A 115,343-nucleotide genomic window follows, 5' to 3' on the forward strand; every position below is an offset into this window, starting at 1 on the left:
GGGTACGGAAAACGACAATATCTCCGGTGGAGACGGTGACGACACGCTCTACGGACGCGCCGGCGACGACAAGCTCCAGGGCGATAACGGCAACGATACGCTCTACGGTGGCACCGGCAACGACACAGCCTCCGGCGGGGCGGGCAACGACAAGCTCTATGGCGAGGCCGGCAGCGACACGCTCTATGGCGACATCGGCGACGACCTCCTCGACGGTGGGTCGGGCGACGACGTGCTGAGCGGCGGCACGGGCAACGACAAGCTCCAGGGCGGCGACGGCAAGGACAAGCTGCTGGGCGAAGACGGCAACGATGTGCTCAGTGGCGGTGCGGCCGATGACTCCCTCGACGGCGGCGCGGGCAACGACTCCCTCGACGGCGGTACCGGCAACGACGTGCTGTTCGGCGGCACGGGCGACGACAAGCTCGTTGGCGGCTCCGGCAACGACGCGCTGAGCGGTGGCGAGGGCAACGACGGCCTGTTGGGCGGCGCCGGCAACGACATGCTCGATGGCGGCAACGGCACGGACAAGCTCGACGGTGGGGCGGGTGACGACAAGCTGTCCGGTGGCAATGGCAACGACAAGCTGTCGGGCGGCTCCGGCAATGATGCTCTCGACGGCGGCACCGGCAACGACATGCTGGATGGCGGCACCGGCAATGACCGGCTGGGCGGCGGCTCAGGAACAGACACGCTCAAGGGCGGCAGCGGGGACGACGTGCTGATCGGCGGCGAGGGCAAGGATTCGCTTTCGGGCGGCGCCGGAAACGACACGTTCGTCTTCCTGCCGGCCGACAGCAAGTCCCCCGGCGACCTGATCAACGACTTCGAATTCGGTCGTGATCGCATCGACGTTTCGGCCTATGCGCTGGAGAATGGGATGAAGGACATCTCCTTCTCCATGGCCGACAACGGGTTGCATGTCCTGCTCGACACCCACGATGGTGGACTGGTCGACATCGCGACCCTGAAAGGCTCGCAGGATCTGCTGGCCCAGATTGGCTACGAAAGCTTCATCGTCTGAAGTGGCGCATGCCCGGCAGCGTCCCGCGCTGCCGGGCTTTCTCCGCAAGGGAGCACATCATGTATTCTGATAGCGCTTGGCGCGTCCTCGATCGTTCGCTGGCGTTCGACGCCGGTCCGCGCCTGTCGGTGTGGCGTGAGCGGGTCCTGCTGCCCGATGGCCGCGAGATCGACGACTATTTCCAGGTCGCCCTGCCGGATTTCGTCGTCCTGGTCGCCCTGACCGCCGACGACTGCGCCGTCATGCTTCGTGGCTACAAGCACGGTGCCAGACGCCCGTGCCTCACATTCCCAGGCGGCCTGCTCGAGCCCGGCGAGGATCCCGAAATGGCCGCGCGCCGCGAACTGCGCGAGGAGACCGGCTTCGAGTGCGGCGACATCGCGTCGCTCGGCTCGTTCGTCGTGAACGGCAACCAGCGCTGCGCCAAAGCACACATGTTCTATGGTACGGAAGCGCGGCTGACCGGCGCCCCGACCGAAACCGACCTCGAGGGCGCCCGGCGCGTGTTGTTGCCTTTCGACCAGCTTGCCCTGCACGTCGGTCAAGGCGGTTTCAATCTTATGCCGCATGCGACGGCTCTCGGCCTTGCGGTCATGCATCGGGCTCGCCAAACCGTGTAACGGACCCGCTGGCCCACCCCGCTGCAATCGACTAACTAGGAGGTATGAGAATAGGGGAAGGGGGCCCCGTGCAGAACACGCGCGGCAGGGTCTTGATCGTCGAGGATGCGCCGGCCCTGGCCGAGACCTACGCCGAGTATCTCAAGAGCGAGAACTGCAGCGTGGAGATTTTCGGCAACGGCAAGCTGGCGCTTGCTGCCATCACCATCCTGCCTCCCGATGTTCTGGTTCTGGACGTAAATCTTCCCGATATGAACGGCATAGATCTACTGCGTGAAGTCCGCAGCCGGGGATTGCCGACCGAGGTCGTGATCGTAACCGGACAGGCCTCTGTCCGGCTGGCGGTCGAATCAATGAAGGAAGGCGCCCTCGACTTCCTGACCAAGCCCTTCAGTGCCGACCGTCTGCGCATCACCGTGCGAAACGCCCTGCAGCGTCGCAAGCTCGAATCCCAGGTCGCCGCCATCCAGGAGGAGACCGGGCGCGACCGCTTCTGCAGCTTCATCGGCCAGTCGATGGTCATGCAATCGATTTATCGCATCCTGCAGAACGCGGCCGCGAGCAAGGCGACCGTGTTCGTGACCGGCGAGAGCGGCACCGGCAAGGAACTTTGCGCCGATGCCCTGCACAAACTCAGCCGAAGACGCGAGAAGCCCTTCGTCGCCATCAACTGCGCGGCCATCCCGCGCGACTTGCTGGAGAGCGAGGTATTCGGCCATGCCAAAGGCTCCTTCACCGGAGCCACAGCCGACCGCGCCGGCGCCGCCCTGCAAGCCAATGGCGGCACGCTGTTCCTCGACGAGATCTGCGAGATGGATCTTGGTCTGCAGGCCAAGATGCTGCGATTCCTCCAGACCGGCACCGTACAACGCGTCGGCGAGGACAAGCCCCGCCCGGTCGACGTGCGCATCGTCTGCGCCACCAATCGCGATCCCCAGGAGGAAGTTGCGGCGGGACGCTTCCGCGAGGACCTTTTCTATCGGCTCAACGTCATCCCGGTCGATCTCCCGCCGTTGCGCGAGCGCGACCATGACGTGCTGCTGATCGCCCGGCATTTCCTGCGGCAGTTCTCCGTCGAAGACGGCAAGAAGTTCACCGCCTTCTCGCCGGCCGTAGAGGCCGTGCTGCTCGGCTATGGCTGGCCGGGCAACGTTCGCGAACTGCAAAACACGGTCCGCAACGTCGTGGTGCTGAACGAGGGCGAAACCGTGGAAATCGACATGCTTCCGCGCTCTTTTCAGGGTGGCGTCGGGGGCCTGCCGGTGACGGGAGCGCGATCCATAGCGGCGGCGATCCCGGACGCGACGATGCCCATCGAACCTCTCGATGCCGTCGTGCGCCGGAGCATCGAGCGCGCCATCGCACAATGCGACGGCAACATCCCCAAGGCGGCGGCCGCGCTGCAGGTCAGCCCCTCGACCCTCTATCGTCGAATCCAAGCCTGGCAGGCCGGCCAGGCCTGACACCTGCCCGGCGCGATTTGCAACCTGCGAAGCGCGACGCGCCGGCCGGGCCGCCAGGATTTGCAATTCGCGACGAACACGTTTGGCATCGATTTCTTAAGTCATTGAATTATCGACGTTTTCTCCGCTTGGCACGGTTGGCACGTGTCTTGGGAAGGGGTTGGCACAGGCCAATACCGGCCGCCTTCTTGGAGAAACGCCATGCTTTACGAGACCCGCACCTTCACCACCCTTAATTCCGCCGTGTCGACCGCCGACGAAGCGCTCACGCTCCCGGCGATCTCGGTCGTCGGCCTCGGTTACGTCGGCGCCGTGTCGGTCGCCTGCTTCGCGCAGCTGGGCCATCGCGTCGTCGGCATCGACCTTGACCTGAGCAAGGTCGAACAGATCGCCGCCGGTTCCTCGCCGATCGTCGAAGCCGGTCTCGGCGAGGCGCTGACCGACGGCGTCGCCGACGACCTCATCACCGCCCACACCAACGCCCTCGATGGCGTGCTCGAGACCGACATCACGTTCGTCTGCGTCGGCACCCCCAGCCGTGCCGATGGCACCGTCGATCTCTCGGCCCTGAAGGCCGTTGCGGGCGAGATCGGCAGCGCGCTCGCCCTCAAGAGCGACTATCACCTGGTCGTCGTGCGCAGCACCGTGCCCGCCGGCACGACCCGCCGCATCGTGCTGCCGGAGATCGAGCGCGTGTCGGGCAAGCGTTGCGGCCGCGACTTCGGCCTGTGCTTCCACCCTGAATTCCTGCGCGAGGGCGTGGCCATCGCCGACTTCTACGCGCCGCCCAAGACGGTGATCGGCGAGCACGACGAGCGCAGCGGCGAGATGCTGGCCCGCGTCTACCGCTCCATCGAGGCGCCGCTGCTGCGCACCTCGATCGAGGCGGCCGAGATGGTGAAGTACGTCGACAACACCTGGCATGCCGTGAAGGTCGCGTTCGCCAACGAGATCGGCAAGATCTGCCAGTCGGCCGAGGTCGACAGCCACAAGGTCATGGACATCTTCGTGCAGGACCGGAAGCTGAACCTCTCGCCGTACTATCTCAAGCCCGGCTTCGCCTTCGGCGGCTCGTGCCTGCCCAAGGACGTGCGGGCCATCACCGGCCTCGCTCATGCCAACGGCGTCGAGGTCCCGCTGATCGACAGCCTGCTGCGGTCGAACGACTCGCACATCGACCACGCCTTCCGCCTGATCGCCGAGACCGGCGCGAAGCAGGTCGGCCTGCTGGGCGTGACCTTCAAGGACGGCACCGACGACCTGCGCGAGAGCCCGCAGATCGACCTGCTCGGCCGCCTGATCGATGCCGGCTACAAGGTCCTGGCGCATGACCGCAACGTCAACACGGCGGGCGTCCGCCTCGCCGGCGGCTATCTCAAGGCCGCGAATCCCGCGACCCGGGTCGCGCTGCAGGTCCTGCCCGACCTGCTGACCGACACGGCCGGCGAACTGGTCAGCGCTTGCGACGTGATCGTCGTGTCGCACGGCACGCCCGACTTCATCGCCGCCCTCGAGGCACGTCATCCCGACAGCACCGTCATCGACCTGGTTCGCCTTCCGGCGGCCGTCCAGGACCAGCCGGGCTATCGCGGGGTCTGCTGGTAAGCCGTTGGATCCGAAGGATCGGTGCCATGTCCAAGCCGACCACCACTAAGCGCAGCCTGGTCCGTCGCATGACGATGGGCCTGCTGTGGGCGATCGCCGGCGGTGCCGCGATCGTCTACGGCGGTGCTCTGGTCTACGCCAACGTGGTGCGGCTCGAGGTCGACGCTGCCGTCATCGCCGGCGCCGTCGAGCCCATCCGCGCGCCGTCGGACGGGGTGATGCTCGGGGTCGGCATCAAGCCAGGCACCATGGTGGCGAACGGCAGCCAGTTGGCGAAGATCCACGATCCCGAGGTGGAGCGTCAGGTGTCGCTCGCCAGCGTCCAGCTCGAACGCGCCCGCCATGCGCTCAGGCAGCATGAGGCGCATCTCGTTTCCGAGAAGGCCAAGCGTGATGATACGCTGATCATCACGCAGGCCGAGCTTAAGGCGGTGCAGGCCGAGATCGCCTCGCTCGAGGAACAGCTCGTCACCGCCAAGGCGCGGGTCGAGCGCGTCGGTGGGCTGTTCGCGCAGGGGTTTGCCCCCCGCCAGAAGCTGGAAGACCATACCAATCAGCACGCCATCCTCAATGCACAGCTCAAGCGTGCGCGCATCCTTGAGGAGCAGCGCAGCGCCCTCGTCGCCTCGGCGGCAGCGGGCCGCTTCTTCGATGGCAATCGCATCACCGGGAATCTCGCCGAGCTGGAGGCCGCCGTGCAGCGTGCCCGCGCCGAGATCGACGTGGCCACCGAGGAGCTGCGCGTGTGGCAGGAGAGGCGCGCCGCCGCCGTCGTCACCGCAACGGGGGATGGCCGCATCATGCGCGTGCTCCACGGTGAAGGCAGCGCTGTCCGGGCCGGCGACACGGTCGCGGTCTATGAGCGCAAAGGTGAGCGTACGATCAACGCCTTCCTGACGCAGAACGAAATCCTGCGCGTCAGCGTGGGCGACGCCGCCACCATCTACATCCCCGCGCTGCGCCTGCGCCTGCCCGCGCACGTCGTTGCCATCGACCGCGCAGCCGCGTTCCTCGACGATGTCGAGAGCCGCTACACCTGGCGCCAGGCGCGCGACAGCGGCGTGCGCCAGGGAGATCTGGACCGCACGGCGCGCGCGGTCTTGCGCCTGGACAATGACCAGGCCGAGCAGCTGCGTCGCGAACTCGAACCCGGTACGCCCGCCGTTGTCTCCTTCCAGCGTCGCTCGCTCGACACCGTACTGGGCGACTTCCGCACGGTGGCGGATCGGCCGGTCGATCAACCGGCGGAGAAGCGGCTGTGAACGCGATGCCCAAAGTCCCGCCGACACCGGGCGTCATCCAGTATGCCGACATGCTTCCGCAGCCCGGCTTCTGGGCGAAGTGGAGCCCGACCGTGCTGGGTGGCCTGGCGGCGTACGCCGCGCTTTGCGTCATCCTGCTGCTGACGGTGCCCAACACGCTGTGGGACCCGGTGGCGCGTCACGTCACGATCGTGATTGGCGGCCTCGGTCTTTGGCGGTTCGGCTGGTGGACCACCCACGTCGTTCGGGCCTGGATCTACGCCTTCGTGCGCTATCCCGCGCTGCGCCGGCTCGCCGACCGGGCCTGGCAGGACGGTCACCGCCCGCGCCGGGTCCACTTCATGATGACGACCTTCCGCGAAAAGCGCGAAATCACCCACGCCGTGGTCGACAGCATCGTACGCGAGCTGCGATCCACCGGCCTGCCCGGCACGATCTGGCTGGGGTCCGGTGACGAAAGCGACGAGATCATCATCGCCGACTTCCTGGCCGAGCATGCGGCCGACATCGAGATCCGCTTCGAGATCGCCCGCCAGACCGCGCCCGGGAAGCGCTACGGCATCGGCGCATCGCTCCGCGCCATGGCGAAGGGCCGCGAGCGCGGCGAGGTCCGCGAGGACGATGTCGTCGTCTTCATGGACGGCGATTCGATCATCGGTGACGGCATGCTCGCAAAATGCGCGTCGCTGTTTGTTGCGGACCCGATGCTCGAGGCGATGACCACCGACGAGGAAGTGATCTGCTTCGGTCCGCGCTGGATCCAGCTTTGGCTCACCATGCGCTTCGCCCAGCGTCGAATCGCCATGCAGAGCCATGCGCTCGCGGGCAAGGTCCTGACGCTCACGGGCCGTCTCTCGCTGTATCGCGTCAACCACGTCATCCGGCCGGAGTTCTACGAGCTGGTCGAGGAGGACCATCTCGAACACTGGCTGTGGGGCCGTTTTCGCTTTCTGTCGGGAGACGACAAGACCACCTGGTACTACATGCTGCGCGCGGGCGCGAAGATGATGTATGTGCCCGACTCCATCGCCTACACGGTCGAGCATATCGAGGGGTCGGGCTACGAGCGCATGGTGCAGAACCTGCGGCGCTGGTCGGGCAACATGCTGCGGAACGGTGCGCGCGCCATCGCGCTGGGTCCCCGACGCACCGGCTTCTTCATCTGGTGGTGCATCGTCGACCAGCGCATCGCCATGTGGACCATGCTGGTCAGCCCGATCCTCGGCCTGATGGGCGCGGTGCTGGTTTCGCCGGCCTATCTCGCCACGTACTTCATCTGGATCGCCATCACGCGGCTATGGCAGGCGTTCGTGCTGTTCGGCTATTCGCGCGAGATCCACCTCGTCTATCCGCTGCTGCTCTACGTCAACCAGTTCGTGAACGCGGCGGTGAAGGTCTACTGCCTGTTCCGGCTGTCCAAGCAGCGCTGGACCAACCGCGGCGACCAGAAAGCGGGCTTCGGCGGCGGCCTGGCCGACCGCCTGCGCAATGCCGTCGCCTTCTATCTGACGACGGTCGCCATGGCCGGCCTCGTGCTGACGCTCGTGAGCTATGCCGGCGTGCTGCGCCTGCCCAGCCTCTACACCCTTCATGAACTCAAACTGACGGTGCTGCCATGAGGCGCGTCATTCTCATTGCCCTCACGGTACTGATGGCCTCACCGGCCTTCGGTCAGTCGAAGGCCTACAAGGCGTGCCGTCCTCCCGCGGGCCACGGCGAGCCGGCGCCGATCGTCGCGATCCAGGGGCCGGCCCACCACGGCACCGACCGGGCCATCGAACCGTTCTCGCTGCTGCAGATGGAAGCGGCGGCGGCATGGCGCGGACGGCGCGACGAACCCGCCGCCAACAGGGGCGTGGAGGCGCTCGTGCACTGGGCGCGCGCCGGAGCGCTCCGGGAGGTTGTCGACGCAGGTCCTGCCGGCAGCAACACCAACTCGATCTATTCCCTGCGCCGCGCCCTGATTGCGATCCTGGGCTCATGGATGGAACTGCGCACGTCGCCGGCCGGCAGGATCCATCACGCGGAGATCGAACGCTGGCTCGGCGACCTCGTCGCCCTCCAGGACGTGCCTACCGGAGGAGAGAAGAGCCGCGCGAAGGCTGAGGCGGTCAGCAACCACAACAACCATGCCCTTCTGCGGGCGACCGTCGCGGCGCAATGGGCGACCCTGACGGGCAGTCGCGAACTCGCCGACAAGGCGGCGCAGACTGCCGTCGCGACGATCGACGGGATGCGTGCCGATGGTGGGCTGCCGCTGGAGATGGCGCGCGGATCGCGCGCCTTGTGGTACCAGCGTCATGCCATCGCGTCCCTGGTCTATCTGGCGGACCTGCTGCAACCGTTCGGCCAGGACCTGTGGCTGCCGCGGGTGGACGGCGTGGACCTGCATCGCGCAATCGCATTTCTCTTGAACGGTATCGAGCAGCCCGAACTCCTGTCGGCCGTGACCGGCGGCGAAGTCGGCAGTTCGCAGGACTTCAGCTTTCTGGTGCGTCGCGGCAATGGCCGTCACTACATGGCCTGGGCCGAACTCTATCGCGCCCGGTTTCCGGAACGTGACGAGTCGAGGCGCCTTGGTGTCCTGCTGCCGCAGATCAGCGAACCGGGCTGGCCCTTGCTCGACGACTATGTCGGCGGCAACACCACCTGCCGCGTGCTTAGCAGCGATCCGGCATAAACGGAGAGTCCATATTAGTTCGTCGCTGCTGCGCGACACCGGCGCCGCGATCGGCGGCCTCTCGGTCGTCGAGTTCCAGGAGCTGGTCGCCAAGGGCATCGACAAGATCGACGCCACCGACAGCGTGCCGACGGTCTACGTGGCCAAGGTCGCCGGCCTGCTCCCGGGCATGCTGACCACCTCGGACGTGGTCACGCTGTCGGATACCGGCACGGCGATCGGCACCATGTCGGTCGCGGACGTCGCGGGTCTCGCCGGCAAGTGCATCGACCGGATCGACGCCACCGACGACGTGCTGTCGCTGACCGTCGCCAAGTATCTCGGCCTGGGCACCGTTGCGTTGACCGCTGCGGACATGGTGACCATCCAGACTGGTCGGACGACCTATACTCTTCCGTCTACCGCCGACAATCTTGAATTCACCGGCAATGGGAAGTTCACAGGGACCGGTAACGCCTCGGCAAACTTGATGACCGGCGGAGTTTCGGCCGACTCACTGAGCGGGCTCGCGGGCAACGACATGCTGATCGGCGGCGGGGGGCTTCCTGCGAGGCGGGGGAGATAGCGATACCTTCGTTTTCAACGCTACTCCCGGCCCGGAGAACGTTGCAACGTTCGCGGATTTTACGCATGGGATTGACAAGATTGCCCTGACCCAGACGGTCTTCGCGGCAGCCGGCCCAATAGGTGCCGTGGACGTGGCCGCCTTCCACAGCGGTACAGGAGCCCACGAAGAAGTGGATCGCATCATCCATGATGTCAGCTGCCGTCATGGGCCGGGACAGGCCCGGACCTTCTCATCTGCACCAGCACCAAGGCCTCAATCCGCGCCGGTTTTCTCCAGCCAGTCATGCTCCAGCAATCTCAGCCGGCTGGTGACGGAAAGCAGGAAGGCCGTCGACCAGCCGAACAGGATCAGCCCGTTGCCCGCCTCGATGGCGCCAAACAGCCGCCACTTGCCGTCGAGCACGACGTCCCCGTAGCCCAGGGTCGTGAAGGTCACAGTCGAAAAATAGAGTGCCGTTTCGAAGTCACTCACGGCACCGATGGCCCAGTAAGCGGCGCCATACAGCCAGATCTCCACCGAATGGATGGCGACCAGTCCCAGGACCACGAACAGGATGACGCCGAGCGGGACGAGGCGGCTTTCGTGCGCCCGGATGCGATGCGCCCGATCGCGCAGCACCCACAAGAGGCCGAGCAGGCCGCCGAGATGGATGGCGACGGTAAGGCCGACCATCAAGGTCGCGAGCGCGAGGTTGGCAAACATGAGTTGTCCGGCATTCCCCAGAAGAACCCCTGGAAGAGTCAGGGTCGAAAGTTGGTGACGGTCTGGATCGGGAGGGCGGCATATCCTGGGGTGGTTGAAGCCTCTCCTTCTCCATCGAAGGAGCGATATGGCCTCTTGAATTCTAACGTCGTCAAACTGCCTCGGCCACGCACTTTCAGAGATCAACCCACCGAAGTCTTGCGTCGGCCGGTGTGCTGGGCGTGAACATGCAGACGTCGTTCCTGCATCCACCCTTCGGATTCGCGCTTTTCTACCTCAGATCGGTCGCCCCGGAGGGATCCTATTGAGCATTGCCAGCGCCAACCGGTCTGTTGGCAAAGAAGTGCCTTCTGCAACGGCGGGACCGAGTTCGTGCGCCGTGCCGGCTCCCACGATGGGGATGTCCTGGACGGTGAGGCCAAGGCCCCGCGAGAGATGGGCGAACTGGATGCTGCCGCACGCCTGTCGTAGAGCAAGTTGCCCGTCGCGCTTCGCCGGCATCGTCGAAGCCGGGCAGTTGCTGCCCGCGGCAGTGCTCGTGGTGCCTGATCAAATTGATATCGAGGTGTATCCCTCAAGGCGGCGATTCTGCGCCCGGCGGCTGGAGAGCCGTCGATGACCTAGGAAAACAGGATGTCGCCGATTGCGATTGCATTGGCTCCGATGAAGGCCATGGCGGCGTCGGTGCCCGTGTCGAAGTTGCCCGGGCTCTGTAGAACGTAGAGGCTCGTCGAGCCGCCGTCCGACTGGATCACGACATGGGACGCGTCGGTGGCGAACGCCCGCAGATCGAGTTTGCTGACGCCGGAGACGAAATCGCCGATCGTGTCGTACCCGGTGACGAGGTTGCTGTCGGTGTGACCGGAAAAGACGAAGACGTCGGCGCCGCCGCGACCCCAGAGCACGTCCGCGCCGCTCCCTCCCGTCAACCTGTTGGCGCCTGCGTCGCCCACGAGCGTGTCGGCGTTCGAACCTCCGACGAGGTTCTCGATGGAGTTCATTTCGTCGATGAGCACGCCGGCGACGTGGCCCGCCTGCACGCCGAGGTCGGCATAGACCACGCCCGTGGTGGTGGCATAGGAGGCGGTGTCGCTGCCATGCCCGCCCCACAACTGGTTGGTGCTGCCGGGCGTGACGGCGCCGCCGATCAGCACGTCGTCGCCGCCCTGGCCGTAGAGATAGTCGATGCCGGCGCCGCCCGTCAGCACGTTGGCGTCGCCGTCCCCGACCAGGGTGTTGATGCCGGATCCACCCGTCAGGTTCTCGATGGAGTTCATGGAATCGACCAGCGCGCCGTCGACGTAGCCGGCCTGTGCCGCGACATCGGCATAGACGGCTCCGGTCGTGCCGGCATACGACGCCGTATCGGTGTCTTCCCCGCCCCAGAGCTGGTTCGGCGCGGCGCCGGCGGCACCGCCGATCAGGATGTCGTCCCCTTCCAGGCCATACATGTAGTCTGTGCCGCCAAGGCCGCTCAGCGTGTTGTGGCCCGCGTTGCCGATGAGGATGTTGCTCAGCGCGTTGCCCGTCCCGTCGATATCGTCGGTGCCGATCAGGAGCAGGTTCGGAACATTGCCGGGCAGCGTGTAGCTCACGCCGGACAGGACCAGATCGGGACGTTCGTCGTTGCGGATGATTCCGACGGCCGACGCGGTATCGATGACGGCGCCTTCGCTGGCATCGGACAGGGTGACCTGGAAGCTCTCGTCCCGTTCCACCAGCGTCTCGCCGAGGACCCAGACCGTGACCGTCTTGGAGGTCTCCCCGGCGGAGAAGCTGACGGTGCCGGCCGGCATCTCGCCACCGAAGAGGGAGAATGCCGGAAGCTCAGGATCGTCTTCAGAGGGGATCTGGATAAAGAAGGGACCGAGGTCGGAAGCGAACTGGGACAGGAGGTCGGCGGAGCCCAGAAGCTCGTCGGAGGGGATGAAATCGGCGTCGAAGACATCGGACCCGGTGACCCCCCAGCTGACGCTGGTGCTGCCACTGAGATCGCCGGTGCGGGTGACGGTGAAGGTGAAAGGCGTGGCGCCCATATCGCCTTCGGCCTTGTCGGCGCTTGTGGCGGCGATCGACAGCGACGCATCGTCGTTGCCGATGAGGCCGTTCGCCGAGGCGGTGCCGATGACGGTGCCGGCGCTGGCATTGGACAGCGTCACCGAGAAGGCTTCGTTCGACTCGACGGCGGTGTCGCCGGCGACATGGATGCTGATGACCTTCGAGCCCTCGCCGGCGGCGAAGCTCACGGTGCCGGTCGGCAACTCGCCACCTGTGAAGTCGGCGGCGTTGACGGCCGCGCCCGCGACGGCCCACTGGGCACTGGCGGCGCCGCTCAGGTCGCCGGTACGGGTGACGGTAAAGGTGAACGCCGAGCTGCCGGACTGGCCTTCGGCCTTGTCGGCGCTTGTGGCGGCGATCGACAGCGACGCATCGTCGTTGCCGATGAGGCCGTTCGCCGAGGCGGTGCCGATGACGGTGCCGGCGCTGGCATTGGACAGCGTCACCGAGAAGGCTTCGTTCGACTCGACGGCGGTGTCGCCGGCGACATGGATGCTGATGACCTTCGAGCCCTCGCCGGCGGCGAAGCTCACGGTGCCGGTCGGCAACTCGCCGCCGGTGAAGTCGGCGGCGTTGACGGCCGCGCCCGTGACGGCCCACTGGGCGCTGGCGGCGCCGCTCAGGTCGCCGGTACGGGTGACGGTAAAGGTGAACGCCGAGCTGCCGGACTGGCCTTCGGCCTTGTCGGCGCTTGTGGCGGCGATCGACAGCGACGCATCGTCGTTGCGGATGCGGCCGTTCGCCGAAGCGGTGCCGATGACGGTGCCGGCGCTGGCATTGGACAGCGTCACCGAGAAGGCTTCGTTCGACTCGACGGCGGTGTCGCCGGCGACATGGATGCTGATGACCTTCGAGCCCTCGCCGGCGGCGAAGCTCACGGTGCCGGTCGGCACCACGCCGCCGGTGAAGTCGGCGGCGTTGACGGCCGCGCCCGCGACGGCCCACTGGGCGCTGGAGGCGCCGCTCAGGTCGCCGGTGCGGGTGACGGTGAAGGTGAAGGCCGAGCTGCCGGACTGGCCCTCCGCTTTGTTGGCGCTGGTAGCGGCGATCGACAGCGACGCCGGGTTGGAATCGTCGTTGAGGATCGTGCCCGTGGCGCTGCCGTCGATGATCGACGCGCCATCCGACGGATCGGACAGGGTGACGGTGAAGGTCTCGTCGCCTTCGACGGTCGCATCGCCGGTGACGGCGACGAGGATGTTCTGCTGCACCACACCGGGCGCGAAGGTGAGGGTGCCGCTCTGGGCGACATAGTCCTGGCCGGCGAGCGCTGTGCCGTTCGCGGTCGTGTAATGGACGGTGACGGTCGAGGTCGAAGCCTCGGTCAGGAAGACCGGGATGCTGAGGTGGTTAGGTTCGCCGCCGTCGCCCTCGTCGATCGACCCGTCGCCGGCCGTGACGCCGACCGTCGGTACGCCGTTGCGCACGGCAAAGACGTAGGTGCCCGCCGCGCCGACGTTGCTGGCGCTCTCCAGCGCGAGCAGGGCCCCCTGGTTGCCCGATTGCGTCAGCTCGAAATACTCGACGCCGTTTCCCGCGCTGTAGCCGGCCCGGGCCGGCGTGCCGCCCAGACCGTTGCTCCCGCCGGACGCGTTGCCGGTCGTCCAGTCGATGTTCTCGTAACGGAAGGTGATGTCGAAATCGCCTTGCGCGTTGATCTTGTGGATGCCGAGCTGGAAGGCGTTCAGCTTGTTGGTCTGGCTGCTGAAATAGCCGACATCGTCCCATGTCGCGGTGAAGGTCTGCGTCAGGGCATCGAGATCGTACCAGAGCAGGTTCGTGCCGGTCGACGTGCCGCCCGGCGTCGGCGTGACCGCGCCACCGCGCGTGTCGATGTCGGCCCAGTAGGCGGCGATGACGGGATTGCTGGTCGATCCCGTGATCGCACTCGGCGTAAAGCTGCTGGTGGCCGCGTTGAAGGTCACGCTGCCGTTGTTGTTGAGATAGAAGCCGGTGTAGTAGCGGCCGAAGAAGTTGATGCCCTGCGCGCCGAAGATCGGCGTGAGGTCGATGAACCCCGTCGAGCCATCGTCATTGCGGGCGAGTGAGAACTCACCGAACCCCGCGGTACCGCCCAGATCAGCAACCAGCGACGTCATGACGGGCTCCAAAACGGTCTGCCTGACCCCTTCCCGGAGGTCCGGACGACACTTTTGTCGTCAGAGTTTCTTATCGATCGGACAACCTAATCGGGGGGCCGCCCGATGGCAACGAAGCCGATCGCCATTGAGTCGTGCCGCGTCCAACGCGCGGCGGGGGTCTGAAAACTGCGTCAGGGATGCAGTTGTGCGAAGCCGTCCTGCAGCAGCTGCACGATCCTGAAATCTGCGCCGATGCTCACCTTCACGCCCGGCGGCCGCGAAACTGGCAGGATGCGCGCGCTTGCATCCGCTGTCGTTTGCGGCTCAAACGGAATCGTCGGAGCAAAGGGGGAAAAAGACCATGCGGCAGAACAAGATCAAGCAGAAGTGGCAGGCGGGGCAGTGGGTGTCGCTGGGCTGGCTCTCGGTGTCCCACACCTTCACCGCCGAGGTGATGGCGCGGCTGGGCTTCGATGCGCTGTGCGTCGATCTCCAGCATGGCCTGTCCGAGATGAGCGACGTGGCGCCGATGCTGCAGGCCATCTCCCAGACCGACACGGTGCCGGTGGTGCGCGTGGCCTGGAACGAGCCGGCCGCCATCATGAAGGCGCTCGACCTCGGCGCCTACGGCATCATCGTGCCGCTGGTGAACAATGCCGAGGAAGCGGCGAAGGCGGTCGCGGCCTGCCGCTATCCGCCGGTCGGCATGCGCTCCTCCGGCCCGGTGCGCGCCGTGCACTATGGCGGCGCCGACTATGTTGCCAAGGCCAATGACGAAATCGTCGTCATGGCGATGATCGAGACCAGGGAAGGCATTGCCAACCTCGACGCGATCTGCGCCACGCCCGGCCTCGACGCGGTCTATATCGGCCCGGCCGACCTGTCGTTCGCGCTCGGCCTGCCGCCGCGCGGCGATAATCCCGATCCGCTGCACATCGCGACCTGTGACAAGATCCTGGCCGCCGCGCACAAGGCCGGCATCAAGTGCGTCATGCACTGCGCCACTGCCGAGTTCGCCGCCGGCGCCATCAAGCGCGGCTTCGACATGGTGATGGTGACCTCCGATCTGTCCTGCATGATCGCGGGCGTCAGGAGCGAACTCGAGATCCTCAAGACCAAGACGGCTTGAGGGGACGGGACATGGGCAAGCGGGTTGCGGGCAAGATCGCGGTCGTCGTCGGCGCCGGACAGACGCCGGGGGAGACGATCGGCAACGGCGCCGCCATCTCTCTCCTGCTGGCGCGGGAGGGCGCGACCGTGCTCTGCGTCGATCGCGTCGGCGAGCGCGCCGACAAGACGGTGGCGGTGATCGCGGCCGACGAACTCGCGCGCGAGGGCGGCGCGGCGCCTGTCCTGTCCTCGATGGCGGCCGACATCACCAAGGCGGCCGACTGCGCGCGCATCGTCGCCGAGGCGCGCGCGCGTTACGGCCGGATCGACATCCTGATCAACAATGTCGGCATCGGCGGCGGCGGCGATGCGCCGGCGCACCGGCTCGAGGAGAAGGTGCTCGACCGCATCCTCGCGGTGAACCTGAAGGGCATGTGGCTGACCACCAAGGCGGCTCTTCCCCTGATGCGCGAGCAGGAGTGCGGCGCCATCGTCAACATCTCCTCGCTGGCCGCCACCAGTGGCGCGACGCAGCTCGCCTACGAGATTTCCAAGGCCGCGGTGAACCGGCTGACGACCCATGTCGCGCAGTCCAACGCGCGCTACGGCATTCGCGCCAATGCCATCATGATGGGCTTCATGGACACGCCCATGGCCGTCACCGGCATCGCAGAGGCGAGCGGCCGCACCACCGACGCCGTGCGCGCCGAGCGCAATGCCATGGTGCCGCTGCGCCGCAGGATGGGCACCGGCTTCGATACGGCCTACGCCGCGCTGTATCTCGCATCGGACGAGGCGCAGTTTGTGACCGGCGAAATCCTGCGGGTCGACGGCGGCATGGGGCTGGGGACGGTCTAGCCGCTGGCCGTACCCGGCCTTCTTGCGCTACTGGAAGGCGGGGACGACAGATCGGGGTGGGAAATGCAGCTCATATTCATGACGTGCGCGCAGTCGAGTGCGGTGGACAGCCAGACCGGCCGGCTGAGCCTGTTCCACCTGCTGGAGCAGGTCCAGGCCACGTCGTTCCCGACAGCCATGTCGCTCACCCTGGTCGGCATGTTCGTCAAGGAAGCCGGCGAGCCCGACGACCAGTCGGTCCGGCTGAAGGTCGAACTGGGCGATGCGGTCATCTTCGACTCGCCGGTCAACTTCTCCTTCAGGGGCAAGCAGCGCAGCCGGGTTCTCACCGCCATGAACGGCCTGGCTATCCCGTCGGCCGGCAAGCTCAGCTTCTCGTTCCTGACGGCGGCCGGCGCGCTGCTCGGATCGCCTTGGGACGTCGTCGTCGAAAAGGCGGCGCCCCCGGCCGGGAGCCCGGCGCAGGCGCCCTGAGCCGACCCTCGGTGACCCCTCGGGGGCGAGCCGCGACCAAGTTATTTCATTAGGAAAGCGGAGATTCCGCGGGCGGCCCCGTGTCCGGTTTCTCTCGGCTGCGGGCGACCGTGAGACCGACGCCCAGATCGAGGCCGCGCCACGCGCCGATTTGGGCCGAATTTTGTCTTCATCCCGGCTGAAATAATAATCGCTGATAAACGCATTTGTGACTTCCGCAATTCTTGCGTTTGCGGTGCAGCTTGCCGTAAGTGGTCGCACGGTACAGCGTGTCTGATCTGCGTAAATGCATAGTTGCAGCCGCTCAGAGGATCCATCGTGAATAGAAGCCAGGTGGCGTTCGTCGATCCCGCGGTGGGGGATGCGCTCCTGATTGCTGGCTCGCTGCAGCTTGGCATCGAGGCGATTCTCCTCGACGGCTCGCGTCCGGCTCTGGCGCAGATGGCCGCGGCACTGGCCGGCAGGCGCGACCTCGCCGTCGTTCACGTCATCGCTCACGGACGTGCCGGGCAGATCGACTTCGCCGCCGGCGCGGTGACGCGCGCGTGCCTGCCGGCTCACGCGGACGATCTGGCACTCCTTCGGCGCGCGCTTTCGGCAGCGGGGGAACTCCGTCTCTGGTCCTGCGAAGCCGCTCTCGGCCCCGAGGGTGCCGTCTTCGTCGCAGCGCTCGGCGATGCGCTCGGCGCTCCCGTCCTCGCATCGACACGCCTCGTGGGCGCCGCCGACCGGGCCGGGCAGTGGGAACTGGACGTGCCGGCCGGCGTGTCGCCGCCGCCTCCGCTCACGCCATCCGGCGTAGCGGCCTTTGCCGGTGTGCTGGCAAGCTTCACCGCGACAGCGGGTACCGACACGTTCAACGGAACGACGGCCAGCGACACGTTCATCGTCGCGACCGGAACGGTGAGTGCGACCGATACTTTCAGCGCCGGCGGCGATCCGGGCATCGACGTCATCCAGATCGGAACGGCCGGCGCCGGCACCAGTGTGGACCTGAGCGCTGCGGCGACCGACGGCGTGGCCGGTTTCCTCGATTTCGAGGCGATCACCTTCGTCAACACCTCAGGCACGTCGACGGCGACGTTCAACGCCGCCCAGTTCGGCGCCGGCAAGATATCGACGACGGCGGCGATCACCGGCACGGCCTTCACCCAGGCCCTCGTCGTCAATACAAGCGCCGGCACGTCGGTCGATCTCTCCGGCTGGACCTTCGCGACCTGGACGTCGGGCACCGACACGATCTCGATCGGCGCCGCCACGGGCGACGAAATCCTCGTCGGCAGCAGCCAAGCCGACCGTTTCGTCGTCAATGCCACGAACCAGGTCTCGCTGGCCGACCGGTATGACGGCGGCGCAGGCAACGACGTGCTTCAGATCGGCTCGACGACGACGGGCGTCGCCGTCGATCTCAGCGCCGCCGCCTCGGACGGCGTCAACGGCTTCGTCGGCATCGAGGGCATAAGCTTCATCAACACGTCGGGCACCTCGACCGCGACGTTCGGCAGCGCGCAGTTGGGCGCGGGCAAGATTTCGAATGCGGCGGTGATTACCGGCGCGAGTTCGACGCAGGCCATCGCGATCAACGCGGCGGTGGGCGGCTCGGTCGACCTGTCGGGCTGGACTTTCTCCGGCTGGACCTCCGGCACCGACACGATCACGCTGACTGGCTCGACCGGCGACGAAATCCTGGTCGGCAGCAGCCAGATCGACCGCTTCGTCGTGAGTGACACCGCCCAGGTGTCCGGCGCGGACCGCTACGACGGCGGCGCGGGCAACGACGTGCTTCAGATCGGCTCGACGACCACGGGCGTTACCGTCGATCTGAGTGCCGCCGCCTCGGACGGCGTCAACGGCTTCGTCAGCATCGAAGGCCTCGCCTTCGTCAACACGTCGGGCACCTCGACCGTCACGCTGGGCAGCGCGCAACTCGGTGCCGGCAGGGTCTCGAACGCGTCGGTGATCACCGGCGCGAGCTCGACGCAGGCCATCGCGATCAACGCGGCGCTGGGCGGCTCGGTCGACCTGTCGGGCTGGACTTTCTCCGGCTGGACCTCCGGCACCGATACGATTTCGATCATGGGCTCGACCGGCGACGAAATCCTCGTCGGCAGCAGCCAGATCGACCGCTTCGTCGTCGGCGACACCAATCAGGTCTCCGCCGCCGACCGCTACAATGGCGGCGCCGGCAACGATGTGATCCAGGTCGGCGTCGCGGGTGCCGGCACGAGCATCGATCTCAGCGCCGCCGCGGATGACGGCGTGAACGGCTTCCTGAGCGTCGAGAGCATCACCTTCGTGAACACGTCGGGTACCGCGACGGCGACGCTCGACGCGACGCAGATCGGGACCGGCAAGATATCGGCGGCGTCGGCCATCACCGGCACCGCGGCCACCCAGGCCGTGGCGATCAATCTTTCCGCCGGCGGCGCGCTCGACCTGTCGGCCTGGACCTTTGCCACCTGGACGTCCGGCACCGACACGATTTCGATCACGGGCTCGACGGGCGACGAGATCATCGTCGGCAGCAGCCAGATCGACCGGTTCGTCGTCAGCGACACCAGTCAGGTCTCCGCCGCCGACCGCTACAATGGCGGTGCCGGCAACGACGTGATCCAGGTCGGCGTCGCGGGCGCCGGCACCAGCATCGATCTCAGCGCCGCCGCGTCGGATGGGGTGAACGGTTTCCTCAGCGTCGAGGGCATCACCTTCGTCAACACGTCGGGCACCTCGACCGCGACGCTCGCCGCCGCGCAGGTCGGGACCGGCAAGATCGCGACGGCCGCGGCGATCACCGGCACCGCGGCGGACCAGGCCCTGGCGATCAACGTGGCGTCGGGCGGGTCGATCGACCTCACGACCTGGACGTTCACCACCTGGACGTCGGGAACCGACACGATCACCCTCACCGGCTCGACCGGCACCGAGATCATCGTCGGCAGCACCCAGGTCGACCGGTTCGTCGTCAGCGACAGCAACCAGGTCTCGGCGACCGACCGCTACAATGGCGGCGCGGGCAACGACATCCTCCAGGTCGGCGTCGCGGGCGCCGGCACGAGCATCGATCTCAGCACCGCCGCCGCCGACGGGGTCAACGGCTTCCTGAACGTCGAGGGCATCGCTTTCGTCAACACCTCCGGCACGTCGTCGGCGACCCTGAACGCCGCGCAGTTCGGAACCGGCAAGATTGCCGTCACCGCCGCCATCACGGGAACGCTCGGCGCCGTCCAGGCGCTGACGGTCAACGTGGCGGCCGCCGGATCGATCGACCTCTCGACCTGGACGTTCGCCAACTGGACCTCCGGCACCGACACGATCACGGTCAATGGCTTGACCGGCGCGGAGACGCTCACGGGCGCCACGGAGGCCGTGCGGATTCTGGCGGGTGCCGGCACCGACACGCTGATCGTCACCAATACGAACCAGGTCCAGGCCGGCGACCGTTACGACGGCGGCGACGATGCCGACACGTTGCGCATCGGCACGACGACGGGCACGGCCATCGATCTCAGCGCGGCGGCCAGCGACGGCGTCGACGGCTTCGTCAACATCGAGCGCGTCACCTTCGCCAACACCTCCGGAACGACGACGGCGACCTTCAACGCCAGCCAGTTCGGTACCGGCAGGATTTCCAGCACGGCGCTGTTCACCGGCACCACCCAGGTCCAGGCCGTGGCGGTCAACCTGTCCGCCGGCGGCTCGTTCGACATGTCGGGCTGGACCTTCGCGACGTGGACCTCCGGCACCGACATCATCACCGTGACGGGCTCGACGGGCGACGAAACCATCGTCGGCAGCAGCCAGATCGACCGGTTCGTCGTCGGCGCGACCAGCCAGGTATCGGCCGCGGACCGCTACGACGGCGCCGCCGGAAACGACATTCTCCAGATCGGCGTCGCGGGCGCCGGCACCGCCATCGACCTCAGCGCGGCCGCCTCCGACGGCGTCAATGGCTTCGTCAGCGTCGAGGCGCTCACCTTCGCCAACACCTCGGGCACGTCGAACGCGACGTTCAACTCCGCCCAGTTCGGCACCGGCAAGATCGCGACCACGGCGGCGATCACCGGAGTCGCCACGTCGACGCAGGCCCTCGTGGTCAACATGGCGACGGCCGGCGCGCTCAACATGTCGGGCTGGACCTTCGCCACCTGGACCGCCGGCACCGACACGATCACGATCAACGGCTCGAGCGGCGCCGACACGATCACGGGCCCCATCCAGGGCGCAACCATCCTGGCCGGCGCGGGCAACGACACGCTGATCGTCAGCGCCACGACGCAGGTGCAGTCGAACGACCGCTACGACGGCGGCAGCGACATCGACACGCTGCAGATCGGCACGGTCGGCGCCGGCGTGACCGTCAGCCTGACGGCCGCCGCGAGCGACGGCATCGACGGCTTCGTCAACATCGAGGCCATCTCCTTCGTCAATACGTCGACCACGTCGACGGCGACCTTCAACGCGAGCCAGTTCGGCGCCGGCAAGATCTCGACCGCCGCGACGATCACCGGAACGGCGGCGGGAGTCCAGGGACTTGCCGTCAATCTCGCCGCAGGCAATTCGCTCGACCTGTCGGGCCTCACCTTCGTCACCTGGGTATCTGGCACCGACACGATCAGCCTGACCGGCTCGACCGGCACCGAGAGCATCGTCGGCACGAGCCAGATCGACCGCTTCGTCGTGGGCGCCTCGAACCAGATCTCGGCCGGAGACCTGTACGACGGTCGCGCCGGCAACGACGTCATCCAGGTCGGCGCGACGACGGCCGCCGTTTCCATCGATCTCAGCACGGCCGCGTCCGACGGGGTCAACGGATTCATCAGCGTCGAGGGCATCACCTTCGTCAACTCGGCCGGCACGTCGACGGCGACCTTCAACGCCAACCAGTTCGGCGCCGGCAAGATTTCCTCGACCGCGATCGTCACCGGCACGACCTCGACGCAGGCCATCGTGGTCAATGTCGATTCGGGCGGCTCGGCCGACCTGTCCGGCTGGACCTTCCCGACCTGGACCTCCGGCACCGACACGATCACGGTCAACGGGGCGGGCGGCGCCGAAACCTTCACCGGCGCGATCCACGGGACGACGATCCTGGCCGGTTCCGGCAACGACACGCTGATCGTCAGCAACACCACGCAGGTCCAGGTCAGCGATCGCTACGACGGCGGGGCAGACACCGACACGCTGCAGGTCGGCCTGGTCGGCGCCGGTACCAGCATCAGCCTCGCTGCTGCGGCGACCAACGGCATCGACGGCTTCGTCAACATCGAGGGCGTCGCCTTCGTCAACACGTCCGGCACGTCGACCGCGACCTTCGGCTCGGCCCAGATCGGCGCCGGCAAGATTTCGAACACGGCGCTGATCACCGGCACGGCCTCGACCCAGGCACTCGCCCTCAACATGGCCACGGGCGGCTCACTCGACCTGTCGGGCTGGACCTTCACGGGCTGGACCTCCGGCACCGACACGATCACGCTGACCGGCTCGACGGGCAACGAGATCTTCGTCGGCAGCAGCCAGACGGACACATTGTTTGTCGGCGCGACCGCGCAGGTGTCGGCGGGCGACCGGTACGATGGCGGCGCAGGCAACGACATCCTGCAGGTTGGCGCGGCGGGCGGGGGAGTCACGATCGACTTCAGCGCGGCGGCTAGGGACGGCGTGAACGGGTTCCTCAACGTCGAGGCCGTCAACTTCACCAACACGTCCGGAACGTCGGTCGCAACGTTCAACGCAGGCCAGTTCGGCGCGGGCAAGATTTCCAATTCGGTGGCGATCACCGGCACGGCCTCCACGCAGGCGCTGGCGATCAACCTGTCCGCCGCCGGTTCGCTCGACATGTCGGGCTGGACCTTCGGCACCTGGACCTCAGGAACCGACACGATCACGGTGACCGGCTCGACCGGCGACGAGATCGTCGTCGGCAGCAGCCTGATCGACCGGTTCGTCGTCAGCGCGTCCAACCAGGTCACGTCGGGCGACCGCTACAACGGCGGCGCCTCGAACGACATCCTGCAGGTCGGGCTCGCGGCTGCGGGCACGAGCATCGATCTCAGCGCTGCCGCCTCCGACGGGGTCAACGGGTTCCTGAGCGTCGAGGCCATCGCCTTCGTCAACACGTCGGGCACGTCGACGGCGACCTTCAACGCCAACCAGTTCGGTACGGGCAAGATCGCGTCGACGGTCGCCGTCACCGGGACGGCGTTTACCAACGCCATCGTGGTCAATGTCGATTCGGGCGGCTCGGCCGACCTGTCCGGCTGGACCTTTCCCACCTGGACCTCCGGCACCGACACGATCACGGTCAACGGCTCGGGCGGGGCCGAGACGATTACGGGCGCGATCCAGGGCACGACGGTCCTGGCCGGCGCCGGCAACGACACGCTGATCGTCAGCAACACCACGCAGGTCCAGGTCACCGACCGCTACGATGGCGGGGCCGACAACGACGCCCTCCAGATCGGCGTGGCGGGCGCCGGCACCAGCATCAGCCTCACCGCCGCGGCGACCAACGGCACTGACGGCTTCGTCAACATCGAGGGGATCACTTTCGTCAACACGTCCGGCAGCTCCGTCGCGACGTTCAACGCGACGCAGTTCGGCGCCGGCAAGATTTCCAGCACCTCGACCATCACCGGTACGGCCTCGACGCAGACCTTCGCGGTCACGCTGCCGTCGGCCGGATCCTTCGACTTGTCGGGATTCACCTTCTCGAGCTGGACGTCGGGCACGGACGTCATCTCGGTGACCGGCTCGACGGGCGCCGACACGATCGTGGGCAGCGGGCTGATCGATACGCTGACGGGGGGCGCCGGTGCCGACACGCTGACGGGCGGGGCAGGCCTCGACATCTACAACTTCGCCGCCGGATCCTCCGCCCTCACGATCGGCGGTTCGGGCACGTCCGGTACCATCGTCGGCTACGACACGATCACCGACTATGCCTATGGGGCGACCGCAGGAGTCAGCGAGAAGCTCGGCTATTCCGGCGCCGCCGTCGTCACCGCCTTCACCCGTGCAGTGGCATCGACGCTGCAGCTGAACACCGGCGCGACGGTCAAGTCGCATGCCATCTCCAACGGCATCATCACCTTCGACGACGCGACAACCTATGCCGCCGCGGTGAACCTGCAGTCGCTGTCGGACGTGGCCGCGGCGGTGCAGTATCTCCAGGCTCACGATATCGGCTCCACCGGCAGCTCGGTCGCCTTCAAGGCGACGATCGGCGGCATCGGGCACACCTTCGTCTACATCCAGGGGACGTCCAGCGGCTCGCCCGACAGCAGTGATTCGCTGATCGACCTGGCGGACGTGTCGGCCAGCAGCCTCACGGCCAGCGGCAATCAGCTGACCGCCTTCGACAGCGTGCCGCCACCGCCGCCGGCCGCGCCGACCGTGGCGGAGAATGCCGCTGGGGGAATCAACGCCGCCGAAGCGGCGGACGGCACGGTGGTCCTGGTCAGCCTGTCCGGGACCGGCGCGGTTGCCGGCGATACGCTGACGGTGAACTGGGGCGGCGAGGTCGTAACCCACCTCCTGACGGCCGGGGATATCGTGGCCGGCAGCGTCGAAGTCGCGGTGCCGCCGGAAACCGTCGCGGCGCAGGGCGATGGCGCGTTCAACGTCACCGCCAGCCTGACCGATTCGGTCGGCAATGTCGGTGCGAATTCGCCGGCCACCCTCGTATCGGTCGATACCGTCGCGCCGCCGGCACCGCTGGCGCCGGGGATCGCCGAGAACGGGGCGGGCGGTGTCAACGCCAGCGAAGCCTCGAACGGGACAGAGGTCGTGGTCGACCTGTCGGGCCTCGGCGCCGAGGCTGGCGACACGCTGACGGTGAACTGGGGCGGCGAGGTCGTGAGCCGCGCTGTGACCGGGGCCGAGGTCCTGGCCGGCAGCGCCACGGTCCAGATCTCCCTCGGTGTGATCGCGGCCCAGGGCGACGGCACGTTCGACGTGACGGCAAGCCTGACCGACATTGCGGGCAACGTTGGGCCAGCCTCGACGCCGACGCCGGTGACGGTGGACACGGTCGCGCCGGCGGCGCTGGCGGTCGCGCCGGTCGTTCCGGAGAGCGCACTCGACGGGCTGAACGGGTCTGAGGCGGCGGACGGCACTGCCGTCGTGGTCGACCTGTCCGGCAGCGAGGCAGTGCTTGGCTATTCGCTGAAGGTCAACTGGGGCGGACAGTCCGTCACCTATGCTCTGACGGCAGGCGACATCCTGGCCGGCAGCGCCTCGGTGGAGGTGCCGCCGGGCGTGATCGCCCTCCAGGGCGACGGCACGGTCGACGTGACGGCCAGCCTGATCGACATCGCCGGCAACGAGGGAGCGGCGTCGCCCGCCGCGAGCGTGGCCGTTGACCGAACCAATCCCACCGTCACGGTGGCGATTGCGGACGCTTCTCTCAGCGACACGGACGCGAGCTCGCTTGTCACCTTCACCTTCAGCGAGGCACCGGCCGGCTTCACCGACGCCGACCTCGATGTCGTGGGCGGCACGATCACCGACCTGGTGGCAACGGTCGACCCGCTGGTGTGGACGGCGCAGTTCACCGCGACCGATGGGTTCACCGGCACCGGCTCGGTGACGGTCGTCTCCGACAGCTACACGGACGCGGCGTTGAACCTGGGCGGTTCGGGTAGCGACAGCGTCACCGTCGATCGGACCAATCCGACGGTCACGGTGGCGATCGCCGAGAGCGCACTGAGCGACGGCACCACGAGCTCGCTGGTGACGTTCACGTTCAGCGAAGCGCCGACGGGCTTTACGGATGCCGACCTCGATGTCGTGGGCGGCACGATCACCGACCTGGTGGCGACGGTCGATCCGCTGGTGTGGACAGCGCAGTTCACTGCGACCGATGGCTTCACGGGCACCGGCTCGGTGACGGTCATATCGGACAGCTACACCGACGCCGCCCTGAATCTCGGTGGCTCGGGCAGCGACAGTGTCACCATCGATCGGACCAATCCGACGGTCACGGTGGCCATCGCCGACGGGTCTCTAAGCGACACGGACTCCAGTTCTCTGGTGACGTTCACCTTCAGCGAAGCGCCGGTCGGCTTCACCGACGCCGACCTCGATGTCGTGGGCGGCACGATCACTGACCTGGTAGCGACGGTCGACCCGCTGGTGTGGACCGCGCAGTTCACGGCGACCGATGGCTTCACCGGCACCGGCTCCGTGACCGTGGTCTCCGACAGCTATACGGATACGGCGCTGAACCTGGGTGTGTCGGGTAGCGACAGTGTCACCATCGACCGCACCAATCCCACCGTCACGGTGGCCATCGCCGACGGGTCTCTCAGCGACACGGACTCCAGTTCTCTGGTGACGTTCACGTTCAGCGAGGCACCGGTCGGCTTCACCGACGCCGACCTCGACGTGGTCGGCGGCACGATCAGCGACCTGGTGGCGACAGTTGACCCGCTGGTCTGGACGGCGCAGTTCACCGCGACGGACGGGTTCGCCGGCACGGGCTCCGTGACGGTCGTCTCGGACAGCTACACCGACGCCGCCCTGAATCTCGGCGGCTCGGGCAGCGACAGCGTCACGGTCGACCGTACGAACCCGACGGTGACAGTGGCCATCGCGGAAGCCTCGCTGAGCGACGGCACCGCGAGTTCGCTGGTCACCTTCACCTTCAGCGAGGCACCGGTCGGGTTCACGGACGCCGACCTCGATGTCGTGGGCGGCACGATCACCGATCTGGTGGCAACGGTCGACCCGCTGGTGTGGACGGCGCAGTTCACCGCGACGGACGGGTTCACCGGCACGGGCTCGGTGACGGTCGTCTCCGACAGCTACACCGACGCCGCCCTGAATCTCGGCGGCTCGGGCAGCGATAGCGTCACCGTCGACCGGACCAATCCGACGGTCACGGTGGTCATCGCCGACGGGTCGCTCAGCGACACGGACTCCAGTTCGCTCGTTACGTTCACTTTCAGCGAGGCACCGGTCGGCTTCACGGACGCGGACCTCGATGTCGTGGGCGGCACGATCACCGACCTGGTGGCGACGGTCGGCCCGCTGGTGTGGACAGCGCAGTTCACGGCGACCGATGGGTTCACCGGCACGGGCTCCGTGACCGTGGTCTCCGACAGCTATACGGATACGGCGCTGAACCTGGGTGGCTCGGGCAGCGACAGCGTCACGGTCGACCGTACGAACCCGACGGTGACGGTGGCCATCGCCGACGGGTCTCTCAGCGACACGGACTCGAGTTCGCTTGTTACGTTCACGTTCAGCGAGGCACCGGTCGGCTTCACCGACGCGGACCTCGATGTCGTGGGCGGCACGATCACCGATCTGGTGGCGACGGTCGACCCGCTGGTGTGGACCGCGCAGTTCACTGCGACCGATGGCTTCACGGGCACCGGCTCGGTGACGGTCATATCGGACAGCTACACCGACGCCGCCCTGAATCTCGGTGGCTCGGGCAGCGACAGTGTCACCATCGATCGGACCAATCCGACGGTCACGGTGGCCATCGCCGACGGGTCTCTAAGCGACACGGACTCCAGTTCTCTGGTGACGTTCACCTTCAGCGAAGCGCCGGTCGGCTTCACCGACGCCGACCTCGATGTCGTGGGCGGCACGATCACTGACCTGGTAGCGACGGTCGACCCGCTGGTGTGGACCGCGCAGTTCACGGCGACCGATGGCTTCACCGGCACCGGCTCCGTGACCGTGGTCTCCGACAGCTATACGGATACGGCGCTGAACCTGGGTGTGTCGGGTAGCGACAGTGTCACCATCGACCGCACCAATCCCACCGTCACGGTGGCCATCGCCGACGGGTCTCTCAGCGACACGGACTCCAGTTCTCTGGTGACGTTCACGTTCAGCGAGGCACCGGTCGGCTTCACCGACGCCGACCTCGATGTCGTGGGCGGCACGATCACCGACCTGGTGGCAACGGTCGACCCGCTGGTGTGGACGGCGCAGTTCACCGCGACCGACGGGTTCACGGGCACGGGCTCGGTGACAGTCGTCTCCGACAGCTACACCGACGCTGCCCTGAACCTCGGCGGTTCGGGCAGCGACAGCGTCACCGTCGACCGCACCAATCCGACGGTTACGGTGGCTATCGCCGACGGGTCTCTCAGCGACACGGACTCGAGCTCGCTCGTTACATTCACCTTCAGTGAGGCACCGGTCGGCTTCACGGATGCCGACCTCGACGTGGTCGGCGGCACGATCACCGACCTGGTGGCAACGGTCGACCCGCTGGTGTGGACGGCGCAGTTCACGGCGACGGACGGGTTCACCGGCACGGGCTCGGTGACGGTGGCCTCCGACAGCTACACCGACGCGGCGCTGAACCTGGGCGGCTCGGGCGCCGACAGTGTCACCATCGATCGGACCAATCCGACGGTCACGGTGGCCATCGCCGACGGGTCTCTCAGCGACACGGACTCCAGTTCTCTGGTGACGTTCACGTTCAGCGAGGCACCGGTCGGCTTCACCGACGCCGACCTCGATGTCGTGGGCGGCACGATCACCGACCTGGTGGCGACGGTCGACCCGCTGGTCTGGACGGCGCAGTTCACGGCGACCGATGGGTTCACGGGCACCGGCTCCGTGACGGTCGTTTCCGACAGCTACACCGACGCGGCGTTGAACCTGGGCGGGTCGGGTAGCGACAGCGTCACCATCGATCGGACCAATCCGATGGTGACAGTAGCCATCGCCGACGGGTCTCTCAGCGACACGGACGCCAGCTCGCTCGTTACATTCACCTTCAGTGAGGCACCGGTCGGGTTCACGGACGCGGACCTCGATGTCGTGGGCGGCACGATCACCGACCTGGTGGCGACGGTCGACCCGCTGGTGTGGACGGCGCAGTTCACGGCGACGGACGGGTTCACCGGCACGGGCTCGGTGACGGTGGCCTCCGACAGCTACACCGACGCGGCGCTGAACCTGGGCGGCTCGGGCGCCGACAGTGTCACCATCGATCGGACCAATCCGACGGTCACGGTGGCCATCGCCGACGGGTCTCTCAGCGACACGGACTCCAGTTCTCTGGTGACGTTCACCTTCAGCGAGGCACCGGTCGGCTTCACCGACGCCGACCTCGATGTCGTGGGCGGCACGATCACCGACCTGGTGGCAACGGTCGATCCGCTGGTGTGGACCGCGCAGTTCACCGCGACGGACGGGTTCACCGGCACCGGCTCCGTGACGGTCATCTCGGACAGCTACACGGATGCCGCTCTGAACCTGGGTGGCTCGGGCACCGACAGTGTCACCATCGATCGGACCAATCCGACGGTCACGGTGGCCATCGCCGACGGGTCTCTCAGCGACACGGACGCCAGCTCGCTGGTCACGTTCACCTTCAGCGAGGCGCCGACGGGCTTCACCGACGCCGACCTCGATGTCGTGGGCGGCACGATCACCGACCTGGTAGCGACGGTCGACCCGCTGGTGTGGACCGCGCAGTTCACCGCGACGGATGGATTCACCGGCACGGGCTCGGTGGAGGTCGTATCGGACAGCTATACGGACGCGGCGCTGAACCTCGGCGGGGCGGGCAGCGACAGCGTCACGATCGACCGCACCAATCCCACCGTCACGGTGGCCATTGCCGATGGGTCTCTCAGCGACACGGACGCCAGCTCGCTGGTCACCTTCACCTTCAGCGAAGCGCCGATCGGCTTTACGGACGCGGACCTCGACATGGTCGGCGGCACGATCACCGACCTGGTGGCGACGGTCGACCCGCTGGTCTGGACGGCGCAGTTCACCGCGACCGATGGCTTCACCGGCGCGGGCTCGGTGGCGGTCGTATCGGACAGCTACACCGACGCGGCGCTGAACCTCGGCGGGGCGGGCAGCGACAGCATCACCGTCGACCGGACCAATCCGACGGTCACGGTGGTCATCGCCGACGGGTCGCTCAGCGACACGGACGCCAGCTCGCTCGTTACATTCACCTTCAGTGAGGCACCGGTCGGCTTCACCGACGCGGACCTCGATGTGGTGGGCGGCACGATCACCGACCTGGTGGCGACGGTCGACCCGCTGGTGTGGACGGCGCAGTTCACGGCGACGGACGGGTTCACCGGTACGGGCTCGGTGACGGTCGTCTCCGACAGCTACACTGACGCGGCGCTGAACCTGGGCGGGTCGGGCAGCGACAGCATCACCATCGATCGGACCAATCCGACGGTCACGGTGGCCATTGCCGATGGGTCTCTCAGCGACACGGACGCCAGCTCGCTGGTGACGTTCACGTTCAGCGAAGTGCCGGTCGGCTTCACCGACGCGGACCTCGATGTCGTGGGCGGCACGATCACTGACCTGGTAGCGACGGTCGACCCGCTGGTGTGGACCGCGCAGTTCACCGCGACCGATGGGTTCACCGGCACCGGCTCCGTGACCGTGGTCTCCGACAGCTATACGGATACGGCGCTGAACCTGGGTGTGTCGGGTAGCGACAGTGTCACCATCGACCGCACCAATCCCACCGTCACGGTGGCGGTCGCCGAGAGCGCACTGAGCGACGGCACCGCGAGTTCGCTGGTCACCTTCACGTTCAGCGAAGCGCCGACGGGCTTTACGGACGCGGACCTCGACGTGGTCGGCGGCACGATCACCGACCTGGTGGCGACGGTCGACCCGCTGGTCTGGACGGCGCAGTTCACGGCGACGGACGGGTTCACCGGCACGGGCTCCGTGACGGTCGTCTCGGACAGCTACACCGACGCCGCCCTGAACCTCGGCGGTTCGGCTAGCGACAGTGTCACCATCGATCGGACCAATCCGACGGTGACGGTAGCCATCGCCGATGGGTCTCTCAGCGACACGGACGCCAGCTCGCTGGTGACGTTCACCTTCAGCGAAGCGCCAACAGGCTTCACCGACGCGGACCTCGATGTCGTGGGCGGCACGATCACGGATCTGGTGGCGACGGTCGACCCGCTGGTCTGGACGGCGCAGTTCACCGCGACCGATGGGTTCACCGGTACGGGCTCGGTGACGGTCGTCTCCGACAGCTACACTGACGCGGCGCTGAACCTGGGCGGGTCGGGCAGCGACAGCATCACCATCGACCGGACCAATCCGACGGTCACGGTGGCCATCGCCGATGGGTCTCTCAGCGACACGGACGCGAGCTCGCTCGTTACATTCACCTTCAGCGAAGCGCCGACGGGCTTCACGGATGCCGACCTCGATGTCGTGGGCGGCACGATCACCGACCTGGTGGCGACGGTCGACCCGCTGGTGTGGACGGCGCAGTTCACCGCGACCGATGGGTTCGCGGGCACGGGCTCGGTAACGGTCGTCTCGGACAGCTACACGGACGCCGCCCTGAATCTCGGCGGCTCGGGCAGCGACAGCGTCACCGTCGACCGGACCAATCCGACGGTTACGGTGGCCATCGCCGACGGGTCTCTCAGCGACACGGACTCGAGCTCGCTCGTTACATTCACCTTCAGTGAGGCACCGGTCGGCTTCACCGACGCCGACCTCGAAACGGTCGGCGGTACGATCACGGATCTGGTGGCGACGGTCGACCCGCTGGTGTGGACGGCGCAGTTCACGGCGACCGATGGGTTCACCGGAACAGGCTCGGTCAGTGTGGTGGCCGACAGCTATACGGACGCGGCGCTGAACCTCGGCGGGGCGGGCAGCGACAGCGTCACGGTCGACCGTACGAACCCGACGGTGACAGTGGCCATCGCGGAAGCCTCGCTGAGCGATGGCACCACGAGTTCGCTGGTCACCTTCACCTTTAGCGAAGCGCCGACGGGCTTTACGGACGCGGACCTCGATGTCGTGGGCGGCACGATCACGGATCTGGTGGCGACGGTCGACCCGCTGGTGTGGACGGCGCAGTTCACGGCGACCGACGGCTTCACGGGCACAGGTTCGGTGGCAGTCGTCGCCGACAGCTACACGGACGCGACGCTGAACCTGGGTGGGGCCGGCACCGACAACGTCACCATCGACCGGACCAATCCGACGGTCACGGCGGTCATCGCCGACGGGTCTCTCAGCGACACGGACGCCAGCTCGCTGGTCACCTTCACCTTCAGCGAGGCACCGGTCGGGTTCACCGACGCCGACCTCGATGTCGTGGGCGGCACGATCACCGACCTGGTGGCAACGGTCGATCCGCTGGTGTGGACGGCGCAGTTCACCGCGACCGATGGGTTCACCGGCACGGGCTCGGTGACGGTCGTCTCGGACAGCTACACGGATGCCGCTCTGAACCTGGGCGGCTCGGGCAGCGACAGCGTCACGGTCGACCGTACGAACCCAACGGTGACAGTGACCATCGCGGAAGCCTCGCTGAGCGATGGCACCACGAGTTCGCTGGTCACCTTCACCTTCAGCGAGGCGCCGACGGGCTTCACGGATGCCGACCTCGATGTGGTGGGCGGCACGATCACCGACCTGGTGGCGACGGTCGACCCGCTGGTGTGGACGGCGCAGTTCACGGCGACGGACGGGTTCACCGGTACGGGCTCGGTGACAGTCGTCTCCGACAGCTACACCGACGCGGCCCTGAATCTCGGCGGTTCGGGTAGCGACAGCGTCACTGTCGACCGCACCAATCCGACGGTCACGGTGGCGATCGCCGACGGGTCTCTCAGCGACACGGACTCGAGCTCGCTCGTTACATTCACCTTCAGTGAGGCACCGGTCGGCTTCACCGACGCGGACCTCGATGTCGTGGGCGGCACGATCACCGATCTGGTGGCGACGGTCGACCCGCTGGTGTGGACGGCGCAGTTCACGGCGACCGACGGCTTCACGGGCACAGGTTCGGTGGCGGTCGTCGCCGACAGCTACACGGACGCGACGCTGAACCTGGGTGGGGCCGGCACCGACAACGTCACCATCGACCGGACCAATCCGACGGTGACAGTGGCCATCGCGGAATCCTCGCTGAGCGACGGCACGGCCAGCTCGCTGGTGACGTTCACGTTCAGCGAGGCGCCGACGGGCTTTACGGACGCGGACCTCGACGTGGTCGGCGGCACGATCACCGACCTGGTGGCGACGGTCGACCCGCTGGTGTGGACGGCGCAGTTCACGGCGACCGATGGGTTCACGGGCACGGGCTCCGTGACGGTCGTCTCGGACAGCTACACCGACGCCGCCCTGAACCTGGGCGGTTCGGGCACCGATAGCGTCACCGTCGACCGCACCAATCCGACGGTTGCGGTGGCCATCGCCGACGGGTCTCTCAGCGACACGGACTCCAGTTCTCTGGTGACGTTCACCTTCAGCGAGGCACCGGTCGGCTTCACCGACGCCGACCTCGATGTCGTGGGCGGCACGATCACCGACCTGGTGGCAACGGTCGACCCTCTGGTGTGGACGGCGCAGTTCACGGCGACCGATGGGTTCACGGGCACCGGCTCCGTAACGGTCGTCTCGGACAGCTACACCGACGCCGCCCTGAACCTCGGCGGTTCGGGCAGCGACAGCATCACCATCGATCGGACCAATCCGACGGTGACGGTAGCCATCGCGGAATCCTCGCTGAGCGACGGCACGGCCAGCTCGCTGGTCACCTTCACCTTCAGCGAAGCGCCGACGGGCTTTACGGATGCTGACCTCGACGTGGTCGGCGGCACGATCACCGACCTGGTAGCGACGGTCGACCCGCTGGTGTGGACGGCGCAGTTCACGGCGACCGATGGGTTCACCGGCACGGGCTCGGTGACAGTCGTCTCCGACAGCTACACCGACGCCGCCCTGAACCTGGGCGGTTCGGGCACCGATAGCGTCACCGTCGACCGCACCAATCCGACGGTTGCGGTGGTCATCGCCGACGGGTCTCTCAGCGACACGGACGCCAATTCTCTGGTGACGTTCACCTTCAGCGAGGCACCGGTCGGCTTCACCGACGCCGACCTCGACGTGGTCGGCGGCACGATCAGCGACCTGGTGGCGACAGTTGACCCGCTGGTGTGGACGGCGCAGTTCACCGCGACGGACGGGTTCGCCGGCACGGGCTCCGTGACGGTCGTCTCGGACAGCTACACCGACGCCGCCCTGAATCTCGGCGGTTCGGGCAGCGACAGCGTCACCGTCGATCGGACCAATCCGACGGTTACGGTGGCCATTGCCGATGGGTCTCTCAGCGACACGGACGCGAGCTCGCTCGTTACATTCACCTTCAGCGAGGCACCGGCCGGCTTCACCGACGCGGACCTCGATGTGGTGGGCGGTACGATCACCGACCTGGTGGCGACGGTCGACCCGCTGGTGTGGACGGCGCAGTTCACGGCGACCGATGGGTTCACGGGCACGGGCTCCGTGACGGTCGTCTCCGACAGCTATACCGACGCCGCCCTGAATCTCGGCGGTTCGGGCAGCGACAGCGTCACCGTCGACCGGACCAATCCCACCGTCACGGTGGCCATTGCCGATGGGTCTCTCAGCGACACGGACGCCAGCTCGCTGGTCACCTTTACCTTCAGCGAAGCGCCGACCGGCTTTACGGACGCCGACCTCGATGTCGTGGGCGGCACGATCACCGACCTGGTGGCGACGCTCGACCCTCTGGTGTGGACCGCGCAGTTCACGGCGACGGACGGGTTCACCGGCACGGGCTCGGTGACGGTCGCCTCGGACAGCTACACGGATGCGGCGCTGAACCTGGGTGGGTCCGGCACCGACAGCGTCACCATCGACCGGACCAACCCGACGGTGACGGTCGCGATCGCGGAATCCTCGTTGAGCGACGGGACGACCAGCTCGCTGGTGACGTTCACGTTCAGCGAAGCGCCGACCGGCTTTACGGACGCCGACCTCGACGTGGTCGGCGGCACGGTCACGGATCTTGTGGCGACGGTCGACCCGCTGGTCTGGACCGCGCAGTTCACGGCAACCGATGGCTTCACCGGAACAGGCTCGGTCAGTGTGGTGGCCGACAGCTACACGGACGCGACGCTGAACCTCGGCGGTTCGGGTAGTGACAGTGTCACCATCGATCGGACCAATCCCACCGTCACGGTGGCCATCGCCGATGGGTCTCTCAGCGACACGGACTCCAGTTCTCTGGTGACGTTCACCTTCAGCGAGGCACCGGTCGGCTTCACGGACGCAGACCTCGACGTGGTCGGCGGCACGGTCACGGATCTTGTGGCAACGGTCGACCCGCTGGTCTGGACGGCGCAGTTCACCGCAACCGATGGGTTCACGGGCACGGGCTCGGTGACGGTCGTCTCCGACAGCTACACCGACGCGGCATTGAACCTAGGTGGTTCGGGCAGCGACAACGTCAGCATCGACCGGACGGCGGATGCTGACGGCAATCTCGTTCTGTCGATCCCCGACACCGCGATCAACGCGGTGGAGCGGACGGCCGTCGCGTTCTCCGTTTCCGGCATCGACCCTGACGTCGTCACGGCAACGGTGACGTTCACCGATTCCCTCGGCCAGACGATCGCCGTGGCGGCGTCGGCGGGCGTCGTCGACATGTCGTCGTTCGTCAGCGGTACGGTCACATCGGCGCTCAGCGTCGTGGACGCCGCCGGGAACATTGACTCGGTCGCGGGGGCGGCGATCGCCCTGGACGCGGTCAACGGCACGTCAGGCAACGACACGATCTACGGCACCGCGCTGAACGAGACCTTCAACGGCGGCGCGGGGAACGACTACCTCTACGGTCGCGAGGGCGCCGATACCCTTATCGGCGGTGCGGACGCCGACCAGCTCATCGGCGGAACCGGCGCGGATACGATGAACGGCGGGACCGGTGACGACGTCTACTTCGTCGACAATGCCGGTGATGTGGTCGTCGAATTGACGGGCGAAGGCGTCGATTCGATCTATACCGGCATCGACCTCTCCCTGGCCGCGGATCAGGAGATCGAATTCCTGCGCGCCGATGCGGGCACGACTGGCCTCACGCTTGCCGGCAACGACCTCGCCAACAGGATCTACGGCGCCGAGGGCAACGACACGCTGAACGGCGGTGGGGGCGACGACAAGCTGATCGGCGGCGCCGGAGCGGACCTGATGCGCGGCGGCGCGGGCGACGATTCGTACTACGTCGACAATGCGTCGGACCAGATACAGGAAGCGGTCGGTGAGGGCGCCGATGTGGTCTTTGCCAGCGTTGACTACACGCTCGCCGATGGTCAGGAGATCGAGTTCCTGCGTGCGAATGCCGGCATGACCGCGCTGACGCTGACCGGCAACGGCTTCGACAACAGACTGTATGGCGCCGATGGAAACGATGCCCTCGTCGGTGGCGGCGGGAACGACCGGCTGATCGGTGGCGCCGGTGTCGACACGATGACCGGTGGCGCCGGGGACGATCTCTACTACGTCGACATGTCGACGGATCAGGTGCTCGAGGCATCGTCCGAAGGTCTCGATACGGTCTATGCCAGTGTCGATTACACGCTGGCGGACGGCCAGGAGATCGAGTTCCTGCGCGCCAGCGCAGGATCGACCGCGCTGACGCTGACCGGCAACGGTTTCGACAACAGACTGTACGGCACCGACGGAAACGACACGCTCGTCGGGGGTGGCGGCGACGACAAGCTGACCGGTGGCACCGGGGCGGACCTGATGTCCGGTGGCCTCGGGAACGACGTCTACATGGTCGACGATGTGGCGGACCAGGTTCAGGAAGCAGCCGGCGAAGGCATCGACTCGGTCTACACCAGCGTCGATCTCACCCTGGGTTCGGGCCAGGAAATCGAGATCGTTCGCGCTAATTCGGATGCCTTGGGCCTGACGCTCACCGGCAACGGCTTCGACAACAAGCTGTACGGCGACATGGGCGACGACACGCTGGTCGGCGGCGGCGGAAACGACAGGCTCGCGGGTGGGATCGGGGCGGACGCGATGAGCGGCGGGCTCGGCGACGATGTCTATTACGTCGACGATGCCGGCGACGTGGTGACCGAACTGGCCGGTGAGGGCAGCGACTCGCTTTATACGTCCGTCAACCTAACCCTGACGGCGGGCCAGGAAATCGAGTTCCTGCGGGCGAATGCCGGCGCGACCGGCCTCGTTCTCGGCGGCAACGATTTCGACAACAGGATCTACGGCGGCGCTGGCAACGATACGATCACGGGAGACCACGGTAGCGACCGCCTGTACGGCGCTGACGGTAATGACACGCTGATGGGCGGCGGCGGCATCGATCGCCTGTTTGGCAATGGCGGCGACGATACGCTGAACGGAGGCAACGGCAACGACAGGCTCAACGGCGGCACCGGGATGGACCAGCTCACCGGCGGCGCCGGCAACGACACGTTCATTTTCAACGCCCCGCTCGACGGCGTGACGAACGTGGATACGATCTTGGACTATGTGGTGGCCGACGATTCCATCTACCTCCACCAGACCTACTTCGGCGAGCTGGCCATGGGTAAACTGAGCGCTTCGGCATTCGCGCTCGACAGTGCCACCGGCTTGGCTGCGCAGATCGTGTACAACACGACGACCGGTGCGCTTTCCTACGACAACAACGGCGCCCTCGCGGGCGGTGCGACGCAGTTTGCCGTGGTTCAGGGCGCGCCGACCCTCAACGAGAACGAGTTCTTCATCGTCTGAGGACGAGCGGTGCCCGCGGGCCGCCTATCCCGGCCATGCCCGGCGCGCCGTCGGCGCCTCAGAGGTTCTGGAGCTTGTTCTCGACGCCGAGGATGTGGCGGCCGACCATCTCGACATGACCGAGCATGGCCTGCAGATGCTGGCTGGCGCTCATGGCGTCGCGAAAGCGCCGCTCGAACGGTGCGCTGTCGAGGATGGCCGTCGTTCCCGCCGCGCGATAGGCGGCGATGGAGACGTCGCTCGCCTCGTTCATGCCGTGCGTCGTTGCCAGGCGCAGCCGCATGCGCCGGTCGACGTCGAGCGTGCCCGCCGAGGCCGCGTCGTAGGTCGCGCGAACCTCGGCATGCAGGAAGGCGCGGGCGGCCGAGAGCCGGGCGTCGAGCAGGGCGATCTCGCGCTGGATGGCGTTGTTGGCCGCCATGGAATTGATCGAGGCGCGGCTGTGCTTGCCGCGCGCCAGGTCGATATAGGCGTCGAGCAGGCGCCGCGCGAGGCCGATGGTGACGCTGCAGAAGCCGCTGGCATAGAGGAGCGTCGAGCCGATCGTGTAGATCGGCCCCGTCTCGCGCCGTTCCTGCAGCACGTCGCGCGCCGGCGCCATGGCGTCGGGGATGAACAGATCCTCGACTGTGTAGGTGTCGCTGCCGGTGCCGCGCAGCCCGAGCACGAACCAGTCGTCGACGATCCTCGCGTCGGTGCGCCTGAACACGAAACTGCGGTCGTCGGCGCGGCCGTGGCGCATGTGCGGCGTGCCGTCGGGGTTCTGTACGGCGCTGTGCGCGCCCATCCAGGTCGAGTGGCGCCCGCCGCTGGCGAAGCTCCAGGTGCCGCTCAACCGGTAGCCGCCGTCGACGCGGATCGCCGTGCTGGCGCCGTGACGCGCGCCCCAGGCGAGGCCGACGCCCGGGCTGCCGAAGGTGGCGAGAGCCGCTTCGTGCGGCATGGCGGCGGCCGAGGTCGCGGAGGAGACGTTGGACTGGTTGACGAACCAGGCGGTGCTGGCATCCGCCCAGGCGATGGCTTCCACGGCCTCGCAGAAATCGATGAGCGGCAGCTCCTGTCCGCCGAGGCTGCGCGGCAGCAGCAGGCGCAGCATGTCCTGGGCGATGAGGCTGTCCACGACGTCCGGCGTGAGCTCGCGGCGACGGTCGATCTCGACACCATGCCGGTCGAGCAGCGGCTGCAGGGCGCGGGCCCGCTCGGGAGCGCTGAGGGTCGGAGCGTTGAGAGTGGGAGCCGGCTGAACGCTGTCCATGGAAGTCCTCGGGCGATGCCTGTTGCACTCATACTGGGCCGGATTGGCAATCCGTCAATCGGCCAGCGCCGAATGCGACTACCCAGCGAAAAATCCCATGCCGGTGGCGTCGTCTAGCGGGCGAGGTCCGAGGCCACGCGCCTGTCGCGCGCGATTGCCGCCCCCACGGCGGAGGGCCCGTCGAATTCAATCGGGATGCTGGCGAGCCGTGCCTGGGTCTGAAGGGATTTGTCGTTGCGCAATCCAAGGAGCGCGGAGGTCAGGCGGCCCGCTATTGCCGGAGTGGTCCTGGCGGGCGCGAACAGTCCGAAGCTGATCGTGTAGGCGAGCTTGGGATCGCCCACCAGTTCGGCCAGCGTCGGCACATCCGGGAGCTGCGGCGAGCGGCTGGCACCGGAGGTCGCTATCACGCGCAGTCTGGTGCGGTTACGGGCGTTGTGCAGCACCACGGACCGCGTATCCATCGCCGCGAGGTCGGCGCGCCGGGTCAGCAGCATGTCGATGGCGGCCGTGCTGCCGGCCACCTCGATGGCCTGGAACGACAGGTTCATCCGGCGTTCGACGAGGGCCAGCAGGAGGCCGATGGTCGAGTCGTGGCCCGTCGTCGCGGCCTTCAGCCGGTCGGTCTTCGCCGCCGCGACGAGGCCGTTCCAGTCCTTGATGTCGGAGAACCCGTTCACCACCAGCGCAGTCGAGAAGCCGCGTGTGATTTTCGCGATCGGCTGCAGCCGCGACAGCAGCGGTTCTGCCGGCGTCTCGAGCAGCACGAGGTTCAGGATTTCGGCGATCAGCAGCAGGCGGCCGTCTGGCTCGGCGCCGATCACTTCGAGCGCCGCGCGGCGGCCGGCCTCGCCCAGCGTGTAGTCGAACTCGACCGGTTCCTTGAGGGCGGCCGAGAAACCATCCTGGATGAGCTGCGCGCAGAGATCGGTGGGGTTGCCGACGCCGAGGCCGCAGATCAGGCGGATGGCGTTCGTGGCCGCCGCAGCCTGCCGGCCCGTCATGCCGGCGATCGCGCCGGCAACGGTCCAGCGCAGGGCGTCGCGTCGGGTCGGTCTCATTCCGCGGCAATGATACAGGCCCGGCCGCCGACCGAGAAGCATTCCGGCGCTCCTGGCCTAGTTGGGAAGCGCCGCCTCGCTGGCCGGGTCGCCGGCGATGCGGCTGTGCCACATGATGCGCTTCTGGGTCATGTCCCAGGGCGTCGCCTGATGCAGCAGGCAGCGATTGTCCCACAGCACCGCGTCGCCCGGCGCCCAGTCGTGGTGGTAGGTGCGTGGCCGCTGGCAGGCGAAGTCGATCAGCTCCTGCAGCAGGGCCTCGGACTCTGCGGGCGCCATTCCGGGAATGGCGTGGGCATGACGGCCGATCAGCAACGACTTGCGGCCGGTCTCGGGATGCATCTTAACCAGCGGGCGCAACGGCACCGGCCCGTCGTGCAGACCGTAGCCGCTATATTCGCCGTCCGCTTTCTTCGTCTCGTGGCCGAGCTTCGACTGGCTGTAGTGCAGGGAGTGATGTGCCTGCAGCTTCTCCACGTGCTCCTTGCGCGCGTCGTCGAGCGCATCGTAGGCCGCGCGCATGTCGGCGAAGCCGGTCTGGCCGCCGATCGTCGGGACGACCTCGGCGCTGAACACGGCGCCCTTGGCCTGAACGGGCATGTAGGTGCTGTCGGCATGCCAGCCCATGTTGCCCTTCAGGATTTTCATGACGTCGTCATTGTCCTTCTCGACGCGCAGCGTGCCGTTGGAGCGGACATTGCTGATCGCGGCCATCTCGAATTCGAGCGGACCGAAGCGCCTGGCGAAGGTGATCTGCTGGTCTCGCTTGAGATGCTGGTCGGGAAAGACGAGGAGCGCGTAGTCGAGCCAGGCAGCATGCAGGTCGCGCCAGCCTGCGTCGTCGAGTTCGGCCAGTTTCACGCCGGTGACGACGGCACCGAAGGTGGCGTCGAGCGGGGCGATGTCGAAGGCGCGTGTCATGCGGTTCCTCCTGGTCGTTTTCCGCAGTCTATCGCGTCGCGTACAAAAAAGAACGGCCGGGCGTGAGCCCGGCCGTTCGGTCGTTTCGTGCGGGATCCGGCTTACTGGATGACGATCTCGACGCGACGGTTCTGCGGTTCGCGGACGTTCGGCCCAGTCTGCACCAGCAGACCCTGCTCGCCACGGCCCAGGACGCTGATGTTGGTCGCCGGCACGCCCTCGCGGACCAGCGCATCCTTGACGGCGTTCGCGCGGCGCAGCGACAGCGCCATGTTGTAGGCCTCGGTGCCCGACGTATCGGTATGGCCCGTCGCGGTCACGCGAGCATTGCCTTTCTGCTTGTAGGCATTGGCGGCCTGGCGGATCGTGGTCAGCGCCTGCTCGCTCAGGTTCGCGCGATCCCAGTCGAAGAACACCATGAACGACGGCGGAGCCACCGGCGCCGCGGCGGGCGGCGGAGCGGCCGGCGCCGGCTGCCCGAACTTGTAGGCGATGCTCAGCATCGTCGTGATGTTGTTGTTCTGGTACCAGCCCGGGTTGGTCGTGCCGTAGTAGCGGCCATCCAGATTCACGCGGAAGTTCTGGTCGACGTTCCAGCCGAGACCGATGATGCCCTGGTAGGCGAACTGCGTGCTGCAGAGAGAGCAGCCGTTGATCGAGGCATCGGCGAAGGCGATACCGGCGCCGGCGCCGACATACGGCGTAATGGTCGCACCCGGGATGAAGTCGTAGAACAGGTTGGCCATGATGGCGAGCTGCTCGATGCGGCCGCTGGTGTTGCTGAAGACATTGCCGAAGTTGGCGGTGCCGCGGCCGTTGTTGGAGCGGAACACGCCTTCCAGCTCGATCCTGGGGCCCACGAAGTCGTAACCGACGAAGCCGCCGGCGGCGAAGCCGAGGTCCATGTTGTAGTTGTTGTTGTTCAGCAGCCAGTTCAGGCCGCCTTCACCGCCGATATAGAGGCCGGGGTTCGAAGGTCCGGGAGTCCACATGGACTGTGCATTGGCAGCCATCGGAACCGCCATCAGGACCGCAGCGGCGAGAAGAGCCTTCTTCATTTTCCAAATCCCTCGTTGGGTGAAGCATCCGGGGCTGACGGACGCACGCAGACCAACGAGGGTTGCCTCAATTAAGTTGCCGAACCCGGGGAACCGGACGGCACTCGCCCCGCGACCGTGGCCGCAGGGCAACAGTTCGGCAGGCTTACTGCACGAACACGCTCACTGCATGAACCAGCCGTGGCTGACCACGGCGGACTGGCCGCTGTGCACCGTGCTCTTGGCCGCGGCATAGAAAAGAACGGCGTCGGCCACGTCGTCGGTCGTGGTGAACTGGCCGTCGATCGTGTCCTTCAGCATGACGTTCTTGATCACCTGCTCCTCGGTGATCTTCAGTTCCGCCGCCTGCTCGGGAATCTGCTTCTCGACCAGCGGCGTGCGCACGAAGCCCGGGCACACGACGTTGGATGCCACGTTATACTCAGCGCCTTCCTTGGCCAGCACCTTGCTGAGCCCGATCAGGCCGTGCTTGGCGGTGACGTAGGGCGCCTTCAGTTTCGAGGCTTCCTTGGAATGCACGGAACCCATGTAGATCACGCGGCCGTACTTGGCCTTGTACATATGCTTCAGGCACGCCTTGGTGGTGAGGAAGGCGCCGTCGAGATGGATCGACAGCAGCTTCTTCCAGTCGGCGAAGGGGAAGTCGACCAGCGGCTTCACGATCTGGATGCCGGCGTTGCTGACCAGGATGTCGATCTTGCCGTATTTGGCGATCGTGTCGGCCACGCCCTTCTCGACCTGGGCCTCGTCGGTCACGTTCATGGCGACAGCAAAAGCATCGCCACCCTTGGCCTTGATCTCGTTCGCGGTCGCGGTCGCGGCGTCGAGATTGAGGTCGGCGATGACCGGCGTGCCGCCTTCGGCGGCCAGACGCAGCGCGATCTCCTTGCCGATGCCCGAGGCGGCGCCGGTGACGATGGCAATTCTTCCTGTGAAACGCGACATGGCTTGATCCTTCTCTGTCCCTGATTATTTCGCGAGGTAGTCGAACACGACTTCACCGAGGCCCAGCGTCAGGTCGGTGATGTAATGGCTGGCGGAGACGACTTCGCGCACCGGCAGTCGCGAGACGTCGCACATGGCATGATCGAAAAGCTGAAGTGCCGCCGGGCCGGTCCAGGCGCCCTTCAGGGTGACGTCCTCGCAGTAATAGCGCACGAGTTCGCAGATGCGCGGCGTGCAGTCGACGTGCGGGACGATCTTGATCATGAAGGCGGGCTTGGCCAGCGCCTTGATCAGTGGCGCGTGGTCGAGCTCGCGGTGCTTGTAGCCCATGGTGGCGTTGACGCAGAGCACCGAGCCGTAGTGCAGCGTGCAGACCAGCGTCTCGTTCTCGTGGCTGATCTTGGGCGTGGCGAGCTTCTTGGGGAAACCCCAGATCTCGCGGCCGCCGGCGATCGGCGAGTTGTCGTCGAGGTACATGGCGTGGACGTAGCCGCCTTCCTGCACGGTGCCGTCCTTGTCCTTGAAGCGCACCGGAATGACCTGTCCGGTCTCGGTGTAGTCGCCGAAGCCCGTCGAATCGGGCATGCGGATGAACTCGTAGTTCACCGTGTCGCCGATGACTTCGAGCGGCTCCGGCACCAGCGCGCGCAGCAGCTCGGGATCGGTGCGGTAGGTGATGACCACGAATTCGCGATTGTAGAACTTGTACGGCGGCCGCGGATAGCTCGGGTTGTTGAGCGGCATCGCGAAGGCGTTCTTGCGGACGTCGGCGATCTTCATTTCTCGGTCTCCTTGCGGCCCTGGAGGGCGAGGTCGAACGTGAACACACCGTCCGGGGTGGTCGGACGCTGCAGGACTTCGGGATGCGCCAGCGTGCGGCTCATGTCGGAGTAACCCGACTCCCAGTGTTCCTCCATCGTGCGGCGCGAGAACTCGTAGTCCTTCGAGGCGCCCTCGTACTTCCGCGCGTGATAGATCGTGTGGATGATGTTGTAGACCTTGCTGTCGGCTTCTTGCGCCACGAGCTCGGCCTCGGGCGTCTGCCGCAGTTCCGGCGGCATGTCGGCCAGCAGCTTGGCGGTGGCGCGGCGCAGCGCCTGCATCTGGCGGAACTGGTCGGTGCCGGCGCGCGTGCGGCTGGAGTAGCGGATGTCCTTCATGCGGACATCGACCTCGATCATGTCGCGCGGCAGATCCCCTCGCGCGCTCCAGAGATCGATCTGGAAGGCGAGCGTGTCGGCGCGCGGCCGCGCATCGAGCACCCATTGCAGCGGCGTGTTGGAGACGACGCCGCCGTCCCAGTAGAACTCGCCGTCGACCTCGGCCGCCGGAAAGCCGGGCGGCAGGGAGCCGCTGGCGATCACGTGCTGCGGTCCGATCGTGTGGGTGTCGGTGTCGAAGTAGATGAAGTTGCCGGTCCTGACGTTGGTCGCCCCGACGCTGAACCGCATCTCCTTGGCATTGATGCGATCGAAGTCGACGAGCCGCTCCAGCAGGCTCTTGAGCGGCGACACGTCGTAATAGGCGAGGTTGCCGGGATTGCCGGCGGGCATGAAGATCGGCGGCGGAAAGCGCGGCTTGAAGAATTCCGGCGCGCCCCACAGGAGCGTCGCGAACGAGCGCATCTGGTTCACCACCTGGTGGTGCATGTCGCTCGCGAATTCGTAGCCCTTCATGTTGGGCATGCCCACCGGCGACTGGGTGATGGTCTCCCAGAAGGCGCGCAGCTTCTCGACCCGCGTCTCGGGCGGATTGCCGGCGATCAGGGCGGAATTGATGGCGCCGATCGAGATGCCGGCCACCCAGTCGGGGTGCAGGTTGGCCTCGGCCAGCGCCTGGTAGACGCCGGCCTGGTAGGAGCCGAGGGCGCCGCCGCCCTGGAGGAGGAGGGCGATGCGTTCGAAGGGCGGGCGTGGGGGGGCGGACGGGGGCGTGATCGTGCGAACTCCTCTTTGGGTCGCCGCGTCGGGGCGACGCTTTCTGGCGTGCCGGGTACCTCGCGGCAACGGTGTTTCCGCAAATTCCGGACCGAAGCCTAATCGGTCGCGGTTCTCGCCGTGTGACAGGTCGGGACTCTCCCGGGTCAGGTCCGGCCGAGAACCATCCTGAGGGCCAGGCGGCACGGTCGGGTCACATAGTAGGCGCTCCAGAGCGCGGCCGGTAGCTTCAGGGCGTCATGGTCGCCGGCGGTCGGCGTGAAGGTGAGTTGGAGGGCGCCGGCGATCCGGTCGATCCGGCGGTCGCAGAGCAGGAGATCCGCGAAGTGCTCGCCCGACGGCGGTGGCGCAGTCGATGCCTGCAGGGAGGCTCTTACGACGCGCGCCCTTGCACGCACGCGCACGCTGGCCGCCACCGCCGGCACGAGAGCCTCGGGAATCGCGACCCCCAGCAGGTCCTGCGCCACGGCGCAGGCCAGCAGGACGGCCTCGCCGCAGCGGCGGGCCCGGGCGCGACGATGCAGGTCCGCCCAGTCGAGATCGGGATGGCGGTCGACCAGCCGCGCGAAGTCGCTCACCCATTTGAGCATCGCCCAGCCTTCCTTCGTGCCGTGGCCAGCCAGAAGCAGGGCGAGATTGGGCGCCGACAGGACCGGCACGGTACGGTTCCCAATCGCCAATCCGGCGGGCTCGTCCCAGACATCTTCGGGCGCGAGCGGGAAGGGGGCGTGGGTCCCGCTGAATGCCCAGTGCAGGTCTATGGCGGTGCCGTCCTCGCGGGTGAAGGCATACTGGCGCTGCGAAGCGAGGAAGGCGCGGCGGAAGGCGCGGTCGCCCTGGGGGCTGGCAAAGCCCAGGGAAACGATGGCGGCCTCAGCAGCGTCCACCTGTTGTGGCGGCACGATCAGGTCCAGGTCGTTGTATTCGCGCCCCGCGAAGCTGCCATGGAGGGAAAGCGCCAGTGTCGGACCCTTGAAGGCGACGAAAGGAATGGCGGCATCGGAGAGGCAAGCCGTCAAGCGGTACAACTCGCCCGTCAGGGCCAGCGTGCGAGCCAGATGCTGCTGGCGAAACTGCTCAAGAGCGGTCTTTTCGGTCTCGGGGACCATCTCCCAGGCGATCTGGCCCAGGCAATCGAGAAGGGCAGGACGCACGCCGTGGGCGGCGGCAAGGGCCGCAAGCAAGCCAAAGTCCGTGCCTTGAAGAAGCAGCTCCCTGAAGCGGGTCAGGTCCGGGCGTGGACGCACCGCCTCACAGAGCAACTCGAATTCCGCCGTCACCTTACGACCGGCGAGATCGCCGACGCTGTGCGCAGGCTCAGGAAGCGCACTCGCGGGACAGCCCATTCACGCCGCCGCGGCCGGTGTAGCGGTTCTTGCGGCCGTCGCGATTGCCCGGGGAGAAGAAGATCGTCCCCGTGACGTCGCGCAAGGCGCCGAGCTTGGTGAAGACGGGCGGATCATAGGGCTTCTTGGCCGAGCCCGGCGCAGGCTCCACGCTCTCGTCGCCGCTTTGCATCGATTTATCGATCATGGACCGGCCTTTCATCTCCGCGGGTCTTTTTCGAGGGTTGCCTCGACAAGGCCCTTTGCCTCGAGGCTCCCGACAATTGGCAACATATCCGCCCTACAGACCGCTTCCGAAACATCGAATTCCGCCGTCACCTCACAATCAGCGAGGTTGCCGACGTTGTGCGCAGGCTCAGGAAGCGCACTCGCGGGACAGCCCGTTCACGCCGCCGCGGCCCGTATACCGGTTAATGCGGCCATCGCGATTGCCCCGGGCAAAGGAGATTGTCTCAGTGACTTCGTGCAGTGCGCCCAGCTTGGTGAAGACGGGCGGATCATAGGGCTTCTTGGCCGAGCCCGGCGCAGGCTCCACGCCCTCGTCACCGCTTTGCATCGATTTGTCGATCATGGACTGGCCTTTCATCCCCGCGGGTCTTGTTGGAGGGTCGCTTCGACAAGGCCTTCTGCCTCGAGGCTCCCAAGAACCTTCAAGATATCCGCCCTACAGACCGCTTCCGAAACATCGAATTCAGCCATCACTGAACTGCACAGATCGGCAACCGACCGGGGCTGCTCCAGCGCATCCCAGATATGGACGCCCACGCCCTGCAAGCCAAAGTAAATCGCCCGATCAAGATCCAGAATCGCGACCTCGTCGTTGATCCTGCAGGATACCTGACGTGCCGTTTTCTTGTAGATGACGGGTGACCCGTTCATGCCTTCGACCCAAGGACTGCCAACGTCCAACCTACCAACAGTTTCCTTGCCGGGCAAATGCAATAAGTCTTTGATTTTGCCCCATCATTGGCGTTTTTGGGCCAGCCATCCATCGAGGGCGTGTACCCCCAGCGAGAGGGCGAGGTCGGGGTCCGGTGCGGCGAGATCCGGCAGCAAGGCGGGATCGACGAAGCGGCCGACCCGATGGCTCTGCGGCAGCGACGGCAACCCGGCGGTGCGCATCGTGGCGATTTCGGGATAGCAGTCGAGCGGCGTCTTCTCGCGGGCCAGCACCGCCCGCGGGAGACGGCCCCGCATCGACGCGCGGATCAGACGCTTCTTCCAGCCCCACGGTACGGGTGGGACCGCCAGCATGAACTCCAGGACGCGCAGGTCGAGAAAGGGGTAGCGCCACTCGAAGCCGGCCAGCGATTCCTCGAAGGCATGATCCTCGAAATAACTCTGCCAGGCCGGGCTGGTGAAGGAGTCGTAGGCCAGCGTGTGCCAGGGATGGGACGAGTCGCCCCCGAGGCCGAGCGCTTGCTGGCGTTCCGCGAGATTCAGTTTCTTTGCGAAATCCTCCCGCAGCCATGGGGGCAGGACATCGAACGGATCCAGTTCGGGGACGTGTCTCAGCCCGCTCCGACGCGCCAGCGTCTGGCTCCAGCCGGAGAAACCCTTCGCCGAGGTGTACTGAAGGAGCGCCTGCGACAGCCTTACCCACGAACGTCGGCGCCGCAGCCAGCCGAGATAGGCATTCCGCTCGAGGGTGAGGGCGTTGTCGGGCCCCTCGCCGTCCAGCCAGACCGGGGAGATGGCGGCCATTTCGCGTCCGATCCGCTGGATGTTGTGCGCGTTGAGCATCCCCAGTCCCGGCTCGGCCGGTCGCAGGCCGCGCGAGCGCCAGTGCGGATCGTGGGCAATGTCATCGGCCGGCCGGATGCGCAGCTCGATGCCGAGATGCCGGGCGGCGAGCGAGGCGTAGTGGTCCTCGCGGATGTGCATCAGTCTTTCGTAGTGCTCGCACTCGGCCACGATGCGCGAGGGATCGCCCGTCACTTCCACGGCCGTCGCCGCCAGCGTCGTCGAATCGAGGCCGCCGCTCATGGCGATGCCGACCCTGCCGGGCGGCAGGCGATCGGCCACGGCGCGCGACAGCAATTCGCGGAAGCGCTCGTGGTAGGCCTCGGCTTTGCGAAGATACAGCGGTTCCGCGAGTTCGAGCCGCCAGTAGCGGCGAAGCGACAGGCCGCCCTCGCCGAGCGTCAGCAGGTGCGCCGGGGCAACCCGCTTTATGTCGCGATAGACCGTGCGCTCGAATTCCCGCGACATGCCGAGGGCCAGAAAGTCGGCGATCCAGTAGTCGTCGAGCGCGGGTGGAGTGGCGCTTCGTGCGGCGAGCCAGTCGAGCGAATCGCCGATCAGCCAGGCATCGGCGGTCCGGGTGTGGAACAGTCCGCGCACGCCCAGCCGGTCGCGTACCGCGAGCAGGCACTGGCGTTGGTCGTCCCACAGCGCGAAGGCGAAGTCGCCGGCCAGGTGATCGGTGAAGGCCTCGCCCCACCGCGCATAGGCCAGAAGGCACAGCCTCGCATCAGAGGCGGTCGCGGCGGCACCCAGTCGCGCGCGGAGCTCGTCGCGCGCGTCGAGCCGGACGCGTCCGACGAGCCAGTGGCGACCGTCCAGCGAGTCGCGCATGCTGCCCGCCCCGGCGCATAGAGCCGCCCGCCGCGCCCGGCCAACGATCTCGAAGCCGTCCGGTTCGCGGCCGTCCGTGAACGGCCGCAGGTCGATCGGCGCGGGGCCGGAGCTGAGCAGGGCGGCGAACAAGTCAGCTCGCCGAGCCGAAGTGCTGGCCCGCGTCCCACGCGGTGAGCCGCGTGTAGCTCTCGTGCTCCTCTTCACCGATCACGACGGCGCCGTCGTAGACGAGCCACGCATGGGCCACAAAGGCCGAAGAAACGCGGGCGACGCCGATATGAACCTGCGACCGATGTCCGTTGGAGGACAGCATACGCTGCAGGGCAAGCGCCGAGGAAAGGCAGGTGGCGCCCGGCACGCGCCGGGTAGCCGCGCGCACCGCCCAGATGATGCGGCCGGCGGGCCGGTTGCCGGCCCGCATCCGGCCAGTCCAGTCGCGCAGCCGCGCTATCGGCGCGACATGAAGCGCGCCGCGCACCAGCATCAGCATGAGGACCGCCTGCATCAGCAGCCGGCGATCGCTGCCTGACAGGGCGAGGAAGGAGGCCAGCGACTTCACGAGTCGACGACCCGGCGAATCTCGCGGGCGACGCCGTCCAGCGCCTCGACGGTCCTCGGATAGCGCAGCGCATGGACGGGCAGCAGATCGGCCACGCGCGCGGCGAAGCGGATCTGTCGTTCCATGCGACTGGTTTTCCCGTAGCGTGCATCCATCGCTGAAGACAGGAGCGTCCGGGCCAGTTCGAGTCCGTTCAGCCGCCGGCTCGATATCGCCGCGACCGTGTCGTCCGGCGAGCCGATATGGAACAGCGCGGCGAGCGGTACGGGCGAGCGATGGCGTCGCCCCTCGCGGCGCGGCCGCACCATGATCTTGCCGCTCAGAGCGTTGAAATGCCCGTCGGTGACGGCATCGGGCAGGAAATGCGTGCCCGGACCGTCGAGGAGCTTCAGACGATAGGGGCCGGGATAGGCGAGCACGACATCTTCGACGAAAGCCAGGCGCAGCATGTCGTCGGTGACCAGGTCGGCGCCGCGGCTGATCAGATAGGCGGCGAGGGTGGATTTGCCGGCGCCGCTCTCGCCGAGCAGGCCGATGGCGCGACCGTCGGTCTCCAGCACGGTCGCGTGCAGCGTTTCCTCGCCCTGCAGGGTGAGCGAGGCGCTGACGATGAAGTTCAGGAGATTGGCCTCGAAGGCCCGTTGTTCGACGTCGGCCAGCTTGCGGCAGGTTGCCGTCCGGCCGTCGGCGGAAATCACCGCCTCGAACACCTCGCTGGATTTCATGTAGACGCTGCCGTCGTCCAGCACCACATGCTCGATCCAGTCTTCCGGATCGCGAGCCTCGCCGGGGGCGATCGCTTCGAACTGGTCCGGCGAGCCCGCGAGGATCGTAAAGTCGGCGCGGTCTCCGCCGCCGGCGGCTTCATGCACCGACGTCAGCGGCAGCTCGCTCTCGATCAAGAGGCCATAGACGCGATAGCGATGACGGGCGTTCAAACGCACTCCTGCCGACAGTCCGGCGCGGACATTTTGCATTCTCATAGCAGAATGTCTTGACTTCCTCGATTGATGGGACAGTTTGACGGGGGGATTGTACCCTACTCGGCAGTCCGGGGTTACAGGCCGCGCACATGAACCGTTTCGATTTTTCAGGCGTCCCGATCGAGGGGCTCGCCACTTCGCCGCAGATACAGGCGGCCAGCGACTGGTTCACGCGCTACGGCTACGTCATTCTCGACAATGTCGAGTCGCCGGAGAAAATCCGGTCCCTGCGTGCGGAGTTCTTCGAGAACTACAAGGACCAGATCCGGGACCACGAGGCGGCCGATTCCCTCGAAGTCGGCGCCCGGCGCTTCATGATCCCGCTGCGTTTTTCCGGCGGCCTCGGCGCGCCGACCGTATTCGCCAATCCCTACGCGCTGGCGCTGGTGCGCTCGGTCCTCGACGAGGCGGCGATCGTCGATGCGTTCGGCGCGATCCTGTCGCTGAACGGCGCCGAGGATCAGCACATCCATCACGACGGGCCGATCCTGTTCAATTCCGAGATATCGCGCCTGCTGCCGGCCTATGCCCTGACCTTCGCTCTGCCTCTCGTCGACATGAACGATCTGTCAGGAACCACCGCGATCTGGCCGGGCAGCCATCGGCGCGGCAATTACGAAGGTCAGGAGCCGTTGCATCCCGAAGTTCCCGTGGGCTCGTGCATGTTGTGGGACTATCGCACCTACCATAGCGGCACGGCGAACCGGTCGGATCATGTGCGGCCCATGGTCTATGCCACCTACGCGCGGCGCTGGTATCAGGACCCGGTCAACTTCCGGAAGGAAACGCTGCCGCGGCTGGTCTTCGAGCCGGGCTTCATCCGTGGCCTGCCCGACGATCTCCGTCCTCTCTTCGCGCATGTGCGGTCGACCGGCTGATGCGCGCATCGCCGGAGCATCTGGCGTCTGCCGTCGATGCGCTTCTGAAGCAGTCCGAATTGTCGCGCGAGGAAACGCAGCGGCGCTTCGAGCAAGCTTTCGATGTCGACCGGTGGCGCCGGCTCGCGCCCTTCGCATCGATCGGATCGGGGCGTTGGGACGACGGCGAGGCCTCTTCGATTTCCGACAGCGCGGCTGACCGGGAGAAACGCCGCCTCGACGAGGATGGCTATTTCAGACTGCCACAGGTATTCGATTCCGCCCGGATTGCGCGCATGCGGCGCATCGTCGAGGCCGTCCGCGCCGACGGCTGGCCCGTGGCTTTCGCCTTCGTCTTCGACGATTTCTGGACCATTGCCCGTTCGCCCCGGATTGCCTCTTTCCTCGGCAAGGCGCTGGGCGAAGCCTATCTTCAGAACACCGTCGTCTGGGCGCATTGGGTGCCCGGCGAACGGGGCGTCGCCGGCTGGAGCCCGCACGAGGATTACCGGGATGTCGGCGACACGTTCCTCTCCGTGTGGATCCCGCTGTCGGATGCCACCGTCGAGAACGGCTGCATGTTCCTGCTGCCTGGCGCATCGTCGCGCGAGATTTCGATGGCCACGGAGGAACGCCGCGACCTGCCGCCGACGGTTTTTCGGCGCGCGTTGCAGGACGTGATCGCCCTGCCGGCTTCTGCGGGTTCGATGATCGGCTGGCGCGGCGACGTTCTCCACTGGGGCGGCGCCAATACCGGCGGTTCCGAACCGCGCCTCAGCCTCGCCCTGGAGTTCCGTGCGCGGGGTGCGAAAGCGTCGCGCTTCGAAAGCCCGCTGATCGATCCGCGTGCGCCTCTGCCGCCCTTCCGGTTGCGCCTTTTCGCGATCGTGAAGGCGCTGCGCGAGTACACCAAGTTCGAGCCGATGCTGACCCGCTATCTGCCGCTGGCAGAGCGCATCTTCGCCGAGACAGCAGAGGCGAGCCTCTCTTCCTCGAACGCGCCGAGGGCATCGTAGGTCAGCCAGCCCGGTTGAAGCGGGAACGATCCGTCCGCCAGCACGACGCCCTCGCAGAGCAGCCCGGTCACGTGGCCGAAGGTGCCGCGCGTTGTAACCAGCAGATCGGCGTCGATCATCTCGCGCATGCTCCAGAGTGGATCGGCATCGAGGAACAGGCCGTCGTGCGGCAGGTCGAGCGCGCGGAACTCGGCCGGGTCGCCTTGCGAGAAGACCCGCAGCACATGCGGCAGCCGCTGCTCCTCCAGCATCCGGCGAACGCGTCCGACGACCGCGGCCAGGCACGCCATGTCGGTCGAGTCCTCGGAATGGAAGTCGTGGCGGTTGCGCCGGCGGACATGCACGCAGACGCTGGGAAGCGCCCTCGCGGCGCGCGGCTTTCCCAGCCGGTACTTGCGGCGGAAGTCCCCGATCAGCGTATCGTCGAACGGCGCCTCGTCGTCGGCGACGCCGTACAGGGCGCACAGCGTCGGGAAGGTGAAGGCGAAGTTGATGGCATCGCGCGTGTCGGTCGCCTCGCCGGTGCCGAGGTTGAACTGCGCTTCCCAGGCGGCGGCCCACTCCGGCATCGGCCGTTCGGCATGGTGGATCTCCCCGAAGGGCGTGTGAGCGTAGGTGAGGCCGTGGGCGCGGGCGAACTGGATCGCCCGCATGGTCATCAGCGCCTGCGAGCCCGCGCCCTCGAGCGTCGAGCAGATGCAGGTGATCTTCGAGAGCCTGCGGCCGCCGAGAAGCTGGCGCACATACTGCCGATAGAGGACGTCGCCGTCCGAATAGCGGTGAGGACGGCCGAGCGCGGTCTTCACGACGTTCTTGGCGACGCTCCGCAGGTAGCGGAACGAACCGCTGGCCAGAAACGCGAAGGCTGCCTTGTTCACACCAGCCTGCCGTCGACCAGCGTGACGTGGTGATCGGCGGCGGCGACGGTATCCGGGCGATGCGTCACGAGCAGGATCGTCGTGCGCCCCTTCAAGCCGGCGATCGTCTCCAGGATTCGTTCCTCGTTGCCGGCATCGAGGGCGCTCGCCGGTTCGTCGAGCAGGATCAGTCGGGGCGCGCGCAACAGCAGGCGCGCGAGCGCCAGCCGCTGACGCTCGCCGCCCGACAGGCTGGCGCCACGGTCGCCGACGACCGTATCGAGGCCTTGCGGCAGCGCGGCGATCAAATCCGTCAGACCGGCCAGCCGCAGCGTTTCGAGCATCGCCTCGTCCGAAGCGTCGGGTTTCGACCAGGCGAGGTTCTCCCGGATCGAGGCGTGGAAGAGGAACGCCTCCTGCGACATCGTCCCGACCGAGCGTCGCCAGGCCGGGGCGATGTCCGGCGTGAGTTCGCGTCCGTCGACCAGGATGCGCCCCGATTGTGGCGTCAGCAGCCCGCCGAGCAGGTCGAGGATGGTGCTCTTGCCGGCCCCCGACACGCCCGACATCACGGTGAGGGATCCGGCGGGCAGCGACAGGTCGACACCGCGCAGCACGTCGGGATGGCCCCCGCCGTAGCCGAAGCGCACGTCCTCCATCCGGATCTCGCGCTCGAAGGCGATGGCCGGTTCCGCCGGCTCGGGGGCGGAATCGGCTGCTGCCTCGCAGGCCTCGACGGCGTCGGCGACGGCGCGATAGGCCGGCGCCGCGTGCACGAACTGCTGGGCGAGTTCCTGAACGCTTTGCAGCATCGGCAGCAGGCGCTGGAACACCAGGATCAGGACCAGCAGATCGGCCAGCGGCAGGCGGGCCCAGCTCGCGGCCAGCCACAGGAAGCCTGCCAGCGCGACCGCGACGATACAGTCCAGGAGGAGTCGGGTGTTGGCCTGCAGGCGGGCGGCGGCGAGGTCGGCACCTTCGGCGCTGCGCGCCGCGGCTTCGAAAGCGGCGACGTGCTGCGTCTCCGCGCCATAGGCCTTGGTGAGCTTCAGTGCCTGGAGGAACTCGGTGATTTCGCGGCTGACCCGCAGGTTGGCTGCGGAGGCGAACTCGCCCAGGCGCCGGCTCTCCGTAAGCCGGTGCCGCATCAGCCAGCCGAGGGCCGTGCCGAAGGCGAGGGCCAGCGCGGTGAAGCCCGGCGCGATGGCAAAGGCCACGGCGAAGTGCGCCGCCAGGATGGACAGCCTCGCCGGCACCTCGAGCAGCAGGTGCGTGGCGTGCTCAACGCGCTCGATCTCGGTCGAGAAAAGCGCATGGAAATCGGCGGCGCGTCGGCTGCGCAGCCAGGACCACGAGGCGCGGGCGATGGCGCCATAGGCGCGGACCCGCAGCGCCACGGCGAAGTCGAAGGAGAGTTCGGCACCGACGATCTGCTGGGCGCGGGCGATCAGGGCGCGCAGCATCACGACCACCAAGAACAGCGACAGCAGGACCGGCAGCGAGCGCGGCAGCAGGGCGAGCCAGCCGCCGGTGCCGCCGGTTTCGGCGGCGCCCAGCGCATTCAGCAGGGGCACGAGCAGGGCAAGGCCGACGCCGTCGGTGGCGCCCGCCAGCACGACCAGCAGGGTCAGGAAAGCGAGCCGCCAGCCCCGGGCCTGCCCGCTGCGCAGGCGCCAGGCCGCTCTCAGGTCATCCAACATCTAGATCAGCCAGCAGGGGCCGGTAACGAATCCATGCCCCAGCGTATCAGGGAGATCGGCCCCGCGCCTGCCTTCTACTCCGCAGCCGCGGCGGCGAATCGAAGGTCGGGCAGGGGCTGCGAGCGGTCGACCGGGGCACCGGCATCGAACGCCTTGAGTTCGGGCATGACGGTCCTGGCGAACATCGCCATGTTCCGCGCCGCCTCCTCGTGCGGCATGCCGGCATAGGAGAAGACGCCGACATAGCCGCAGTTATTCGTCTGCCTGTGGATCGCCATGATCTTGTCGTGGACCTGCTCGGGCGTGCCATAGACCTGAAGATCGGCGAAGAACTCGATCGCCTTCTGGTCGCCATAGACAGCGAGCTTCTCGTTCATCTTGGCGTAGTACTCGTAGCCGCGCTGGTTCTTCATGTGCGCGCCAGCGAACTGGTAGTGGTCGAGCACCGTGCGGTAGTAGCCGCCGATGTATTTCACCGCCATCTCGCGCGCCCGCTCCGCGCTCTCGTCGACGAAGGTCCAGCCGGCCGAGATCGGCTGCGGCGCGTCGGTCCCGTTGATCTCGCGATAGAGCGTATTGTACTCGGCGAGCTCCTTCTCGACTTCGCGCCACGGCTTCTGCGGGATGATCAGCAGGCCGACACCCAGTCGCGCCATGATCCGCGCACTCTCCGGCGAGACGGCGGCGGCGTAGGTGCGGCCGCGGAAGCTCTTGAACGGCGCGGGGCGGATCTCGACCGGCGGCTGCCTGTAGTGCTTGCCCTGGTATTCCATCACGCCGCTCTCGAGGCCCTTCAGCAGCGCCTCGCCGTATTCGACGAACAGTTCGCGACTGTCGCCCATGTCGAGGCGGAACCCATCGAACTCGACCTTACCGGCGCCGCGGCCGAGACCGAGGATCATGCGGCCGCCTGAAAGGTGATCGAGCATGGAGATCTGCTCGGCGACCCGCATCGGGTCGTGCCACGGCAGGACCACCACCATCGAGCCCAGCCGGACATGCTTCGTGCGACCGGCCATGTAGGACAGGAACTGCACCACGTCGGGACACATCGTGTAGTCGGTGAAATGGTGCTCGACCGACCAGATCGAGTCGAAGCCCAGCGGCTCGGCCATGTCGGCCAGCGCCAGTTCGTTCAGGTAGATCTGCCGGTCGCTGAGCGCCCGGCCGGTGTTCTGGAAGACTGCAGCCATTCCGACATGCATGGCGTTACCTCCTGCTGGTTGCCGCATGGTAAACGGCTGTTCACATGATTGGGAAGTGCCTGCCGATGCTTGATTCCGCCGTATTCGACCGTCATATCCGCCCCATGCGCACCCTGTTCGCCGCTCTCTCGTCTGCCGCCCTCCTCTCGCTCGGTGCCGCCCAGGCTCACGCCCAGGCTCCGGCCCCGGTGCAGCAGGCCCAGGCGCCAGCGTCCAATCCGCAGGTTGCGGAAGTGGAGCGCTACTTCAACGGCATCCGCACCATGCAGGCCCGCTTCGTCCAGTCGAATCCCGGCGGCACGGTCGTTCAGGGCACCCTCTCGGTGAGCCGGCCAGGCCGCATGCGCTTCGAATACGATCCGCCCTCGCAGCTCAAGATCGTGGCCGACGGCAGCCAGGTGACGATGTGGGACATCGCAAACCGCGACTTCGGCCAGTGGCCGATCGGATGGACTGCAGCCTCCTTCCTGGTGCGTGACCCGATGGTGCTGCAGGGCGGCGACCTCACGGTCGAGAAGATCGAGCGCACCGACGGCATGCTGCAGCTCACCATGAGCCAGACCAAGAAGCCGAACGAAGGCAAGGTCATCGTGCGCCTCGGCGAAAATCCGATGGTGCTGCGCGGCTGGAGCATCATCGACAATCGCGGCCAGCGGGTCGACGTTGCGCTGAACGGCCTGCAGACCGGATTGCCCCTGGCAGCCTCGCTGTTCAAGTTCGACGGCCCGGATGCGGGTCAGATACGGCGCGGCGCCAACTGACGCGCTATAGTCCCCGCCTGAACCGGCGTGGGGATTTGACGACGTGAGCGGACTGACGGTGAGAGCCTCGACCGAGGCCGACGTGGCGCGTTGCGCGGAGATTTACGGACATCACGTGCTGCACGGCACGGCCTCCTTCGAGGTCGATCCGCCCGACCTTGCGGAGATGAAGAAGCGCCGCTCGGCCGTGCTCGATCTCGGCCTGCCGTACATCGTGGCCGAGAAGGACGGGCGCTTGCTGGGCTATGCCTATGCCGGCCTTTACCGCACGCGCCCGGCCTATCGCTTCACCGTCGAGAATTCGATCTACATCGACAAGGATGCGGTCGGGCAGGGCGTCGGCAAGGCGCTGCTGGTGCCGCTGATCGATCTCTGCACCCGTGACGGCCGCCGCCAGATGATCGCCGTGATTGGCGATTCCGCGCACGTCGCCTCGATCAACCTCCACGCCTCCTGCGGCTTCGAGATGACCGGCACGCTGAAGAGCGTCGGCTTCAAGTTCGGCCGCTGGCTCGACAGCGTCCTGATGCAGCGACCGTTGGGCGAGGGGGATGGAAAACCGCCCGTGTCCAATCCCTAGGAAGGTGTCGAAATGAGACTCATTGACTATTTCGACCGCGGCGCCGATCTCTATCCGGAGCGGCATTGCCTGCATGACGGCACGCAAGGCTGGACCTATCGCGAGGTGCGCGGGCAGACGCATCGCGTCGCCAACGGGTTGCTGGCGATGGGTCTCGGGCGCGGCTCCAAGGCGGCGGTCTACAGTCCCAACCATGCGGCGGCCTATGCCTGCCTGCTGGGCATCGTGCGGGCCGGCATCACCTGGGCGCCGGTCAATGCGCGCAACGCGCTGGAGGAGAATCTCTACATCCTGAACAACACCGACGTGGAGGTGCTGTTCTATCATTCGAGCTTCGAGTCCTATCTCCCGCGCATCCGCGAGGCCTGCCCGCGCATCACCGGCTTCATCTGCATCGACACGCCGTCCTTCACGGAGTGGCTGGCGGCGCAGAAGGAAGTGGCGCCGGACCTGCCCGATGCACCCGGCGATGTCGCCTTCCTCGCGAGTTCCGGCGGCACCACCGGCCGCCCCAAGGGCGTGCAGATCACCAACGGCAACATCGAGACGATGAACTCGATCTTCTGGGCCTGCATGCCGGTGACGTCGCCGCCGATCCATCTGATGGTGGCGCCGATGACGCACGCGGCCGGCGTCTGCTCGTTCCCGCTGCTCGCCTTCGGCGGCACCAACATCTTCATGGGCACGGCCGATCCCGGCGGCATCCTGGCCGCGATCGAAAAGCACAAGGTCACGCATGTCTACATGCCCCCGACCCTGATCTACATGCTGCTCGCCCACCCCGACGTGGCCAAATACGACTACAGCTCGCTGCAGCATCTGGTCTATGCGTCGGCGCCGATGTCGGTCGACAAGCTGGTCGAGGCGGTGAAGGTGTTCGGTCCGGTGCTGACACAGACCTACGGCCAGGCCGAGGCCTGCATGATCTGCACCTTCTTCTCGCCGGAAGATCACGTGGCGGCGCTGGAGACCAACAACCGCCACCGGCTCGCGAGCTGCGGCAAGGTCTCGCCGCTGGTGCGGCTCGAGGTCATGGACGACCACGGCAAGCTGCTGCCGCGTGGGGAACGTGGCGAGATTGTCGTGCGCGGCGGCCTCGTCATGAAGGGCTACTACAATAACCTCGAAGCCACGGCCGAGGCCTCCGCGTTCGGCTGGCATCATACTGGCGACATTGGCGTCATCGATGAGGACGGGTTCGTCTACATCGTCGATCGCAAGAAGGACATGATCATCTCCGGCGGCTTCAACGTCTTCCCGGGCGAGGTCGAGCAGGTCCTGTGGAGCCATCCCGCGGTGCAGGACTGCGCGGTGATCGGCGTGCCCGACGAGAAATGGGGAGAGGCGGTGAAGGCCGTCGTCGAGCTGAAGCCCGGCATGACGGTGGAGGCCGACGAACTGATCCGGCTCGCCAAGGAGAAGCTGGGCGGCGTCAAGTCGCCCAAGACCGTCGACTTCGTCGAGACGCTGCCGCGCAGCCCCGTCGGCAAGGTGCTGAAGAAGACGCTGCGCGAGCCTTACTGGGTCGGCCACGAGCGGAAGATCTGATGCGGGACTGGCTGCGGCGCCTTCCGCCCAATGTGCAGGGGGCGCTGTGGCTGGTGAGCGGCGGCTTCATCTTCACCTCGACCGGCGTGATGATCCGTCTGCTGTCGGAGCAGGTCGAGAGCGTCCAGACAGCGTTCTTCCGCGCCATCCTCTCGGTGGTGATGCTGCTGCCACTGATGATGACGGGCAAGGTGAAGCCGTGGCTCAGCCAGCGCATCGCCGGTCATTTCTGGCGCACCTTCATGGGCACCACCTCGATGGTGCTGGGCTTTTACGCCATCTCGATGCTGCCGCTGGCCGACGCGACGGCGATCGCCTTCTCGCAACCACTCTTCTCCGTCGTGGTCGCGGCGGTCATCGCCAAGGAGAAGGTCCGCTGGCGACGCTGGACGGCGACGGTCGTAGGCTTCGCCGGCGTGCTGGTGATGGTGCGGCCGGGCGAGGGGAGCCTCCAGCTCGGTGCGCTGGTGGCGCTGGCCAACGCGGCTTGCGTGGCCATCTCGATCCTGCTGGTGAAGCGTCTTTCCGATTCCGAATCGCCGCTGATGATCCTGACGCAGTTCGCGATCTTCTCGACCCTGCTGCTGGCGCCACCGGCGATCTGGGTCTGGCGCTGGCCGGATCTCTGGGGCTGGGTGCTGGCGATCGGCATCGCCTCCACCGCCACGGTCGGCCAGTATTTCTGGGTCCAGGCCTTCAAGTCCGGCGAGATGTCGGCCATCGCGCCGTTCGAATACATGCGGCTGCCCTTCGCGGTTTTCATGGGCTGGCTGATGTGGAACGAGATGCCGGTCGTCTGGACCTATGTCGGCGCCGCCATCGTCATCGCCTCGGCGCTCTACATCGCCCATCGCGAGCATGTGGTCGCGCGCGAGCGGCGGCGCGCCGCCGCGGTCAGCCCGCCGGAGAAGCCCCCCGAGAAGCTTCCGTCTGGCCCTGCTCCTTGAGCAGCCAGGCGCGTGCCTGCGCGCGGTGTGTCTCCGTGATGTGCATGCGGGCGGCGGTGAAGGCCGCGACCATGATGGCGGCGTCGTCGGTGAACCCGAGGCCGAGCAGCAGGTCGGGGATGACGTCGAACGGCAGCACGAAATAGGCCAGCGCCCCGAACAGGGTTGCACGGATCGGCAGCGGGGTGGCGCTGTCGGTGGCGCAATAGAAGGCCGCCACCGCGTCCTCGGTGAAGGGGACCCGGCCCAGATTGCGGCGGGCCTTCGTCCAGAAGTTCCGGCGGACGGTCGCTTCGTTCCGGGTCAGATCGGATGCGTCGCTCATGTCGGGAAAGGTTGGGTCGGCGGCCCGGCTTGGCAAGGGGGGTGGAAATGCTAAAAGCGCCCAACCACGGAGGACAGCAATGAACGTCAAGGGTCAGGCCGCCATCGTCACGGGTGGCGCTTCGGGATTGGGCGGCGCCACGGCCTCGGCGCTGGCGGCGGCGGGCGCCAGGGTTGCGATCTTCGACCTGCAGGACGAGCTGGGCGAGCAGAAGGCCAGGGAAATCGGCGGTCTCTTCGTGAAGACCAACGTGGCCGACGCCGCCAGCGTGGAGGCCTCGGTGAAGACGGTCGTCGAGAAGCTGGGCGCGCCGCGCGTCGTCGTGAACTGCGCCGGCATCGGCCGCTCCGGCCGCACCGTGTCCAAGTCCGGCCCGCACGATCTGGCGATGTTCAGCCAGGTCATCCAGGTGAACCTGATCGGCACCTTCAACGTGATCCGCGTCGCGGCCTACGCGATGAGCCAGGCCGAGCCGATGGACGGCGGCGAGCGCGGCGTGATCATCAACACCGCATCGGTCGCGGCGTTCGACGGCCAGATCGGCCAGGCGGCCTACTCGGCATCGAAGGGCGGCGTGGTCGGCATGACCCTGCCGATCGCGCGCGACCTCGCGAGCCTCGGCGTCCGGGTCTGCACCATCGCGCCGGGCCTGTTCCTGACGCCGATGATGATGAGTCTGCCGGCGGAGGCGCAGAAGAGCCTGGGCGCGCAGGTGCCGTTCCCCTCGCGTCTCGGCGACCCGAAGGAATATGCCCAGCTCGCCATGAGCATCGTCGAGAACCCGATGCTGAACGGCGAGACGATCCGCCTCGACGGCGCGATCCGCATGGCGCCTAAGTAAGCGGCCCGGAGCGCCCCGATGCGACTTCCGACGTTACTGGTGACGGTGGCTGGTATGGCTGTCGTCGCTGTGCCTGCGATGGCGGAGTCGCGCTGGCTCGCCTGCAAGGTGACGGACCGGGGCGGCCAGGTTCGCAACTTCAGCGTCGTATTCGACGATCGCCGCAACACGGCGGGTGTCTGGGACGGGTCGTCGTTGGCCGAGGGAACGAGTGTTGCGATTACGTTCCAGGCCGTGCGCGCGACCTTCCCGAACTTCACAATGACGTACAACAGAAACGACGGCGCCTTCTCGATGACGCCGCTCGGCGCAAACTATGGCGGCCTGCTCCACGGCGAGTGCCGTCGCAGCCCCGCGCCGGCCGGCGTTCCCGCCGATCGGCGCTGAAGGCTTTTCGTCGGCCGTCAGTAACCCAGGTCGGCCGGCTGCTCGCAGCGCAGGTCGGCCACGCTGTTCTCGGTCGCCTGTCGGCCCGGCGTCGTCTGGCCGTCGCAGGTGTAGCGGATGCGCAGCGTCTTGGTGAGCCGATCGGGCATGCCGAAGATATAGGCCATCGCCGGCACCTGGCATCGCGTCGAGCCTTCGCCGCAAATGTCGCGAACCTGCTGTGTCACGTCGATGGTCGAGGAGGGTCCGCCCCAGGAGGCTTCGAGGATGTCGATGCGCCGCGGCTTGATCGGGGCGGCGCCGACGCAGGCCATGCGGACCTTGAAGGTCGGTGGGGCGACCTCGGCGAGGACGAAGTTCTGCGGCTGGCACGTCCAGATGACGGTCAGCTTCTTGTTCAGATCGTAACGGTTGTCGTTATAGGCCGGGCCGTTGGCGAACACGTCGCAGGGATAGCCGCCGGGACAGGTGACCATGCTGGTCACGTCGGCGCCGGGGCCGGCCTGCGGCAGCCCCCAGTAGGCGCGCTTGATCTGCGCTGTCGACTGCACGACGCGCGAGGCCTGGCTGCACGCCACGACTGTGCCCAAGACGGCCATTGCAACAAGTAAGAGACGACCCCAAGCCATGAAACCCCCGGTATATACCTGCACTCACAGTCCCATTATCCCGGCCGCAAACTAACGTCAGGCTGCGGCGGCGGCAATCGGCCAAGCTTGACAGTATTTGCACTGTCTTTAAAAGAGGCGTCGATGGGGATCGCGATCTCCCCACGAGGCGACAGCCGAAGCATCGCGTCCTGCTCCACTTCACAAGGACGCCGCACATGCCTTCGCCCAACACGATTTCTCCTGACAAGCTCGCTCGCCTCATCGGTCGCCCCGATTCACCCGTACTGATAGACGTCTGCACCGAGGAAGACTTCGCCGCCAATCCGCGCCTCGTGCCGGGGGCGGTGCGCCGCCCGTGGGCCGACGTCCCCGCCTGGGGGCCAGCCTTGGTCGCCGCCCGCCGCCCTGCCGTTATTGTCTGCAAGAAGGGCCTGAAACTCAGCCAGGGCGTCGCCGCGTGGCTGCGCCACGAGGGCGTGCCCACGGATGTGCTCGAAGGCGGCATCGTCGCCTGGCAGGCGGCGCAGTTGCCGACCGTGCCCGTCGAGCGCCTGCCGCGCCGGGATGCCCAGGGTCGAACCGTCTGGGTGACGCGCAGCCGGCCCAAGGTCGATCGCATCGCCTGCCCGTGGCTGATCCGCCGCTTCGTCGACCCGCAGGCGGTCTTCCTTTATGTCGCCCCGTCGGAGGTCCTCGACGTCGCCGACCGTTTCGGCGCCACGCCGTTCGATGTCGATCACGAGAACGTGCACTGGAGCCATCGCGGCGAGCGCTGCACCTTCGACCTGATGGTCGAGGAGTTCGGCCTCGAAACCGAGCCGCTGAAGCGGCTGGCGACGATCGTGCGCGGGGCGGACACGGCGCGGCCGGAACTGGCGCCGGAATCGGCCGGACTTCTCGCCGCCTCGCTCGGCCTGTCGCGCATGTATGCCGACGATCTGGCGCAGCTCGAGGCGGGGCTTGCGCTCTACGACGCCTTCTATCGCTGGTGCCGCGATGCCGTCGACGAGGGACACGACTGGCCCCCGACCGCGAGGAAGTCATGAGCGCACCGAAGCCGCACGGCGTTCCCTTCGCCGAAGCGATGAAGGTCTGGCTTCGGGTCGCCGCCCTGTCGTTCGGCGGTCCGGCCGGCCAGATCGCGGTGATGCACCGCATCGTCGTCGAGGAGAAGAAATGGGTCGGCGAGCAGCGCTTCCTGCAGGCGCTGAACTACTGCACCCTGCTGCCCGGTCCCGAGGCGCAGCAACTAGCAACCTATCTGGGCTGGTTGATGCACCGCACGGCGGGCGGCCTGCTGGCCGGCACGTTGTTCGTCCTGCCGGGCATGGTCGCCATCATGGCGCTCTCCTGGGTCTACGTGCTGCTGGGCAAGGTGACCCTGGTGCAGGGCCTGTTCTTCGGCCTGAAGGCCGCGGTGCTGGTGATCGTGATCGAAGCGGTGATCCGCGTGGGCCGGCGGGCGCTGCGCAACAACGCAATGCGCCTGCTGGCGGTCGCTTCCTTCGTCGCGATCTTCTTCTACGGCGTGCCGTTTCCGGTGATCGTCATCGTGGCGGGCCTCATCGGCTTCGTCGCGACGAAGGCCGGCTCGACGGCTTTCCAGGCCGGCGGCCACGGTGCCGGCAACCGGGCGGCGTTGGGCGATGCGGACTCCCTGCTGGGCGAGGCGACGCCGGAGCACGCAAAACCCAATCTCGCCTGGACGATTTCGATCGGCTCGATCTTCCTCGCCTTGTGGCTCATCCCGGTGGCCCTGCTGTGGTTCCTGCGCGGGCCCGACGACATCTTCACTCAGATCGCGGTCTTCTTCAGCAAGATGGCGGTGGTCACGTTCGGCGGCGCCTATGCGGTGCTGGCCTATGTCGCCCAGCAGGCCGTCGAGAATTACGGCTGGGTCACGGCGGGCGAGATGCTGGACGGGCTGGGGCTGGCCGAATCGACGCCCGGGCCGCTGATCATGGTGACGCAGTTCGTGGGCTTCCTCGGCGCGTGGCGCGACCATGGCGGGCTCAGTCCGCTGCTCGCGGGCACGCTGGGCGGCCTGCTCACGACCTGGGTGACATTCGTGCCGTGCTTCCTCTGGATCTTCGTTGGCGCGCCCTATGTCGAGGCGCTGCGTGCCAACAAGGCGCTGTCGGGCGCGCTGGCGGCCATCACGGCGGCGATCGTGGGGGTGATCCTCAATCTCGCCGTCTGGTTCGGCCTGCAGGTCCTGTTCGGCGAATTGCGGACAGTCAAGCTGCTCGGCGCCACCGTCGACCTGCCGGTGCTGGGATCGGCCAATATCGCCGCGGTGGCACTGGCGGCGGCCTGTGCTGTTGCTGTATTCCGCTTCCGCTTCGGGATGATCCCGGTCCTGCTGGCCAGCTCGATGGCCGGCATCGTCTACGCGCTGATGCTATAGGAAACCCATGACCGACACCCTCCCCGACCGCCTCTCCACCAATCCCAAGAGCCCGCATTACGACGAGGCGCTTCTCCAGCGCGGCATCGGCATCCGGTTCGACGGCCAGGAGAAGACCAACGTCGAGGAGTATTGCGTGAGCGAGGGCTGGATTCGCGTTGCCGTCGGCAAGACGATGGATCGCAAGGGCAATCCGCTCACCATCAAGCTCAAGGGCAACGTCGAGCCCTTCTTCGAGGCGAAGAAGTCCTAGGCGCCGGGCCGCGCGAGCGCGGCGAAGCCCACGACGAGATTGATCAGCAGCAGGCTGATGTCGAGCCGGCGCGGCATGTCGGTCAGCAGCGAATCGCTGCGGAACGCCGCCGCGAGATCGATCGGTGCCACGGGTGCGAGGCCTTCCTCCGCCTCGATCCGCCGGCAGACCGCCTGCGCCAGGATCGCATAGCCGACCGCCGTGGGATGGAGGTTGTCGAGCCCGTAGAGCCCGCCTTTGTGCGGCCAGCGCTGCAGTGGCACGTTGTTGATCCGCCAGTCCTTGATCCAGATCTCGTGCTCGCGCGTCTCGCGGTAGTGCTTGTTGTCGTGCAGTTCCATCATGCCGTAGGCGTCGATGAAAGCGAGACCCTCGCCGCCGAAGGTCTCCGACAGGTCGTCGGCGATGCGCCGGTTGAGATCGCGCACGCCTTCGTCGAGCGCCTTCATCTCGGCGCCGCTGAGGCCGCCGATCTGGCCCAGCCGGCCGAGATATTCGGGAAAATAGTCGGCTCCGCGCGGCAGCGCGCCGGGATCGACCCGCGGCATCAGGTTGGCCACGCAGCTCGGCTTGGGCAGCAGGTTGAGATAGACGTGATCGATCTGTCCTGCCTGCCGCATGTCGTTCAGGCGCACGCCGAGATCGTGCATGTCGGTGGCGATGGCATCGGGCGAGAACTGGTCCTTCGTCGCCATCAGGCAGATCGTCCAGATGCCGTCGTTGATGCCGATATTGACCAGCAGCCGCTTCGGCCTGCGCTGCGCCAGGATCTCGAGCGGCGTCCTGTCGGCGAAGGCGCTCGCCGGATCGTTCGACGGGTTGAGCAGGAAGCTCGCATTGACCGCCTCATAGAGTGCTGGCAGCACGCCGACGAAATCGAAGCCCTCGGCGTCGCGCACTGCTTCGATCAATCCGGCAATCTTCGAGACGTTGTTGTTGTAGGTGAGCGAGGCCTGGTCGGCGATCGTGGTCTGGGCGATCGAGATGTTGTCGAAGCAGTCGTCGGCCGACCAGCGTCCCTGGTCGAGCCACGCCTGCGCGTTGTCCAGCACCGATTGTTTCAGACCGTCGAGGTCGAAGCGCCCGGAGCGGAACAGGTCTTCAAGGTCGAACAGCACGTCACGGGGATAGGAGGGTGTCCTGAAGTTCCACCCGAACGCCCGCGCGACCTGCGCCGGCACGGCCAAGGCCGCGAGTTCGGCATTGGTGGTCAGCGAGCGCGTGCCGTTGTAGATGGAGTCGCCAATGGCCATGAGTTCAGGACGGTCAGGCATGTCATCTCCCCCTGCTCGGACAACACACTCGCATGACGGGCATTACACCACAAAGTCATCTCTCGGCCGGCGTGCGGCACTGCAGGCCGCGGCGGCTGCCGGTCTGGTGCTTTCGGCAGCGCCGGCGGGAGCGCAGGCCATGAGGGTTCGTCTCGGCACCGCTACGCCCGGGGGCGGTTTCCCGGTCTATGGCGCGGCCTTCGTCGAAGGCGTGCGGCGTTTCGATCCGACGCTCGAGATCGAGGCGATCAACACGAAGGGCAGCACCGAGAACGTGCCTATGCTCGAGGCCGGCACGCTCGACATCGCGCTGGTCCAGGGCGAGGTGGTGCATGAGTCGCTGCAGGGCATCGGTCGCGCGCCGGCCGATCTGCGCGTACTGACGGCCATGTATCCCACCGCCGGCATGTTCGTCGTGCGGGCGGATTCGCCCTATCGCACGATCGCCGACCTCAGGGGCAAGCCGATCGCCTGGGGCGCCGGTGGCTCGGGACTGGTCATTCTCGGGCGTTACGCCATGGACGGTCTCGGGCTGGATGCCGCGAAGGACTTCCAGCCGATCTATCTCGAACGCGCGGGCGACGGCCCGGCGATGGTGCTCGACGGCCGGGCCGCCGCACTGTGGGGCGGCGGCAATGGCTGGCCCGGATTCATGACCATGGCCAACAGCAAGGACGGCGCGCGCTTCATCGCGCCCGACGCCGCCGAGATCCGGCGCATCCTCGGCAAGCACACTTTCCTCAAGCCGGTGACGCAGGCGGCGGGCAGCTTTCGCGGGCAGGCGGCGGCGATCCCTTCCGTAGGATCCTGGAGTTTCGTGCTGGCGCGGCCCGGACTCGATGAAACGACGGCCTACCGTATCGTGAAGGCCTTGTACGCCGTGCAGCAGGCCGGCACTCCGCCGCCGCAGCTCGTCGACACGACGGCCGCCAACACGGTCGCGGTGGTGCCGGGACGCCAAAGGTTGCATCCCGGCGTCGCACGTTTCTATCGCGAGATCGGTCTGCTCACGTAACCTCTGCCTCCGTTCCGCGTTGCCCGGACAGGACAACGAAGGAGCGAGCCATGGACAAGTCCAAAGCCAGCAGCAAGATCGAGGGCGAGGGCAGCTACAGCGCCACCGCCGATTATAACAAGCGCACGGCCGAGTTTCTGAAGAAGGGCAACGTCGACGATGCAGCCCGCGAGGCCATGCGTGCCCTCGACTCCGAGGAAGCCGGCGCCCTGGAAGCCGCCGAAGCCAAAGGCAAGGCGGGCGATCCGAAGGGCCAGGGCAAAGCGAAAATCCGGTAGTCCGACTACTCGGGCTTCAACAGTCCCTTCCTGGCGAGATCGCCGATCCCGGCCTCTTCCGTCTTCATGAAGGCGCCGAACTCGGCGGGGGTGGACGGACGCACCGTCGCCCCGAGGTCGACGAACTTCTGGCGGATCGCGGGATCGGCGAGCGCCGCGACCGCCGCTGCGTTCAGCGTTGCGATGATCGGCGCCGGTGTATCCTGACGCACGAAGATGCCGAGTGTGGTGCCGCCGTCGAAGGCCGTGCAACCGACTTCCGCCAGTGTCGGCACGTTGGGCAGCTCGGGCGTGCGCTTCTCGCCGATGACGACCAGCGCGCGCAGCTTGCCCGACTGCAGATGGGGCAGCGAACTGCTGAGCTGATCGACGTAACTGTCGATCTGGCCCGCGAGGACGTCGTTCAGTCCGACGCCCGAGCCGCGGTACGGCACGATCGAGAAGCTGACCTTCTCGTTCTCCTGGATGCGCAGGATATCGGTGTGATTGGGCGTGCCGTTGCCGGCGTGTCCCATGCTGATCGTGCCGGGCTTGGCCTTGGCCGCCGCCAGCATCGACTGGAAATCGGTGAAACGGCTGTTGGCCGGCACGACGACGATCATCGGCACGGTGCTCAGCATGCTGACCGGCGCGAACGACGGCACCATCGACGGCTTGCCGGCCATCAACGGCGATACGTAGAGCGTGCCGAACGCGCCGATCACCATCGTGTAGCCATCGGCTGGCGCCTGCAGCACCGTTTCCTGTCCGACGACACCACCGGCGCCCGGACGGTTGTCGACCAGGACAGTCTGGCCGAGCTTTCGCGACATGCCGTCGCCCACCAGGCGCGCCGTCACGTCGGCATTGCCGCCGGCGGCGAAGGGCACGACGAAACGAATGGGCTTGGTTGGAAAGGCCTGCGCCCGCGCCCCGAAGCCGGTTGCCGAAGCGGCCGTGGCGGCAAGTGCCCCCAGCACGAATGTTCGCCGTTGCGCCATGATGATTTCCTCCGGTTGATTGCGCAAAGCATCGGCTTCGCGACCGGTCGGGGCCACTCAAATAAGCGCTGTCTTTCGCGGCATGGAAAAGGCGCGCAAGCGAAAGGATTTCGAAAGGTATGTGTGCGCGGACACGCCGAGCGGCCCGCGTCGCAGCTAGTTGCTGTTCTCCAGACGCGTGACGACGAAACCCCGGCCATCGCGTTCCACCTCGAAGCGGACACGGTCACCCGGGCCGAGGCCCTTCAGCGAGGCGGGATCTTCGACGGCGAAAACCCGCACGCCGCCCTCGGGGAGCAGCGGAAGCGGACGAAAGTCGATGGTGACGCGGCTTGCGTCCTTGTCGACGGCCACGATGCGCCCGCTGGCGAGCGGCGCCCCGTTCGGCGCCTCGGCGGTACAATCCTCAAGTCCCTGGTTCTGATCGACTTCGTGGAGGCTGTGCAGGCCTGCGGCATAGGCCGGCAACGGCGCAACCGCTGCGACCGCAAGGACCGCAGCAAGCGTGATTCTACTCGTGAACATCTGAGGGCTGACTTTCCGGTGGTGAACGCTACTGAGCGCTCCATCTGGGAAAGGGTTCGCAGATTTCCAGAGGTTACATCGCGGTGACGGGCGCCGCGCCGTCGCATGTCACAGGCCTCACGCCCATGTGAGCGATGCATGCCGCGTGCAGGTCCTTACTCGGGCTTGATGTTACCCTCGCGAATCACCTTGCCCCAGCGATCGCGGTCGTTGCCGACGAGGGTGACGACATCCTGCGGCGGTCCGGAAAGCGGCTCGGCGCCGAGGGTCGCGAGGCGCTCGGCCGTGGCCGGCTGGGCAAGCACCTTGTTCACCGCATCGTTGAGGCGCTTCACCACGGACTCGGGAACGCCGGCCGGGCCGAGCACGATGAACCATCCCTCGATCTCGGCGGCGGCGAGATTGAGCTCGCGCAGGGTCGGCAGGTCCGGCGCCAGCGTGCTGCGCTTCGGACCGGTCACGGCCAGCGCCCGCATCTCGCCACGCTGCACGTAGGGCAGCATGACGGCGACATTGTCGAACATCGTCTGGATGCGGCCGGCGAGGAGGTCGGCGCGCACTGCGCCGCTGCCGCGATAGGGGACGTGCAGGATCTGGACGCCGGCGGTGCGCTGCAGGATTTCCCCTGCGAGATGCTGCGCCGTACCCATGCCGGTGGATGCGTAGGCGATGCCGTTAGGCTTGGACTTTGCGAGCGCGATGAGGTCGGCCACCGTCTTCACGCCGAGATCGGGATGGACGACCAGCAGGTAGGGCGTGCGCGCCACGGTGGCGATCGGCGTGAAGTCCTTCAGCGGATCGAAGGACAGATTCGGGTAGAGGGCGCCCAGGGTCGCATGCGAGCTCGGCGCGAACAGCAGCGTGTAGCCGTCGGGCGGCGACTTCACGATCATTTCCGAGGCGATGATGCCGCTCGCCCCGCCCTTGTTCTCGACCAGCACGTTCTGGCCGAGTTCGGTCGTGAGGCCCTGCGCCATCAGGCGGGCGATTACGTCGGTCGCACCGCCCGGCGGGAAGCCGACCACCAGGCGGATCGACTTGTCGGGAAAGGCCGGCGTCTGGGCAGCAGCCGGCAAGGCAAGTGCGAGCAGGCTGCCGGCAAGCAGCCCCATGAACTTCGAACGCAACATCTTCATCCTCCCGGTTCTTCTTCTTGTCTTGCTTGGGCCCTTGTGGCGGGCGTCAGGAAACCGCGGCGACCGCCTGAAGCATCGATTCGCGGTCGGCGCTCGCGGTATTGTCCGCGACGCGGCCGGTCTCGACCTCGCCCTCGAGCGAGCAGCGATACATCACGCGCGGCTTCGTCTGGTCGAAGTCGCCGAGCGCCACGTGGCAGCTGCAGCGATTGTCCCACATCACCACGTCGCCCAGGCTCCAGCGGTGGCGAAAGACGAACTCCGGCGACGTCGCGTGCGCATTCAGCATCGCCAGCAGGCTCTGGCTCTCCTCGTCGGACATGCCGACGAAGCGGCGAATGCGCTGGTTGACCAGCAGCGACTTGCGGCCGGTCTCGGGATGCGTGCGCACGACGGGATGGATGATCGGCGGATTGCGCCGCTTCATCTCGGCGACCACGGTGGGATCGCGCTGCTCGATGCCGCGCACCATCGATACGTCGTGGACCGCTTCGAGGGTCTCGATCAGGGCGCGGATCGGCGGCGTCAGCGTCTCGAGCGCGAGATAGAGGTTGGCCCACATCGTGTCGCCGCCGACTGGCGGCTTTTCCTTGCAATGAAGGATCGCGCCCTTGGCCGGGCGGGACGTGTAGCTGAGGTCGGTGTGCCAGTTGCGGCCCGAATTGTAGGTGCCTGACTTCTTGCCGCCGACCATCTTGTTGGACAGGACGAGGATCTCGCGGTGATCCGGATGCAGGGTCGAGGGCGCCTGGGATTCGTGATCGTCCAGCACGCCGAACCGGCGCGAGAAGGCGATCTGCTCTTCCGGCGTCAGGTCCTGCTCAGGAAAGACGAGCACGATGTGCTCGAGCCACGCCGCGTTGATGAGGCGCTGGTCGGCGTCGCTCAGGGGCTTGCGAAGATCGATGCCGCGGATTTGGGCGCCCGCCGCAAAACCCAGAGGGGTGATTTCGAGTGAGTTCATGTGAGTTCTCCCAAGCTGTCAGCCTACCCAATGCACCGATAATCGGTCAATATACTGTTTATTGTCAGACAAGATAGGGATCGTCGCATGGACGCCAGCCCCCCACCGGAAATGCCGCTCGGAAAGCTCGTGAAGTCGCTCCCCGAGCGGCTGGCCGAGCGCGTGCTGGAGGACGTGATGACGGGCCGCCTCAAGCCGGGTGACCGGCTGAAGGAGGAGCTGCTGGCCCAGACCCATGCGGTCAGCCGCGCGACGGTGCGCGAGGCTCTGATTGCGCTGGCGCGGCAGGGCTATGTCGTGCGCATTCCGCGCTCGGGCGCGCGCATCGCCGAGTTCTCGGGCCAGGATCTCGACGACCTGTTCGAACTGCGTGCGGCGCTGCTCTCGACCGCGGCGGGCCGGTATACACGGCGGGCCGGTCCGGCACAGCGGGCCGACCTGGAGTCGCTGGTCGTCGATCTGGAAGGGCTGGCGGCGAAGCCCGACACGTCACCGCAGGATTTCGCGACCCAGTCGGTGCGCATCCAGACCTTCCTGACGGAGCGCTGCGGCAACAACCATCTGCCCGACATGTACAAGCGGCTGGCCGGGATGGGCATGTGGCAGCTCATCCGCGGCCAGGCCAGCAGCTTCCTCACCCAGGCGGGGCGTGCGGAGTCGGCGGCCGACTGGCGACGGCTCGCCGATCGTGTCTTGGCCAATGACGCAGAGGGAGCGGAGCGTGCGGCCCGTCTGCTTCTCGAACATTCCGCCGTTCGCGTACGCCAGCATTTCGACGAGGCCGTGCGCGTTGAGCAGCAGCCCTAGCCGTCACGCGATCGCGTCGATCACTTTCGCCAGCGCCACGTCCTTGAGCGACAAGCCGCCGGCATCGTGAGTCAAGAGCAGGATCTCGACCTTGTTGTAGACGTTCGACCATTCGGGATGGTGATCGGCCTTTTCGGCGGCCATCGCGACGCGGGTCATGAAGCCCCAGGCTTCGTTGAAGTCGGTGAACTTGAAGCTCTTCTGGATCGCATCGCGGCCACGTACTTTTTTCCAGCTCTTGATCGAGGCGAGTGCCTGCGTGCGGGCCTTGCCGGCGAGTTTGGCGGTCATCTGTTCTCTCCTCAGTTGGCGTGAAGCTTGCCTCATCGCGTCGCAGCGGCCTAGGCTCCCCCCAACAAACCGGAGGCTTTCTTGAAGATCACCCGACGTACTGCCTTGCTTTCGACCACGGCCGCCCTGCTGGGCGCCACCGCCGCCTCGCCTGCGTCGGCGCAGAAGGCCGCCGACCAGTTGCGCATCCTGTTCAACGACGCCGTGCCCAACGTCGACATGTATTTCAACAGCCAGCGCACCGGCCTGATCCTCGCGCACCAGGCGTGGGACATGCTGGTGCATCGCGATCCCGCGACCTTCGAGATCAAGCCGTCGCTCGCCACCGACTGGAAGTTCACCGACGACAATACGCTCGATCTTACGATCCGGCAGGGCGTGAAGTTCCATGACGGCAGCGGCCTCACGCCCGACGACGTCGTCTACACGATCAACATGGCGGCCGATCCCGCCTCAAAGGTGGCGACGCCGTCCAACTATGCCTGGATCGACAAGGCCGAGAAGACCGGCGACTGGACCGTGCGCATCAAGATGAAGCGGCCGACGCCTGCCGCGCTCGAATATCTCGCCATGGTGACGCCGATCCATCCCAAGGCCTATCGCGAGAAGGTCGGCCCGGAAGGCTTCTCGGCCAAGCCGGTCGGCGCGGGTCCGTACAAGATCGTGAAGAACGATCAGGGCAAGGAAGTGTTCTTCGAGCGCTTCGACGATTACTGGAAGGGCTCGCCCAAGGGCGTGCCGGCGATCAAGAAGCTGCACGTCCGCTTCGTGCCCGACCTCGCCACCGCGGTGACCGAGGTGCTGGCGCAGAAGGCCGACTGGATCTGGAACATCAATCCCGACCAGACCGACAGCATCAACAAGATGCCGTTCCTTCAGGCCGTGCGCCAGGAATCGATGCGCGTCGGCTACCTCTCGATCGACGCCGCCGGCCGCTCGGGGGCGGGCAATCCGCTCACCAACCTCAAGGTGCGCCAGGCGATCTGGCACGCGGTCGACCGCAAGCAGTTCGCGGACAAGCTGGTGGGCGGCGGCAGCCGCGTGCCGCCCGCACCGTGCTTCCCCAGCCAGTTCGGCTGCGATGCCGATGCCGCGGTGAAGTACGACTACGATCCGGCAAAGGCCAAGGCGCTGCTGGCGGAAGCCGGCTTCCCCAACGGCTTCGACGTCGAGATGGTGAGCTACGTGCAGCCGACCTCGTGGGGCGCGGCGATCCAGAACTATCTCACCGCCGTCGGTATCCGCGCCAAGATCACCCAGCTCCAGGTCGCGCCGGCCATCCAGAAGGCCCAGAAGGGCGAGGCGCCGCTCTACATGGGAAGCTGGGGCAGCTACTCGATCAACGACGTCTCGGCCATCATGCCCGTCATGTTCGGCGCCGGCGCGCTCGACAACTACTCGAAGGATCCCGAACTCGAGAAGCTTGTTGCGGAGGGCGGCTCCACATCCAACACCGAGGCGCGCAAGAAGGCCTACTCGGCGGCGGTGAAGATCGCGACCGAGAAGGCCTACTGGCTGCCGATCAACACCTACGTGAACACCTACGCCTTCTCGAAGGCGCTGGACTTCAAGACCTTCCCCGACGAACTGCCGCGCTTCTACTTCGCGAAGTGGAAGTAACGCGCCGCAGGCGCGTTACTTCCATCCCGAGCGAAGTCGAGGGATCTCAGGGAACCAGCAGACACTCCACGCCGCCGCCGGGCCGAGGCCTGAGCGGCGGCGTTTCTATTGAGCAGCGCGGTTCGGCGATCGGGCAGCGCGGATGGAAGCGGCATCCCGGCGGGATGTTGGCCGGATCGGGCATGACGTCGCCCAGGCCCACGTCGGGCACGCCGAGGCCGGGCTCGGGCGTCAGCACCGAGGCCAGCAGCGCCTTGGTGTAGGGATGCTCCGGGTCGTGGAACAGCGCCTGCGTCGGCTTCTTCTCGACGATGCGGCCGAGATACATGACCGCCACCTCGGTCGCGACGTGCTCGACGACCGCGAGATTGTGGCTGATGAACAGATAGGTGAGGCCGAGGTCGCGGCGCAGCTCCGCCAGCAGGTTCAGGATCTGCGCCTGCACCGAGACGTCGAGCGCCGATGTCGGCTCGTCGCACACCACGATGCGCGGCCGCAGCACGAGGGCGCGCGCAATGGCAACGCGCTGGCGCTGGCCGCCGGACAGTTCGGCGGGGAGACGATTGCCCATCTCGCCCGGCAGGCCGACACGCTCCAGCATCTCGTCGACCCGCTTGGCGATCTCGGCGCGGGAGAAGGTGCCCTGCGCCTGCAGCGGCATCGCCACGATGTCGCGGATGCGGGTCAGCGGATTGAGCGAAGAGAACGGATCCTGGAACACCGGCTGGATCAGCCGCGCGCGGGCCTTGCGATCCATGTCGACGATGCGCTGGCCCTCGACTGCGATGTCGCCGGAGTCGGGCGCGAGCAGGCCCAGGATCAGGCGGGCGAGGGTGGACTTGCCGCAGCCCGATTCGCCCACGACCCCGAGCACGCCGCCCGGCGGCACGGCAAACGAGACGCCGTCGACGGCGACGACGCGACGATCCTTGCCCAGGATGCCGCCCGAGACGCGGAAGGTTTTGCCGACGGACTTGAGTTCGATCGCAGGCAGTGCTGTCGTGCTCACACTCATGGCGCCAACCGGCAGAGATAGTCGTGGCCGGGCGCGGCGGTCTGATGCGGCACGGTGTGGGCGCAGGTCGCGTCGGCGAAGGTGCAGCGGTCGCGGAAGCCGCAGCCCTCGAAGCCCGGACCGATGCGCGGCACGGTGCCGGGGATCGAGCCCAGCGGTTCATCCTGCCGCTGCTTGCCCGGCACCGGCACACAGCGCAGCAGGCCCTGCGTGTAGGGATGGCGCGGATCGGCGAAGAGCTGCGCGGTCGCGGCGCTTTCGACGACTTCGCCGGCATACATGACCGAGACGCGATGGGCGACGCGGGCCACGATGCCGAGATCGTGGGTGATGAGGAGCAGGCCGAGGCCGAGGTCGCGCTGGAGCTGCGCCAGCAGGCGCAGGATCTGCGCCTGCACCGTGACGTCGAGCGCCGTGGTCGGCTCGTCGGCGATCAGCAGCTGCGGCTCGCACATCAGCGCCATGGCGATCATCACCCTCTGGCGCAGGCCGCCCGAGAGCTGGTGCGGGAACTGGCCGAGGCGCAGGCCCGGCGCGGTGATGCCGACGCGGCCCAGCAGATCGGCGGCGCGGTCGATGGCGATCCGCTGGCTCACCTTCTTGTGGCGGCGCATCACCTCGGTCATCTGCGAGCCGATCGTGTAGGCCGGATTGAGGCTGGTCATCGGCTCCTGGAAGATCATCGCCATGGCGTTGCCGCGCAGCCGCGCCATGCCACGATCGTCGAGCTTCAGCAGGTCCTCGCCCTGGAAGCTGAGGCGCTGGGCCGTGCGATGGCCGCCGCGCGCCAGCAGGTTCATGACGGCGAGCGCGGTTACCGACTTGCCGCAGCCCGACTCGCCCACCAGGCAATGGGTTTCGCCGCGTTCGACCGTGAGCGAGGCGCCACGCACCGCCGAGGTGCTGCCGCCGAAGCCCACTTCGAGCTTTTCGACTTCGAGAAGCGCGCTCACGAGCGGGACCGCGTTCCGAAGGCGTCGCGCAACCCGTCGCCCAGCAGGTTGATGCCGAGCACCAGCACGAACAGCGCCACGCCCGGGATCACGATCACCCAGGGGCTGAAGAACATGTAGTCCTTCGCTTCGGCGATCATCAGACCCCAGGAAGGCAACGGCGGCGGCACGCCGAGGCCGAGGAACGACAGCGTCGCCTCGAGCAGGATGGCGAGCGCGATCTCAAGCGTCGCCACCACGACGAGATGGCTCGCGATGTTGGGCAGCACCTCGCGCGACAGCACGCGGAAGCGCGAGCAGCCGGCGCACCAGGCGGCCGCCACGAAGTCGAGGTTGCGCACCTGCATGGAGGTCGAGCGCGCGACGACGGCGAAGCGGTCCCACAGCAGCAGGCCGAGGGTCAGCACCAGCAGGGTCATCGACGTGCCGAGCAGGCCCACGACCGCGAGCGCCACGAGGACGACCGGAATCGAGAGGCGCGTGGTGATGGCGAACAGCACGGCATCGTCGATGCGTCCGCCGAAGAAGCCGCCCAGCACCCCGATGGTGATGCCGATCACGCCCGACACGATGGTCACGGTGACGCCGATCAGCATCGAGATGCGGCAGCCCCAGATCAGGCGCGAAAGATAGTCGCGACCGAGCTGGTCGGTGCCGAGGATGAAGTCGGGATTGTGCCCCTCCATCCAGAAGGGCACGAGCAGGCGGCGGTTGAGATCCTGGGCAAACGGGTCGTGCGGCACGATCAGCGGCGCGAAGATCGCGCAGAACAGCGCGAGGCCGACGATGACCGCCCCGATCCAGGTGCCGGCGCTCTTCCAGCCCCGGCGGGGACCGGCGTTGATCGTGATCGCGGCACTCATGCCCGCAGCCGCGGATCGAGGACGGCGTTCAGCAGGTCGGAGACCATGGTCAGGGCCACATAGATGACGGCGAGGACCAGCACGACGGCCTGCACTACCGGGAAGTCGTTCTTCGCGATGCTCTCCCAGGCGAGGAAGCCGACACCGTGCAGGGCGAAAACCTGCTCGATGACGATCGAACCGCCCAGCATGAAGCCGAGCTGCACGGCGGCGATCGCCACGACCGGGATGGCGGCGTTGCGCAGCGCATGCTTCAGCAGGATGGAGGCCCGCGACAGGCCCTTGGCGCGGGCCGTGCGGATATAGTCGCTGCTCATCGCCTGGATCATGCCGGCGCGCGTGAGGCGTGTGAGGGCGGGCACCGCGGAGAAGGAGAGCACAATGCCGGGCATCACGAAATGCTCCCATGAGCCGGTGCCCGAGATCGGCAGCCAGCCCAGGGTAAGGCCGAAGATGATCATCAGCAGCAGGCCGAGCCAGAAGGACGGCATCGCCTGGCCGATCAGGGCGACCATCTGCACGGCGCGATCGAAGTTGGTGTTCTCGCGGACCGCCGCGAGGATGCCCATCGGGATCGAGATGAGCAGCGCGAGGGAAAGGCCCGTCAGGCCGAGCGTCAGCGTCACCGGCATGCGCTCGGCGATCAGGGTCGAGACGCGCGTCTGGAAGAAATAGCTGTTACCGAGATCGCCGGTCACGGCGCGGCCGACCCAGTCGAAGAACTGCGTGAGCACGGGGCGGTCGAGGCCATAAGCCTTGCGGACCGCCTCGATGTCGGCCGCCGTGGCATTGGGACCGGCGATCGATATGGCGAGATCGCCCGACAGCCGCGTCAGGACGAACGCAAGCGTCATGACGGTCGCGGCGACGAGCAGCGCCACGATCAGGCGGCGGAAGAGAAAACGAAGCATGTGCGGCGGCTAGCTTAAAGGGGATCGGTCGGGAACGCGATCATGCGAATACCGCGCCAAACCTCGGGACAGCAAGCGCCGCAAACGGTCACGACGGAGCGCTTGGCGAGGGCGCGCGGGTCCTATATGGGGGAGTCATGCCGGTCTTCAACAATCCTCGGCGCACGCCGTGCTTCGGCCTCGCGCCCACACTGGAGGATTTCGAAGCGATCGCCGCCGAGGCGCTCGCGACGATCCCCGAGGAGTTTCGCAAGCACATCGGCAACGTGCGCATCCAGATCGACGACTTCCCGTCCGACGAGATCGAGAAGCAGATGGAACTCGATACGCCGTTCGACCTGCTCGGCCTCTATCAGGGCGTCTCGATGATGGAGCGCGGCGCGGGCCATGTCGCCAACGACATCGACCGGATCTTCCTCTATCGCCGCCCGATCCTCGACTACTGGTGCGAATCGGGCGAGGATCTGCCGCATATCGTGCGCCATGTGCTGATCCACGAGATCGGCCACCACTTCGGCCTGAGCGACGACGACATGGAAGCGATCGAAGCAAAGGCAGAGGAAGAATCGCAGCGCGTCCAGCCGAACGCCTGACACTCCCGTCGTCTCGACCGAAGCGCGCAGCGCGGAGCGGAGAGACCTTCGCCCGACGATTTGCCGGCTTTTTTGGGGGAGAGAAGATCTCTCCACTCCGCACCTTCGGTGCTCCGGTCGAGATGACGGCTTTGCTTTAAACCCGCATGGCCTCGCGATAGAGGCGCTCTGCGTTCGTCCACTTGATCGCCTGCACGAAAGCCTCGATGTATTTCGCGATGTCGGTGCCGTAGTCGCCTGAATAGGCATGCTCGTACATGTCCATCACGAGCAGCGGGACAGCGGCGGCCGGTGCCATCGAATCGTTTTCGGCGCGGTAGTTGAACAGGCGCTTGTCACGCGGCGTATAGGCCAGGATCACCCAGCCGGTCCCCGAGGCCAGCGACCTGGCCGTGCCGACGAACTCCGCCTTCCAGCGGTCGAGACTGCCGAAGTCGCGGGACAGGGCTTGCGCCAGAAGACCGGCCGGCCGGGTGGGCGCTTCGGCGAGGCCGTCGAAATAGATTTCGTGCAGGACCACCGCGTTGTGCGCGGTCTGCTCCTCGCGCTTCAGTTCGCCAACCTTCTCGGGCGGCATGTCCGCGAAATCGGCCTTCGCCAGTTGCTCGCCGATCGCGTTCAGCTTCTTCACCGTGCCGGCATATTCCGTGTCGTGATGGGTGCGGAGGAGATTGGCCGACAGGCCCTTCACCTTCTGGGGATTGATGGTCAGGGGCCTGAGTGTAACCTTCGGGACGGGAACGGCGCTTGCCAGTTGCGGCGGCACCTGCTGGGCGCGTGCAGCAATGGCGATGGCGCCCACCAGCAGGCCGGCGCCCGCAGCCATGGATCGGCGCGAGATGGCGGTCATGGAGACTCCTGCGTGTTCGCTGGAGGAACGCCGGTCAGCGGGCGGAGTTGCGTCGCACCGGAGGCACCCGGTAGCGCCCCTCGATCAGCGCGTCGTCGGGCAGGAAGGCACGCAGCACGAGGCGCATCGGTCCCGCGGGGGCGGGGAGCCAGTTTGCCGCTCGGTCGCTCGAAGGGCGTTCCCGCTGGATGTAGATCGTGAGCGATCCATCGGCGCCGTGAACCAGATCGGGGGTCCTGTCGCCGATCGAATAGCGGTCGATGGCATTCTCGCTGAAGTAGGCGCGGCCTTCCGGCGTGACTTCGTAGGCGGACAGGGACCAGAAGGCACGCACCGGCGGAAGGCGCCCGGCGGGGAAGGTGAGCACGTAGCGGTCGGCGCCCGACAGCGGCCGACGTTCCGCATCCACGACACAGGTCACATAGACCGCTTCGCCCGGCATCAGCGCACCGAGCGCCGTCAGGGCGGTGGCGGCACGATAGAGATAGTCGTCGCCGAAATTGCCGAAATGCCGCTCGCCATAGGTCCAGCCGTCGACCGTCCGGCCGTGTCCGGCGGCGGTGCGGATCTCGGCATGGCCCTGCTCGATGCCGGCAAGGATGGCGCGCCGTTCGGTCTCGCTGAAGGCGCGCCGGTCGAACTTGCGCCCGGGCTTCAGCTTCAGCGGCGCCAGCGCGTCGAACAGCGGGCGGTCACGCGCAGGCAATGGACTTTCGCCAAGTGCCCGCATGCCGATGTCGAACAGATCGAAGGGCTCGCCGGGATGGGCGGCCGGCCAGTCGGCGACGGGTTCGGGCGGCGCCTGCGTGCGGAAGCGCATCAACTCGCCGGTTTCGAGGATGCGCCGCTCGTTGCGCATGTCCGGCGTCTCGAGCAGCACACGGCTCTGCAGGATGCGCACGCGGTCGAGTTCCTCGGGCCCGTCGACCAGGATGCGGCCCAGAAGCCAGACCGATGTCGTCGGCGCCCGCACCAGCGTGACGTCGCCCGGCGCGTCACCCTTCCACGCCGGCCCGACGATCATGTGCGTGGCCAGCCCCTTGCCCCCAAGCCGATGGCTGACGACGAGGAAATTGTCGGTGAACAGGTCGATGAAGGCATAGCTGTAATAGAGGTCGCCCACCGGCGGCACGGTGAGGAACAGCGGTTCCAGCGAGAGATCGAGCCAGGCCGAGGAATAGAGCGTGTCGGCATTCGGCGTCGTGACGTCCCGCGTGCTCGGATCGGCGAGCGTCGGCATGTGGCGGAAGCGGTTGAGCCGCTGGCGTTGCGGATTCTTTTCGTCGACCGTCGCGTGCCAGCGGGCGCAGTACATCTCGTAGATCGGGAAGAGGTAGATCGTGGCGCGCCGCGCGAGGTCGCGGAGCGTCGTCTGTGTATCCTGGGCCCGGGCAAGCGTCGGCAGGGCGACCAGGCTGGCGAGCGCGGCGCGACGGCCAATCCTCACGCCGCACGCTCGCGCAGACGTCGCCGTTCGGCAACGAACGCGGCGGCTTCTTTCCAGGGCGCCAGCGTCCAGAACGACCGCGCGCGACCCGAGGGTGAGGCGAGCACGAAGGCCACGGCCCCTTCGAGAAGCTCGACGTGGCGACCATAGGCGGGCGTCTTGATGCCGAGGGCCAGCGACGCCGCATTCTTGGAGGTGAAGGCAATGGCGGCGGGGCGGAAGCGCCGCAGCTTGGCGTGCAGCGACTGCGCGTCCATCGCCGCGGGCGTCAGCTCATGATCCGATCCGACCTCGGTCTTGTTGAGGTCGGTGAGGCCGAGGCCCAGTGCGACCAACTCGGGGAAGCGCTGCGGCGACAGCCGTTCCGGCGTCAGGCCGACCGCATGCAGGGTCGGCCAGAAGGCATTGCCGGGATTGGCATAATAGGCACGGGCCTTGAAGGAGGCCGGGCTGGGCGCGGTGCCGCAGAACACCAGATCGAGACCGGGCGCCAGCAAGTCCGGGATGAGGTGGTTACTCCGCCTTGATGCCTGCGGCACGGATGACCTCGCCCCAGCGCTTGATCTCGGTCTGGATGTAGGCGTCGATCTCGGGGACCGTCATGACGCCGGGCTCGAAGCCGCCGGCCTTCATGCTCTCCGTCACGTCGGGAGACTTCAGCGCCTTCTCGGTCGCGACGCGAAGCTTGTCCTTGATCTTCGCCGGCGTGCCGGTCGGCACCGCCCAGATCGACCAGGAGGTCACGACGAGATCCGGCGAGACGGTCTCGGCGAAAGTGGGCGTGTCCGGCAGGACCGTCGAGCGCTTGGCGCCGCTGGATGCCATCGGCTTCAGCTTGCCGGCGCTCACCTGGCCCATCAGCGAATCGATGTTGGAGATGACCATCGGCAGGTGGCCGGCCAGCACGTCGGCCGCGGCCGCGGCGGCGCCGCGATAGCTGATGAAGGTGATGTCGACGCCGGTCTTCTGCTTGAACAACTCCATCGTGAGCGTGGGCGACGTGCCGAGGCCCGACGAGCCGAAGGAATACTTGCCGGGGTCCTTCTTCGCCGCAGCGATCAGCTTGGGCAGCGTGTTGTGCTCGAAGTTCGGATTGCAGCAGAGAAGGTTGGGCTGCGTGCCGATCCAGGCCACGGTTTCGAGGTCGGTGACGGCATTGTAAGCCGGCTTGCGATACAGATGCGGCACCAGCGCGTGGCTGCCGATATTGCCCAGCAGCACCGAATAGCCGTCCGGCGGCGACTTGGCGACGTTGTCGGCGGCGATCGAGCCGCCGGCGCCGGTGCGGTTCTCGACCACGAAAGTCTGGCCGAACTCCTCGCTGAGCTTGACCGCGAGACGGCGGGCGATGTTGTCCTGCGAGCCGCCGGGCGTGAACGGGCAGACAATGCGGACATTGCGGTTGGGCCAGTCGTCGCCCTGCGCCAGGGCGAAGGTCGGCACGAACGGCAGCGTCGCGAGTCCTGCGGTGAAGTGACGTCTCCTCATGTCGTTTCCTTCCTGTCGGATTCTGTTTGGGGCGGATGATGCACGACCTGTGTCGTCGCGCCTAGGGGTTGGCCGGCCTTGCGGTCGCCGGTTCGGCATTCGATTTCGTCCTGAGGTTCCGCGGCCTTGTCCGCTCCCCGCCGTCGGGCATGATGTCGGCCGGGAGGACCAAATGAAGACGATCGACAAGGCCGACGAAGCGCAGTTGCTCGCCACCATCGACCGGTGGATCGAGCGCGAGGTGGCGCCGCGCGTGAAGGAATTCGACCATGCCGACAAATGGCCGGCCGAGATCGTCGAGCAGATGAAGGAACTCGGGCTGTTCGGCGCCACGATCAGCCCTGAATATGGCGGTCTCGGCCTCCCGGCCACGACCTACGCCGAAATCGTGATGCGCGTCTCCTCGGTGTGGATGGCGATCACCGGCATCTTCAACTCCCACCTGATGCTGGCGCTGGCCGTCGAGAAGTTCGGCACGCCGCGCCAGAAGGAGCGCTGGTTGCCGAAATTCGCGACCGGCGAGATCCGCGGCGGCCTGGCCCTCACCGAGCCCGATGCCGGCACCGACCTGCAATCGATCCGCATGGTGGCGAAGCGCGACGGCAATGACGGCTACGTCATCAACGGCACCAAGACCTGGATCTCCAACGGCATCGAAGGCCATTGCTTCGCCGTGCTGGTGAAGACCAATCCCGAGGCCAATCCACGCCACACCGGCATGAGCCTGTTCATCACGCCCAAGGGGCCGGGCTTCACGGTCGGCCGCAAGCTCGAGAAGCTGGGCTACAAGTCGATCGATTCCGGTGAGCTGGTGTTCGAGGACTACAAGATTCCCGCCGATCACCTGATCGGCGAGGTCGAGGGGCAGGGCTTCGCGCAGGTCGCGGGCGGGCTGGAACTCGGCCGCATCAACGTCGCCTCGCGCGGCGTCGGCATCGCCGAGGGCGCGCTCCGGCTCGCGACCAGCTACTCCCAGATGCGCAAGACCTTCGGCAAGCCGATCTGCGAGCATCAGGCGATCCAGCTCAAGCTCGGCGAGATGGCCACGCGCGCCAGGGCCGCCCGCCTGCTGACGCTCGACGCCGCCGCCATCTTCGATCGCGGCGAGCGCTGCGACATGGAAGCCGGCATGGCGAAGTATTTCTCGTCCGAGGCGGCGCTGGAGAACAGCATCGAATCGATGCGCATCCACGGCGCCTACGGCTACTCCAAGGAATACGACATCGAGCGCCTCTATCGCGACGCGCCGCTGACCTGCATCGGCGAGGGCACCAACGAGATGCAGCGCATCATCATCGCGCGGCAATTGATCAAGCGGAACCCGATCTCGTGAGCATGAACGGCAAGCCGCTCGAAGGCATCCGCGTCCTCACACTCGAACAGTTCGGCGCCGGTCCCTACGGCACGATGTTCCTGGCCGAACTCGGCGCCGAGGTGATCAAGATCGAGGCGCCACAGGGCGGCGATCCCTCGCGACAGGTCGGGCCGTACAAGCTCGGGCAGGACGACAGCGAGTATTTCCAGGCCTGGAACCTCGGCAAGAGGAGCGTGACCCTCGACATGAAGTCAGGGGAAGGGCGCCGACAGTTCGAGGCGCTGGTGAAGGGCGCCGACTGCGTCGTGAACAACATGCGCGGCACGCAGCCGGCGAAGCTCGGTATCGACTACGAGAGCCTCAAACACCTGAAGCCGTCGATCGTCTGCCTGCACATCTCGGCTTATGGCCGCTACAACGAACGCAGGGATTGGCCCGGCTACGACTTCCTGATGCAGGCCGAGGCCGGGCTGATGGAACTGACCGGCGAGCCCGACGGGCCGCCGACGAGGGTCGGCGTCTCGATGATTGACAGCATGAGCGGTCTCACCGGCATCGTCGGTCTCCTGAGCTGCCTGCTGCGCGCGCGCACGACCGGCAAGGGCTGTGACGTCGATACGTGTCTCTACGACGTCGCGATGCATCAGCTCACCTATCCTGGCCTCTGGTACCTGAACGAGGGCGATGTCTCGCCGCGTGTGCCGCGCAGCGCCCATCTCTCATTGGCGCCGGTCCAGACCTTCCCGACGAAGGATGGCTGGATCTTCATCATGTGCATGACGCAGAAATTCTGGCTGAACCTGTGCGAGGTGATGGGCCGTGCCGACCTCGTGGCCGATCCGCGCTTCCCCGATCCGAATATGCGCGCGAAAAACCGCGCCGCCATGTCGGCCGAACTCGACGTGACGTTCCGCACCCGCACGACGGCGGAATGGCTCGCGTCGATGAACGGGCTGCTGCCCGCCGCACCGGTCTATCGTCTCGACCAGGCGCTCGACAGTTCCTTTGCGCGCGAGACCGGCATGGTCTCGTCCGTGCCGCATCCGGTGAAGGGCGATCTGCGCGTTCTCGCCAATCCCCTGCGCATCGATGGGGAGCGGCTGGTGCAATCTGCGTGCTCACCGCTCGGCGCCGACAACGACTCAGTATTGGGCAAGTCGTCATGAAGCTTCAGGGCATCAAGGTCGTCGATCTCTCCTGGTTCCTGCCGGGACCGTATCTCACCACGTCGCTGGCCGACCACGGCGCCGAGGTGATCAAGGTCGAGCCGCCGGGCGAGGGCGATCCCGGTCGCCACATCCTGCCACCCGACGCGCGCACCTCGGTGTTCTTCCGCAACATGGGGCGCGGCAAGAAGAGCGTCGTGCTCGACCTCAAGAGCGAGCAGGGCCGCGCCGATCTGTTCCGCCTGGCCTGCGAGGCCGACGTGCTGGTCGAATCGTTCCGCCCCGGTGTCGCCGCGCGCTTCGGCATCGGCTACGACGCCGTCGCCGCGAAGAACCCGGGCATCGTCTATTGCTCGATCAGCGCCTTCGGCCAGGACGGCGCCTATCCCGGCCGCGCGGCGCACGATCTCGCGCTCGAAGCCATGACTGGCGTGCTGAGCCTGACCCTGGGCGATGACGGCCGGCCGGCGATCCCCGGCATCCCCGTCGCCGATCTCGTCAGTGGTCTCCATGGTCTCGCGGGCGTCCTGATGGCGCTGCTGCGCCGCAAGGACACCGGTCGCGGCGACTATATCGACGTCTCGATGCACGAATCGCTGATAGCCTCCTGCGCCAACGTGGTCGGCACGACCTTCGCCGAGAACAAGGCGCCCGACGTGAAGCAGCAGCGCACGACCGGCGGCTCGGCCTTCTACCGCGTCTACGATACGTCCGACGGCCGCCAGCTCGTGATTGCGGGCCAGGAGATGAAGTTCATCAAGAACCTGCTGGGTGCGCTCGGCAGACCCGAGATGGCCCCTCTCTGCGAATGGCCCGGCGCTCACCAGAAGCCTGTGTCGGATTTCCTCGAAGCGACCTTCAAGGCCAAGCCGCTGGCCCACTGGATGGAGTATCTCGCCACGCTCGACATCTGCTACGGCCCGGTCAACACGCTCCCCGAAGCCATCGCCGACGCCAACCTGCAGAAGCGAGGCTTCATGGTGACGGACAACGAAGGCCGCCTCCACTTCGGCCCCGTCGTCCGCTTCAAGAACGAACCATCGAGCCCCGTCTATCGCGAACCGCTGCTCGGGGAGCATACGGACGAGGTGCTGAAGCGTTAGCGTAGCGATTTATTCGTTGCAGTAAGGATCCCTTACTTCGTTCGGGATGACACCGTTTCCGCATCGACGCACTGCGCCAATCTCAACAATGGTGTCATCCCGAACGAAGTGAGGGATCCTTAGCTGTGTGTGATTGCGAAGGGATTAGCCCACCAACGCCGCCGCCTTCGCCAGCGGCACCGGCGCGTCGTCGAGGAGGAGGTTGATGGCTTCCTCTTCCCAGCCCTGCTCGCCGAGCGACAGCGGGTCCTGCGGGGCGAGGCGATGCTCGATGACGAGGCGTGACAGCAAGAGACGGCGGGCGTCGCCGCCTTGGGCGCCCAGCGTTGCGCCTTCCCAGGCGAGGAGGGCGGCCGTCGTCGCGTGATAGAGCGCGCCGGCGGCGAGGCGGGAGCGCCTTTCCTGTTTGGGATCGGCGGCCACCGCCTCGACGAAGCGTTCGACGCGATCGAGCGTGGCGCCCAGCAGGCCCTTGTACTGGCCTGGCAGGGCGCCGCTCGGCTCGTACTTCGCCTTGAGCGCGGCGGACAGCGTCTTGTGGCCGCCGGATTTGCCGACGGCGCGCTGCACCACGTCCAGCGCGTTGATGTTGGAGGTGCCCTCCCAGATCGTGCCGATCTGGGCGTCGCGCACCAGGCGCGCGGTCACCCATTCCTCGATGTAGCCGATGCCGCCGCGGACCTCGAGGGCGGCACTGGCGACCGGGATGTTGTCGCGGCAGGCGCGGAACTTGTAGACCGGTGTGAGGATCCGCAGCAGGTTCGCGGCGTCCTTGTCGCCCTTATCAGCGCGGCCCATCGCGTCTGCCGAGAAGGCGTACATCGACAGCGCCTGCTCGGTCGGCAGCATGATCTTCATGAGCTGCCGGCGCAGCAGCGGATATTCCGAGGTGGGTTTGCCGAAAGCGCGTCGGCCTCGGGCGGCGGCCAGCGCCTCGTTGAGACAGCGGCGCATCATCGAGGCGGCACGCACGCCATGGCTCAGCCGCGACAGGTTGACCTGGCTCATCATCTGCTTGAAGCCATGGTTCACGTCGCCGACCAGATAGGCGGTGGCGCCGTCGAGCACGATCTCACCCGACGCCATGGAGCGCGTGCCGAGCTTGTCCTTCAGCCGCACGATCCGGTAGCTGTTGCGCGAGCCGTCCTCGAGGCGCCGCGGCAGGGCGAACATCGCGAGCCCCCGGGTGCCCGGCGCCGCGCCGCGCGGGCGCGCGAGGATCAGCGCCAGGTCGGCGTCGGCATGGCTGCAGAACCATTTCTGACCGTAGATTTTCCAGCGCTCGATGCCGTCGGCGCCGACGCCGATGCGCTCGGCCTCGGTCTCCAGCGCGCCGACGTCGGAGCCGCCGGCCTTCTCCGTCATCAGCTGCGCGCCCTTCATCATGCGGGCCGGGTCCTGGCTCAGCAGCCGGTCCATCAGGAGGTGCTTCAGCTCGGGCGAGGCGTGCGTCTTCATGGTGAAGTTCGACGTGTCCGACATCGAGACCGGGCACATCAGGCCGAATTCGCCCTGCACGAAGAGATAGGTGAAGGCGTACTTCACCAGCGGGTGTGCCGGCTCCGTCAGGCCGAGCACGCCGGCGCGATGGCTCATCGCGTGCAGGCCGAATTCCTCGTAGGCGATCTTCTCCATCTCGCGATAGGCGGGATGGTAGTCGATCCAGTCCTCGTCGCGGCCGAACCGGTCGCGCGGCTGCAGCACCGGCGGATGCTTGTCTGCGATCATCGCCAGTTCGTCGAGGCGGCCGCCGGCCAGTTCGCCCAGCCGCTCGAAATGCGGCGTCATCTGCGCGCGCAGGCCGGGTTCCATGTAGAGCCGCAACAGGTCCTGTAATTGCCGGTCGATCGCATAGAAGTTCTGCCCGTGGACGTCAGGGGCGATGTGGTGCGCGCCGTGCGGCCCCCTGTTCAGGTCGTGAGTCATGTCGGGCATGTTTTCCTCCGTCTTTTCTTCTCGCGTTATCGCCAGCCCTGCTTCAGGACGCGGGCCACGTAAGGCGGCACGGTCTCGGTGGCGGGCCCATAAATGTGTTCGTGGAACAGGCTCTTGCTGTCGGTCGGTTCGAGGTTGAGCTGAACCGTCCGGGCGCGCGGCACGTGGCGGCGGACATGCAGGACGAAGCCGGCAGCGGGATAGACTTCGCCCGACGTGCCGATCGCCAGGAACAGGCCGCAGCGTTCCAGGACCTCGTAGATCTCTTCGAGATGCATCGGCATCTCGCCGAACCAGACGATGTTGGGCCGCAGTTCGCCCACGGCATTGCAGGCGGGGCAGACCGAGGTCGGTGTCAGGTCCTGCTCGGACTCAAACACCGTGCTGCACGCCATGCAGCGGATCTCGCCGTCTCGCCCGTGCATATGGATCACCCGCTTCGAGCCTGCCTGTTCGTGCAGCAGATCGATGTTCTGGGTGATGACGGTGACCTCGCCCTCGTATTCGCGCTCCAGCTGCGCCAGCGCCCGGTGGGCTTCGTTGGGGTGGATGTCGGCTGCGCGGAACAGGCTGCGTGTCTCGTTGTAGAAGTCGAGCACCTTCTTCTTGTCGCGGTGCCAGGCTTCCAGGGTCGCGACCTCCTCGAGATTGACCCGGCTCCACAGTCCGTCCGCGTCGCGGAACGTATCGATTCCGCTTTCCTTGGAGATGCCGGCGCCGGTCAGCACGGCGATGCCCGGCGGGAAGAAATCCTGGTGCATGCCCTCAATCTAGCGCCGTGCTAGGGTCGGCGACCATGACCATTGGCATCCTGTTCGTCTGCACTGCAAATCTCTGCCGCTCCCCCACGGCCGAAGGCGTATTCCGCTCGCTTGTCACCAAGGCGGGCCTCGCCGAGGCTTTCGAGATCGATTCGGCTGGCACTGGCGCCAGCCATGTCGGGCAGCCGCCTACGCCGGCGGCGATCGATGCGGCTGCGGCGCGGGGCTACGACATCACCGGAATCCGGGCCCGCCAGATCACGAGCGAGGATATCGAGCGCTTCGACTATGTCCTGGGGATGACCCGAGGGCATCTGGCCGAGATGCGCTGGCTGGCGCCGCGCGATTTCGCCGACAAGCCGCAACTGCTGATGAACTATGCCCCGCCGCTCGGCATCCTCGATATTCCGGACCCCTTCGGCGGGACCACGGACGACTACGAGCGTGCGATCGGCCTGATCGAGTCCGCCACGCGCGGCCTGCTGGCCCGGCTGACACCGCAGGTCAAAAGGGCCATTTGAGGCCCAGCTCGCCAAAACGGTTCAGCACGTTGAAGGTGAGCCGCGATACGTCGTTGTCGAACTTGTTGTGGGGCAGGCTGCCGCAATAGGTGATCGAGCCCACCGAAAAGACTGCGCCGCCCTTGGGCTTCTCGATATAGGTCATGTCGGCCCGGATGAGCTGCTCCAGCGTCTGCCCGGGAATGGTCGTGGTGAAGCCCAGCCGCTCCTCGTGCACGACGACGAAGTTCCTGCGGTCGTGGCCTTCCGAAGAGGCCAGCACCACGGCGTTGAGGGGACTGCCCAGCCGATGGTCGAGCCGGTCGAGTTCGAAGCCCGCCGCGCCGCCACCCGAGAAGCCGTAGCCGCCGAACAATTCGTCCTTCACACCCTCGAACACCCAGGCATGGGTGTTGTCGCGCGCCGCCGGTGATTGCCGGTACGAGTCGCCCACGAACGTGCCCTGGCTGGAGAAGCCGATGCCGCACAGGAGGTTTGGTGCCCGGTCGGAACGGCGCCACAGGCCGCCATAGGCGCCGTCGAACGAATGGTAATATTCGCCGGGCTCGGCGGCCCAGGTGCGGATGCCGCCCTCAGTGCGCCGCACCTCGATGGCACCCGGCACTTTCGGCGACAGCGCGACGCGCCAGTAGAAGCCGTTGCCGCCGAGATACATCAGGCGGCCGCCGGTTTCGGTATAGGCCTGCAGCGCGTCGAGCGTGCCCTCGGTGTGATACTCCGGGTGCGAGCCGGTCAGCACGACCTTGTAGGACGAGAGCAGCTCGACGCCCTTTTCGTCGAGGTCGTGGTCGGTGATCACGTCGAAGGCGACGCCCATGCGGTCGAGCCAGCCGGTGAGATGCGTGTCGGCCGGCAGATGGCGCAGGCCCGAGCCCGCCTCGTCGTTGAAGCTGAGATAGTTCGGCCGCCAGGTCAGCAGCGGACGCAGGCGCGAGGAGTAGGCCACGCCCGATCCGTCGCGGTGATGGTTGTAGGTCGAGAGGCCATAGTCGCGATGCTCGTCGGGATTGTGCGGATAGGCCTTCCAGTCGGCGACGCGCTTGCGGAAGGCATCGTCGTACATGCCGCGCGAGAAGTTGGAATAGACCTGATAGGTGAAGGTCGCGGCGAGGTAGCAGACCTTGGCCTGCGGCTTGCCGACCTGCGGGCGCACGACGAACGGAATGACGTCGCGCTGCGTGCCGCAGGTGAGCTGCATGCCGTAGATGCCGCTCCTCATGTCCTTCGGGATGGTAAAGCTGAAATCGTCGAGCCAGCCGCAATCGTGCAGGTCGTCGTCGTGGAAATGGATCGCCGCGTAATGATGCGGCGCGCGGCGCCAGTCGCGCTCGGCGCCGGTCCAGGCCGAGCCCTTCATCGCGCGAGTCGGCAGGTTGACCAGCGTGCCGTGCAGGCCGTTCGGGCCGGTATCCTCGATCTCCATTGAGTCCATGCGGCGCGTGAAATCCCAGGCCGCGAAGCCCTGGATGCGTGGCGCCTCGATCTTGCCGTTGAAGCAGCGTTGCGCCGGCCGGTCGGCAGCGGCTTCCGCACCGATCATCACCGGCGCCGCGACATCCAGCGCCGGGCTGGATGCTTTGCCGGTCGCTTCGCCCTCGTCATCGGTGCCGAAGGCGCGGGACAGCGGCTGCTGGCCGACGCGCAGCGTTCCGGTCTCCGGATCGGCGCTCGCCCAGACACGATACCAGGTGCGTCCGCGCAGCTTCTTGCCGACCACGACGCGATCCTTGCCGGTCTCCAGCGCCATGCCGTCGGGCGTCAGGACCAGCGCGAAGCCCGCGCCGGTGGCAGGATCGCGACGTGAGACGATGGTCTGCGGCCCGTCCTCGGGCAGGGTGGGCCAGATCAGCGCCTCGACCTGCAGCGATGCCGGCAGCCTCGCCTCTTTGGCCTTCTCGACCAGGCCGTAGGAGCCGGGCCATGCATGCTGGACGCGCGAGGCGAAGCGGCCGTCGAACAGTTCGGACATGTCCTCCAGCTTGGGCGGCGGACCGCCGGGATTGGGATCGCCGCGCACGATACGGACCAGCATGGCGTGATAGGGGGTGGGCCCCGCACTCGAAACCTTGAAGGCGATTTTCTCGCCGCTGCGTACCGAGATGCGATCCGAATAGCCAATCAATCCTGCGGTCACATTTATCTCCCAATTGCCGGGCGATATAGTCGCCCTAAATCAGGGAGCTTTGCCATGACCAATAAGACAGTAGGACGCCGCAGCCTCATCGCGGGCGCCGTCGCCGTGCCTCTCGCCGCCCCGATGCTGGCCCGCCACGGGTGGGCGCAGTCCACCTATCCCAACAAGCAGGTCCGCGTGGTCGTGCCCTTCGCGCCGGGCGGAACGACCGACCTTCTGGGCCGCATCGCCTCGGCGCATCTCCAGGAAGTCTGGGGCCAGACCTTCGTGGTCGACAACAAGAGCGGCGCCGGCGGCAACGTCGGGGCCGAGATCGTCGCCAAGTCCCCGGCCGACGGCTATACGCTGCTGCTCGGCACCGTCGGCACCGCCGTCACCAACCAGTTCCTCTACAAGAACATGCCCTACGACAGCGTGAAGAGCTTCGCGCCGGTGGCGCTGTTCGGCGAGGTCGCGAACGTGCTCGCGGTGCATCCCGACATGCCGGTCAAGACCGCCAAGGAATATGTCGAATATTGTAAGAAGCAGGGTCCCAACAAGGTGAGCTTCGGCTCTCCGGCGATCGGGGGCACCGGTCACCTGGCGATGGAGTATTTCCAGTCGCTCGCGGGCTTCAAGGTCGAGCATGTCGTCTATCGCGGCAGCTCGCTGGTACTGAAGGACCTGCTGGCCGGGCACATCCCCAGCACAATGGACAACCTGCCGCCCTACCTGCCGCACATTCAGTCCGGAACCCTCCGGGCGTTGGGCGTGAGCTCGGGCAAGCGTTGGTTCGCGCTGCCGGACACGCCGACCATCGCCGAGCAGGGCTTCGCGGGCTTCGACGCCGCGCCCTGGTGGTACGTGGCCGCGCCGGCCGGCACGCCTCCGGAGATCGTGAAGAAGCTCTCGGACGAGCTGGTGAAGGCGTCCAAACAGCCGGACGTGATCAAGAAGATTCGCGACGCCGGTGCCGCCGAACTGGGCGGATCCTCGGAAGACCTCTCCAAGCACATGACCGCCGAGTACGCGAAATGGAAGAAGGTCGTCGAGGCCGCCAAGCTGGAGCCGCAATGAGCCGCCCCGACCTGAAGGGAAAGATCCAGACCGTTCTCGGGCCGATCGAGCCCGGGAAGCTGGGGCGCACGCTGATGCACGAGCATGTGCTGTGCGACATCCGCCCGCCCGGCACGCGCTCCGACAACGATCTCGGCCCCGAGATCACGCTGGAGAATACCTGGCAGATCAACTACGGCCGCGGCATCAAGCGCGCCGGCCGCAAGTACATGCTCGACCTCGAGGACATCGCCACCCGCGAGGTGGCGATGATGAAGCACGAGGGCGGCGACGCCATCGTCGAACTGTCGTGCGGCGGCCTCTCGCCCGATCCGAATGGCTTGCGCCGCATCGCCGCCGGCACGGGCGTCCATCTCGTGATGGGCTGCGGCTATTACGTGAACGACTACCAGGATCCGAAGAACCACGATCGCTCGGTCGAGGACTTCGCCGCCGAGATGATCGGCCAGATCCACGACGGCGCCTGGGGCACCGACGTCTGCGCCGGCATGATCGGCGAGATCGGCTGCCAGTCGCCGTGGACCGACACCGAGAAGCGCGTGATGCGGGGCGCGTTCATCGCCGCGACCGAGACCGGTGCCGCGATCAACGTCCATCCCGGGCGCGACCCCGACCAGCCTCAGGAGATCGCGGATTTCGCGAAAGCCGCGGGGTTCCCGACCGAGCGCATCGTCATCAGCCACATCGACCGCACCGTCTTCGACGAGCCGCGCCTGCTGAAGCTGGCCGAATCGGGCGTGACGGTGGAGTTCGACCTGTTCGGCCAGGAGTCGAGCTATTACGGCCTGTCGGACATCGACATGCCCAACGATGCGACGCGGCTCCGGTTGATCCGCGCGCTGATCGAGGCGGGCCATCTCGAGCGCGTCGTGATCAGCCACGACATCTGCTACCGCACGCGCCTCGCCAGCTTCGGCGGCCACGGCTATGGCCATATCTTCCGCAACGTCGTGCCGATGATGAAGAAGCGCGGCTACAGCGAGGCCGAGATCGACGCCATCCTGGTCGGCAATCCGCGGCGGCTGCTGACGTTCTTGTGAGGAGAGAAAGCGAAGGGTCCCTCACTTCGTTCGGGATGACAATTTTGTTGAGATCGGCGCAGTGCGCTGATGCAAGAAAGGGTGTCATCCCGAACGAAGTGAGGGACCTTTTTCTTTTATGATCAGAACGTCAGCGGATACTCCGCTTCGGCCGTGTAGATCGGTCCGCCGCGGCCGGTGCGGCTCGAATAGAGTGTGAAGTGCTCGGCCACCCAGGGCTCCAGGCGGAAAGTCCCGTGGCTCGCCATGAATTGCGCGATGTGATGGCCGGTCTCGGCACCGACGGGGAAACGCGCCAGGGTCACGTGCGGGCGGTACTTGCGGCGTTCGACCTCGATGCCGCAGTTGCGCGCGACTGCCGTTACTTTCTGCTGCAGCCAGTCGAGTCGCTCGCTGCGTTCGACCAGGGCGACCAGCGCGCGGGGTTGCTTGCCGCTGCTGAACTGGTCGACGCCGGCGATCGTCACGGAAAAGGGCGGGCCGGCGATGTCAGCGAGCTCCTCCTCGAAGTCGCGCATCGTGCCGCCCTGAACCTCGCCCGCGAAGCACAACGTGACGTGCAGATTCTCCTGCGGTACCCACCGCGCATCGGGCACGCCCGACTGCAGCGCCGACAGCGCGTCGGCGATCTCGTCAGGGACGGGCAGGGCGACGAACAGACGCGGCATCGTCAAGATTCTTCGTCACGAAGGGCAGGATGCGCTCGACGATGACGTCGACTCCCTTGGCGTTGGGATGGATCCCGTCGGGCTGGTTGAGCGCGGGATCCTGAGCCACGCCGTCGAGGAAGAAGGGATAGAGCGGCACGCCGTGTTTGTCGGCGAGCTTCTTGTAGAGGCCGTCGAACTGCTGGACGTACTCGGAGCCGAAGTTGCGCGGCGCCAGCATGCCGACCAGCCAGACCGTGGCGCCGGCCTGCTTCAGCTTGCCGACGATGGCGTCGAGATTGCGCTCGGTCGCGCCCGGATCGAGGGCGCGCAGCATGTCGTTGCCGCCCAGTTCGACCATCACGATGTCGGGCTTGTCGGCCATCATCCAGTCGATCCGCTCCAGTCCGCCGGCCGTCGTGTCTCCCGAGACGCCGTGGTTGATGACGGTGACGTTGCGGCCTTTGTCCTTGAGCGCCGCCTGCAGCCGCGTGGGGAACGCCTGCGCGGGTGCGAGCCCATAACCCGCCGCCAGGCTGTCTCCCAGGATCGCGAGCTTCACCGGCTCGGTTTGTGCATGCACCGTTGCGGCACCCGTCGCGACCGCAAGGGACAGGACAATCGCCAGGAACGCCGCGATCCGTGAATTGACCGCTGCCGTAAAACCACCATATCGAGTTTGCAGTTTCATCATACCTGTCCCAGGAGCCCGCTTGGCCGAGCCGCTTCCCATCGTTCGCTTGACCGACGTGCATCTCGACATGGCGAGTGACGCAGGCACGGTCAATATCCTGCGTGGCATCACTCTCGACATCGCAGCCGGCGAGATTGCGGCGGTGGTGGGTCCTTCGGGTGCCGGCAAGTCGAGCCTGATGATGGTGGCCGGCGGGCTCGAGCGCGCCACCTCCGGTCGGGTCGAGGTCGTGGGCAAGGACATGGGCCCGATGGGCGATGACGACCGGGCGCGGCTGCGGCGCGATCATATCGGCATCGTCTTCCAGGGCTTCCATCTCATTCCGACCATGACGGCGCACGAGAACGTGGCGCTGCCGCTGGAGTTCGCCGGGCGCTCCGACGCCTTCGAACAGGCCGAAGCCGCGCTGAAACGCGTCGGCCTCGGCCATCGCATCGGCCACTATCCGGCGCAACTCTCGGGCGGCGAGCAGCAGCGCGTGGCCGTGGCCCGGGCCTTCGTCGGCCGGCCGAAACTCATGCTGGCCGACGAGCCGACCGGCAATCTCGACGGCGCCACCGGCAAGCAGGTGATGGATCTGCTGTTCGAGGTGGCGCGAACCGACAACACGACCCTGATCCTGATCACCCACGACATGGGCCTGGCCGAGCGCTGCGACCGCGTGCTGCGCATCGCCGACGGCCTTCTGGTCGCCGACGACCGCCCGCGCGCGCTCGCCGCCCAGTGACAGCCGGATCATGAGCCTCGCCTTCCGCCTCGCCCGCCGCGAGATGCGCAGCGGCCTCGGTGGCTTCCGGCTGTTCATCGCCTGCCTGGCGCTGGGTGTCGGCGCCATCGCCGCGATCCTGTCCTTCAGCCGCGCCGTAGAAGAGGGTCTGCGCGCCGACGCCCGCGAGATCCTGGGCGGCGATGTCGCGATCTCGCTGCTCTATCGCGAGGCCACGCCGGAGCAGATGGCGTTCATGCGGGAGCAGGGCCAGATGGTGCGCTGGCTCGACAGCCGCGCGATGGCACGTCCGACCAAGTCCGACGGCCGGCCGACGCTGGTGCAGCTCAAGGCGGTCGAGCCGGCCTATCCGCTCTACGGCAAGATCGAACTGGCCGATGGCGGCACGCTGGCGAACGCGATGGGCAAGCGCGACGGAATCTGGGGCGCCGCCGTCGAGGAATCGGCGCTGCGCCGCATGAACATGGCGCCCGGCGACATGCTGCGGATCGGCGACGTGGCCGTCGAGGTTCGCGGCATCATCGCCCGCGAGCCCGACCGCGGCCTCAATGCCTTCGCGAGCCTCGGCCCGCGCCTGATGATCCCGCTGGACGCCGCCGTCGAATCGGGATTGGTGCAGCCCGGAAGCCTGCTCACCTGGGAATATCGCTTGCGCCTGCCTCCCGGCCGGTCGGATCGCGCGGTCATCGAGGCCCTGAAGGCGCGCTTTCCCGATGCCGGCTGGCGGGTGAGGGGCCTCGCCGATGCCGGCGGGGGCATCCGCTTCTGGCTCGATCGCCTGACGCAGTTCATCGGCCTGATCGGCCTCGCCTCGCTGCTGGTCGGCGGCGTGGGCGTGGGCAATGCCGTTTCGAGCTTCCTCGCGGCCCGCCTGCGGACCATCGCCACCCTGAAATGCATGGGCGCGCCGGAGCGGCTGGTCTTCGCCACCTATTTCATACAGCTCGCCGCCCTGACGGCGCTGGGCGTCGGGATCGGGCTGGTGATCGGCGCGGCGCTGCCGTTCGTCGCCCAATCGATGATCGCCGACGTCCTGCCGGTGCGCGCGCGCGTCGCCCTCTACGCCGGGCCGCTGGCGACCGCTGCCGGATTCGGCCTGCTCGTCTCGCTGCTGTTCGCGCTGGTGCCGTTGATGCAGGCGCGCAGCGTGTCGGCCGCGACGCTGATGCGCGGCGCCGTGGTGCAGCAGGGCGGCCGGCTGGCCTGGCGCGACGCGCTGGTGATCGCCGCCGTGGCCATGGCGCTCGCAGCCTTCACCGTCTTCACCGCCGACAGCCGCCGCATCGCGGCCTATTTCGTGCTGGGCTCGGTCGGTGCGTTCATCGCCTTCCCGCTGCTGGCCCGGCTGCTGATGCTGGCCGCGGCCAGGATCGGCAAGCCGAAGTATGCGGCGCTCCGTCTGGCGCTGGCCAACCTGCACCGGCCGGGCGCGCCGACGCCGATCGTCATGCTCTCGCTGGGGCTCGGCCTCACCGTGCTGGTGGCCACGGCCCTGATCGAGGGCAATCTGCGCGAGCAGTTGACGCAACGCATCCCCGGGGACGCCCCGGCCTTCTTCTTCGTCGACATCCAGTCGAGCCAGATGCCGGCCTTCGAAAAGGCCATCGCCGCCATTCCGGGCGCCGGTGCTCTCGACAAGGTACCGTCGCTGCGCGGCCGCATCGTCAAGATCGGCGGCAAGCCGATCGGCGAGGTTGCCGTGCCTTCCGATGCGCGCTGGGCGGTCGAGGGCGATCGCGGCGTGACCTATTCCGCGACGCCGCCCGAGGGGTCCCGGATCGTGGAGGGCGAGTGGTGGCCGCCCGACTATCGGGGGCCGCAGCTCATTTCCTTCGACGAGAACCTCGCGAAGCAGTTCGGGCTGGGACTGGGCGATACGATCACGGTGAACATTCTCGGCCGCGACATCGAGGCCAAGATCGCCTCGCTGCGACGCATCGTATGGACGACGCTCTCCATCAACTTCGTGTTCGTCTATTCGCCCGGCACGCTCGACAAGGCACCGCACACCTTCCTTGCCACGGTGAAGTCGACGCCCGATGCGGAGGACGCGATCTTCAAGGCGGTCACCGACCAGTTCCCCAACGTCACCGTGGTGCGCATCCGCGACGCCATCGAGACCGCCGCCGGCGTGCTGGGCAATATCGGCCTGGCCAGCCGGGTCATCGGCTTCCTCAGCATCCTGGCGGGCGTACTGGTGCTGGCGGGGGCGATGCTCGCCACCCAGCGCCGGCGCGTCCACGAGGCCGTGGTCATGAAGGTCCTGGGCGCGACCCGGGCCCGCATCGCCGGGACCTTCGCCTGGGAGTTCGCCTTCCTCGGCCTCGCGACCGCCGTGGCGGCCCTGGGCGTCGGCACGCTGGCGGCCTATCTGGTGGTCCGCCGCCTGATGAACCTCGAATGGACGTTCCTGCCGACGGTGGCCGTGGCGGTTGCGCTGGGGGCCATGGCGCTCACCCTGGCGTTCGGGCTGGCGGGAACTTTGGCGGCATTGCGGCAAAGACCCCTTGCCTTGTTGCGCAACGAGTGAGCTAATTATTCCCCGGAACGGGTCCAAATTGGAATCCCGCTGGGGTGTCTTGGCTATTGATTCAGTCGCGCTGCGACCCCAGATTATCCGTCGAAGGGGCTCGGCAAACGAGGCCCCCTTGGAGGCTTGAAAACCAAATGGCAAATCCGAACTTCGGCACCTTCAACCGCGCCGGCACAGTCGCCGACCAGGCGTCGTTTGATGTCGGTCTCCGCGCCCACATGGTGCGGGTGTACAACTACATGGCTTCGGGGCTCGCGCTGTCGGGCATCGTGGCTTTCGGTCTGTTCAGCTCGCCGGAACTCGCCAGCCTGTTCTTCCAGGTTCAGTCGGGTCGCGTCGTCGGACTGAACATGCTGGGCTGGATCGCGATCTTCGCGCCGCTCGGCCTGCTGCTGCTCGTCTCGTTCCGCGCTGCTCAGATGAGCACCGCTGCGGTACAGGCGGTCTACTGGACGGTCACGGCCCTGATGGGCGTCAGCCTGTCGCTCGTGCTGTTCCGCTACACGGGTGCCAGCGTCGCGCGCACCTTCTTCGTGACGGCCGCCGCCTTCGGCGCGCTGAGCCTCTACGGCTACACGACGAAGCGTGACCTGACGGCCATGGGCAAGTTCCTGTTCATGGGCGTGATCGGCCTGATCCTGGCCGGTATCGTCAACATGATCTGGCCGTCGGGCACGATGAGCTTCATCATCTCGGCCGCCGGCGTGCTGATCTTCTCGGGCCTGATCGCCTACGACACCCAGAAGATCAAGGAACAGTACTCCGAGGCCTGGGGCACGGACATGATCGAAAAGGTCGCCGTTTTCGGCGCTCTCAGCCTCTACCTGGACTTCGTGAACCTGTTCCAGTTCCTGATGAGCTTCATGGGCCAGTCCCGCGACTAGCCCTACCGGAGCGACTGACTAACGAGCGCCCGGGTCGCAAGACCCGGGCGCTCTGCATTTGAGGGGGCGACGTGGCTGCACACAAGGCAGGAAACAGGTTCAAGGCGTTCATCGACAGCGAGGCAGCCTCGGCGCTTCCCCTGCTCGGCGCCGCGATCCTGGCCCTGGTGCTGGCGAACTCGCCGCTGCGGGACGCGGTCCAGCAGTTCCTGGGCGCGAAGGTGGGTTACGAGCATCAGGGCTTCGGCGTTTACAAGCCGCTGCTGCTCTGGATCAACGACGGGCTGATGGCCGTCTTCTTCCTGCTCGTCGGCCTCGAGATCAAGCGCGAGGTCGTCGAAGGCGAACTCTCGCGGCCCTCGCAGGTGGCGCTGCCGATCGCCGGCGCCGTTGGCGGCATGGTCGTGCCGGCCGCACTCTATGCCGCCTTCAACTGGTCCGATCCGGTGGCGCTGCGTGGCTGGGCGATCCCGGCGGCGACCGACATCGCGTTTTCGCTCGGTGTACTGGCGGCACTGGGCAGTCGCGTGCCGCTGTCTCTCAAGGTGTTCCTCACGACGCTGGCCATCGTCGACGATCTCGGCGCCATCCTGGTGATCGCCGTGTTCTACACGAGCCAGCTTTCGGTCGTGTCGATCGTCGTGGCCGGGCTCTGCCTGGTGGTTCTGGCGGCGCTCAATCGTTTCGGCGTACGCCGCCTCGCGCCGTATCTCCTCGTCGGTGCCGTGCTCTGGCTGGCCGTCCTGAAGTCCGGCGTGCATGCGACGCTCGCCGGCGTCGCGCTCGCCATGTTCATCCCCCTGAAGTCGGCCGGAGAGGCCGACGAGGCCCGGCCCGCGATCTGGCTCGAACATGTTCTGAAGCCGTGGTCGGCCTGGTTCATCATGCCGGTCTTCGCCTTCGCCAGTGCGGGCCTCTCGCTCGCGGGCCTGTCCCTGGCCGCCCTCGCCGCGCCAATTCCGCTCGGTATCATGGCCGGCCTCTTCATCGGCAAACAGGTCGGCATCGTGCTGGGCGCGGGACTGCTGATCGCTCTCGGCCTTGCGTCGATGCCTGCCGGCGGATCATGGCGGTCGCTCTATGGCGTCTCGATCCTCGGTGGCATCGGCTTCACGATGAGCCTGTTCATCGGCACGCTGGCATTTCCCGATCCCCAGTTCGAGTCCCAGGTTCGCCTGGGTGTTCTTGCAGGATCGCTGCTGTCGGCGATCGTCGGCTATCTCATCCTGAGGCTCGGGCCGCGTCCCTAGATTGCGTCGCGCGTTCGTCGCCCTATACTTTCGGTCATGCGGCGTACCTCCTATGAACAGATGAACTGCTCGATCGCGTCGGCGCTCGACGTGGTCGGTGAGCCGTGGACGCTGCTGATCGTGCGCGACGCCTTCTACGGCGTGCGCCGCTTCGACGATTTCCAGGAGAATCTCGGCATCGCGCGCAACGTCTTGACCGCGCGACTGAAGAAACTCGTGGAGGCCGGCGTCTTCCGCAAGATCGCCTATCGCCAGCGTCCGCTTCGCCACGAATATCGTCTTACCGAAAAAGGCGCGGCGCTGTTCACCGTGATCGTCGGGCTCAAGCAGTGGGGCGACCGGTTCGGCGCCGCTTCGCGCGACGGCCGGCCGATGGATCTTGTCGACCGCGCCGGCAACACGCCGCTCGATCCCGTGCTGATCGACGCCGTCAGCGGACGGCGGCTGGAACTTACCAACGTGCGCGCGGTAGCCGGGCCGGGCGCCGACCAGAGCACACGCACTTTCTTCGAGCGACTGGCGATCAACCGCCCAGCACGTTAGGCGACAATCAAATTGGCCGTCGTCCTGAGCGACGTCGTCCGAGGGGCGGGCGCAGTCGAAGGACCTCTTTTCCGGCGCATGACGTTTCGCAGAGAAAAGAGGTCCTTCGACTGCGTTCGCTGCGCTCACTCCGCTCAGGACGACGGAGGTTTTTGCTGGCGTCAGTCGCGGTCAGTCTTTCTCCGGCTCGAGCCGCTTGCCGTCGAGCGTGCGCACGGTGCGTTCCGCCGCGTCCTTGTCGGCTTCTTTCTCCGCGCGGGTACGGCCGAAGCGGCGGCGGTTGGCGTCGGCTTCCGTCTCGCGTTCGCGTTTCGCCTTGTCCTTGCGGGCGCGTCGCAGGTTCAGGATCTCGGCCATGGATTTCTCTATGCCGCGCTTGGCACCGATGCGCTAGTCTTGGACGAGCCGGATCGGGGAGCCCGCCATGACACCAACCACCCGCAAGCGTCTCCTGATCGGCGGCGGTGGCATCGTTGCCCTGCTGGTCGCCCTCGTCGTCGCGGCGCCCGCGCTGATCGACATCAATTCCTACAAGCCGCTGATCGTTTCGCAGGTGAAGACCGCGACCGGCCGCGACCTCGTGATCGACGGACCCATCTCGCTCTCGCTGCTGCCCACGCCGACCGTTTCCGTGACGGGCGTGAAGTTCTTCAACGCCGCCGGCTCGAAGAACGCCAACATGGTCGAGGTCAAGTCGGTCACCGTGCAGCCCTCCCTGCTTGCCCTGCTCGTCGGCAGGATCGAGGTCGGCGAGGTGACGCTGGTCGAGCCGAAGATCGTTCTGGAGATCAACGCCGCGGGCAAGCCGAACTGGGAGTTCGCGCCGTCGGTCGCCGAAGCGAAGCCCGCCGCCGCCAAGCCAAGCTCGCCGCGGCCGCTGTCGCTCGGCCGGCTTACCATCGACAACGGCACGCTGATTTTCAGCGATTCGAAGGCGGGCCTGTCCGTGGTTGGCGAGAAGGCCAACTTCTCGGCGTCGGTCGGCTCCATCGACGGACCCTATACTCTGGCGGGCGGCGCCACCGTGAACGGCGCGCCGCTCAAGCTCGATCTCGCGGTCGGCGCGCGCGGTGCCAACGGCCATAGCGCCGACGTCACCCTGCAGGCCGGCGGCGGCAAGCTCGGCTTCAAGGGCACGCTGAGCGAGCTGGGCGCGGCGGCAAAGGTTTCCGGGATCGCCTCGGTCTCGGCCGATTCGCTCACGACCTTCGTCGGCACGCTGGTCAAGCTCTCGGGCCAGCCCGAACCGCCCCTGCCGCCCTTGCTCGCCGGCAAGTTCACCTTCGACGGCGCCATCGACGTCTCGCAGACCGCCTTTGCCGCGCGCGACTTCAAGATGGCGCTGGGCCAGGACAGCGGTTCCGGCACGCTTGCGGTCACGCTGAAGCCCAAACTCGGCGTCGAGGGCAAGCTTTCGGTCCCGAAGCTCGATCTCGACCGCTGGCTGGCCGCGCTCCAGCAGCCTTCATCGCCGGCGACGTCGCCTGCACCGCAGGCGGCACCGGCCGCGCCGGGCAATACCAACGCATCCGGCGGCGGCTTCTTCGGCGACCTCAATGCCAAGCTCGCCTTCGAACTCGGCGAGGTGATCTACAACAAGCAGCCGGTCCGGAACGTCGCACTCGAACTCGAGGCCAAAGGCGGTGCCGTCGCCGTCCCGAAGCTCGCCGCGACCTTGCCGGGCGACATGGTCCTGCAGGCGCAATCGACCCTGACGGGCGATGCGGCTCGGCCGGGCGTCACCGGCCAGTTCAGCCTGGTCGGCCCCAAGCTGCGCGAGACGCTCGCGTGGCTCGCCGTGGACGTCTCGTCAGTCCCGCCGTCCAAGCTGCAAAGGCTCAGCCTGCGTGGCCGCATGTCCTCGACCGGCGGCAACGTGCAGGTGAGCGATGCGGTCTTCGAGCTCGACGATCTCAAGGGCAGCGGTGGCGTGACCGTCACGTTCGGCGTGCCGCTGTCGATCGTGACAAGCGTTTCTCTCGATACGCTCGATCTCGACTCCTTCCTGGTGAAGACGCCGGCACAGCAGAAGCCGGCAACGCCGTCTTCGGCCGCCACCGGGCCGGCGTCCGCGCCGGCTGTCGTGGGACCTTCGGTCGGCCTCAAGGCCAGGGTGGCCAGGCTCATCTACAACAAGGAGACGATCCAGGGAGTGGATGTCGACGTGGCGCTGCAGGGCAGTACGCTGCGGCTGAACGACATCAAGATCTCGAACCTGGGGGGCGGGCGACTCGCGGTGCGCGGCAGCGTCGCCAACTATTCAGCGCCGATGCCGCGGCCGGACATCGCCTTCAACTTCGAGGCACCCGATCTCAGCCGCGTGCTGAAGGTCGCGGGCACCACGGCGCCGTCGGACCTCGGCGCGGTGAGCGCCAGCGGCGGCATCGCCGGCACGATCGAGCAGCTCACCCTGCGCGATGTCGCCATCAACATGGCCGGCCAGAGCGTGAAGGCGACCGGCACCCTGTCGCTGCCGGGCGCATCCAAAGGCATGCCGCAATCGGCCGCCTACAAGGGCAACCTCGTGCTGAACGGCCAGGCGCTCGACGGATCGATCGATGCCCGGCTGACCGGCCGGACGACCGTCAATGCCGACCTGCGCGCGACCACGCTCGATCTCGACCGGATCGGCGGCAGCGGAGGCGGCGGCGCGCCCGCGCGTCCGGCGGGCCGCGGTCAGGCGGCGGCCGCCAAGCCGATCGACACCGCGCCGCTGCGCAGCATCGACGGCTCGCTGAAGCTGGCCGCCGGCACGCTGATCAGTGCGCCGATGCGGATCGGCAATGCCGATCTGGCGGCGACGCTCAAGGACGGCGTCCTGACGGTCCAGCACTTCAAGGGCTCGCTGTTCGGCGGCTCGCTGGCGCTGGCGGGTACGGTCAACGCGACGCAGCCCGCGCTCTCGATCGACTTCCGGGGCGACGCCAACAACATCTTCCTGGGCCAGATGCTGCGCAGCACCTCGGGCACCAACGAGTTCGGCAGCGCGGTGAAGGTGACGGTCGACGGCAAGCTGAACGCCAACGGGATCACGCTGCGCGGCGGCGGCACGACGTCGGACCAGATCCGCGCCTCGATGGCCGGTGGCGCCCAGCTCGGCGGCCACATCTTCATCGGCGCCGACAAGGCCCTGCAGATGCTGGGCTCGATGGCCGCAGGCGCCGCCAGCACAGTGATCGACCAGACGCTGGGGAACATGCTGGGTGCCATCGGCCAGCGCGGCATGTCGCCCACCAGCATGCTGAACGCGATCTCGCTGGTGCTGAATCGCTTCGTGAACCACGACAGCCCGATCTCGGGCCATGTCGACATCGCCGGAGGCGTGCTGACCGACAGGGGCCTCGCGGTACAGGGCAATCGCGCGACGGCACGGATATCCACGCGCACCAATCTCGGCGCCTCGACCACCGATACGACGGTGAGTTTCTATATCGCCGAGGACGGGTCGGCGCCGTACCTGATCACGACCGCGCGCGGGGCGATGTCGTCGCCGTCGCTCAACGTCTCGCGCGGCACCGCCAAAGACCCGCCGGGCATGATCAGCACCCTGCCGGGCGTCCAGCAACTCGAGCAGGTTCCGCGGTCGCTGATCCCCAATATCCCGATCCCCATCCCCAATATTTTCGGTCGCTGAGGAGTTGCCGTGCTCGATCGTCTGAAGTCCGTGCTGAAGGCGCGGTTCGGTTCCGCCCCTGCGTTGACCGAGGCCCCGAAGGGCGTCGAGGTCCTGGCCGAGATGGCCAACCGCCGCGTCGTGCGGCGCTATTCCGACCGGCCACTCGATCCGGCACTGCTCGACACGCTCTGCGCCGTGGCGCTGTCGGCACCCTCCAAGAGCGACCTGCAGCAGGCCGACATCGTGATCGTCACGGACAAGGCCCAGCGCGAGAAGCTCCAGGCCCTGATTCCGGAGAATCCCTGGGCCGCGGCCGGCCCGGCGCTGCTGGTGTTCTGCGGCAACAACCGGCGCCACCGGCTGCTGTTCGAATGGCGCGGCCGCCCGTTCGTGAACGACCATCTCGATCCGTTCTTCAATGCCGCCGTCGATGCTGGCATCGCCCTGGCCACTTTCATCGCCGCGGCCGACCGGGTCGGGCTCGGGACCTGCCCGATCAGCCAGATCCGCAACCAGGCCGCCCAGGTCGCGGACGTGCTGGGGCTGCCGCAGCATGTGTTTCCGGTCGCCGGACTCGGGGTGGGCTGGCCGTCCTTCGAGGGAGTGATGAGCCCGCGGCTCGGGCTGGACGTGTCGATTCACCGGGACCGCTACGACGAGACGGGGCTGCGGGAGAAGGTCGAGGCCTACGACCGGCGTCGCAACGAGACCCAGCCCTACAAAACCCAGCGCTTCGTGGAAAAATTCGGCGAGGACGCGGGCTACGGATGGTCGGAGGACAAGGCACGGCAATATTCGGTGCCGGAGCGGGCCGATTTCGGCGCATTCGTGCGCGCCCGGGGCTTCAAGCTCGACTGATCGTGCGCCGCTTCAGCTCGGCGAGGACATGAAGCCGGAGGGCGCTGGACAGGTTGCCGCCGCTCTCCGCCCGGCCCCGATCGATCTCCGTGACGAGGGCGTTCAGCGACAGGCCGCGCTCCCCCGAAAGGGCTAAAAGCTCCGTCCAGAAGGCATCTTCCAGCGAGATGCTGGTGCGATGGCCATTGATGGTGACCGAGCGTTTGCGCATGGCGGGACTGTGGCAGCGGGGCCCCGCAGCGGCAAGACGCCTCCTCTCCCTGCCTTGCCGCCGTCACAGAGCGTGCGTATAAGCGCGCCCAATCAACCCCTCCGGACAAATCATTATGGACATCCGCAACGTCGCGATCATCGCGCACGTCGACCATGGCAAGACCACTCTGGTCGATTGCCTGCTGAAGCAGAGCGGCACCTTCCGCGAGAACCAGCAGGTCGCCGAGCGCGCCATGGACTCGAACGACCTCGAGCGCGAACGGGGTATTACGATCCTTGCCAAGGCGACCTCGGTCGAGTGGCACGGCACGCGTATCAACATCGTCGACACGCCGGGCCACGCCGACTTCGGCGGCGAGGTCGAGCGCATTCTCTCGATGGTCGACGGCGTGGTGCTGCTGGTCGACGCGGCCGAAGGGCCGCTGCCGCAGACCAAGTTCGTGCTCGGCAAGGCGCTTCGCCTCGGCCTGAAGCCGATCGTGCTGATCAACAAGGTCGACCGGTCCGACGCCCGTGCCCACGAAGTGCACGACGAGGTGTTCGACCTGTTCTCGGCGCTCGACGCTTCGGACGAGCAGCTCGACTTCCCGACGCTCTTCGCCTCGGCCCGCCAGGGCTGGGCCGCCACTTCGCTGGAAGCCGAGCACACGGACATGACGCCGCTGTTCGAGCTGCTGGTGAAGCATGTGCCGGCGCCGAAGATCGATCCGGATCCCGCCTTCCGCATGCTGGTGACGACGCTCGAAGCCGACAACTTCCTCGGCCGCATCCTCACCGGCCGCGTCCTGTCGGGCTCGATCAAGCCGAACTCGATGGTCAAGGCGCTCAGCCGCGACGGCAAGGAACTGGAGCAGACCCGCATCACGCGTGTCCTGGCTTTCCGCGGCCTCGAGCGCGTGGCGCTCGAATCGGCCGAGGCGGGCGACATCGTGGCCATTGCCGGCATGAAGGTCGCCACCGTGGCCGACACGCTGGGCGATCTGACGATTTCGGAGCCGATCTCTTCGCAGCCGATCGATCCGCCGACTCTCGCCATGACCTTCATGGTCAACGACTCGCCGCTCGCCGGCAAGGAAGGCGACAAGGTCACGACCCGCATGATCCGCGCGCGCCTGATGCGCGAGGCCGAGGGCAACGTGGCGATCCGCGTCACCGATACCGAGAACGCCGATTCCTACGAAGTGGCGGGCCGTGGCGAACTGCAGCTCGGCGTGCTGATCGAGACGATGCGCCGCGAGGGCTTCGAGCTCGCCGTCGGCCGTCCGAAGGTGCTGTTCAAGACCGATCCGGTCACCGGCCAGCGCCTGGAGCCGATCGAGGAAGTCGTGATCGACGTCGACGACGCCTATACCGGCGCCGTCGTCGAGCAGATCTCGCTGCGCAAGGGCGAGTTGCAGGACATGCGCCCGTCGGGCGCCGGCAAGACGCGCCTGGTGTTCTACGCCCCGTCGCGCGGCCTGATCGGCTATCACGGCGAGTTCCTGACCGACACGCGCGGCACGGGCGTGATGAACCGCCTGTTCCACGAGTACGGTCTCTATCGCGGCCCGATCGCCGGCCGGCGCAACGGCGCGCTGATCGCCAACGAAGAGGGCACCTCGGTCGCCTATGCGATGTGGAAGCTTGAGGATCGCGGCCCGATGTTTATCGAGCCCGGCGTGTCCGTCTACATGGGCATGATCATCGGCGAGCACAGCCGTGGCACCGATCTCGAGATCAACGTGCTGAAGGGCAAGCAGCTCACCAACATCCGCGCCGCCGGCAAGGACGAGGCGGTTCGCCTCACGCCCCCGCGCAAGATGTCGCTCGAGCAGGCGATCGCGTATATCGAAGAAGACGAACTCGTCGAGATCACCCCGAAGTCCATCCGGTTGCGCAAGCGGTTCCTCAATCTCGAGGATCGCAAGCGGGCCAAGAAGCAGGCCGCTGCGGCGGCGGAGTAAAGACCAGGACCATGAGCGGCAGGAACGTGGATTTCGGCGATCGCCTTGCGACCGCCGCGGCAGCCAAGCAGGCCTTGCTCGACAAGGCCAAGGCGAAGGCCAACGATCCGGAACTCCTCAAGAAGCAGGCCGAGCGCGCTGCCGTAGCGGCTGCGCGCGAGGCTCGCGAGAACGAGCGCCGGGAAGCCAAGCGGGCGGAAGACGCGCGCATCGCGGCCGAAGCCGCCGCGGCGAAGGCAGCTGCGGACGCAATCGTGGCCGCGGCGGAAGCGGCAGCCGCTGCAGCGGCTGCAGAAGCGAAGGCCGCAGCCGAGGCCGCGGAGGCCGAACGTGCCGCGCGGCGGGCCGCCAAGCCGGTGCTGTCCGAGGCCGAGCAGAAGGCCGCCCGCGACGCCCGCTACGCCGCCCGCAAGGCGCGTAAGGGCAAGCGGTAGTCAGGACGTCGGGACGCCCTCGGGCGTCCTTGCCTGTCTCAGAGCGCTCCGCCCGTCAGGGACGCGCGCTGGCTGATCTCGATGTGATTGCCGTCGGGATCGCAGACGAATGCAAAGCGCACCGTGTCGCCCAGCACGCGCGGTTCGCCGCCCGAGGCGCCGCCGCGTTCGAGGATGCCCGCATATTCGGCGAGGCAATCCCACACCTGCACCGTCATGTAGCGATAGCCAGGGCCGCGCCACTGGCCGACCGCGCTCTCGACCTTGCCCTTCTCCGCCACCATGACCAGCGAGTCGCCGCAGCGATAGCGGCCCTCGCCGGCGCGCTCGAACTGCATGGCGTGCGTCCAGAACCGGTCGTGGGCGGCCGGATCGTTGACCTTGAGTAGGATCGCGATGCCCGCGACGCCGTTCAGGCCCTTCGGCACCAGCGTCACCCTGTTGCCGTCGGGGTCTGCCAGCGGCTGCGGCGCGGCCAGCCCTTCGCGAGCGATCTCGAGGCCGACGATCCCCGAGGGGGGAGCCTCGGGTAGCGGCCCGCGCGAATGGTTCATCTTCAGGATCGAGCCGTTCATGTGGTGGCGGTGCTGCTGCATGCCGCCGCCCAGCTTGCCCATATGGTCGTAGGGCAGGCCGACGGTCTGCTGCCAGAAGGCGAGCTGGTCGTCGCGATTGGTCGAGAAGAGGCCGACGTCGAGGTGCTGCTTGGCGAGGTCCATGGCGGCCAGTGTAGCGCGCGGACGGGCCGGTCGATCCAGAAACCGTCGGCGATGCGAAACAATTCTTACAAACCGCGCCACGACGTGGCTGCAACCCGATCCTACAACGGCGACGGGTGAAGGGGGCCGCGGGCTGGGGAGCCGGCGGCACGAAGTGGGAAGGGCTACGATGATTCGCGCCATGATCGGCACGGTCGCCGTGCTTGCGGGGTTTGCGGTCGTCGAGCGTTCGGTCGACGCCAGCACCGGGCAGGGCGATGCGTGCACGCCGACCGATTCCTATACATGGCTGCAACAGGGCGAGTTCGTGCCGCTGCGCGCCGAGCCGTCGATGGGCGCGCCCGTCGTCGGCCGTGTTCAGGCGCGGTCGGCCGAGCCCGACGGTGCACGGGCGATGGTCAGCCTGTCGGGCAGCCAGGGCGGCTGGGCCCGCGTCACGACGGGCGATGGCCGGTCTCAGGGTTGGATGCCGGCCGACCTGCTCATGGTCGATGCCCGCGTGAACGGTCCGCTCAACGTGCAGACCCACCCCGGTGCGATGGGCAGGAAACTCGCGACTCTGGAGGGCGAAGAGGAAGTCTTTCGCATCCTCGGCTGCCGCGGCGCCTGGCTGCACGTCATCAACGCGCGCACCGGCGATGCCTGGATCGACCGCTGGTGCGCGAAGGAAGAAGGCTGCCGCAGCTAGAGCGGGACCACTCCTCTTGTCATCCTAGGCGCAGCGAAGGATCTCGCGGCAGCAACGAAGTCCGCTGGTCGTTCTGCCAGGTCCTTCGCTTCGCTCAGAACGACAGTTGGCAGCAACCTTCAGATCTTCAGGTCGCTGAAGAAATCGTTGCCCTTGTCGTCGGTGATGATGAAGGCCGGGAAGTTCTCGACCTGGATGCGCCAGATCGCTTCCATGCCGAGTTCCGGATATTCCAGCACCTCGACCTTCTTGATGACGTCCTGCGCCAGGATCGCGGCCGGGCCGCCGATCGAGCCGAGATAGAAGCCCTTGTGCTTCTTGCAGGCGTCGACGACCTGCTTGCTGCGGTTGCCCTTGGCCAGCATGACCATCGAGCCGCCATTGGCCTGGAAGAGATCGACATAGGAATCCATGCGGCCGGCCGTGGTCGGGCCGAACGAGCCCGACGCCATGCCGGTCGGCGTCTTGGCGGGGCCGGCGTAGTAGACGGGGAACTGCTTGAAATAGTCCGGCAGGCCTTCGCCGCGGTCGAGCCGCTCCTTGAGCTTGGCGTGCGCGGAATCGCGCGCCACGATCAGCGTGCCGCTCAAGTTCACGCGGGTCTTCACCGGATGCCTGGTGAGCACCGAGAGCGTGTGAGCCATCCCCTTGTTCAGGTCGACCGCCACGACGCTGCCCGAGAGCTGCGTCGGCTCGACGTCCGGCATGAAGTGCGCCGGGTTGGTCTCGAGCTGTTCAAGGAAGACGCCGTCCTTCGTGATCTTGCCGACGGCCTGACGGTCGGCCGAGCAGGAGACGCCGATGCCGATCGGCACGGAGGCGCCGTGGCGGGCGATGCGGATCACGCGCACGTCGTGGCAGAAATACTTGCCGCCGAACTGCGCGCCGATGCCCATCTGGCGCGTGAGCTCCAGCACCTTCTGCTCCATCTCGCGATCGCGGATGGCCACGCCCTTGTTGTTGCCCTCGCTGGGAAGATCGTCGAGGTAGCGCGTCGAGGCGAGCTTCACCGTCTTGAGGTTCATCTCCGCCGACGTGCCGCCGACCACGATGGCCAGGTGATAGGGCGGGCAGGCTGCGGTGCCCAGGGTGCGGATCTGCGTGTCGAGGAACTTGAGCAGCGAGGCCTCGTTCAGCACCGCCGGCGTCTGCTGGTGCAGGTAGGTCTTGTTGGCCGATCCGCCGCCCTTGGCGACGAACAGGAATTTGTAGGCGTCGCCGTCGGTCGCGTAGATGTCGATCTGCGCCGGCAGGTTGGTGCCGGTCTGCACTTCCTTGAACATCGACAGCGGCGAGACCTGCGAATAGCGCAGGTTGGTCTCGGTGTAGGTCTTGTAGACGCCCCGGGCGATCGCTTCCTCGTCGCCGCCGCCGGTCCACACAGCCTGGCCCTTCTTGCCCATGACGATGGCGGTGCCGGTGTCCTGGCACATCGGCAGCACGCCGCCGGCCGAGATGTTGGCGTTCTTCAGCAGTTCGAGCGCCACGTAGCGGTCGTTGTCGGAGGCTTCGCCGTCGTCGAGGATGTTGCGCAGCTGCTGGAGATGGCCCGGACGCAGCAGGTGGGAAATGTCGTGGAACGCGGCCGCCGTAAGGGTCGTCAGCGCCTCGGGTTCGACGGTGAGCACGTCGCGGCCGTTGAACTTTGCCGTGCCGACGAAATCCGAAGTGAGCTTGCGGTAGGACGTCGTGTCCTCGTGGCTCGGGAACATTTCCTGGAACTGGAATTCGGGCATGCGTCTTCTCCTGGCGACCCTGTCGGGGCGCCGGTTTCCTGCCGCAGCCGGGGCGCGGCGTCTACCTACTTCTTTCGGAAGCTGTCGAGCTTGACGACCTTGGAGGCGGCGTCCTCGGGCTTGGCCGCGTCGTCGGCCGCAGCCTCCGCGGGCGCCTGGCCATCCTCGCCCTCGGTGGGCGCGGGCAGGGGCCGCTTTTCCGGCACCGGCAGCGGCGTCGGCTCGGAGGCGCCCACCGGCGCGGCCGCGCCGTCGAGCTTCTCGCCGGCCTTGTCGCGACGGTCGAACTGCAGGCCGAAGCGCACCGAAGGATCGACGAAGGCGGAGAGCGCGGAGAACGGAACTTTTATGTGTTCCTGCTGCTTGTTGAAGCTCACCGTCACTTCGAACCAATCGTCGTGCAGGATGAGATCCCAGTACTGGTGCTGCAGCACGATCGTCATCTCTTCCGGATACTTGGCGCGCAGATATTCCGGCAGCTCCACGCCGGGATCGCCGCTGCGGAAGCTGATGTAGAAATGATGCGAGCCCGGAAGACCCGTTTCCGCGACCTGAGTCAGCACGCGTCGCACGACGCTGCGCAGCGCATCGTCGACGAGAGCGTCGTAGTGAAAGCGATCGTTCATGGCCTGTCGGAAATTTCGTGAAAGCATCGGCCCGCGGTGCGGGAGAGTCAACGATGGCAATAGCGGTCAATCGCCGGGAAGGAAAGCGGAGATGACCCGGAAGATGAGTGGGGGGCTTCTGTTGCCCGGTGCCCCCCGGACCGCGCTTACGTCCGCTGTTTAGGCGGCAGCAGCGAGTGTAACGGTGTTATCGTTAGCACTTGTGAATGGCCCGTCACGGCGGAACCATACCGAGCAAAAACCGCGTCTTTACCACGCCCGTCGATCCTGGTTCGCCCCCATCGGTTCCACCCAAGGGTGGAGAAATAATGGTGGAGGCGCCGGGTACTGCCCCCGGGTCCGAAACGCTTATGTCACGCGGCGTTTATCGCCATAGTCGGTTTCCCGACAGGCCCTATATAGGCGCATCGGCCGGCATTTTGAAGGCGGGTGATCATCGGATATTTCCCCATGGCCGGGGGTGCTCCGCGCCCATAAAGTCCGGCGCAAACGAGGACAATGAACCGATGCCCCTCTCCAGCGACCAGCAGGCTGAAATCGACCAGGCCCGGGCCGGCGCCCAGCCGACCCTGCGTCCCGTGGCCCCGGCGCTGGAGGAGATCCTCTACCAGGCGCTGCCCGTGCTCGATCACGGCTTCGTCCGCGTCGTCGACTACATGGGCGACGATGCCGCCGTGGTTCAGGCCGCGCGCGTGAGCTACGGCCGCGGCACCAAGAAGGTCAGCGAGGATCGCGGTCTCATCAACTACCTGATGCGGCACCGCCACACGACGCCGTTCGAAATGTGCGAGATCAAGTACCACGTGAAGCTGCCGATCTTCGTGGCGCGTCAGTGGATCCGCCATCGCACCGCCAACGTGAACGAGTATTCCGCGCGCTACTCGATCCTCGACAACGAGTTCTACGTGCCGAAGCCCGAGCATCTCGCCGCGCAGAGCGCGATGAACCGGCAGGGGCGCGACGCCGTGCTGGCGGGCAAGGAGGCGGAGCGCGTCTTCGACCTGCTGAAGAAGGACGCCGAGCTGGTCTACGAGCACTATCTCGAGATGCTGAACGAGGGTGAAGCCGGTGCGCCGCTCGATCCCGAGCGATCGGGCCTCGCGCGCGAACTGGCCCGCATGAACCTGTCGCTCGGCTTCTATACGCAGTGGTACTGGAAGACCAACCTCCACAATCTCATGCACTTCCTGTCGCTGCGGGCCGACGCCCATGCGCAGTACGAGATCCGCGTCTACGCCGAGACCATGCTCGACACGCTGAAGCGCTGGTGCCCGATCAGCCACGACGCTTTCGTCGAATACCGGCTGGGCGGCACGCATCTCTCCAAGACCGGCCTCGCCATCGTGAAGCGCATGCTGGCGGGCGAGACGGTCGACCAGAAGTCGAGCGGCTTGAGCGCCCGCGAATGGCGCGAGCTGATGGCCGCCCTCGGTCAGGCGACGTGATCCGCGATCCCGGCCGGCTGCGGCTGCTGCGCGAGCGGCCGCGCGACAACACGGCGGTCGAGGAGATGAACGAGGCGGCCTTCGGGCCCGACCGCCAGCAGAAGACGGTCTACCGGCTGCGCGAGGGCGTGAAGCCGATCCGCGAGTTGTGCTTCGTCGCCATCGACCAGAAGGACCGGATGGTGGCGTCGATCCGCAACTGGCCGATCCTGGTCAACGAGAAGTGGCCCGCCATCATGCTGGGCCCGCTCGCCATCTCGCCCGAACTGCGCGGCCTGGGCTACGGCAAGGCGCTGATGTGGCATTCGATGGCGCAGTCGCGCATGCTGGGCCACAGCCGCATCATCCTGGTCGGGGATCCCGAGTACTACAACCAGTTCGGCTTTCGCCGCGATCTCGCACTGAACATCCAGCTCCCCGGTTGGGTCGAGGACCGCCGCTTCCTCGCGCTCGAACTGGTCGCCGGCTCGATGATCGGCGTCCACGGCATGATCGGCAAATGGCGCGTGGGCTGGCGGCCGAGCAGGCGCAAGACGAAAAAGTAAGCCCTTCCCCATTCAGATGCGGAAGTGCCCTCGTCTTACGAGGGCGATGGGGTCATGACCCCTCCGTCGCCTCAGCGGCTTGGTTACAAGCCGCGAGACGGCGCCACCTCCCCATGTGAATGGGGAGGCAATCTCGAGCTACTGCACCACGATGTTCGGGGCCTTGCGGGCGCCGCGCTGGTTGGCGGTCAGCTGCTTCCACATGCGGCCGGCGATGTTCTTGTAGGCCTGCGCGTGGGCGCTGTCGGGCTTCGACACGACGATGGGATGGCCGCTGTCGGACGTGGTGCGGATGTCGAGGTGCAGCGGGATCTCGCCGAGAAACGGAACGCCCAGCTTGTCGGCTTCCTCGCGGGCGCCGCCGTGGCCGAAGATCTCCGAGCGCTCGCCGCACTTGGGGCAGAGGAAGTAGCTCATGTTCTCGACGATGCCGAGCACCGGCACGGCGACCTTGCGGAACATGGCGAGGCCCTTGCGCGCGTCGACGAGGGCGATGTCCTGCGGCGTCGAGACGATGACGGCGCCGGCCAGCGCCACGCGCTGGGCGAGGGTGAGCTGGGCGTCGCCGGTGCCCGGCGGCATGTCGACGACCAGCACGTCGAGGTCACCCCAGGTCACGTCGCGCAGCATCTGCTCGAGCGCGCTCGACACCATGGGACCGCGCCAGATCATCGGCGTGTCCTCGTTCACGATGTAGCCGATCGACATGGTCTTGAGCCCGAAGCGCTCGATCGGCTTCAGCATCTTGCCATCGGCCGACTCCGGCTTCTCGGTCACGCCCAGCATGCGCGGCATCGACGGGCCGTAGATGTCGGCGTCGAGCAGGCCCGCCGAGAGGCCGTTGGCCGCGAGGCCGAGCGCCAGGTTGACAGCGGTCGTCGACTTGCCGACGCCGCCCTTGCCCGACGCCACGGCGATGATGTGTTTCACGCCCGGCACGTCGATGCGGCCACCGCCGCCCGTGGTCTTGCCCGCAGGCGCGCCATGGCTGTGCCCGTGCGCATGGCCGTGATTGCCCGGTGCGGGAGGCGGGGCGGGGCGGGGCGTCGCCGCGGCGCGCTCGGCGGTCATCACCGCGGTTGCGGAGAGAACCCCCGGCATGGCGCGGATCGCCTGCTCGCAGGCCTGGCGCAGCGGCTCGAGGGCCGTGCCGCGAGCGGGGTCGACTTCGAGCGTGACCGCGACATGACCAGAGCGCGTGGCGATGCCGCTCACCATGCCCAGCGCCTCGACGCTGCGGCCGGTCGCCGGATCGATGACGGTTTCGAGAACCTTCCGGATGGCCGATTCGCTTATTTCCGCCATGTTCTGCTTCTTCCGCCTCGGCGCATTTTCATGTCCGCCGCTTGATTGAAGGTGGGCCTGCCGTCACATATATGCAGCTCGTGTGGAAATCAAAAGCGACAACGCGCGAACGCGCGGCAAGCAGGGGCCCTGAGGTGAACGATGGCGTGGAATAACAACGGCGGCGGCCCCTGGGGCGGCGGCGGTGGAGGCGGCGGCTCTGGTGGCGGCGGCGGTCCCTGGGGTGGTGGCGGTGGCGGCGGCAACCGTGGCGGTGGAGGCGGCGGCGGTGGCGGCCCCTTCGGCTCGCGGCGTCCCCCCGACATGGAAGACGTCATCCGCAAGGGCCAAGAGCGGCTCAAGAACCTCATGCCCGGCGGTTTCGGCACCTACAAGGGCATTGCCCTCGTGGTGCTCGGCGCGCTGGTGATCTGGCTGGCGACCGGCTTCTTCCGCGTGCAGCCCAACCAGCAGGCGATCCAGCTCGTGTTCGGCAAGCCCTACGGCAAGCCCGTCGAGCCTGGCCTGCACTACAATCTGCCCGCACCGATCGGAAATGTCGTGGTCGTGAACGTGCAGGATCAGCGGCGCACCGTCCTCGGCTCCCGCGGCGCCCAGGCTTCAACTCCTTACACGCGCGGTCCGCGTCCGACTTCGACCGAAAACCTGATGCTGACTGGCGACGAGAACATCGTCGACATCGAGTTCGCCGTGCTCTGGCAGATCAAGGACGTCTTCAAGTACGCATTCGACGTGCGCAATCCTGAGGAGAACGTCCGCTCCGGCGCCGAAGCCGCAATGCGTGAGGTCATCGGCAAGTCGAACCTGCAATACGCCCAGACCGAGGGCCGCAGCCGCATCGAGCAGGACACCAAGGATCTGCTGCAGGGCATCCTCGACGAATACGGGCTGGGCGTCCGCATCTCGCAGATCCAGCTTCTGCGCGTCGACCCCCCGCAGGAGGTCATCGCGGCGTTCCGCGACGTCCAGGCGGCGCGTGCCGACAAGGAGAAACTGATCAACGAGGGCAATACCTACCGCAACCAGCAGCTTCCGCGGGCCAAGGGTGAAGCCGAGTCGATCGTCCAGCGCTCCGAGGCCTACAAGGCCGAGATCGTCGCCCGTGCAAGCGGCGATGCGCAGCGCTTCGACCAGGTCTACGAGCAGTGGGCCAAGGCCAAGGACATCACCACGGAGCGTCTGTATCTCGACACGATGGAAGAGGTGCTCCGCAACGTGAACAAGGTGCTGGTCGACAAGGGAACGACCAACAATGGGGGCGTGCTGCCCTACCTGCCGCTGCCCGAGCTGCGCTCGGGTCAGACGCCGGGAGTCGGCCCGCAACCACGACCGGCGCCGCAGCCTTTGCCGGGAGCCACGCGATGAGCAACCGTTCGATCATCGCGCTGATCGCGCTCGCGGTCCTGGGTTTCCTCGTGACCCAGACCTTCTACACGGTCGACCCGACCAAGCAGGTCCTGGTCCGGCAGTTCGGTGCCATCGTCGGCGAACCGAAGACGCAACCTGGCCTCTACGCCAAGATCCCGCTGATCCAGGACATCCAGCGGATCGACCGCCGGCTGCTCGACTACGAAGCCGAGGAGTTCGAGATCATCGCGGGCGACCAGAAGCGCCTCGTGGTCGATGCCTATGCCCGCTACAAGATCGTCGCGGCCAAACTTTATGCGCAGACCGTGCCGGGAGGCGAGACGACCCTGCGCGGCCTGCTCGACTCGCTGATCAACTCGGAAATCCGTGGCGTCCTGTCGTCGGTGCCGCTGCATGCGGTGCTGACCGACCAGCGCGCCAACCTGATGGACGAGATCACCAAGCGGGTGAACGGCAAGACCATGGAACTGGGTGTCCAGACGGTCGACGTGCGTATCAAGCGCGCCGATCTGCCCCAGGCCAACTCCCAGTCGGTCTACAAC

General features: G+C 66.9%; 94 protein-coding genes and 1 other RNA gene (2 of these 95 only partly in view). 48 read left to right on the forward strand and 47 right to left on the reverse strand.

Features of this window, described 5'->3' with window-relative positions; genetic code table 11:
* The 8 genes from KQ910_RS27105 to KQ910_RS09910 form a co-directional block, all read left to right on the forward strand.
* Window positions 1-1,024, forward strand: partial view of a DUF4114 domain-containing protein gene (locus KQ910_RS27105; RefSeq protein ID WP_216958971.1) — the 3' portion only. It extends 875 nt beyond the left edge of the window; the window shows 1,024 of its 1,899 coding nt (coding positions 876-1,899); the start codon falls outside the window, past its left edge; it ends in the stop codon at window positions 1,022-1,024.
* Window positions 1,025-1,032: 8 nt separating this feature from the next.
* Window positions 1,033-1,644, forward strand: coding sequence for an NUDIX hydrolase (locus KQ910_RS09880; RefSeq protein ID WP_304627925.1), 612 nt, complete (start codon window positions 1,033-1,035; stop codon window positions 1,642-1,644).
* Window positions 1,645-1,712: 68 nt separating this feature from the next.
* Window positions 1,713-3,107 carry a sigma-54-dependent transcriptional regulator gene (locus KQ910_RS09885; protein WP_216958974.1) on the forward strand — a complete coding sequence of 465 codons (1,395 nt, stop codon included), beginning with the start codon at window positions 1,713-1,715 and terminating at the stop codon, window positions 3,105-3,107.
* Window positions 3,108-3,308: 201 nt separating this feature from the next.
* Entirely contained in the window at window positions 3,309-4,712 is a 1,404-nt protein-coding gene (locus KQ910_RS09890; protein ID WP_216958977.1) for a nucleotide sugar dehydrogenase, read from the forward strand.
* A gap of 26 nt (window positions 4,713-4,738) precedes the next feature.
* The gene (locus KQ910_RS09895; RefSeq protein ID WP_216958980.1) at window positions 4,739-5,974 is read left to right on the forward strand and encodes an HlyD family secretion protein; all 1,236 of its coding nucleotides are present in this window, start codon (window positions 4,739-4,741) and stop codon (window positions 5,972-5,974) included.
* 5 nt (window positions 5,975-5,979) lie between these two features.
* Window positions 5,980-7,593 carry a glycosyltransferase gene (locus KQ910_RS09900; RefSeq protein ID WP_229600371.1) on the forward strand — a complete coding sequence of 538 codons (1,614 nt, stop codon included), beginning with the start codon at window positions 5,980-5,982 and terminating at the stop codon, window positions 7,591-7,593.
* Window positions 7,590-8,654, forward strand: coding sequence for an alginate lyase family protein (locus tag KQ910_RS09905; RefSeq protein ID WP_216958983.1), 1,065 nt, complete (start codon window positions 7,590-7,592; stop codon window positions 8,652-8,654). Before KQ910_RS09900 ends, KQ910_RS09905 begins: the two co-directional genes overlap by 4 nt.
* A complete protein-coding gene (locus KQ910_RS09910) occupies window positions 8,605-9,219 on the forward strand; it encodes a hypothetical protein (protein WP_216958986.1) in 615 nt (204 codons plus the stop codon). The genes KQ910_RS09905 and KQ910_RS09910 overlap by 50 nt, the downstream gene beginning before the upstream one ends.
* A gap of 255 nt (window positions 9,220-9,474) precedes the next feature.
* Here KQ910_RS09910 and KQ910_RS09915 read toward each other — a convergent pair whose 3' ends face one another.
* The gene (locus KQ910_RS09915) at window positions 9,475-9,924 is read right to left on the reverse strand and encodes a potassium channel family protein (protein ID WP_216958988.1); all 450 of its coding nucleotides are present in this window, start codon (window positions 9,922-9,924) and stop codon (window positions 9,475-9,477) included.
* Between the two features lie 620 nt (window positions 9,925-10,544).
* Entirely contained in the window at window positions 10,545-14,081 is a 3,537-nt protein-coding gene (locus KQ910_RS09925) for a beta strand repeat-containing protein (RefSeq protein ID WP_216958991.1), read from the reverse strand.
* A gap of 343 nt (window positions 14,082-14,424) precedes the next feature.
* Between KQ910_RS09925 and KQ910_RS09930 the strand changes: the two genes are divergently transcribed.
* The 4 genes from KQ910_RS09930 (at window position 14,425) to KQ910_RS09945 (ending at window position 37,046) form a co-directional block, all read left to right on the forward strand.
* The gene (locus tag KQ910_RS09930) at window positions 14,425-15,192 is read left to right on the forward strand and encodes an HpcH/HpaI aldolase family protein (protein ID WP_216958995.1); all 768 of its coding nucleotides are present in this window, start codon (window positions 14,425-14,427) and stop codon (window positions 15,190-15,192) included.
* Window positions 15,193-15,203: 11 nt separating this feature from the next.
* Window positions 15,204-16,031, forward strand: a complete 828-nt coding sequence (locus KQ910_RS09935) for an SDR family NAD(P)-dependent oxidoreductase (RefSeq protein WP_216958997.1) — start codon at window positions 15,204-15,206, stop codon at window positions 16,029-16,031.
* 63 nt (window positions 16,032-16,094) lie between these two features.
* A complete protein-coding gene (locus tag KQ910_RS09940; protein WP_216959000.1) occupies window positions 16,095-16,505 on the forward strand; it encodes a hypothetical protein in 411 nt (136 codons plus the stop codon).
* Between the two features lie 318 nt (window positions 16,506-16,823).
* Window positions 16,824-37,046, forward strand: a complete 20,223-nt coding sequence (locus KQ910_RS09945; protein ID WP_216959003.1) for an Ig-like domain-containing protein — start codon at window positions 16,824-16,826, stop codon at window positions 37,044-37,046.
* Window positions 37,047-37,104: 58 nt separating this feature from the next.
* On the opposite strand, the gene KQ910_RS09950 is transcribed toward KQ910_RS09945, so the two are convergent.
* From KQ910_RS09950 to KQ910_RS10015, 14 genes are all read right to left on the reverse strand, one after another.
* Window positions 37,105-38,301, reverse strand: coding sequence for an acyl-CoA dehydrogenase family protein (locus KQ910_RS09950; protein ID WP_216959006.1), 1,197 nt, complete (start codon window positions 38,299-38,301; stop codon window positions 37,105-37,107).
* A 113-nt stretch (window positions 38,302-38,414) separates the two neighbouring features.
* Window positions 38,415-39,362 (reverse strand): tripartite tricarboxylate transporter substrate-binding protein, encoded by a 948-nt coding sequence (locus tag KQ910_RS09955; RefSeq protein WP_216959009.1) that lies wholly within the window; start codon window positions 39,360-39,362, stop codon window positions 38,415-38,417.
* A gap of 57 nt (window positions 39,363-39,419) precedes the next feature.
* Window positions 39,420-40,283 carry a TauD/TfdA dioxygenase family protein gene (locus KQ910_RS09960; protein WP_216959013.1) on the reverse strand — a complete coding sequence of 288 codons (864 nt, stop codon included), beginning with the start codon at window positions 40,281-40,283 and terminating at the stop codon, window positions 39,420-39,422.
* A gap of 101 nt (window positions 40,284-40,384) precedes the next feature.
* Window positions 40,385-41,341 carry an OmpA family protein gene (locus tag KQ910_RS09965; RefSeq protein WP_216959015.1) on the reverse strand — a complete coding sequence of 319 codons (957 nt, stop codon included), beginning with the start codon at window positions 41,339-41,341 and terminating at the stop codon, window positions 40,385-40,387.
* Between the two features lie 162 nt (window positions 41,342-41,503).
* Window positions 41,504-42,286, reverse strand: coding sequence for a 3-hydroxybutyrate dehydrogenase (locus KQ910_RS09970; RefSeq protein WP_216959018.1), 783 nt, complete (start codon window positions 42,284-42,286; stop codon window positions 41,504-41,506).
* A gap of 24 nt (window positions 42,287-42,310) precedes the next feature.
* A complete protein-coding gene (locus tag KQ910_RS09975; RefSeq protein WP_216959021.1) occupies window positions 42,311-43,066 on the reverse strand; it encodes an acetoacetate decarboxylase in 756 nt (251 codons plus the stop codon).
* The gene (locus tag KQ910_RS09980) at window positions 43,063-44,223 is read right to left on the reverse strand and encodes a patatin-like phospholipase family protein (RefSeq protein ID WP_216963743.1); all 1,161 of its coding nucleotides are present in this window, start codon (window positions 44,221-44,223) and stop codon (window positions 43,063-43,065) included. The genes KQ910_RS09975 and KQ910_RS09980 overlap by 4 nt, the downstream gene beginning before the upstream one ends.
* 146 nt (window positions 44,224-44,369) lie before the next feature.
* Window positions 44,370-45,569 carry a nucleotidyltransferase domain-containing protein gene (locus KQ910_RS09985; RefSeq protein WP_216959024.1) on the reverse strand — a complete coding sequence of 400 codons (1,200 nt, stop codon included), beginning with the start codon at window positions 45,567-45,569 and terminating at the stop codon, window positions 44,370-44,372.
* Entirely contained in the window at window positions 45,541-45,756 is a 216-nt protein-coding gene (locus KQ910_RS09990) for a hypothetical protein (protein ID WP_216959027.1), read from the reverse strand. Before KQ910_RS09990 ends, KQ910_RS09985 begins: the two co-directional genes overlap by 29 nt.
* Before the next feature lie 168 nt (window positions 45,757-45,924).
* Window positions 45,925-46,140: a hypothetical protein gene (locus KQ910_RS09995; RefSeq protein WP_216959030.1), complete on the reverse strand. Its 216-nt coding sequence runs from the start codon at window positions 46,138-46,140 to the stop codon at window positions 45,925-45,927.
* Window positions 46,141-46,151: 11 nt separating this feature from the next.
* Window positions 46,152-46,478, reverse strand: a complete 327-nt coding sequence (locus KQ910_RS10000) for a PqqD family protein (protein WP_216959032.1) — start codon at window positions 46,476-46,478, stop codon at window positions 46,152-46,154.
* 54 nt (window positions 46,479-46,532) lie between these two features.
* Window positions 46,533-48,278 (reverse strand): asparagine synthetase B family protein, encoded by a 1,746-nt coding sequence (locus KQ910_RS10005; RefSeq protein ID WP_216959035.1) that lies wholly within the window; start codon window positions 48,276-48,278, stop codon window positions 46,533-46,535.
* Between the two features lies 1 nt (window position 48,279).
* A complete protein-coding gene (locus KQ910_RS10010) occupies window positions 48,280-48,708 on the reverse strand; it encodes a lasso peptide biosynthesis B2 protein (RefSeq protein ID WP_216959038.1) in 429 nt (142 codons plus the stop codon).
* Window positions 48,705-49,646 (reverse strand): phosphoenolpyruvate carboxykinase (ATP), encoded by a 942-nt coding sequence (locus tag KQ910_RS10015; RefSeq protein ID WP_216959041.1) that lies wholly within the window; start codon window positions 49,644-49,646, stop codon window positions 48,705-48,707. Before KQ910_RS10015 ends, KQ910_RS10010 begins: the two co-directional genes overlap by 4 nt.
* 134 nt (window positions 49,647-49,780) lie before the next feature.
* On the opposite strand from KQ910_RS10015, the gene KQ910_RS10020 reads away from it, so the two are divergent.
* Both KQ910_RS10020 and KQ910_RS10025 read left to right on the forward strand, forming a co-directional pair.
* Window positions 49,781-50,569 carry a phytanoyl-CoA dioxygenase family protein gene (locus KQ910_RS10020; RefSeq protein ID WP_216959044.1) on the forward strand — a complete coding sequence of 263 codons (789 nt, stop codon included), beginning with the start codon at window positions 49,781-49,783 and terminating at the stop codon, window positions 50,567-50,569.
* Window positions 50,569-51,564: a phytanoyl-CoA dioxygenase family protein gene (locus tag KQ910_RS10025; RefSeq protein ID WP_216959047.1), complete on the forward strand. Its 996-nt coding sequence runs from the start codon at window positions 50,569-50,571 to the stop codon at window positions 51,562-51,564. Before KQ910_RS10020 ends, KQ910_RS10025 begins: the two co-directional genes overlap by 1 nt.
* On the opposite strand, the gene KQ910_RS10030 is transcribed toward KQ910_RS10025, so the two are convergent.
* The 3 genes from KQ910_RS10030 to KQ910_RS10040 form a co-directional block, all read right to left on the reverse strand.
* Entirely contained in the window at window positions 51,483-52,442 is a 960-nt protein-coding gene (locus KQ910_RS10030) for a hypothetical protein (RefSeq protein WP_216959049.1), read from the reverse strand. The two genes, KQ910_RS10025 and KQ910_RS10030, sit on opposite strands and share 82 nt — an antisense overlap.
* Window positions 52,439-54,121: an ABC transporter ATP-binding protein gene (locus tag KQ910_RS10035; protein WP_216959052.1), complete on the reverse strand. Its 1,683-nt coding sequence runs from the start codon at window positions 54,119-54,121 to the stop codon at window positions 52,439-52,441. Before KQ910_RS10035 ends, KQ910_RS10030 begins: the two co-directional genes overlap by 4 nt.
* Before the next feature lie 74 nt (window positions 54,122-54,195).
* Window positions 54,196-55,314 carry an LLM class flavin-dependent oxidoreductase gene (locus KQ910_RS10040; protein ID WP_216959055.1) on the reverse strand — a complete coding sequence of 373 codons (1,119 nt, stop codon included), beginning with the start codon at window positions 55,312-55,314 and terminating at the stop codon, window positions 54,196-54,198.
* Between the two features lie 77 nt (window positions 55,315-55,391).
* On the opposite strand from KQ910_RS10040, the gene KQ910_RS10045 reads away from it, so the two are divergent.
* From KQ910_RS10045 to KQ910_RS10060, 4 genes are read left to right on the forward strand one after another with little or no spacing between them, the layout of a single operon-like run.
* The gene (locus KQ910_RS10045; protein ID WP_216959057.1) at window positions 55,392-56,087 is read left to right on the forward strand and encodes a LolA family protein; all 696 of its coding nucleotides are present in this window, start codon (window positions 55,392-55,394) and stop codon (window positions 56,085-56,087) included.
* A gap of 43 nt (window positions 56,088-56,130) precedes the next feature.
* Window positions 56,131-56,667 carry a GNAT family N-acetyltransferase gene (locus KQ910_RS10050; RefSeq protein WP_216959061.1) on the forward strand — a complete coding sequence of 179 codons (537 nt, stop codon included), beginning with the start codon at window positions 56,131-56,133 and terminating at the stop codon, window positions 56,665-56,667.
* Between the two features lie 12 nt (window positions 56,668-56,679).
* Window positions 56,680-58,215 (forward strand): class I adenylate-forming enzyme family protein, encoded by a 1,536-nt coding sequence (locus KQ910_RS10055; protein WP_216959064.1) that lies wholly within the window; start codon window positions 56,680-56,682, stop codon window positions 58,213-58,215.
* On the forward strand, window positions 58,215-59,162 hold the full coding sequence (locus tag KQ910_RS10060; RefSeq protein WP_216959067.1) for a DMT family transporter: 948 nt from the start codon (window positions 58,215-58,217) through the stop codon (window positions 59,160-59,162). Before KQ910_RS10055 ends, KQ910_RS10060 begins: the two co-directional genes overlap by 1 nt.
* Here KQ910_RS10060 and KQ910_RS10065 read toward each other — a convergent pair.
* Window positions 59,110-59,487, reverse strand: coding sequence for a YkvA family protein (locus tag KQ910_RS10065; protein ID WP_216959070.1), 378 nt, complete (start codon window positions 59,485-59,487; stop codon window positions 59,110-59,112). The two genes, KQ910_RS10060 and KQ910_RS10065, sit on opposite strands and share 53 nt — an antisense overlap.
* 79 nt (window positions 59,488-59,566) lie before the next feature.
* Here KQ910_RS10065 and KQ910_RS10070 point away from each other — a divergent pair, with 79 nt between their 5' ends.
* Window positions 59,567-60,328 carry an SDR family NAD(P)-dependent oxidoreductase gene (locus KQ910_RS10070; protein WP_216959073.1) on the forward strand — a complete coding sequence of 254 codons (762 nt, stop codon included), beginning with the start codon at window positions 59,567-59,569 and terminating at the stop codon, window positions 60,326-60,328.
* 54 nt (window positions 60,329-60,382) lie between these two features.
* Window positions 60,383-60,715 carry a hypothetical protein gene (locus KQ910_RS10075; RefSeq protein WP_216959075.1) on the forward strand — a complete coding sequence of 111 codons (333 nt, stop codon included), beginning with the start codon at window positions 60,383-60,385 and terminating at the stop codon, window positions 60,713-60,715.
* 17 nt (window positions 60,716-60,732) lie between these two features.
* On the opposite strand, the gene KQ910_RS10080 is transcribed toward KQ910_RS10075, so the two are convergent.
* Window positions 60,733-61,314, reverse strand: a complete 582-nt coding sequence (locus tag KQ910_RS10080; protein ID WP_216959078.1) for a hypothetical protein — start codon at window positions 61,312-61,314, stop codon at window positions 60,733-60,735.
* A 227-nt stretch (window positions 61,315-61,541) separates the two neighbouring features.
* On the opposite strand from KQ910_RS10080, the gene KQ910_RS10085 reads away from it, so the two are divergent.
* Genes KQ910_RS10085 through KQ910_RS10095 form a run of 3 tightly spaced genes read left to right on the forward strand, consistent with a single transcriptional unit; the run spans window position 61,542 to window position 63,986 of the window.
* Window positions 61,542-62,372, forward strand: coding sequence for a chromate resistance protein ChrB domain-containing protein (locus tag KQ910_RS10085; RefSeq protein ID WP_216959081.1), 831 nt, complete (start codon window positions 61,542-61,544; stop codon window positions 62,370-62,372).
* Entirely contained in the window at window positions 62,369-63,733 is a 1,365-nt protein-coding gene (chrA, locus tag KQ910_RS10090; RefSeq protein ID WP_216959083.1) for a chromate efflux transporter, read from the forward strand. Before KQ910_RS10085 ends, chrA begins: the two co-directional genes overlap by 4 nt.
* Before the next feature lie 7 nt (window positions 63,734-63,740).
* The gene (locus KQ910_RS10095; RefSeq protein WP_216959087.1) at window positions 63,741-63,986 is read left to right on the forward strand and encodes a DUF3297 family protein; all 246 of its coding nucleotides are present in this window, start codon (window positions 63,741-63,743) and stop codon (window positions 63,984-63,986) included.
* Here the strand turns inward: KQ910_RS10095 and KQ910_RS10100 are convergent.
* The gene (locus tag KQ910_RS10100; RefSeq protein ID WP_216959090.1) at window positions 63,983-65,260 is read right to left on the reverse strand and encodes an SGNH/GDSL hydrolase family protein; all 1,278 of its coding nucleotides are present in this window, start codon (window positions 65,258-65,260) and stop codon (window positions 63,983-63,985) included. The genes KQ910_RS10095 and KQ910_RS10100 overlap by 4 nt on opposite strands.
* Here KQ910_RS10100 and KQ910_RS10105 point away from each other — a divergent pair.
* Window positions 65,259-66,275, forward strand: a complete 1,017-nt coding sequence (locus tag KQ910_RS10105; protein WP_216959093.1) for a TAXI family TRAP transporter solute-binding subunit — start codon at window positions 65,259-65,261, stop codon at window positions 66,273-66,275. The two genes, KQ910_RS10100 and KQ910_RS10105, sit on opposite strands and share 2 nt — an antisense overlap.
* Window positions 66,276-66,325: 50 nt before the next feature.
* On the forward strand, window positions 66,326-66,553 hold the full coding sequence (locus tag KQ910_RS10110; RefSeq protein WP_216959096.1) for a hypothetical protein: 228 nt from the start codon (window positions 66,326-66,328) through the stop codon (window positions 66,551-66,553).
* Window positions 66,554-66,558: 5 nt separating this feature from the next.
* Here KQ910_RS10110 and KQ910_RS10115 read toward each other — a convergent pair whose 3' ends face one another.
* The 4 genes from KQ910_RS10115 to KQ910_RS10130 all read right to left on the reverse strand — a co-directional run bounded on the left by KQ910_RS10115 (window position 66,559) and on the right by KQ910_RS10130 (window position 70,158).
* Window positions 66,559-67,533, reverse strand: coding sequence for a Bug family tripartite tricarboxylate transporter substrate binding protein (locus tag KQ910_RS10115; RefSeq protein ID WP_216959099.1), 975 nt, complete (start codon window positions 67,531-67,533; stop codon window positions 66,559-66,561).
* Between the two features lie 156 nt (window positions 67,534-67,689).
* Window positions 67,690-68,058, reverse strand: coding sequence for a copper-binding protein (locus KQ910_RS10120; RefSeq protein ID WP_216959102.1), 369 nt, complete (start codon window positions 68,056-68,058; stop codon window positions 67,690-67,692).
* A 155-nt stretch (window positions 68,059-68,213) separates the two neighbouring features.
* Entirely contained in the window at window positions 68,214-69,188 is a 975-nt protein-coding gene (locus tag KQ910_RS10125) for a tripartite tricarboxylate transporter substrate binding protein (RefSeq protein ID WP_216959104.1), read from the reverse strand.
* Between the two features lie 52 nt (window positions 69,189-69,240).
* A complete protein-coding gene (locus KQ910_RS10130; RefSeq protein ID WP_216959108.1) occupies window positions 69,241-70,158 on the reverse strand; it encodes a TauD/TfdA dioxygenase family protein in 918 nt (305 codons plus the stop codon).
* A gap of 87 nt (window positions 70,159-70,245) precedes the next feature.
* Between KQ910_RS10130 and KQ910_RS10135 the strand changes: the two genes are divergently transcribed.
* Entirely contained in the window at window positions 70,246-70,965 is a 720-nt protein-coding gene (locus KQ910_RS10135; RefSeq protein ID WP_216959111.1) for a GntR family transcriptional regulator, read from the forward strand.
* Between the two features lie 3 nt (window positions 70,966-70,968).
* Here the strand turns inward: KQ910_RS10135 and KQ910_RS10140 are convergent, their stop codons facing one another.
* Entirely contained in the window at window positions 70,969-71,256 is a 288-nt protein-coding gene (locus KQ910_RS10140) for a 4a-hydroxytetrahydrobiopterin dehydratase (RefSeq protein WP_216959114.1), read from the reverse strand.
* Between the two features lie 81 nt (window positions 71,257-71,337).
* On the opposite strand from KQ910_RS10140, the gene KQ910_RS10145 reads away from it, so the two are divergent.
* Window positions 71,338-72,876: an ABC transporter substrate-binding protein gene (locus tag KQ910_RS10145; RefSeq protein ID WP_216959118.1), complete on the forward strand. Its 1,539-nt coding sequence runs from the start codon at window positions 71,338-71,340 to the stop codon at window positions 72,874-72,876.
* A 46-nt stretch (window positions 72,877-72,922) separates the two neighbouring features.
* Here the strand turns inward: KQ910_RS10145 and KQ910_RS10150 are convergent, their stop codons facing one another.
* The 4 genes from KQ910_RS10150 to KQ910_RS10165 are packed head-to-tail and all read right to left on the reverse strand — an operon-like array spanning window position 72,923 to window position 76,618.
* Window positions 72,923-73,891 (reverse strand): ABC transporter ATP-binding protein, encoded by a 969-nt coding sequence (locus tag KQ910_RS10150; protein WP_216959121.1) that lies wholly within the window; start codon window positions 73,889-73,891, stop codon window positions 72,923-72,925.
* A complete protein-coding gene (locus KQ910_RS10155; RefSeq protein WP_216959124.1) occupies window positions 73,888-74,844 on the reverse strand; it encodes an ABC transporter ATP-binding protein in 957 nt (318 codons plus the stop codon). Before KQ910_RS10155 ends, KQ910_RS10150 begins: the two co-directional genes overlap by 4 nt.
* A complete protein-coding gene (locus KQ910_RS10160; protein ID WP_216959126.1) occupies window positions 74,841-75,707 on the reverse strand; it encodes an ABC transporter permease in 867 nt (288 codons plus the stop codon). Before KQ910_RS10160 ends, KQ910_RS10155 begins: the two co-directional genes overlap by 4 nt.
* Window positions 75,704-76,618, reverse strand: a complete 915-nt coding sequence (locus KQ910_RS10165) for an ABC transporter permease (protein WP_216959129.1) — start codon at window positions 76,616-76,618, stop codon at window positions 75,704-75,706. Before KQ910_RS10165 ends, KQ910_RS10160 begins: the two co-directional genes overlap by 4 nt.
* Window positions 76,619-76,755: 137 nt before the next feature.
* On the opposite strand from KQ910_RS10165, the gene KQ910_RS10170 reads away from it, so the two are divergent.
* Complete coding sequence (locus KQ910_RS10170) at window positions 76,756-77,211, forward strand: metallopeptidase family protein (protein ID WP_068192273.1); 456 nt, start codon at window positions 76,756-76,758, stop codon at window positions 77,209-77,211.
* A gap of 136 nt (window positions 77,212-77,347) precedes the next feature.
* On the opposite strand, the gene KQ910_RS10175 is transcribed toward KQ910_RS10170, so the two are convergent.
* Genes KQ910_RS10175 through KQ910_RS10190 form a run of 4 tightly spaced genes read right to left on the reverse strand, consistent with a single transcriptional unit; the run spans window position 77,348 to window position 80,996 of the window.
* On the reverse strand, window positions 77,348-78,061 hold the full coding sequence (locus KQ910_RS10175) for a superoxide dismutase (protein WP_216959132.1): 714 nt from the start codon (window positions 78,059-78,061) through the stop codon (window positions 77,348-77,350).
* 34 nt (window positions 78,062-78,095) lie between these two features.
* Entirely contained in the window at window positions 78,096-79,508 is a 1,413-nt protein-coding gene (locus tag KQ910_RS10180) for a DUF1254 domain-containing protein (RefSeq protein WP_216959134.1), read from the reverse strand.
* A complete protein-coding gene (locus KQ910_RS10185; RefSeq protein ID WP_369408319.1) occupies window positions 79,505-80,047 on the reverse strand; it encodes a mismatch-specific DNA-glycosylase in 543 nt (180 codons plus the stop codon). Before KQ910_RS10185 ends, KQ910_RS10180 begins: the two co-directional genes overlap by 4 nt.
* Window positions 80,022-80,996, reverse strand: a complete 975-nt coding sequence (locus KQ910_RS10190) for a Bug family tripartite tricarboxylate transporter substrate binding protein (protein WP_216959137.1) — start codon at window positions 80,994-80,996, stop codon at window positions 80,022-80,024. The genes KQ910_RS10185 and KQ910_RS10190 overlap by 26 nt, the downstream gene beginning before the upstream one ends.
* A gap of 172 nt (window positions 80,997-81,168) precedes the next feature.
* Here KQ910_RS10190 and KQ910_RS10195 point away from each other — a divergent pair, with 172 nt between their 5' ends.
* Genes KQ910_RS10195 through KQ910_RS10205 form a run of 3 tightly spaced genes read left to right on the forward strand, consistent with a single transcriptional unit; the run spans window position 81,169 to window position 84,580 of the window.
* Window positions 81,169-82,329: an acyl-CoA dehydrogenase family protein gene (locus KQ910_RS10195; RefSeq protein ID WP_216959139.1), complete on the forward strand. Its 1,161-nt coding sequence runs from the start codon at window positions 81,169-81,171 to the stop codon at window positions 82,327-82,329.
* Window positions 82,330-82,331: 2 nt separating this feature from the next.
* Window positions 82,332-83,477 carry a CaiB/BaiF CoA transferase family protein gene (locus KQ910_RS10200; RefSeq protein WP_229600687.1) on the forward strand — a complete coding sequence of 382 codons (1,146 nt, stop codon included), beginning with the start codon at window positions 82,332-82,334 and terminating at the stop codon, window positions 83,475-83,477.
* Entirely contained in the window at window positions 83,474-84,580 is a 1,107-nt protein-coding gene (locus KQ910_RS10205) for a CaiB/BaiF CoA transferase family protein (RefSeq protein ID WP_216959145.1), read from the forward strand. The genes KQ910_RS10200 and KQ910_RS10205 overlap by 4 nt, the downstream gene beginning before the upstream one ends.
* Window positions 84,581-84,724: 144 nt before the next feature.
* On the opposite strand, the gene KQ910_RS10210 is transcribed toward KQ910_RS10205, so the two are convergent.
* Both KQ910_RS10210 and KQ910_RS10215 read right to left on the reverse strand, forming a co-directional pair.
* Complete coding sequence (locus tag KQ910_RS10210) at window positions 84,725-86,515, reverse strand: acyl-CoA dehydrogenase family protein (protein ID WP_229600374.1); 1,791 nt, start codon at window positions 86,513-86,515, stop codon at window positions 84,725-84,727.
* Between the two features lie 26 nt (window positions 86,516-86,541).
* The gene (locus KQ910_RS10215; protein ID WP_216959148.1) at window positions 86,542-87,276 is read right to left on the reverse strand and encodes an NAD-dependent deacylase; all 735 of its coding nucleotides are present in this window, start codon (window positions 87,274-87,276) and stop codon (window positions 86,542-86,544) included.
* A 35-nt stretch (window positions 87,277-87,311) separates the two neighbouring features.
* Between KQ910_RS10215 and KQ910_RS10220 the strand changes: the two genes are divergently transcribed.
* Window positions 87,312-87,797 (forward strand): low molecular weight protein-tyrosine-phosphatase, encoded by a 486-nt coding sequence (locus tag KQ910_RS10220; RefSeq protein ID WP_216959152.1) that lies wholly within the window; start codon window positions 87,312-87,314, stop codon window positions 87,795-87,797.
* On the opposite strand, the gene KQ910_RS10225 is transcribed toward KQ910_RS10220, so the two are convergent.
* Window positions 87,781-89,931, reverse strand: a complete 2,151-nt coding sequence (locus KQ910_RS10225) for a N,N-dimethylformamidase beta subunit family domain-containing protein (protein ID WP_216959155.1) — start codon at window positions 89,929-89,931, stop codon at window positions 87,781-87,783. The two genes, KQ910_RS10220 and KQ910_RS10225, sit on opposite strands and share 17 nt — an antisense overlap.
* 54 nt (window positions 89,932-89,985) lie before the next feature.
* On the opposite strand from KQ910_RS10225, the gene KQ910_RS10230 reads away from it, so the two are divergent.
* Both KQ910_RS10230 and KQ910_RS10235 read left to right on the forward strand, forming a co-directional pair.
* Complete coding sequence (locus tag KQ910_RS10230; RefSeq protein ID WP_216959157.1) at window positions 89,986-90,987, forward strand: Bug family tripartite tricarboxylate transporter substrate binding protein; 1,002 nt, start codon at window positions 89,986-89,988, stop codon at window positions 90,985-90,987.
* Window positions 90,984-92,027: a phosphotriesterase family protein gene (locus tag KQ910_RS10235; protein WP_216959160.1), complete on the forward strand. Its 1,044-nt coding sequence runs from the start codon at window positions 90,984-90,986 to the stop codon at window positions 92,025-92,027. The genes KQ910_RS10230 and KQ910_RS10235 overlap by 4 nt, the downstream gene beginning before the upstream one ends.
* A gap of 122 nt (window positions 92,028-92,149) precedes the next feature.
* Here KQ910_RS10235 and thpR read toward each other — a convergent pair whose 3' ends face one another.
* Entirely contained in the window at window positions 92,150-92,695 is a 546-nt protein-coding gene (gene thpR, locus KQ910_RS10240; protein ID WP_216959163.1) for an RNA 2',3'-cyclic phosphodiesterase, read from the reverse strand.
* On the reverse strand, window positions 92,661-93,365 hold the full coding sequence (locus tag KQ910_RS10245; RefSeq protein ID WP_216959166.1) for an arylesterase: 705 nt from the start codon (window positions 93,363-93,365) through the stop codon (window positions 92,661-92,663). The genes thpR and KQ910_RS10245 overlap by 35 nt, the downstream gene beginning before the upstream one ends.
* 70 nt (window positions 93,366-93,435) lie before the next feature.
* Here KQ910_RS10245 and KQ910_RS10250 point away from each other — a divergent pair, with 70 nt between their 5' ends.
* From KQ910_RS10250 to KQ910_RS10270, 5 genes are all read left to right on the forward strand, one after another.
* Window positions 93,436-94,095: an ABC transporter ATP-binding protein gene (locus KQ910_RS10250; RefSeq protein WP_216963752.1), complete on the forward strand. Its 660-nt coding sequence runs from the start codon at window positions 93,436-93,438 to the stop codon at window positions 94,093-94,095.
* Window positions 94,096-94,105: 10 nt separating this feature from the next.
* Window positions 94,106-96,625 (forward strand): ABC transporter permease, encoded by a 2,520-nt coding sequence (locus tag KQ910_RS10255; protein ID WP_216959167.1) that lies wholly within the window; start codon window positions 94,106-94,108, stop codon window positions 96,623-96,625.
* Between the two features lie 137 nt (window positions 96,626-96,762).
* Window positions 96,763-97,512: a Bax inhibitor-1/YccA family protein gene (locus tag KQ910_RS10260; RefSeq protein WP_068192316.1), complete on the forward strand. Its 750-nt coding sequence runs from the start codon at window positions 96,763-96,765 to the stop codon at window positions 97,510-97,512.
* A gap of 71 nt (window positions 97,513-97,583) precedes the next feature.
* Window positions 97,584-98,762: a Na+/H+ antiporter NhaA gene (gene nhaA, locus KQ910_RS10265; RefSeq protein WP_216959170.1), complete on the forward strand. Its 1,179-nt coding sequence runs from the start codon at window positions 97,584-97,586 to the stop codon at window positions 98,760-98,762.
* A gap of 36 nt (window positions 98,763-98,798) precedes the next feature.
* The gene (locus tag KQ910_RS10270; protein WP_216959173.1) at window positions 98,799-99,305 is read left to right on the forward strand and encodes a winged helix-turn-helix transcriptional regulator; all 507 of its coding nucleotides are present in this window, start codon (window positions 98,799-98,801) and stop codon (window positions 99,303-99,305) included.
* 171 nt (window positions 99,306-99,476) lie between these two features.
* On the opposite strand, the gene KQ910_RS10275 is transcribed toward KQ910_RS10270, so the two are convergent.
* Window positions 99,477-99,662, reverse strand: a complete 186-nt coding sequence (locus tag KQ910_RS10275) for a DUF4169 family protein (protein WP_216959175.1) — start codon at window positions 99,660-99,662, stop codon at window positions 99,477-99,479.
* Between the two features lie 67 nt (window positions 99,663-99,729).
* On the opposite strand from KQ910_RS10275, the gene KQ910_RS10280 reads away from it, so the two are divergent.
* The gene (locus KQ910_RS10280; RefSeq protein ID WP_216959178.1) at window positions 99,730-102,939 is read left to right on the forward strand and encodes an AsmA family protein; all 3,210 of its coding nucleotides are present in this window, start codon (window positions 99,730-99,732) and stop codon (window positions 102,937-102,939) included.
* A 9-nt stretch (window positions 102,940-102,948) separates the two neighbouring features.
* On the forward strand, window positions 102,949-103,779 hold the full coding sequence (locus KQ910_RS10285) for a nitroreductase family protein (protein WP_216959180.1): 831 nt from the start codon (window positions 102,949-102,951) through the stop codon (window positions 103,777-103,779).
* On the opposite strand, the gene KQ910_RS10290 is transcribed toward KQ910_RS10285, so the two are convergent.
* Window positions 103,766-103,990 (reverse strand): ribbon-helix-helix domain-containing protein, encoded by a 225-nt coding sequence (locus KQ910_RS10290; RefSeq protein ID WP_216959183.1) that lies wholly within the window; start codon window positions 103,988-103,990, stop codon window positions 103,766-103,768. The two genes, KQ910_RS10285 and KQ910_RS10290, sit on opposite strands and share 14 nt — an antisense overlap.
* Window positions 103,991-104,105: 115 nt before the next feature.
* Here KQ910_RS10290 and typA point away from each other — a divergent pair, with 115 nt between their 5' ends.
* Both typA and KQ910_RS10300 read left to right on the forward strand, forming a co-directional pair.
* On the forward strand, window positions 104,106-105,935 hold the full coding sequence (typA, locus tag KQ910_RS10295; protein WP_216959186.1) for a translational GTPase TypA: 1,830 nt from the start codon (window positions 104,106-104,108) through the stop codon (window positions 105,933-105,935).
* Window positions 105,936-105,946: 11 nt separating this feature from the next.
* Window positions 105,947-106,369 (forward strand): DUF6481 family protein, encoded by a 423-nt coding sequence (locus KQ910_RS10300; protein ID WP_216959189.1) that lies wholly within the window; start codon window positions 105,947-105,949, stop codon window positions 106,367-106,369.
* Between the two features lie 38 nt (window positions 106,370-106,407).
* Here the strand turns inward: KQ910_RS10300 and KQ910_RS10305 are convergent, their stop codons facing one another.
* The gene (locus KQ910_RS10305; RefSeq protein WP_216959193.1) at window positions 106,408-107,088 is read right to left on the reverse strand and encodes a VOC family protein; all 681 of its coding nucleotides are present in this window, start codon (window positions 107,086-107,088) and stop codon (window positions 106,408-106,410) included.
* A gap of 169 nt (window positions 107,089-107,257) precedes the next feature.
* Between KQ910_RS10305 and KQ910_RS10310 the strand changes: the two genes are divergently transcribed.
* Window positions 107,258-107,776 (forward strand): SH3 domain-containing protein, encoded by a 519-nt coding sequence (locus KQ910_RS10310; RefSeq protein WP_216959196.1) that lies wholly within the window; start codon window positions 107,258-107,260, stop codon window positions 107,774-107,776.
* A 119-nt stretch (window positions 107,777-107,895) separates the two neighbouring features.
* Here KQ910_RS10310 and KQ910_RS10315 read toward each other — a convergent pair whose 3' ends face one another.
* The 3 genes from KQ910_RS10315 to ssrA form a co-directional block, all read right to left on the reverse strand.
* Window positions 107,896-109,512: a fumarate hydratase gene (locus KQ910_RS10315; RefSeq protein WP_216959198.1), complete on the reverse strand. Its 1,617-nt coding sequence runs from the start codon at window positions 109,510-109,512 to the stop codon at window positions 107,896-107,898.
* A gap of 65 nt (window positions 109,513-109,577) precedes the next feature.
* Window positions 109,578-110,138 carry an SspB family protein gene (locus KQ910_RS10320; protein ID WP_216959200.1) on the reverse strand — a complete coding sequence of 187 codons (561 nt, stop codon included), beginning with the start codon at window positions 110,136-110,138 and terminating at the stop codon, window positions 109,578-109,580.
* A 106-nt stretch (window positions 110,139-110,244) separates the two neighbouring features.
* Window positions 110,245-110,566, reverse strand: a transfer-messenger RNA (tmRNA) gene (gene ssrA, locus KQ910_RS10325).
* Between the two features lie 78 nt (window positions 110,567-110,644).
* Between ssrA and thyX the strand changes: the two genes are divergently transcribed.
* Both thyX and KQ910_RS10335 read left to right on the forward strand, forming a co-directional pair.
* Window positions 110,645-111,583, forward strand: coding sequence for an FAD-dependent thymidylate synthase (gene thyX / locus KQ910_RS10330; protein ID WP_216959203.1), 939 nt, complete (start codon window positions 110,645-110,647; stop codon window positions 111,581-111,583).
* Window positions 111,580-112,128 (forward strand): GNAT family N-acetyltransferase, encoded by a 549-nt coding sequence (locus tag KQ910_RS10335; RefSeq protein ID WP_216959207.1) that lies wholly within the window; start codon window positions 111,580-111,582, stop codon window positions 112,126-112,128. The genes thyX and KQ910_RS10335 overlap by 4 nt, the downstream gene beginning before the upstream one ends.
* A gap of 138 nt (window positions 112,129-112,266) precedes the next feature.
* Here KQ910_RS10335 and apbC read toward each other — a convergent pair whose 3' ends face one another.
* On the reverse strand, window positions 112,267-113,433 hold the full coding sequence (gene apbC, locus KQ910_RS10340; RefSeq protein ID WP_216959210.1) for an iron-sulfur cluster carrier protein ApbC: 1,167 nt from the start codon (window positions 113,431-113,433) through the stop codon (window positions 112,267-112,269).
* A gap of 141 nt (window positions 113,434-113,574) precedes the next feature.
* Here apbC and hflK point away from each other — a divergent pair, with 141 nt between their 5' ends.
* Both hflK and hflC read left to right on the forward strand, forming a co-directional pair.
* Window positions 113,575-114,798 carry an FtsH protease activity modulator HflK gene (hflK, locus tag KQ910_RS10345; RefSeq protein ID WP_216959213.1) on the forward strand — a complete coding sequence of 408 codons (1,224 nt, stop codon included), beginning with the start codon at window positions 113,575-113,577 and terminating at the stop codon, window positions 114,796-114,798.
* Window positions 114,795-115,343: the 5' portion of a protease modulator HflC gene (hflC, locus tag KQ910_RS10350; RefSeq protein ID WP_216959216.1), read on the forward strand. It continues 339 nt past the right edge of the window; 549 of the gene's 888 nt are visible here — the first part of the coding sequence; it begins with the start codon at window positions 114,795-114,797; its stop codon lies off the right edge, out of view. The genes hflK and hflC overlap by 4 nt, the downstream gene beginning before the upstream one ends.

The organism is Reyranella humidisoli (assembly GCF_019039055.1).
Taxonomy (GTDB): Bacteria; Pseudomonadota; Alphaproteobacteria; order Reyranellales; family Reyranellaceae; genus Reyranella; species Reyranella humidisoli.

Bases quoted from the DNA above. Each gene is read 5' to 3' on its own strand.
- KQ910_RS09880 (WP_304627925.1), top strand. From the start codon at position 1,033: ATGCCCGGCAGCGTCCCGCGCTGCCGGGCTTTCTCCGCAAGGGAGCAC.
- KQ910_RS09890 (WP_216958977.1), top strand. From the start codon at position 3,309: ATGCTTTACGAGACCCGCACCTTCACCACCCTTAATTCCGCCGTGTCG.
- KQ910_RS09895 (WP_216958980.1), top strand. From the start codon at position 4,739: ATGTCCAAGCCGACCACCACTAAGCGCAGCCTGGTCCGTCGCATGACG.
- KQ910_RS09900 (WP_229600371.1), top strand. From the start codon at position 5,980: ATGCCCAAAGTCCCGCCGACACCGGGCGTCATCCAGTATGCCGACATG.
- KQ910_RS09905 (WP_216958983.1), top strand. From the start codon at position 7,590: ATGAGGCGCGTCATTCTCATTGCCCTCACGGTACTGATGGCCTCACCG.
- KQ910_RS09910 (WP_216958986.1), top strand. From the start codon at position 8,605: ATGTCGGCGGCAACACCACCTGCCGCGTGCTTAGCAGCGATCCGGCAT.
- KQ910_RS09915 (WP_216958988.1), bottom strand. From the start codon at position 9,924: ATGTTTGCCAACCTCGCGCTCGCGACCTTGATGGTCGGCCTTACCGTC.
- KQ910_RS09925 (WP_216958991.1), bottom strand. From the start codon at position 14,081: ATGACGTCGCTGGTTGCTGATCTGGGCGGTACCGCGGGGTTCGGTGAG.
- KQ910_RS09930 (WP_216958995.1), top strand. From the start codon at position 14,425: ATGCGGCAGAACAAGATCAAGCAGAAGTGGCAGGCGGGGCAGTGGGTG.
- KQ910_RS09935 (WP_216958997.1), top strand. From the start codon at position 15,204: ATGGGCAAGCGGGTTGCGGGCAAGATCGCGGTCGTCGTCGGCGCCGGA.
- KQ910_RS09940 (WP_216959000.1), top strand. From the start codon at position 16,095: ATGCAGCTCATATTCATGACGTGCGCGCAGTCGAGTGCGGTGGACAGC.
- KQ910_RS09950 (WP_216959006.1), bottom strand. From the start codon at position 38,301: ATGGACAGCGTTCAGCCGGCTCCCACTCTCAACGCTCCGACCCTCAGC.
- KQ910_RS09955 (WP_216959009.1), bottom strand. From the start codon at position 39,362: ATGAGACCGACCCGACGCGACGCCCTGCGCTGGACCGTTGCCGGCGCG.
- KQ910_RS09960 (WP_216959013.1), bottom strand. From the start codon at position 40,283: ATGACACGCGCCTTCGACATCGCCCCGCTCGACGCCACCTTCGGTGCC.
- KQ910_RS09965 (WP_216959015.1), bottom strand. From the start codon at position 41,341: ATGAAGAAGGCTCTTCTCGCCGCTGCGGTCCTGATGGCGGTTCCGATG.
- KQ910_RS09970 (WP_216959018.1), bottom strand. From the start codon at position 42,286: ATGTCGCGTTTCACAGGAAGAATTGCCATCGTCACCGGCGCCGCCTCG.
- KQ910_RS09975 (WP_216959021.1), bottom strand. From the start codon at position 43,066: ATGAAGATCGCCGACGTCCGCAAGAACGCCTTCGCGATGCCGCTCAAC.
- KQ910_RS09985 (WP_216959024.1), bottom strand. From the start codon at position 45,569: ATGGGCTGTCCCGCGAGTGCGCTTCCTGAGCCTGCGCACAGCGTCGGC.
- KQ910_RS09990 (WP_216959027.1), bottom strand. From the start codon at position 45,756: ATGATCGATAAATCGATGCAAAGCGGCGACGAGAGCGTGGAGCCTGCG.
- KQ910_RS09995 (WP_216959030.1), bottom strand. From the start codon at position 46,140: ATGATCGACAAATCGATGCAAAGCGGTGACGAGGGCGTGGAGCCTGCG.
- KQ910_RS10020 (WP_216959044.1), top strand. From the start codon at position 49,781: ATGAACCGTTTCGATTTTTCAGGCGTCCCGATCGAGGGGCTCGCCACT.
- KQ910_RS10025 (WP_216959047.1), top strand. From the start codon at position 50,569: ATGCGCGCATCGCCGGAGCATCTGGCGTCTGCCGTCGATGCGCTTCTG.
- KQ910_RS10035 (WP_216959052.1), bottom strand. From the start codon at position 54,121: ATGTTGGATGACCTGAGAGCGGCCTGGCGCCTGCGCAGCGGGCAGGCC.
- KQ910_RS10040 (WP_216959055.1), bottom strand. From the start codon at position 55,314: ATGGCTGCAGTCTTCCAGAACACCGGCCGGGCGCTCAGCGACCGGCAG.
- KQ910_RS10045 (WP_216959057.1), top strand. From the start codon at position 55,392: ATGCTTGATTCCGCCGTATTCGACCGTCATATCCGCCCCATGCGCACC.
- KQ910_RS10055 (WP_216959064.1), top strand. From the start codon at position 56,680: ATGAGACTCATTGACTATTTCGACCGCGGCGCCGATCTCTATCCGGAG.
- KQ910_RS10060 (WP_216959067.1), top strand. From the start codon at position 58,215: ATGCGGGACTGGCTGCGGCGCCTTCCGCCCAATGTGCAGGGGGCGCTG.
- KQ910_RS10065 (WP_216959070.1), bottom strand. From the start codon at position 59,487: ATGAGCGACGCATCCGATCTGACCCGGAACGAAGCGACCGTCCGCCGG.
- KQ910_RS10070 (WP_216959073.1), top strand. From the start codon at position 59,567: ATGAACGTCAAGGGTCAGGCCGCCATCGTCACGGGTGGCGCTTCGGGA.
- KQ910_RS10075 (WP_216959075.1), top strand. From the start codon at position 60,383: ATGGCTGTCGTCGCTGTGCCTGCGATGGCGGAGTCGCGCTGGCTCGCC.
- KQ910_RS10080 (WP_216959078.1), bottom strand. From the start codon at position 61,314: ATGGCCGTCTTGGGCACAGTCGTGGCGTGCAGCCAGGCCTCGCGCGTC.
- KQ910_RS10085 (WP_216959081.1), top strand. From the start codon at position 61,542: ATGCCTTCGCCCAACACGATTTCTCCTGACAAGCTCGCTCGCCTCATC.
- chrA (WP_216959083.1), top strand. From the start codon at position 62,369: ATGAGCGCACCGAAGCCGCACGGCGTTCCCTTCGCCGAAGCGATGAAG.
- KQ910_RS10095 (WP_216959087.1), top strand. From the start codon at position 63,741: ATGACCGACACCCTCCCCGACCGCCTCTCCACCAATCCCAAGAGCCCG.
- KQ910_RS10105 (WP_216959093.1), top strand. From the start codon at position 65,259: ATGTCATCTCCCCCTGCTCGGACAACACACTCGCATGACGGGCATTAC.
- KQ910_RS10100 (WP_216959090.1), bottom strand. From the start codon at position 65,260: ATGCCTGACCGTCCTGAACTCATGGCCATTGGCGACTCCATCTACAAC.
- KQ910_RS10110 (WP_216959096.1), top strand. From the start codon at position 66,326: ATGGACAAGTCCAAAGCCAGCAGCAAGATCGAGGGCGAGGGCAGCTAC.
- KQ910_RS10115 (WP_216959099.1), bottom strand. From the start codon at position 67,533: ATGGCGCAACGGCGAACATTCGTGCTGGGGGCACTTGCCGCCACGGCC.
- KQ910_RS10120 (WP_216959102.1), bottom strand. From the start codon at position 68,058: ATGTTCACGAGTAGAATCACGCTTGCTGCGGTCCTTGCGGTCGCAGCG.
- KQ910_RS10125 (WP_216959104.1), bottom strand. From the start codon at position 69,188: ATGTTGCGTTCGAAGTTCATGGGGCTGCTTGCCGGCAGCCTGCTCGCA.
- KQ910_RS10130 (WP_216959108.1), bottom strand. From the start codon at position 70,158: ATGAACTCACTCGAAATCACCCCTCTGGGTTTTGCGGCGGGCGCCCAA.
- KQ910_RS10135 (WP_216959111.1), top strand. From the start codon at position 70,246: ATGGACGCCAGCCCCCCACCGGAAATGCCGCTCGGAAAGCTCGTGAAG.
- KQ910_RS10140 (WP_216959114.1), bottom strand. From the start codon at position 71,256: ATGACCGCCAAACTCGCCGGCAAGGCCCGCACGCAGGCACTCGCCTCG.
- KQ910_RS10150 (WP_216959121.1), bottom strand. From the start codon at position 73,891: ATGAGTGTGAGCACGACAGCACTGCCTGCGATCGAACTCAAGTCCGTC.
- KQ910_RS10160 (WP_216959126.1), bottom strand. From the start codon at position 75,707: ATGAGTGCCGCGATCACGATCAACGCCGGTCCCCGCCGGGGCTGGAAG.
- KQ910_RS10165 (WP_216959129.1), bottom strand. From the start codon at position 76,618: ATGCTTCGTTTTCTCTTCCGCCGCCTGATCGTGGCGCTGCTCGTCGCC.
- KQ910_RS10170 (WP_068192273.1), top strand. From the start codon at position 76,756: ATGCCGGTCTTCAACAATCCTCGGCGCACGCCGTGCTTCGGCCTCGCG.
- KQ910_RS10175 (WP_216959132.1), bottom strand. From the start codon at position 78,061: ATGACCGCCATCTCGCGCCGATCCATGGCTGCGGGCGCCGGCCTGCTG.
- KQ910_RS10190 (WP_216959137.1), bottom strand. From the start codon at position 80,996: ATGAGGAGACGTCACTTCACCGCAGGACTCGCGACGCTGCCGTTCGTG.
- KQ910_RS10195 (WP_216959139.1), top strand. From the start codon at position 81,169: ATGAAGACGATCGACAAGGCCGACGAAGCGCAGTTGCTCGCCACCATC.
- KQ910_RS10200 (WP_229600687.1), top strand. From the start codon at position 82,332: ATGAACGGCAAGCCGCTCGAAGGCATCCGCGTCCTCACACTCGAACAG.
- KQ910_RS10205 (WP_216959145.1), top strand. From the start codon at position 83,474: ATGAAGCTTCAGGGCATCAAGGTCGTCGATCTCTCCTGGTTCCTGCCG.
- KQ910_RS10210 (WP_229600374.1), bottom strand. From the start codon at position 86,515: ATGCCCGACATGACTCACGACCTGAACAGGGGGCCGCACGGCGCGCAC.
- KQ910_RS10215 (WP_216959148.1), bottom strand. From the start codon at position 87,276: ATGCACCAGGATTTCTTCCCGCCGGGCATCGCCGTGCTGACCGGCGCC.
- KQ910_RS10220 (WP_216959152.1), top strand. From the start codon at position 87,312: ATGACCATTGGCATCCTGTTCGTCTGCACTGCAAATCTCTGCCGCTCC.
- KQ910_RS10230 (WP_216959157.1), top strand. From the start codon at position 89,986: ATGACCAATAAGACAGTAGGACGCCGCAGCCTCATCGCGGGCGCCGTC.
- KQ910_RS10235 (WP_216959160.1), top strand. From the start codon at position 90,984: ATGAGCCGCCCCGACCTGAAGGGAAAGATCCAGACCGTTCTCGGGCCG.
- thpR (WP_216959163.1), bottom strand. From the start codon at position 92,695: ATGCCGCGTCTGTTCGTCGCCCTGCCCGTCCCTGACGAGATCGCCGAC.
- KQ910_RS10245 (WP_216959166.1), bottom strand. From the start codon at position 93,365: ATGAAACTGCAAACTCGATATGGTGGTTTTACGGCAGCGGTCAATTCA.
- KQ910_RS10250 (WP_216963752.1), top strand. From the start codon at position 93,436: ATGGCGAGTGACGCAGGCACGGTCAATATCCTGCGTGGCATCACTCTC.
- KQ910_RS10255 (WP_216959167.1), top strand. From the start codon at position 94,106: ATGAGCCTCGCCTTCCGCCTCGCCCGCCGCGAGATGCGCAGCGGCCTC.
- KQ910_RS10260 (WP_068192316.1), top strand. From the start codon at position 96,763: ATGGCAAATCCGAACTTCGGCACCTTCAACCGCGCCGGCACAGTCGCC.
- KQ910_RS10270 (WP_216959173.1), top strand. From the start codon at position 98,799: ATGCGGCGTACCTCCTATGAACAGATGAACTGCTCGATCGCGTCGGCG.
- KQ910_RS10275 (WP_216959175.1), bottom strand. From the start codon at position 99,662: ATGGCCGAGATCCTGAACCTGCGACGCGCCCGCAAGGACAAGGCGAAA.
- KQ910_RS10280 (WP_216959178.1), top strand. From the start codon at position 99,730: ATGACACCAACCACCCGCAAGCGTCTCCTGATCGGCGGCGGTGGCATC.
- KQ910_RS10290 (WP_216959183.1), bottom strand. From the start codon at position 103,990: ATGCGCAAACGCTCGGTCACCATCAATGGCCATCGCACCAGCATCTCG.
- typA (WP_216959186.1), top strand. From the start codon at position 104,106: ATGGACATCCGCAACGTCGCGATCATCGCGCACGTCGACCATGGCAAG.
- KQ910_RS10300 (WP_216959189.1), top strand. From the start codon at position 105,947: ATGAGCGGCAGGAACGTGGATTTCGGCGATCGCCTTGCGACCGCCGCG.
- KQ910_RS10305 (WP_216959193.1), bottom strand. From the start codon at position 107,088: ATGGACCTCGCCAAGCAGCACCTCGACGTCGGCCTCTTCTCGACCAAT.
- KQ910_RS10310 (WP_216959196.1), top strand. From the start codon at position 107,258: ATGATTCGCGCCATGATCGGCACGGTCGCCGTGCTTGCGGGGTTTGCG.
- KQ910_RS10315 (WP_216959198.1), bottom strand. From the start codon at position 109,512: ATGCCCGAATTCCAGTTCCAGGAAATGTTCCCGAGCCACGAGGACACG.
- KQ910_RS10320 (WP_216959200.1), bottom strand. From the start codon at position 110,138: ATGAACGATCGCTTTCACTACGACGCTCTCGTCGACGATGCGCTGCGC.
- thyX (WP_216959203.1), top strand. From the start codon at position 110,645: ATGCCCCTCTCCAGCGACCAGCAGGCTGAAATCGACCAGGCCCGGGCC.
- apbC (WP_216959210.1), bottom strand. From the start codon at position 113,433: ATGGCGGAAATAAGCGAATCGGCCATCCGGAAGGTTCTCGAAACCGTC.
- hflK (WP_216959213.1), top strand. From the start codon at position 113,575: ATGGCGTGGAATAACAACGGCGGCGGCCCCTGGGGCGGCGGCGGTGGA.